This window comes from Streptomyces sp. NPDC007875 (assembly GCF_042868035.1).
Taxonomy (GTDB): domain Bacteria; phylum Actinomycetota; class Actinomycetes; order Streptomycetales; family Streptomycetaceae; genus Streptomyces; species Streptomyces antimycoticus.
The window spans coordinates 270,731-386,073 of the sequence record NZ_JBIADZ010000002.1; the positions used below are offsets into that span (position 1 = coordinate 270,731).

Annotated in this window: 101 protein-coding genes, 2 tRNA genes, 1 pseudogene and 1 riboswitch (2 of these 105 running past the window's edge); of the genes and pseudogenes, 57 read left to right on the forward strand and 47 right to left on the reverse strand. The window is 70.0% G+C overall.

Annotated features, from left to right (window positions below; all coding sequences use genetic code 11):
• Positions 1-203 carry the final stretch of an HAD family hydrolase gene (locus ACFYOY_RS04965; protein ID WP_388584843.1) on the forward strand. Its footprint begins 679 nt before the window's first position, so 203 of the gene's 882 nt are visible here — the last part of the coding sequence; the start codon falls outside the window, past its left edge; the stop codon is at positions 201-203.
• 59 nt (positions 204-262) lie between these two features.
• Here ACFYOY_RS04965 and ACFYOY_RS04970 read toward each other — a convergent pair whose 3' ends face one another.
• The 6 genes from ACFYOY_RS04970 to hisC form a co-directional block, all read right to left on the reverse strand.
• A complete protein-coding gene (locus tag ACFYOY_RS04970; protein WP_351883714.1) occupies positions 263-1,102 on the reverse strand; it encodes a hypothetical protein in 840 nt (279 codons plus the stop codon).
• Positions 1,103-1,543: 441 nt separating this feature from the next.
• Entirely contained in the window at positions 1,544-3,232 is a 1,689-nt protein-coding gene (locus ACFYOY_RS04975; RefSeq protein WP_351883712.1) for a GAF domain-containing protein, read from the reverse strand.
• Between the two features lie 708 nt (positions 3,233-3,940).
• Positions 3,941-8,206, reverse strand: a complete 4,266-nt coding sequence (cydD, locus tag ACFYOY_RS04980) for a thiol reductant ABC exporter subunit CydD (RefSeq protein ID WP_388584848.1) — start codon at positions 8,204-8,206, stop codon at positions 3,941-3,943.
• Between the two features lie 22 nt (positions 8,207-8,228).
• On the reverse strand, positions 8,229-9,230 hold the full coding sequence (gene cydB, locus ACFYOY_RS04985) for a cytochrome d ubiquinol oxidase subunit II (protein ID WP_351883708.1): 1,002 nt from the start codon (positions 9,228-9,230) through the stop codon (positions 8,229-8,231).
• A 15-nt stretch (positions 9,231-9,245) separates the two neighbouring features.
• Positions 9,246-10,853, reverse strand: a complete 1,608-nt coding sequence (locus tag ACFYOY_RS04990) for a cytochrome ubiquinol oxidase subunit I (protein WP_351883706.1) — start codon at positions 10,851-10,853, stop codon at positions 9,246-9,248.
• Between the two features lie 197 nt (positions 10,854-11,050).
• On the reverse strand, positions 11,051-12,130 hold the full coding sequence (gene hisC / locus ACFYOY_RS04995; protein ID WP_351883704.1) for a histidinol-phosphate transaminase: 1,080 nt from the start codon (positions 12,128-12,130) through the stop codon (positions 11,051-11,053).
• Between the two features lie 405 nt (positions 12,131-12,535).
• On the opposite strand from hisC, the gene ACFYOY_RS05000 reads away from it, so the two are divergent.
• The 5 genes from ACFYOY_RS05000 (at position 12,536) to ACFYOY_RS05020 (ending at position 18,072) form a co-directional block, all read left to right on the forward strand.
• A complete protein-coding gene (locus ACFYOY_RS05000) occupies positions 12,536-13,636 on the forward strand; it encodes a LacI family DNA-binding transcriptional regulator (RefSeq protein ID WP_093463141.1) in 1,101 nt (366 codons plus the stop codon).
• A gap of 216 nt (positions 13,637-13,852) precedes the next feature.
• Positions 13,853-15,142, forward strand: a complete 1,290-nt coding sequence (locus tag ACFYOY_RS05005; protein WP_351883900.1) for a metallophosphoesterase — start codon at positions 13,853-13,855, stop codon at positions 15,140-15,142.
• 190 nt (positions 15,143-15,332) lie between these two features.
• Positions 15,333-16,181, forward strand: coding sequence for a hypothetical protein (locus ACFYOY_RS05010; protein WP_351883701.1), 849 nt, complete (start codon positions 15,333-15,335; stop codon positions 16,179-16,181).
• 115 nt (positions 16,182-16,296) lie between these two features.
• On the forward strand, positions 16,297-17,487 hold the full coding sequence (locus ACFYOY_RS05015; protein WP_388584852.1) for a serine hydrolase domain-containing protein: 1,191 nt from the start codon (positions 16,297-16,299) through the stop codon (positions 17,485-17,487).
• Between the two features lie 399 nt (positions 17,488-17,886).
• Positions 17,887-18,072, forward strand: coding sequence for a hypothetical protein (locus ACFYOY_RS05020; protein ID WP_388584854.1), 186 nt, complete (start codon positions 17,887-17,889; stop codon positions 18,070-18,072).
• A 147-nt stretch (positions 18,073-18,219) separates the two neighbouring features.
• Here the strand turns inward: ACFYOY_RS05020 and ACFYOY_RS05025 are convergent, their stop codons facing one another.
• Positions 18,220-18,381: a hypothetical protein gene (locus ACFYOY_RS05025; RefSeq protein WP_388585316.1), complete on the reverse strand. Its 162-nt coding sequence runs from the start codon at positions 18,379-18,381 to the stop codon at positions 18,220-18,222.
• 51 nt (positions 18,382-18,432) lie between these two features.
• On the opposite strand from ACFYOY_RS05025, the gene ACFYOY_RS05030 reads away from it, so the two are divergent.
• Positions 18,433-19,998, forward strand: coding sequence for a recombinase family protein (locus tag ACFYOY_RS05030; RefSeq protein WP_388584857.1), 1,566 nt, complete (start codon positions 18,433-18,435; stop codon positions 19,996-19,998).
• A 138-nt stretch (positions 19,999-20,136) separates the two neighbouring features.
• Here ACFYOY_RS05030 and ACFYOY_RS05035 read toward each other — a convergent pair whose 3' ends face one another.
• The 4 genes from ACFYOY_RS05035 to ACFYOY_RS05050 all read right to left on the reverse strand — a co-directional run bounded on the left by ACFYOY_RS05035 (position 20,137) and on the right by ACFYOY_RS05050 (position 23,672).
• Positions 20,137-21,531, reverse strand: coding sequence for a replication initiator (locus ACFYOY_RS05035; RefSeq protein ID WP_388584860.1), 1,395 nt, complete (start codon positions 21,529-21,531; stop codon positions 20,137-20,139).
• Positions 21,532-21,811: 280 nt separating this feature from the next.
• Positions 21,812-22,009, reverse strand: a complete 198-nt coding sequence (locus ACFYOY_RS05040) for a hypothetical protein (protein ID WP_388584862.1) — start codon at positions 22,007-22,009, stop codon at positions 21,812-21,814.
• Positions 22,006-23,316 (reverse strand): FtsK/SpoIIIE domain-containing protein, encoded by a 1,311-nt coding sequence (locus ACFYOY_RS05045; protein ID WP_388584865.1) that lies wholly within the window; start codon positions 23,314-23,316, stop codon positions 22,006-22,008. Before ACFYOY_RS05045 ends, ACFYOY_RS05040 begins: the two co-directional genes overlap by 4 nt.
• The gene (locus tag ACFYOY_RS05050) at positions 23,316-23,672 is read right to left on the reverse strand and encodes a hypothetical protein (protein ID WP_388584868.1); all 357 of its coding nucleotides are present in this window, start codon (positions 23,670-23,672) and stop codon (positions 23,316-23,318) included. Before ACFYOY_RS05050 ends, ACFYOY_RS05045 begins: the two co-directional genes overlap by 1 nt.
• A gap of 169 nt (positions 23,673-23,841) precedes the next feature.
• Here ACFYOY_RS05050 and ACFYOY_RS05055 point away from each other — a divergent pair, with 169 nt between their 5' ends.
• On the forward strand, positions 23,842-24,612 hold the full coding sequence (locus ACFYOY_RS05055; protein WP_365231403.1) for a GntR family transcriptional regulator: 771 nt from the start codon (positions 23,842-23,844) through the stop codon (positions 24,610-24,612).
• A 432-nt stretch (positions 24,613-25,044) separates the two neighbouring features.
• Here the strand turns inward: ACFYOY_RS05055 and ACFYOY_RS05060 are convergent, their stop codons facing one another.
• On the reverse strand, positions 25,045-25,335 hold the full coding sequence (locus ACFYOY_RS05060; RefSeq protein WP_388584872.1) for a hypothetical protein: 291 nt from the start codon (positions 25,333-25,335) through the stop codon (positions 25,045-25,047).
• A gap of 196 nt (positions 25,336-25,531) precedes the next feature.
• The gene (locus ACFYOY_RS05065) at positions 25,532-25,807 is read right to left on the reverse strand and encodes a hypothetical protein (protein WP_365231493.1); all 276 of its coding nucleotides are present in this window, start codon (positions 25,805-25,807) and stop codon (positions 25,532-25,534) included.
• Between the two features lie 634 nt (positions 25,808-26,441).
• Between ACFYOY_RS05065 and ACFYOY_RS05070 the strand changes: the two genes are divergently transcribed.
• A complete protein-coding gene (locus tag ACFYOY_RS05070; protein WP_388584874.1) occupies positions 26,442-27,734 on the forward strand; it encodes a tetratricopeptide repeat protein in 1,293 nt (430 codons plus the stop codon).
• A gap of 134 nt (positions 27,735-27,868) precedes the next feature.
• Here the strand turns inward: ACFYOY_RS05070 and thiC are convergent, their stop codons facing one another.
• On the reverse strand, positions 27,869-29,638 hold the full coding sequence (thiC, locus tag ACFYOY_RS05075; RefSeq protein WP_388584877.1) for a phosphomethylpyrimidine synthase ThiC: 1,770 nt from the start codon (positions 29,636-29,638) through the stop codon (positions 27,869-27,871).
• A riboswitch (TPP riboswitch) is annotated at positions 29,631-29,748 on the reverse strand. Its footprint overlaps the gene before it by 8 nt.
• A 71-nt stretch (positions 29,749-29,819) precedes the next feature.
• Between thiC and ACFYOY_RS05080 the strand changes: the two genes are divergently transcribed.
• The gene (locus ACFYOY_RS05080; RefSeq protein ID WP_351883695.1) at positions 29,820-31,247 is read left to right on the forward strand and encodes a YibE/F family protein; all 1,428 of its coding nucleotides are present in this window, start codon (positions 29,820-29,822) and stop codon (positions 31,245-31,247) included.
• A gap of 178 nt (positions 31,248-31,425) precedes the next feature.
• On the opposite strand, the gene ACFYOY_RS05085 is transcribed toward ACFYOY_RS05080, so the two are convergent.
• The 3 genes from ACFYOY_RS05085 to ACFYOY_RS05095 form a co-directional block, all read right to left on the reverse strand.
• On the reverse strand, positions 31,426-31,863 hold the full coding sequence (locus tag ACFYOY_RS05085) for an SsgA family sporulation/cell division regulator (protein WP_351883693.1): 438 nt from the start codon (positions 31,861-31,863) through the stop codon (positions 31,426-31,428).
• A gap of 414 nt (positions 31,864-32,277) precedes the next feature.
• Positions 32,278-32,472 carry a DUF5326 family protein gene (locus ACFYOY_RS05090; protein WP_059143705.1) on the reverse strand — a complete coding sequence of 65 codons (195 nt, stop codon included), beginning with the start codon at positions 32,470-32,472 and terminating at the stop codon, positions 32,278-32,280.
• Positions 32,473-32,673: 201 nt separating this feature from the next.
• Positions 32,674-32,991, reverse strand: coding sequence for a cupin domain-containing protein (locus ACFYOY_RS05095; RefSeq protein ID WP_351883691.1), 318 nt, complete (start codon positions 32,989-32,991; stop codon positions 32,674-32,676).
• Positions 32,992-33,057: 66 nt separating this feature from the next.
• On the opposite strand from ACFYOY_RS05095, the gene ACFYOY_RS05100 reads away from it, so the two are divergent.
• The 5 genes from ACFYOY_RS05100 to ACFYOY_RS05120 all read left to right on the forward strand — a co-directional run bounded on the left by ACFYOY_RS05100 (position 33,058) and on the right by ACFYOY_RS05120 (position 36,883).
• A complete protein-coding gene (locus tag ACFYOY_RS05100) occupies positions 33,058-33,438 on the forward strand; it encodes a phage holin family protein (RefSeq protein ID WP_020870012.1) in 381 nt (126 codons plus the stop codon).
• Between the two features lie 24 nt (positions 33,439-33,462).
• Positions 33,463-34,050: a low molecular weight protein-tyrosine-phosphatase gene (locus ACFYOY_RS05105; protein ID WP_351883689.1), complete on the forward strand. Its 588-nt coding sequence runs from the start codon at positions 33,463-33,465 to the stop codon at positions 34,048-34,050.
• The gene (locus ACFYOY_RS05110; RefSeq protein ID WP_388584882.1) at positions 34,047-35,186 is read left to right on the forward strand and encodes a cystathionine gamma-lyase; all 1,140 of its coding nucleotides are present in this window, start codon (positions 34,047-34,049) and stop codon (positions 35,184-35,186) included. The genes ACFYOY_RS05105 and ACFYOY_RS05110 overlap by 4 nt, the downstream gene beginning before the upstream one ends.
• A gap of 197 nt (positions 35,187-35,383) precedes the next feature.
• Entirely contained in the window at positions 35,384-36,283 is a 900-nt protein-coding gene (locus ACFYOY_RS05115) for a LysR family transcriptional regulator (protein ID WP_388584885.1), read from the forward strand.
• Positions 36,284-36,325: 42 nt separating this feature from the next.
• Entirely contained in the window at positions 36,326-36,883 is a 558-nt protein-coding gene (locus ACFYOY_RS05120) for an NUDIX domain-containing protein (RefSeq protein WP_388584888.1), read from the forward strand.
• An 847-nt stretch (positions 36,884-37,730) separates the two neighbouring features.
• On the opposite strand, the pseudogene ACFYOY_RS05125 reads toward ACFYOY_RS05120, so the two are convergent.
• From ACFYOY_RS05125 to ACFYOY_RS05135, 3 genes and pseudogenes are all read right to left on the reverse strand, one after another.
• A pseudogene (locus tag ACFYOY_RS05125) lies at positions 37,731-38,471 on the reverse strand (pyridoxamine 5'-phosphate oxidase family protein); the annotation flags it as partial.
• A gap of 89 nt (positions 38,472-38,560) precedes the next feature.
• Positions 38,561-40,117: a globin domain-containing protein gene (locus tag ACFYOY_RS05130; RefSeq protein WP_351883679.1), complete on the reverse strand. Its 1,557-nt coding sequence runs from the start codon at positions 40,115-40,117 to the stop codon at positions 38,561-38,563.
• A gap of 350 nt (positions 40,118-40,467) precedes the next feature.
• Positions 40,468-41,100, reverse strand: coding sequence for an HAD-IB family phosphatase (locus ACFYOY_RS05135; protein ID WP_351883677.1), 633 nt, complete (start codon positions 41,098-41,100; stop codon positions 40,468-40,470).
• Positions 41,101-41,268: 168 nt separating this feature from the next.
• Between ACFYOY_RS05135 and ACFYOY_RS05140 the strand changes: the two genes are divergently transcribed.
• From ACFYOY_RS05140 to ACFYOY_RS05150, 3 genes are all read left to right on the forward strand, one after another.
• Positions 41,269-41,775 (forward strand): DUF2269 domain-containing protein, encoded by a 507-nt coding sequence (locus ACFYOY_RS05140; RefSeq protein ID WP_388584891.1) that lies wholly within the window; start codon positions 41,269-41,271, stop codon positions 41,773-41,775.
• A 67-nt stretch (positions 41,776-41,842) separates the two neighbouring features.
• A complete protein-coding gene (locus tag ACFYOY_RS05145; RefSeq protein ID WP_388584894.1) occupies positions 41,843-42,319 on the forward strand; it encodes a MarR family winged helix-turn-helix transcriptional regulator in 477 nt (158 codons plus the stop codon).
• 77 nt (positions 42,320-42,396) lie between these two features.
• Positions 42,397-42,852, forward strand: coding sequence for a GNAT family N-acetyltransferase (locus ACFYOY_RS05150; protein WP_388584897.1), 456 nt, complete (start codon positions 42,397-42,399; stop codon positions 42,850-42,852).
• Between the two features lie 61 nt (positions 42,853-42,913).
• Here ACFYOY_RS05150 and ACFYOY_RS05155 read toward each other — a convergent pair whose 3' ends face one another.
• Both ACFYOY_RS05155 and ACFYOY_RS05160 read right to left on the reverse strand, forming a co-directional pair.
• Positions 42,914-44,197, reverse strand: coding sequence for an SGNH/GDSL hydrolase family protein (locus ACFYOY_RS05155; protein WP_351883669.1), 1,284 nt, complete (start codon positions 44,195-44,197; stop codon positions 42,914-42,916).
• 328 nt (positions 44,198-44,525) lie between these two features.
• Entirely contained in the window at positions 44,526-45,914 is a 1,389-nt protein-coding gene (locus ACFYOY_RS05160; RefSeq protein ID WP_388584900.1) for a serine hydrolase domain-containing protein, read from the reverse strand.
• Positions 45,915-46,043: 129 nt separating this feature from the next.
• Here ACFYOY_RS05160 and ACFYOY_RS05165 point away from each other — a divergent pair, with 129 nt between their 5' ends.
• The 3 genes from ACFYOY_RS05165 (at position 46,044) to def (ending at position 47,628) form a co-directional block, all read left to right on the forward strand.
• Positions 46,044-46,475 carry a MerR family transcriptional regulator gene (locus tag ACFYOY_RS05165; protein WP_059143717.1) on the forward strand — a complete coding sequence of 144 codons (432 nt, stop codon included), beginning with the start codon at positions 46,044-46,046 and terminating at the stop codon, positions 46,473-46,475.
• Positions 46,476-46,551: 76 nt separating this feature from the next.
• The gene (gene trxA, locus ACFYOY_RS05170; protein ID WP_351883665.1) at positions 46,552-46,890 is read left to right on the forward strand and encodes a thioredoxin; all 339 of its coding nucleotides are present in this window, start codon (positions 46,552-46,554) and stop codon (positions 46,888-46,890) included.
• Positions 46,891-46,989: 99 nt separating this feature from the next.
• A complete protein-coding gene (gene def, locus ACFYOY_RS05175) occupies positions 46,990-47,628 on the forward strand; it encodes a peptide deformylase (RefSeq protein ID WP_351883663.1) in 639 nt (212 codons plus the stop codon).
• A 159-nt stretch (positions 47,629-47,787) separates the two neighbouring features.
• Here def and ACFYOY_RS05180 read toward each other — a convergent pair whose 3' ends face one another.
• Together ACFYOY_RS05180 and ACFYOY_RS05185 are read right to left on the reverse strand one after the other, a co-directional pair.
• Positions 47,788-48,390, reverse strand: coding sequence for a class I SAM-dependent methyltransferase (locus ACFYOY_RS05180; RefSeq protein ID WP_388585284.1), 603 nt, complete (start codon positions 48,388-48,390; stop codon positions 47,788-47,790).
• Positions 48,391-48,547: 157 nt separating this feature from the next.
• On the reverse strand, positions 48,548-49,228 hold the full coding sequence (locus ACFYOY_RS05185; RefSeq protein ID WP_351883661.1) for a TetR/AcrR family transcriptional regulator C-terminal domain-containing protein: 681 nt from the start codon (positions 49,226-49,228) through the stop codon (positions 48,548-48,550).
• A 70-nt stretch (positions 49,229-49,298) separates the two neighbouring features.
• Here ACFYOY_RS05185 and ACFYOY_RS05190 point away from each other — a divergent pair, with 70 nt between their 5' ends.
• On the forward strand, positions 49,299-50,408 hold the full coding sequence (locus ACFYOY_RS05190) for an FAD-dependent monooxygenase (protein ID WP_351883659.1): 1,110 nt from the start codon (positions 49,299-49,301) through the stop codon (positions 50,406-50,408).
• 71 nt (positions 50,409-50,479) lie between these two features.
• Here ACFYOY_RS05190 and dnaB read toward each other — a convergent pair whose 3' ends face one another.
• A complete protein-coding gene (gene dnaB, locus ACFYOY_RS05195; protein WP_388584905.1) occupies positions 50,480-51,961 on the reverse strand; it encodes a replicative DNA helicase in 1,482 nt (493 codons plus the stop codon).
• Between the two features lie 460 nt (positions 51,962-52,421).
• On the opposite strand from dnaB, the gene ACFYOY_RS05200 reads away from it, so the two are divergent.
• On the forward strand, positions 52,422-53,762 hold the full coding sequence (locus ACFYOY_RS05200) for an MATE family efflux transporter (RefSeq protein ID WP_351883655.1): 1,341 nt from the start codon (positions 52,422-52,424) through the stop codon (positions 53,760-53,762).
• 130 nt (positions 53,763-53,892) lie between these two features.
• Here the strand turns inward: ACFYOY_RS05200 and rplI are convergent, their stop codons facing one another.
• The 4 genes from rplI to rpsF all read right to left on the reverse strand — a co-directional run bounded on the left by rplI (position 53,893) and on the right by rpsF (position 55,668).
• Positions 53,893-54,339 carry a 50S ribosomal protein L9 gene (rplI, locus tag ACFYOY_RS05205; protein ID WP_059143726.1) on the reverse strand — a complete coding sequence of 149 codons (447 nt, stop codon included), beginning with the start codon at positions 54,337-54,339 and terminating at the stop codon, positions 53,893-53,895.
• A gap of 18 nt (positions 54,340-54,357) precedes the next feature.
• The gene (gene rpsR, locus ACFYOY_RS05210) at positions 54,358-54,594 is read right to left on the reverse strand and encodes a 30S ribosomal protein S18 (RefSeq protein WP_003978893.1); all 237 of its coding nucleotides are present in this window, start codon (positions 54,592-54,594) and stop codon (positions 54,358-54,360) included.
• Positions 54,595-54,692: 98 nt separating this feature from the next.
• Entirely contained in the window at positions 54,693-55,295 is a 603-nt protein-coding gene (locus ACFYOY_RS05215) for a single-stranded DNA-binding protein (protein ID WP_388584909.1), read from the reverse strand.
• A gap of 82 nt (positions 55,296-55,377) precedes the next feature.
• Entirely contained in the window at positions 55,378-55,668 is a 291-nt protein-coding gene (rpsF, locus tag ACFYOY_RS05220) for a 30S ribosomal protein S6 (protein WP_014061950.1), read from the reverse strand.
• A gap of 229 nt (positions 55,669-55,897) precedes the next feature.
• Between rpsF and ACFYOY_RS05225 the strand changes: the two genes are divergently transcribed.
• From ACFYOY_RS05225 to ACFYOY_RS05235, 3 genes are all read left to right on the forward strand, one after another.
• Positions 55,898-56,215, forward strand: coding sequence for a hypothetical protein (locus tag ACFYOY_RS05225; RefSeq protein WP_078642418.1), 318 nt, complete (start codon positions 55,898-55,900; stop codon positions 56,213-56,215).
• Between the two features lie 117 nt (positions 56,216-56,332).
• Complete coding sequence (locus ACFYOY_RS05230; RefSeq protein ID WP_211124660.1) at positions 56,333-57,451, forward strand: peptidoglycan bridge formation glycyltransferase FemA/FemB family protein; 1,119 nt, start codon at positions 56,333-56,335, stop codon at positions 57,449-57,451.
• A gap of 66 nt (positions 57,452-57,517) precedes the next feature.
• Positions 57,518-58,549, forward strand: coding sequence for an alanine racemase (locus ACFYOY_RS05235; protein WP_388584913.1), 1,032 nt, complete (start codon positions 57,518-57,520; stop codon positions 58,547-58,549).
• A gap of 34 nt (positions 58,550-58,583) precedes the next feature.
• On the opposite strand, the gene ACFYOY_RS05240 is transcribed toward ACFYOY_RS05235, so the two are convergent.
• Complete coding sequence (locus ACFYOY_RS05240; protein WP_351883650.1) at positions 58,584-60,071, reverse strand: glycosyltransferase 87 family protein; 1,488 nt, start codon at positions 60,069-60,071, stop codon at positions 58,584-58,586.
• A 391-nt stretch (positions 60,072-60,462) separates the two neighbouring features.
• Positions 60,463-63,144, reverse strand: a complete 2,682-nt coding sequence (locus ACFYOY_RS05245) for a transglycosylase domain-containing protein (protein ID WP_351883648.1) — start codon at positions 63,142-63,144, stop codon at positions 60,463-60,465.
• A gap of 357 nt (positions 63,145-63,501) precedes the next feature.
• Between ACFYOY_RS05245 and ACFYOY_RS05250 the strand changes: the two genes are divergently transcribed.
• The 3 genes from ACFYOY_RS05250 to ACFYOY_RS05260 all read left to right on the forward strand — a co-directional run bounded on the left by ACFYOY_RS05250 (position 63,502) and on the right by ACFYOY_RS05260 (position 66,794).
• Positions 63,502-64,218 (forward strand): PadR family transcriptional regulator, encoded by a 717-nt coding sequence (locus ACFYOY_RS05250; protein ID WP_351883646.1) that lies wholly within the window; start codon positions 63,502-63,504, stop codon positions 64,216-64,218.
• Positions 64,219-64,267: 49 nt separating this feature from the next.
• Positions 64,268-65,350, forward strand: a complete 1,083-nt coding sequence (locus tag ACFYOY_RS05255) for an inositol-3-phosphate synthase (protein ID WP_078642424.1) — start codon at positions 64,268-64,270, stop codon at positions 65,348-65,350.
• Between the two features lie 85 nt (positions 65,351-65,435).
• Positions 65,436-66,794 carry an MFS transporter gene (locus ACFYOY_RS05260; RefSeq protein ID WP_351883644.1) on the forward strand — a complete coding sequence of 453 codons (1,359 nt, stop codon included), beginning with the start codon at positions 65,436-65,438 and terminating at the stop codon, positions 66,792-66,794.
• Here the strand turns inward: ACFYOY_RS05260 and ACFYOY_RS05265 are convergent.
• Positions 66,779-68,269, reverse strand: a complete 1,491-nt coding sequence (locus tag ACFYOY_RS05265; protein ID WP_351883642.1) for a CCA tRNA nucleotidyltransferase — start codon at positions 68,267-68,269, stop codon at positions 66,779-66,781. The genes ACFYOY_RS05260 and ACFYOY_RS05265 overlap by 16 nt on opposite strands.
• Positions 68,270-68,450: 181 nt before the next feature.
• Here ACFYOY_RS05265 and ACFYOY_RS05270 point away from each other — a divergent pair, with 181 nt between their 5' ends.
• The 7 genes from ACFYOY_RS05270 (at position 68,451) to trxA (ACFYOY_RS05300) (ending at position 78,223) form a co-directional block, all read left to right on the forward strand.
• Complete coding sequence (locus ACFYOY_RS05270) at positions 68,451-70,808, forward strand: DUF6049 family protein (protein WP_351883640.1); 2,358 nt, start codon at positions 68,451-68,453, stop codon at positions 70,806-70,808.
• 48 nt (positions 70,809-70,856) lie between these two features.
• Positions 70,857-73,229, forward strand: a complete 2,373-nt coding sequence (gene murJ / locus ACFYOY_RS05275) for a murein biosynthesis integral membrane protein MurJ (protein WP_388584920.1) — start codon at positions 70,857-70,859, stop codon at positions 73,227-73,229.
• A gap of 110 nt (positions 73,230-73,339) precedes the next feature.
• Positions 73,340-75,055: a protein kinase family protein gene (locus ACFYOY_RS05280; protein WP_351883636.1), complete on the forward strand. Its 1,716-nt coding sequence runs from the start codon at positions 73,340-73,342 to the stop codon at positions 75,053-75,055.
• A 36-nt stretch (positions 75,056-75,091) separates the two neighbouring features.
• The gene (gene sigM, locus ACFYOY_RS05285) at positions 75,092-75,781 is read left to right on the forward strand and encodes an RNA polymerase sigma factor SigM (protein ID WP_014061963.1); all 690 of its coding nucleotides are present in this window, start codon (positions 75,092-75,094) and stop codon (positions 75,779-75,781) included.
• A complete protein-coding gene (locus tag ACFYOY_RS05290; RefSeq protein ID WP_388584924.1) occupies positions 75,778-76,746 on the forward strand; it encodes a hypothetical protein in 969 nt (322 codons plus the stop codon). The genes sigM and ACFYOY_RS05290 overlap by 4 nt, the downstream gene beginning before the upstream one ends.
• Before the next feature lie 154 nt (positions 76,747-76,900).
• The gene (trxB, locus tag ACFYOY_RS05295; RefSeq protein WP_059143740.1) at positions 76,901-77,851 is read left to right on the forward strand and encodes a thioredoxin-disulfide reductase; all 951 of its coding nucleotides are present in this window, start codon (positions 76,901-76,903) and stop codon (positions 77,849-77,851) included.
• Positions 77,852-77,893: 42 nt separating this feature from the next.
• The gene (gene trxA / locus ACFYOY_RS05300) at positions 77,894-78,223 is read left to right on the forward strand and encodes a thioredoxin (RefSeq protein WP_014061966.1); all 330 of its coding nucleotides are present in this window, start codon (positions 77,894-77,896) and stop codon (positions 78,221-78,223) included.
• Between the two features lie 75 nt (positions 78,224-78,298).
• Here trxA (ACFYOY_RS05300) and ACFYOY_RS05305 read toward each other — a convergent pair whose 3' ends face one another.
• The 9 genes from ACFYOY_RS05305 to rpmH form a co-directional block, all read right to left on the reverse strand.
• On the reverse strand, positions 78,299-78,916 hold the full coding sequence (locus ACFYOY_RS05305) for a GNAT family N-acetyltransferase (RefSeq protein WP_351883632.1): 618 nt from the start codon (positions 78,914-78,916) through the stop codon (positions 78,299-78,301).
• A 325-nt stretch (positions 78,917-79,241) separates the two neighbouring features.
• Entirely contained in the window at positions 79,242-80,384 is a 1,143-nt protein-coding gene (locus ACFYOY_RS05310) for a ParB/RepB/Spo0J family partition protein (RefSeq protein ID WP_351883630.1), read from the reverse strand.
• Positions 80,381-81,466, reverse strand: a complete 1,086-nt coding sequence (locus ACFYOY_RS05315; protein ID WP_078505641.1) for a ParA family protein — start codon at positions 81,464-81,466, stop codon at positions 80,381-80,383. The genes ACFYOY_RS05310 and ACFYOY_RS05315 overlap by 4 nt, the downstream gene beginning before the upstream one ends.
• Positions 81,467-81,692: 226 nt before the next feature.
• Positions 81,693-82,406 carry a 16S rRNA (guanine(527)-N(7))-methyltransferase RsmG gene (gene rsmG, locus ACFYOY_RS05320; protein WP_078642436.1) on the reverse strand — a complete coding sequence of 238 codons (714 nt, stop codon included), beginning with the start codon at positions 82,404-82,406 and terminating at the stop codon, positions 81,693-81,695.
• 111 nt (positions 82,407-82,517) lie between these two features.
• Positions 82,518-83,027 (reverse strand): R3H domain-containing nucleic acid-binding protein, encoded by a 510-nt coding sequence (locus tag ACFYOY_RS05325; RefSeq protein ID WP_059143744.1) that lies wholly within the window; start codon positions 83,025-83,027, stop codon positions 82,518-82,520.
• A 15-nt stretch (positions 83,028-83,042) separates the two neighbouring features.
• Positions 83,043-84,182, reverse strand: coding sequence for a membrane protein insertase YidC (gene yidC, locus ACFYOY_RS05330; RefSeq protein WP_351883629.1), 1,140 nt, complete (start codon positions 84,180-84,182; stop codon positions 83,043-83,045).
• Between the two features lie 3 nt (positions 84,183-84,185).
• Entirely contained in the window at positions 84,186-84,503 is a 318-nt protein-coding gene (yidD, locus tag ACFYOY_RS05335) for a membrane protein insertion efficiency factor YidD (RefSeq protein WP_014061973.1), read from the reverse strand.
• A complete protein-coding gene (gene rnpA / locus ACFYOY_RS05340) occupies positions 84,500-84,883 on the reverse strand; it encodes a ribonuclease P protein component (RefSeq protein ID WP_079059322.1) in 384 nt (127 codons plus the stop codon). Before rnpA ends, yidD begins: the two co-directional genes overlap by 4 nt.
• A gap of 24 nt (positions 84,884-84,907) precedes the next feature.
• Positions 84,908-85,045 (reverse strand): 50S ribosomal protein L34, encoded by a 138-nt coding sequence (gene rpmH, locus ACFYOY_RS05345; RefSeq protein ID WP_009716483.1) that lies wholly within the window; start codon positions 85,043-85,045, stop codon positions 84,908-84,910.
• 479 nt (positions 85,046-85,524) lie between these two features.
• Between rpmH and dnaA the strand changes: the two genes are divergently transcribed.
• From dnaA to ACFYOY_RS05400, 11 genes are all read left to right on the forward strand, one after another.
• Positions 85,525-87,330 carry a chromosomal replication initiator protein DnaA gene (dnaA, locus tag ACFYOY_RS05350; RefSeq protein ID WP_388585286.1) on the forward strand — a complete coding sequence of 602 codons (1,806 nt, stop codon included), beginning with the start codon at positions 85,525-85,527 and terminating at the stop codon, positions 87,328-87,330.
• A gap of 827 nt (positions 87,331-88,157) precedes the next feature.
• Positions 88,158-89,288 carry a DNA polymerase III subunit beta gene (dnaN, locus tag ACFYOY_RS05355; protein WP_059143747.1) on the forward strand — a complete coding sequence of 377 codons (1,131 nt, stop codon included), beginning with the start codon at positions 88,158-88,160 and terminating at the stop codon, positions 89,286-89,288.
• A 104-nt stretch (positions 89,289-89,392) separates the two neighbouring features.
• Positions 89,393-90,274 carry a phosphogluconate dehydrogenase (NAD(+)-dependent, decarboxylating) gene (gene gnd, locus ACFYOY_RS05360; protein ID WP_059143748.1) on the forward strand — a complete coding sequence of 294 codons (882 nt, stop codon included), beginning with the start codon at positions 89,393-89,395 and terminating at the stop codon, positions 90,272-90,274.
• A gap of 55 nt (positions 90,275-90,329) precedes the next feature.
• On the forward strand, positions 90,330-91,472 hold the full coding sequence (gene recF / locus ACFYOY_RS05365; protein ID WP_351883625.1) for a DNA replication/repair protein RecF: 1,143 nt from the start codon (positions 90,330-90,332) through the stop codon (positions 91,470-91,472).
• The gene (locus ACFYOY_RS05370; RefSeq protein ID WP_351883623.1) at positions 91,469-92,011 is read left to right on the forward strand and encodes a DciA family protein; all 543 of its coding nucleotides are present in this window, start codon (positions 91,469-91,471) and stop codon (positions 92,009-92,011) included. Before recF ends, ACFYOY_RS05370 begins: the two co-directional genes overlap by 4 nt.
• A 309-nt stretch (positions 92,012-92,320) precedes the next feature.
• Positions 92,321-94,351, forward strand: a complete 2,031-nt coding sequence (gene gyrB, locus ACFYOY_RS05375) for a DNA topoisomerase (ATP-hydrolyzing) subunit B (protein WP_351883621.1) — start codon at positions 92,321-92,323, stop codon at positions 94,349-94,351.
• 42 nt (positions 94,352-94,393) lie between these two features.
• Positions 94,394-97,018 carry a DNA gyrase subunit A gene (gyrA, locus tag ACFYOY_RS05380; protein ID WP_351883619.1) on the forward strand — a complete coding sequence of 875 codons (2,625 nt, stop codon included), beginning with the start codon at positions 94,394-94,396 and terminating at the stop codon, positions 97,016-97,018.
• A 3-nt stretch (positions 97,019-97,021) separates the two neighbouring features.
• A complete protein-coding gene (locus tag ACFYOY_RS05385) occupies positions 97,022-97,801 on the forward strand; it encodes a DUF3566 domain-containing protein (protein ID WP_351883617.1) in 780 nt (259 codons plus the stop codon).
• A 61-nt stretch (positions 97,802-97,862) separates the two neighbouring features.
• Positions 97,863-97,936: transfer RNA gene (locus ACFYOY_RS05390), tRNA-Ile, on the forward strand.
• A 192-nt stretch (positions 97,937-98,128) separates the two neighbouring features.
• Positions 98,129-98,263, forward strand: coding sequence for a DLW-39 family protein (locus ACFYOY_RS05395; RefSeq protein WP_003958712.1), 135 nt, complete (start codon positions 98,129-98,131; stop codon positions 98,261-98,263).
• Positions 98,264-98,474: 211 nt separating this feature from the next.
• Positions 98,475-99,830, forward strand: coding sequence for a hypothetical protein (locus ACFYOY_RS05400; protein ID WP_351883615.1), 1,356 nt, complete (start codon positions 98,475-98,477; stop codon positions 99,828-99,830).
• A gap of 82 nt (positions 99,831-99,912) precedes the next feature.
• Here ACFYOY_RS05400 and ACFYOY_RS05405 read toward each other — a convergent pair whose 3' ends face one another.
• Positions 99,913-101,613: a protein kinase gene (locus ACFYOY_RS05405; RefSeq protein WP_351883613.1), complete on the reverse strand. Its 1,701-nt coding sequence runs from the start codon at positions 101,611-101,613 to the stop codon at positions 99,913-99,915.
• Between the two features lie 45 nt (positions 101,614-101,658).
• Positions 101,659-102,207: a DNA-binding protein gene (locus tag ACFYOY_RS05410; RefSeq protein ID WP_078642446.1), complete on the reverse strand. Its 549-nt coding sequence runs from the start codon at positions 102,205-102,207 to the stop codon at positions 101,659-101,661.
• 118 nt (positions 102,208-102,325) lie between these two features.
• Between ACFYOY_RS05410 and ACFYOY_RS05415 the strand changes: the two genes are divergently transcribed.
• Positions 102,326-102,398, forward strand: a tRNA-Ala gene (locus tag ACFYOY_RS05415).
• 187 nt (positions 102,399-102,585) lie between these two features.
• Complete coding sequence (locus ACFYOY_RS05420; RefSeq protein ID WP_351883611.1) at positions 102,586-103,731, forward strand: response regulator; 1,146 nt, start codon at positions 102,586-102,588, stop codon at positions 103,729-103,731.
• Positions 103,732-103,863: 132 nt separating this feature from the next.
• Here ACFYOY_RS05420 and ACFYOY_RS05425 read toward each other — a convergent pair whose 3' ends face one another.
• Entirely contained in the window at positions 103,864-104,586 is a 723-nt protein-coding gene (locus tag ACFYOY_RS05425) for a DUF5324 family protein (RefSeq protein WP_351883609.1), read from the reverse strand.
• A 296-nt stretch (positions 104,587-104,882) separates the two neighbouring features.
• On the opposite strand from ACFYOY_RS05425, the gene ACFYOY_RS05430 reads away from it, so the two are divergent.
• Both ACFYOY_RS05430 and ACFYOY_RS05435 read left to right on the forward strand, forming a co-directional pair.
• Positions 104,883-105,416 (forward strand): peptidylprolyl isomerase, encoded by a 534-nt coding sequence (locus ACFYOY_RS05430; RefSeq protein ID WP_059143818.1) that lies wholly within the window; start codon positions 104,883-104,885, stop codon positions 105,414-105,416.
• Between the two features lie 111 nt (positions 105,417-105,527).
• Positions 105,528-106,412: a rhomboid family intramembrane serine protease gene (locus ACFYOY_RS05435; protein WP_351883607.1), complete on the forward strand. Its 885-nt coding sequence runs from the start codon at positions 105,528-105,530 to the stop codon at positions 106,410-106,412.
• A gap of 347 nt (positions 106,413-106,759) precedes the next feature.
• Here the strand turns inward: ACFYOY_RS05435 and crgA are convergent, their stop codons facing one another.
• Positions 106,760-107,017: a cell division protein CrgA gene (gene crgA / locus ACFYOY_RS05440; protein ID WP_030827826.1), complete on the reverse strand. Its 258-nt coding sequence runs from the start codon at positions 107,015-107,017 to the stop codon at positions 106,760-106,762.
• Positions 107,018-107,162: 145 nt separating this feature from the next.
• On the opposite strand from crgA, the gene ACFYOY_RS05445 reads away from it, so the two are divergent.
• The 6 genes from ACFYOY_RS05445 (at position 107,163) to ACFYOY_RS05470 (ending at position 111,836) form a co-directional block, all read left to right on the forward strand.
• Positions 107,163-107,933 carry a DUF881 domain-containing protein gene (locus ACFYOY_RS05445; RefSeq protein WP_351883605.1) on the forward strand — a complete coding sequence of 257 codons (771 nt, stop codon included), beginning with the start codon at positions 107,163-107,165 and terminating at the stop codon, positions 107,931-107,933.
• 67 nt (positions 107,934-108,000) lie between these two features.
• Entirely contained in the window at positions 108,001-108,678 is a 678-nt protein-coding gene (locus tag ACFYOY_RS05450) for a class E sortase (protein ID WP_137966597.1), read from the forward strand.
• Between the two features lie 84 nt (positions 108,679-108,762).
• Positions 108,763-108,939: a hypothetical protein gene (locus ACFYOY_RS05455; RefSeq protein ID WP_044572551.1), complete on the forward strand. Its 177-nt coding sequence runs from the start codon at positions 108,763-108,765 to the stop codon at positions 108,937-108,939.
• Positions 108,936-109,586 (forward strand): aminodeoxychorismate/anthranilate synthase component II, encoded by a 651-nt coding sequence (locus tag ACFYOY_RS05460; RefSeq protein WP_078642451.1) that lies wholly within the window; start codon positions 108,936-108,938, stop codon positions 109,584-109,586. The genes ACFYOY_RS05455 and ACFYOY_RS05460 overlap by 4 nt, the downstream gene beginning before the upstream one ends.
• Entirely contained in the window at positions 109,583-111,055 is a 1,473-nt protein-coding gene (locus ACFYOY_RS05465; protein ID WP_388584940.1) for a class E sortase, read from the forward strand. Before ACFYOY_RS05460 ends, ACFYOY_RS05465 begins: the two co-directional genes overlap by 4 nt.
• Positions 111,056-111,095: 40 nt before the next feature.
• Positions 111,096-111,836, forward strand: a complete 741-nt coding sequence (locus ACFYOY_RS05470; protein WP_351883602.1) for a class E sortase — start codon at positions 111,096-111,098, stop codon at positions 111,834-111,836.
• Positions 111,837-111,918: 82 nt separating this feature from the next.
• Here ACFYOY_RS05470 and pknB read toward each other — a convergent pair whose 3' ends face one another.
• Together pknB and ACFYOY_RS05480 are read right to left on the reverse strand one after the other, a co-directional pair.
• Positions 111,919-113,931 carry a Stk1 family PASTA domain-containing Ser/Thr kinase gene (pknB, locus tag ACFYOY_RS05475; protein WP_388584943.1) on the reverse strand — a complete coding sequence of 671 codons (2,013 nt, stop codon included), beginning with the start codon at positions 113,929-113,931 and terminating at the stop codon, positions 111,919-111,921.
• A 167-nt stretch (positions 113,932-114,098) separates the two neighbouring features.
• A protein-coding gene (locus tag ACFYOY_RS05480) for a peptidoglycan D,D-transpeptidase FtsI family protein (protein WP_388584946.1) crosses the window boundary here: on the reverse strand, positions 114,099-115,343 show its 3' portion. 228 nt of this gene lie beyond the right edge of the window; only the last 1,245 of its 1,473 coding nucleotides appear in the window; its start codon lies beyond the right edge, outside the window; it ends in the stop codon at positions 114,099-114,101.

Here is a 115,343-nt window from a genome sequence, read left to right on the forward strand (position 1 = left end):
GCTGTGCCGAGCGCGGGATCTCCGCCGCGGAGGTCGTGGCGTTCGGCGACATGCCCAATGACCTGGAGATGCTGATCTGGGCGGGCACCTCCTACGCGATGGCCAACGCCCATCCGGATGTGCTCGCCGCGACCACCCACCGCACGGGCGCCAACACCGAGGACGGCGTCGCCGCCGTCATCGAGCGGATCGTGGCGGACTGAAGCGCACGCGACCGCCCCCCGGCCGTGGGGCCGGGGGGCGGCGGTTCGCACGACCGCGTTTACCAGAAGAAGACCAGGTAGCCGTTGCCGCCGGCGGTACCGGGGCCGCCCGCGCTGCCCGGGGTGTTGCCACCGGGGCCGCCGACGCCGCCGTCGCCGCCCGCGCTGGTGTTCGTCGGGGGCAGCTCGACGATGCCGTCGACCGCGTCGCCGCCCTCACCGCCCTGGGCGCCGCCCGCACCGTTCTCACCGGTGCGGTTCACCGCGGAGAAGCTGTTGCAGGCGCCGGTGCCACCAGTGCCGCCGGTGCCCGGAATGCCCGGAGCGGCCGTACCGCCGCCACCGCCCGTGCCGCCCGTGCCGCCGCCGGCGATGAGCTGGGTCCCGCTGGTGGAGACCAGGGACGTCGCGCCACCGTTGCCACCGTTGCCTCCGGCACCTCCGGCACCAGCGGTGCCGGTGCCGCCGGGACCGGCGGTCCCGGCGCCACCACCGGTGCCCAGGTCCACCGTGTAGGTGGCGAACGGCGTCACCGGGATGACGCACCAGGTGAAGCCACCGGATCCGCCGCCGCCACCGGTGCCGCCGGCACCCGTGGCCGTGGCGCTGGCGCCGCCACCACCGCCGCCGCCACCGCCGCCCGCTCCCCACGCCTGGATGTGCACCGAGGTGACGCCCGCGGGAGGCGTGAAGGTGCCGTCCGTGGTGAACTCCTGGACCCCGTGGATGATGGACGGCGGCCGGGGCGGCTTGGGACGGCCGCCGCCCAGGGTGTCATCCGCCTGAGCGGCGGGGGACATGGTCAGCACCTGGCCGGTGAGGCTCGCCGCAGCAAGGGTGGCGAAGAGGACCCGGCGGCGCGTCCGGGATCGCTTGGGAGTGGGACTCTGGCTGTTCACGTCATGACTTCCTTCCCCGCGGTCGGGCCAACATCTGTCGCGGAGTGCGATGGGATACGAAGGTCCGAACGGCCCGCGAGGCTCATCCCACCGTCGGCCACCACGCACCGCACTCCGACGGCGCGCTAGTTGGCCCGCGTAGGTGAGGCGTTGGGCCGGGCGGGCGACAACCAGCGCCCCACAGCGGCGTGTCGGGCACACAGCGGCCCGGCGGGCATCACCCTTGCCCGGCAGCGACACGTCAGGCGCACGGCAGACGCGGCCGCACAGCTGTCAGGCATACGGCGGCGTCAGGCATACAGCGGCGTCAGGCGTGCGGCAGATACAGGCGCATAGCCGCCGTCAGGCGCACGACAGACGCAGCGCACGGCAGACGCAGGCGCACAGCGCCGTCCGGCGTACGGCAGACGCGGCCGCACAGCCGTCAGGCATACGGCGGCGTCAGGCTCCCTCGCTCGGCAGCGGCGCTTCCCACACCACCGCCGTACCGCGCCCGCCGTCCCCGAGCCCGGGCCCGACGCCGCTCGCCCCGCCCAACGCCTCGGCCCGCCGTACCAGGTTCTTCAGACCGCTGCGCCGCCCGCCCGCGGGCACGCCCACCCCGTCGTCCGCGACGGTCAGCCGCACCGACGGTCGCCCGTCCGCAAGCCACCCGGTGGCGTCCACGACCACCTCGACCCGCTCCGCCCGCGCGTGCCGGAAGGCGTTGGACAGCGCCTCGCGCAGCGCCGCGACGAGATGGGCGCCGGTCGCCGTGCCGACCCGGGAGTCCACCGGGCCCACGAAGGTCAGGGACGGCTGGAAGCCCAGCGGCACGGCGGCCGCCCTGACCTCCCGCAGCACCCGGCCGCGCAGCCCGGGCGGCGTCTCGGGCGGGGTCTGCTGCAGCGCGTAGATCGCCGTCCGCACCTCCTGGATGGTGGCGCCCAGTTCCTCGACGGCCCGCTCGATCCGCTCCCGCACCTCCGGCGCGTCCGACTGACGCTCCGCGCTCTCCAGCAGCATCCCGGTCGCGAAGAGCCGCTGGACGACGAGGTCATGGAGATCGCGGGCTATCCGGTCGCGCTCCTCGAGGACCGCGAGCCGCTCCCGGTCGTGCTGCGCCTCGGCGAGCACCAGCGCGACCGCCGCCTGCGCCGCGAACTGGGCGGCCAGGGTGCGCTCGGTGGCGGTGAACGGGCGGGCGCCGCGCTCGCGGGCGGTGGCCAGCACACCGACCACCCGGTCCCCGCTGCTCAGCGGGACCATCAGGCTCGGCCCGTATCGGCCGGGGACGCCGGAGCCGAGCAGCGGGTCGGCGGCCGGGTCCTCGATGACGACCGGCTGCCCGGCCAGCAGCCTCGGCACGGCCGGAGAGCGAGCCGGAAGTACGGCGCCGAGCAGCCCGGACCGCTCATCGGCGGCCACCGCCGCGACCTTCAGCCCGCCCTCGCCCTCCTCCGGCAACAACACGATCCCCACCACCGCCTCCGCGAGTTCCCGGACCTTCTCGGCGACCACGGCCGGCCCCTCCCCGGCGCCGCCGGACAGCAGCGTCTGGGTGACCGCCACCGATCCCTCGATCCAGCGCTCACGCTGCCGAGTGGCCCCCTGGACGCGGGTGTGGCCGATGGCGATCCCCGCCTCGGTCGCCAGCACCTCGACCAGATGCCGGTCGGACTCGGTGAACGGACCGCCGTCCCGCTTCCCGGCGAGGCAGAGGGTGCCGAAGACCTCCTCCCCGACCCGCAGCGGAACGCTGAGATACGAGCCCGGCGGCTGGGAGGCCGACGGCGTTCCGGTGCGCCGTGCGTCGGCCAGCAGCTCCGCGCACCGCTCCCGGTCGGCGTCGGTCTCGGTTTCGGTGTCGGTCTCGCCGTAGGTGACCACATCGGCCAGGCCCTGCCCTCCGGCGGCATCGCCGTCGGCGTGGTACACCCCGATCGCGGCGCAGCGGGCGCCCACCAGCTCGGCCGCGGTGCGCACGATCCGGTCGAGGACGGTGTGCGCGTCCGGCCCGTCGCCGAGCGAACGCATCGCCTCCAGCAGCCGCGGCAGCCGCGCCGTGAGCTCGGTGGACAGCCCACGCAGACCCCGGGTCGCCTCCGCGGCCAGGTCCAGGGGGTCGGGGGAGGGCGCAGCGGCCGCCATGCCGTCGAGCCTAATGAATGGCGCAGATGAACGCCGCTGCTCGCGCTGGGCCCTGTCCGGTGGCTCTTCGTCGCCTGCGCATAGGTCGACTGGCGCCTTTGACATCAGTCGGCCGGCACCGCGAGGCCCGCTGAGGCCCCGGCGCCGTGGCCTGCGGCAGCGGGCGCCGTGGCCCGCTGCGGGCTGGTGCCGCGGCCCGGTGCGACCGTTGCCGGGGCCCGCGCCGTCTGGCGCCGTTGCCCGCGACATCCGGCGGTGGCCTGCGGCAGCTCGGGCCGTGGCCCGCTGCGACGTTGCCGAGCCCGCGCTGCCTGGCGCCGGGCCCCGCGACAGCAGGCGCCGTGGCCCACGGCAGCTCGTACCGTGCCCCGGCTGCGGGCTAGCGCCGCGGCCCACGCCGTCCGGTGCCCGGCCCCGCGCCCGTCTGGCGCCGTAGCCCGCTGCGGCCGTTGCCGAGGCCCGCGACGTCTGGTGCCGGACCCCGCGCCCGTCTGGCGCCGTACCCGCGACAGCAGGCGCCGTAGCCCGCGACAGCTCGTGCCGTGGCCCGCTGCGGGCTGGCGCCGTGGCCCACGTCGTCTGTCGCCGGGGCGCCTCCCATCGGTGCCGGAGGGCGCCCCCAAGCGGTGCCGAGGGAGGCGCCTCACCCGTAGCCGGGCCGCCGTGCCAGGGCGCGCGGGCGCGCGAAGATCCGCCGGATAGAGCCGCCTAGCCAGCGCTCGGGTGCGCGGCGTCCATGTGCCCGGTGCCCACCAGGACTCCGCCCTCCACAGCCTCGCGCTCCAGCATCCGGCGGAACGGCCCGTCGGCCGCGGCCAGTTCCCCGTACGTCCCGCGCTGGACGGCCCGGCCCCCGTCGAGCACGATCACCTCGTCCACCGCCTCTAGGCCCGCCAGCCGGTGCGTGATCAGGACGGTGGTGCGCCCCCGGGTCGCCGACAGCAGGTCGGCCGTCAGCGCGTCGGCCGTGGGCAGGTCCAGATGCTCGGCCGGTTCGTCCAGAACCAGCACCGGGAAGTCCGCCAGCAGCGCGCGGGCCAGCGCCAGCCGCTGCCGCTGGCCGCCGGAGAGCCGTGCGCCCTGCTCGCCGACAAGCGTGTCCAGGCCGTCCGGCAGCCCGTCCACCCAGTCCAGCAGCCGGGCGGCGGACAGCGCCGCGCGAAGCTCGTCATCGCTCGCGCCGGGGCGGGCCAGCCGCAGGTTCTCGCGCAGCGAGCTGTCGAAGACGTGGGCGTCCTGGGCGCAGAGGCCGACGAGCCGCCGCACCGCGTCCCCGTCCAGGGCGGCGGCGTTCCGGCCCGCCAGGGTGTAGGTGCCGCCCTCGATGTCCAGGAAGCGGAGCAGCACCTGGGCGAGCGTGCTCTTGCCCGCTCCCGACGGGCCGACGACCGCGACCCGGCGGCCCGGCCGCAGCTCCAGACCGAACCCGTCCAAGGCGGGAGCAGACTGCCCGGGGTGGCGGGCGGTGATCCCGCGCAGCACCAGCGGATACGGCGCACTCGGCGCCTCCTCGCGCCGCGCCTCGTCGGGCTCACGCACCGGAAGCGGCTCGTCCAGCACCTCGTACACCCGCTCCGCGGCCCGCCGCACCCGCTGCCGGTGCTGCACCGCGAGCGGCAGCCCCGCGACGGCCTCGAAGGCGGCGAGCGGGGTCAGCACCACGACCGCCAGCCACACCCCGTGGATCCGGCCGTCCGCCACGGCCGGCACCCCCACCCACGCCGCGGCCGCCACGGTCAGCCCGCAGACCAGTGCGGACAGCCCGGCACCGGTGCCTGCGGCGGCCGCCGCCCGCCGGGCGATCCGGGTGAGCACCCCGTCGGCCCGGCCCACCGCGTCCAGCCGGCGCGGCAACGCGCCCGCGACGGTCAACTCGGCGGCCCCCGCGAGCAGATCGACGACCTGCGCCGACAGGGCACCGCGCGCCGGAGCCAGCCGGCGCTCCGCCCGCCGCGCAAGCGCTCCGGACACGATGGGCACCGCGACCCCCGCGACCAGCAGCCCCGCCGCCAGCACCGCCCCGGCCTCGGGCAGCACCCAGGTGAGGAAGCCCACCGAGGCCACGCCGACGGTCAGCGCCGTGCCGACGGGCAGCAGCCAGCGCAGGAAGTAGTCCTGGACGGTGTCCACATCGGCTACCAGCCGGGAGAGCAGATCGCCGCGGCGCGTCCGGCCGAGCCCCGCGGGCGCCAGCCGCTCCAGCCGTCGATAGACGGCGACCCGCAGTTCGGCCAGCACCCGCAGTACGGCGTCATGGGAGACCAGGCGTTCGGCGTAGCGGAAGACGGCCCGGCCGATCCCGAACGCCCGGGTCGCGGTGACCGCCACCATCAGATAGAGCACGGGCGGGTGCTGCGCGGCCCGGGAGATCAGCCACCCGGAGACGGCCATCAGCCCGACCGTGCTCAGCAGGGCGAGGCTCCCGAGCAGCAGCGCCAGCCCGAACCGTCCGCGGCCTCCGCGCGCGGCCGCCCGCACCCGTGCCGGCGCGCCCCGGCGCGGACGCGCGGCCGAGCTACGCGACGCCGCCGAGTTCCGCGACGCGACCGGGCCGCACGGCGCGGTCAGTCCGACCGGAGCACTCAAGCCGTCCCGGGCACTCAAGCCATCCCGCGCGATCAAGCCGCCCGGGGCGCTCAAGCCATCCCGGGCACTCAAGCCATCCCGCGCGATCAAGCCGCCCGGGGCGCTCAAGCCATCCCCCGCGGTCGGACCATGCGACGCGGCAACCCCATCCCGCGCGACCAAGCCCCCGGCGTCCGCCCCCGTGCGCGCCTCGCCCAGCAGCCCACCGGATTCGGCGTCCGCCGCCGGTCCCTGCGCGCCACCGGACACGACGACCGGTGAGCGCTCCGAGCCCGCGTCAGCGTCCGGCGCGGAGCAGGTGGGCGGAAAGTCCGCGCCGGGCCCCGAGCGGAGGAGCCCGCCGTCGGGACCGATGGCGGGCCCACCCGCTGGCGAGCCCCCACGCCCCGCCGCCCGCGCCACGTCGACACGCTCATCCGTGGCCGGTGAGGACGACGGACACGGCGCCGACCCCGCCTCCGTGACCGCGCCCGCCGCGGATCCGCCCGCCGCGGATCCGCCCGCCGCGGATCCGCGCGCCACCGATCCGCGCGCCTCGGCACGCGGGCGCCCGGCGGCACACGCGACGGACAGGTGGGCGCCGTCGCCCTCGGAGGCGGGCCGGAGAGAGACGATCGGCCCCGGGCGCACGCCGCCCACGGCCGACTCGCGCCCAGCGACCGGCAGCACAACCGGTCCACCAGAAGCGTCGGGCAGCACAACCGGTCCACCAGAAGCGTCGGGCAGCAGGACCGGTCCACCAGAAGCGTCGGGCCCCGGCAGCCGCAGCACGCGGTCAGCCAGTGGAAGCAGCGCCGGGCGGTGGACCACCAGCAGCACCGTGCGGCCCTCGGCCAGCCGCCGCACCGCCTCGACGACCGACGCCTCCGTCTCACCGTCCAGATTCGCCGTCGGCTCGTCCAGCAGCAGCACCGGCCGGTCGGCCAGGAAGGCGCGTGCCAGGGCGATCCGCTGCCGTTGGCCCGCGGAGAGCCCGGCGCCCATCTCGCCGAGCCGGGATTCGATCCCGTCCGGCAGCGCGGAGACGAACCGCAGCGCGTCCGCGTCCCGCAGGGCGGCCCGTACCGCCGCGTCATCGGCGTCCGGCCGGGCCAGCCGGACGTTCTCCGCGATCGTCCCGGCGAAGAGACAGGGGCGCTGGGGCACCCAGGCGATCTGGCGCCGCCAGCTCTCCGGGTCCAGCGTGGCCAGGTCGCGTCCTCCGATCAGTACCCGGCCCTCGTCCGGCGCCGCGAAGCCCAGCACGGCGTTCAGCAGCGTCGACTTCCCGGCACCGCTGGGGCCCACGACGGCGACCGTCTCCCCCGGGCGGATCTCGAACGAGGTCCGGGCGAGGGACGGTTCGCTGCGCCCGGGGTGGCGGACCACCAGCCCGTCCAGCGTGAGCGCGGCGCTCCGGGCATCGGGGGCCGGTGAACCGCCGGTGTTCGAGGGCTCGCGCTCCAGCACCGCGAAGACCTCGTCCGCCGCCGCCAGCCCCTCCGCCGCCGCGTGGTACTGCGCGCCCACCTGCCGCAGCGGCAGATACGCCTCGGGGGCGAGCACCAGCACCACCAGCCCGGTGAAGAGGTCCATCTCGCCGTGCACCAGCCGCATTCCGATGTCGACCGCGACCAGGGCGACCGACACGGTGGAAAGCAGTTCCAGGGCCAGGGAGGACAGAAAGGCCAGCCGCAGCGTCTTGAGCGTGGCCCGCCGGTAGTCGGCCGTGATCGCGCGGATCGAGGCGGCCTGGGCCTTCGCCCGGCCGAAGACCTTGAGGGTCGGCAGGCCGGCGACGACATCGAGGAAGTGCCCGGACAGCCGGGACAGCAGCCGCCACTGGCGGTCCATCCGGGACTGGGTGGCCCAGCCGATGAGCATCATGAACAGCGGGATCAGCGGCAGCGTGGCGACGATGATCAACGCGGAGATCCAGTCCGCGGTGACGATCCGGGCGAGCACCGCCACCGGCACCACCACGGCCAGCCCCAACTGCGGCAGATAGCGCGCGAAGTAGTCGTCCAGCGCGTCGATGCCCCGGGTGGCGAGGGTGGTGAGCTCACCGGTCCGCTGGGAGTCCAGCCAGCTCGGTCCCAGCCGCACGGCGCGCTCCACCAGCCGCAGCCGCAGCTCGGACTTGACCGCCGCACCGGCCCGATGGGCGGCCAGCTCGGTCAGCCAGGAGACGACCGCCCGGCCGGCGGCGACCAGCGCCAGCAGCCCCAGCGGGAGCGTCAGCGCCCCCACGTCCTCGCCCCGCTGGAAGGCGCCCACCACAATCTCGGCGATCAGCATCGCCTGCGCGATGACCAGGCCCGCTCCGGCCAGGCCCAGCGCCACGGAGGCGACGAGGAAGAACCGGGTGGCCCGTGCGTACCGCAGTAGCCGGGGATCGATTGGTTTCACGTGAAACACACCACCCGAAGCGTCAGTGGGCGGCGGGGATGTGCCGGGTACCGATGCGCTTACGGAAGACCCAGTACGTCCACGCCTGGTAGGCCATGATCAGCGGCATCATGATCGCCCCGACCCACGTCATGATCTTGAGCGTATAGGGGCTGGAGGCGGCGTTCGCCGCTGTCAGGCTCCACTTCGGGTCCAGCGAGGAGGGCATGACGTCGGGGAAGAGGGCGAGGAAGAGCATCGCTACGGCCGCCGCGATGGCCACCCCGGACAGCCCGAACGCCCACCCCTCACGCCCCCGTCGGTTCATGACCAGCGCCACGGCCAGCGCCGGCACGGCGATGACGACCGCCACCAGACTGCGGGCGTTCCCACTGTCGCTCTGCGTCCAGACCAGGAACGGCACCGCGACCACGACGGTGGCCAGTCCGAGCCCGGTCGCATACCGCCGTGCCCTCGTCCGGATGTCCCCGGAGGTCTTGAGCGCGGCGAAGACGGCGCCGTGGAAGGTGAACAGCGCCAGCGTGACCGCCCCGCCCAGCAGGGCGTACGGCGTGATCAGGTCCGTCAGACCGCCCGCATAGTTCCCGTCCCGGCCGATCGGCACCCCGTGCACCAGATTGGCGAAGATCGCGCCCCAGAGGAACGCGGGCAGCAGCGAGCACCAGAAGATCGCATGCTCCCAGTTGCGCTGCCAGCGGTCCTCGGGGCGCTTGTGCCGGTACTCGAAGGCGACACCGCGCACGATCAGGCAGACCAGGATGGCCAGCAGCGGCAGATAGAAGCCGCTGAAGAGCGTCGCGTACCAGTCGGGGAAGGCGGCGAAGGTCGCCCCGGCCGCCGTGATCAACCAGACCTCATTGCCGTCCCACACCGGCCCGATCGTGTTGATCAGGACCCGGCGCTCGGTGCGGTCGCGGGCGAGCAGCTTGGTCAGCACGCCGATGCCGAAGTCGAAGCCCTCCAGGAAGAAGTAGCCCGTCCACAGGAAGGCGATCAGCAGAAACCAGAAGTCGTGAAGGTTCATGATCCTCTCCGGCCGTCAGTACGCGAAGGTCAGCGGCTTGTCGGCGTCCTCGTCCTCGGCGGCTGCCCCGCCGTCCGGACTGCCCGGACCGCCCGGACCGCCCGAGGGCAGCCGCAGCTTCGGGTCCTTGGCGGGCGGCTTCTCGTCGGTGTCCGGTCCGGCCTTGGCGTACTTGGTCAGCAGCCGCACCTCGATCACCGCGAGCACCCCGTACAGCAGCGTGAAGACGCCGAGGGAGATCAGCACCTCGGTCTGGCTGACCCCGGGGGAGACCGCGTCGGCGGTCTTCATCAGCCCGTAGACCACCCAGGGCTGCCGGCCCATCTCGGTGAAGATCCAGCCGAAGGAGTTGGCGATCAGCGGGAAGCCCATGGTGAGGATGCCGATCCGCCAGGACCAGGTGGACAGCAGCGGGCTCATCTCGCGCTTCTTGGTGAGCATGAGCCGGGGCACCTCGTCCTCGCCGGTACGGAAGGCGGGTGCCAGCCACCGCTTGCGCCGGGTCGTCCACAGCCCGATCAGCCCGGCGACGAACGAGGTCATACCGAAGCCGATCATCAGCCGGAAGCCCCAGAAGGTCATGAAGATGCTGGGGATGTAGTCATCGGGCTGACCGCCGTAGGCGTCGGCCTCCCGCTGGGCGATGTCATTGATCCCGGGGACGGCGTCGGTGAAGTTGCTGTGCGCCAGGAAGGAGAGCGCGGCGGGGACCTCCAGCTCGACGCTGTTGTGGCCCTTGCTGACATCGCCGACGGCGAAGATCGAGAAGGGGGCGGGCGCCTGGGTCTCCCACAGCGCCTCGGCCGCCGCCATCTTCATCGGCTGCTGCTCGAACATCACCTTGCCGAGCTGGTCACCGCTGAGCGCCGTGCCGATCCCCGCAATGACCGCGACGACCAGGCCCACCCGCAGCGAGGCCCGCATCGCCCCGATCTGCTTCTTGCGCTGCTCGCCCAGCTCCTCGCCGCGCTCCCGGCGACGCTTGGCCCGCAGCAGATGGAAGGAGGAGATGCCGATGATGAAGGCGGCACCGGTGAGGAAGGCCGCGGTCAGGGTGTGGAAGACCACGACGAGGGTGGTGTTCTGCGTCAGCACCGCCCAGATGTCGGTGAGCTGGGCCTTTCCGGTGGCCTTGTCGATGGTGTAGCCGGTCGGGTGCTGCATCCAGGAGTTGGCGGCCAGGATGAAGTACGACGAGAGGATCGTGCCGATCGAGACGATCCAGATGCAGGCGCAGTGGATCTTCTTGGGCAGCTTGTCCCAGCCGAAGATCCACAGACCTATGAAGGTGGACTCGAAGAAGAAGGCCAGCAGGGCCTCCATCGCGAGCGGGGCACCGAAGACATCACCGACGAAGCGGGAGTAGTCCGACCAGTTCATGCCGAACTGGAACTCCTGCACGATGCCGGTGACCACACCCATCGCGATATTGATCAAGAAGAGCTTGCCCCAGAACTTGGTGGCGTGGAAGTACTTCTCCTTGCCCGTGCGGACCCAGGCGGTCTCCAGACCCGCCGTGATCGCGGCGAGGGAGATCGTCAGTGGCACGAAGAGGAAGTGGTAGACGGTTGTGATGCCGAACTGCCATCGGGCCAGCGTCTCCGGCGCCAGAGCCAGATTCACCTGAATCTCTCCTTACGGTCGTGCCTGCCCGCGAACGAGCTTGTGAACGTATTCACATTCACAAGCAATGATACGCACATGGCTTCGCCCCCTCCCACAGGGGGTGGGAGGGGGCGAATGGGGCACGTCTGGGTATGCTGCGCACCTTACGGAGGGGCCGATGGGCCCCTTGCGCGCCCAAGGGGCTCAGGCCGGGCTCAGAGCTCCTTGCGGAACTCCTCCGCGGTCCGCAGGAAGATCTCGTTCGCCTCGCGCTCGCCGATCGTCACCCGCACCCCCTCACCCGCGAACGGACGGACCACCACGCCCGCCGCCTCGCACGCCGCCGCGAAGTCGAGCGTCCGCTCCCCCAGCCGCAGCCAGACGAAGTTCGCCCGGCAGTCCGGGACCGTCCACCCCTGGGCGGTCAGCGCCTCCCACACCCGGGCCCGCTCGGTGACCAGCGCGTCCACCCGCTCCCGCAGCGCGTCCTCGCTGCGCAGCGAGGCCACCGCCGCGTCCTGGGCGAGCTGGCTGACGCCGAACGGCACCGCCGTCTTGCGCAGCGCCGCCGCCACCGGCTCATGGGCGATCGCGAAGCCGACCCGCAGCCCGGCCAGGCCGTACGCCTTGGAGAAGGTGCGCAGCACACAGACGTTCGGCCGGTCGCGGTAGAGGTCGACGCCGTTGGGGACCCGCTCGTCCCGGATGAACTCGACGTACGCCTCGTCCAGCACCACCAGCACATCGGACGGCACCCGGTCCAGGAACCGCTCCAGCTCGGCCCGGCGCACGACGGTGCTGGTCGGATTGTTGGGGTTACAGACGAAAATCAGCCGGGTGCGGTCGGTGATCGCATCGGCCATCGCGTCCAGATCGTGGACCTCGGCATCGGTCAGCGGAACCTGCACCGAGGTCGCGCCCGCGATCTGAGTGATGATCGGATATGCCTCGAAGGACCGCCAGGCGTAGATCACCTCATCGCCCGGCCCCGCCGTGGACTGGACCAGCTGCTGGGCCATGCCGACCGAACCGGTCCCGGTGGCCAGATGCTCCAGCGGCACATCGAAGCGCTCCGCGAGCTCCGCGATCAGCGCGGTGCAGGCGAGGTCCGGGTAGCGGTTCAAGGACGCGGCGGCGTCCGCCACGGTCTCCAGCACCCCGGCCAGCGGCGGATAGGGGTTCTCGTTGGAGGACAGCTTGAAGGCCCGGGGACCCCCCGTGGCGGCCGGCTTGCCGGGCTTGTACGTCGGAATGCCGTCCAGCGCGGCACGCAGCTTGGGGCTCTTCTCGGTCACCGACAGTCCTCCTCGACCCATCCTGTCCCGGACCGTGCACAGCGTTCGCACACGGCAATACTGCACACCTTATGAGGATTCCCCCGTCTCGCGTACCCGCCGGGCGCCGCCGCGTACCCGCCCCCGGCGCCCGCGTACCCACCGGGGGGAGCGCCCCGCTTTTCCGCGCGCGCCGGTGGCGAGCGCCGTGGCGCGCATCACCCGTGCAGGTGAGTTGAGACCTCTTCGAGACATGTATCAATCAGCAGGCGTGGATATGCCAGGGGCGATCAGAGGCCCGGTGGATCCCCCAACTGGCTTCACTTCCAAGGGAATTGAGGGGGGCGTTCATGCAGAAACGTGCCTTCCGAATACCGATGGCGGAATCGCGCAACCCTCCCACCCGAGCCCTACTATCGGCTGGCCATGACAGCAGCAGGGAAGCACCAGGTGAGCCGGTCGGCCGGCCGCCGGTTAGGGCGGGCGGGCATCCGGGACGTGGCCGCCGCCGCCGGGGTCTCGATCACGACCGTCTCCGACGCGCTCAACGGCAAGGGCCGGCTCCCGGAGGCCACCCGCCGCCATGTCCGCGAGGTCGCCGAGCGGCTGGGCTACCGCCCGTCCGCAGCGGCCCGCACCCTCCGTACCGGCAAGTCCGGCCTCATCGGCCTGACCGTGACCACGTACGGGGATGAACCTTTCACCTTCACCGAGTTCGCCTACTTCGCCGAGATGGCGCGAGCCGCCACCTCCGCCGCGCTGGCCCGCGGCTACGCCCTCGTCATCCTCCCCGCCACCTCCCGCCACGACGTGTGGTCCAACGTCGCCCTCGACGGCACCGTGGTGATCGACCCCTCCGACCACGATCCGGTCGTCACCGAGCTCTTACGCCAGGGCATCCCCGTCGTCAGCGACGGCCGCCCGGCCGGCGCCCTTCCCGTCACCGCCTGGGTCGACAACGACCACGAGGCGGCGGTGCTCGGACTGCTCGACCATCTCGCCGAGGCCGGCGCCCGCCGGATCGGACTGCTCACCGGGACGTCCACCGACACCTACACCCGACTGTCCACCACGGCGTATCTGCGGTGGTGCGAACGCGTGGGACAGGATCCGGTCTATGAGGCGTACCCGGCCCACGACCCTTGTGCCGGTGCCGTCGCCGCCGACCGGCTGCTCGCCCGCCCCGACCGCCCCGACGCGGTCTACGGCCTCTTCGACCCCAACGGCACCGATCTGCTCGCCGCCGCCCGCCGCTACGGCTTGCGTGTCCCGGACGATCTGCTGCTGGTGTGCTGCAGCGAATCGACCGTCTATCGCACCACCGAGCCGCCCATCACGACCCTCTCACTCAAACCCCGCCGGATCGGCACGGCGGTCGTACAGTTGCTCATCGACGCCATCGAGGGCCTTGATACCGACCACCCCGTCGAGCAGGTCATACCCACCGAATTGATCGTGCGGACGTCGTCACAGCGCCGTCCGCCGCGTACGACGGTCAGCGCCCCGCGCAGCCGTGCCGGAGGCTGATCTGAGGGCGACTCAAGGATGACCGGAGGAGGACCTGAGACCAATGGGCTTCCCCTACCGGGCCAATCCGGGATAAAAGTCCGACCAAGCAGGAGTGAGCACCGATTGACGGCACCCTGGTGCGTCACAAGCCCTCACGGTCATTCCTATGATGGGCGGACGACACCGCGGACCGCCGTCGACCAGGCAAGGTCCACAAGGTGGGACGGCGGCGTGATGGTGGAGGGGTCGATGACTCAGGGGGCCGGTCTGGAAGCCACGGCAGGGACTACGGCTGCGATCCCACCCGTGCCCGCGTACGGGGCGCCCGCCCCGTCCACCACGTATGGGGCGCCCGCCTCGCCCATGCCCGCGTACGGGGCGTTCACCCCGCCCAGCATGGTCGCGCCGGGAGCCGTACCGCCCGGGCCCGCGGCGCCGGGCCCCGCCGCGCCCGTGCCGCCGCCCGCGCCCGCACCTGGGGCGCCGGCTCCAGGGGTGCCCGCGCCGGGGGCGCCGGCTCCCGAGGCGCCCGCGCCCGCCCCGCCGCCGCCCGCCGAGTACACCCCGACCGAGCGACTCCCGGTCCTGGGCCCCGGGCACACCATCCCGGACACACCGCTCGTCCCGGCGCAGGACCGCCCCACCGTCGCGCTCACCTCGGTGCCCGAGCCCGAGCACGGTCCGCTCGCCGAGGACGAGGGGCCCGGCCCGCTGTACGTCGTGGGCGATGTCCACGGCTACCACGACGAGCTGCGCGAGGCGCTCGCCGCCGAGGGCCTGATCGACCCCAAGGGCAACTGGGCCGCGGGCAACGCCCGGTTGTGGTTCCTCGGCGACTTCACCGACCGCGGCCCGGACGGCATCGGCGTCATCGACCTGGTCATGCAGCTCTCCGCCGAGGCCGCGGCCGCGGGCGGCTACTGCAAGGCGCTGATGGGCAATCACGAGCTGCTGCTGATCGGCGCCAAGCGGTTCGGCGACACGCCCGTCAACTCCGGTGCCGGAACCGCCTCCTTCCAGGCCGCCTGGCTGCTCAACGGCGGCCAGCGCAGCGACATGGAGCGGCTCGAGGACCACCACCTCCAGTGGATGTCCCGGCTGGACGCGATGGCGGAGGAGGACGGGCACCTGCTGGTCCACTCCGACACCACCGCCTATCTGGACTACGGCGACTCGATCGAGGCCGTCAACGACACCGTCACCGAGACGCTGCAGCGCAGCGACGCCGACGAGTGCTGGGACCTGTTCCGCAAACTCACCAAGCGGTTCGCCTTCCGGGACGAGGACGCCGGGCCCATGGCGGCCCGCGAATTGCTCGACACCTACGGCGGGGAGCGCATCGTCCACGGCCACAGCCCCATCCCGTATCTGCTCGGCGAGGTCGGCTCCGAGGACGGCGAGGACGGCGGCACACCCGCGGTCGAGGGCCCGCATGTCTACGCGGACAATCTCGCCGTGGCCATGGACGGCGGCGTCACCATGGCCGGAAAACTGCTGGTCGTCCAACTTCCCCTGACTTACTGAGGATTCAGCGGACGCTGCCCGGGGCAGATAGAGAGCTTCACCGGCGGGGGAGCAATTCGCGAAACTTGCTGTCACCCCGCGCCGGATCGGCTCTACCATCGGCTTATCCGTCGCAGGCTCTCCTCCGTTTCCGCCCGACTGCCCGGCACAAGCCGGCGTCACGGCCCTACGGAGCATCGGGGGATGCACCATGAAAAGCGCTCCGCACCTGCTGACCGAGGACCGCCCGGAGTTCGAGCGGGTTCTCGACGAGGCACTGCGCACCGCCGACCGTCGCCCGGACCTCACGGGTGCCGGGCAGCGGCTGACTGCCGAGCAGTTGCGCACGATGGCGCTCGGCGCCTCGGCCGCGATAGCGGCATGCGCGGCCGCCGAATATCAGGACTACCGCGAAACTCGCGCCAAACTGCGCGAGCCCGCACCGCTCTTCCCGCTCGCCGGGGACGTGAGCGAGCGCGAGCACCCGGACGGCACGGTGGGGCTCGCCGGCGCGATGCAGGACGCCGCGGGAGCCGGGCTCGTCGCCATGCTCGCGGTGCTGGCGCCGGTGCTCGCAGGAACCGCCGCGATCATTTTCCTCATCGTCGGTTACGTCCTCAACGTCCTCGACCCGGCCCCCTCCATCGCCCAGCCGATGGTCACCGCGGGCTGGTTCTTCGCCGCGCTGACCGCCGCGGGCATCCTCATCGCCGCCGTCGGGCTGCTCCTGACCGCGCTGCGCAACGGCTCCAGCGCGATCCGGGGCGAGGCGCGCAGCGAGCAGCTCGAGGAGGTGGACCGCGCCCGAGAGGTCTGGCGTCAGGCCCTGCTGGAGCGCGGCATCCTGCCGTTCCTCCGCGAGGCCCTGGCCAACCCCTCCGCCCCGTCCCCCTCCGCCTACGTCCCGACCAACCCCGAAACGGTCAGCCGCACCCCGCACCTCGGCTACAGCCGCCCCGGCTTCAGCACCGACGGCGAAGGACCCAAGGCCCGCCCTCGCTACAGCAGCCCGGACTTCACCAGCCCCGACTACGGCGGCCCGGAGCACCAGCCGGACTAGCCCGAGTCCGGGGCCGCCCCGGGGTGCGGTCCGGGTCCGCTCCGGGCGCGCGTGGGGGTGCACGTGGGGTCATCCCGGATGGCGGGGAGCGGGCGCCTCGGCAGCATGGCTGACCATGACTTCCTTGACTCGACGTTCCTTCATGGGCGGTTGGGCGGCCGGGACGCTGCTGGCCGTGGCCGGGAGCACCGGCGCCCGCGCGGCGACAGGGACCACCGGATCGACCACCGCGCAAACCCGCGCGCTGACCACCGCATCGGCCGCCGCATCCGACGACGCCGCCCTTCAGGCCGCCATCAACGATCTCTCCCATCCGCCCGCCACCTCCGCGCAACTGCGCGTCGACCGCCGGGGCGACCACTGGTACGGCACGGCGGGGGCGGCGGACCTCGGGAGCGGGCGGGCCGTACGCCCGGACGACCGCTTCCGCGCGGGCAGCGTCACCAAGGCGTTCGTGGCCACCGTGGTCCTTCAACTGTGGGCCGAGCGCCGGGTCGAGCTCAGCGCCCCCATCGGGCGGTACCTCCCGGATCTGCTGCCCTCCGCCTTCTCCCGCCGCATCACCGTGGCCCAGCTCCTCAACCACACCAGCGGACTGCCCGACCATCGAGGGCTGCCGGACGACAGCACTCCGGAGGGCGTCGTGCGGCATCGGTGGGACCGGTGGACACCGCGGGAGTGGGTCGAGACGGTGACCCATGACCCGCTCAAGTTCGATCCGGGGACCACACAGGAGTACCGGGGCATCAACTACGTCCTGCTCGCCCTGATCATCGAAAAGCTGACCGGCCGCCCCTACGGCCAGGCGGTCGAGTCCCGCGTCCTACGCCCGCTGGGCCTGACCCGGACCCTGCTGCCGGGCCAGGACCCCCGCCTCCACGGTCCTCATGTCCACGGCTATCTGCGGATGACCGACGGCTCGCTGCGCGATATCACCGTGTACAACCAGTCCAGCGCCTGGGGCGAAGGCGAGCTGGTCTCGACCCTCGACGACCTGTCCCGCTTTCAGCGAGCCCTGTTCTCCGGCGCCTTGCTGCCACCCCCCGCGCTGGACAAGCTCTTCACCCTGCCCCCGGATTCCGTGCGCATGCTGGACGGCACCCCGGCCCGCTACAGCCTCGGCCTGCAGAAAGCCACGGTCAACGGCGTGACGTTCTGGGGGAAGACCGGCGAGACATACGGCTACCGCACTCGCATGTTCGCCACCCGCGACCAGGGCCTCCGCCTCATCCTCTCGTACGCCCCGACGCCGCTGACCACCGAGGAGGAGATGACCAACCGCGTCGTCGCCGTACTCACCGCGTGAACCACCCCGAGGCCCGTGCTCCGGCCGACCCAAAGGGCGGCACGGAGCACGGACCGACGCTCGAAGGGATGTTTCACGTGAAACGGGCCAACGGGAAGAAGAGGAAAGCGCCCGCGCCAGCTGTACGGCAGCGACGTGCGGCCCATATCCGTGGTCCGCGCCAGGCGAGGCCGGACCCCGGATCCCAGGCCCGGGGGCCAGGGGCCCCGAGCACCAGCCGGATGAGCACTGGCGAGCGGTGGGCCCTCGGATCGATCAATTACCCACCGATCGAGGGAACTTCCGCCTACTCGGGGGAATTGATGAGCGGAGGCGGACAAGCGGGAGCTGAGGCTCAGGACGGAGGACCTGTTCGCACAGTGGAAGGACCGGCTGAGCATCACCGAGGACGTATGGGCGGTGGCCGTCTACGTCCTCCCCACGCTGGCCGAATCCGGACAGATCGGCCACTCGCTGGAGACGCTCTCGGCCAAGACGGGGCTCACTCGGCAGCGGGTGCACGCCTGTCTGGGGTTCCTTCCAGAAGCACCGCTGCATCCGTCAGAACGGGCTGACGGACAGCGGACATCCGATCTACGTGGCTGAGCTTCCGCCCGCGTAGCGGCACGCTGAGGGTCCGAAGTCGCAAATCGAAGTTGCGGCTTCGGACCCGTCCCGCAGCGTATCGCCTGTTTCACTCCGCAGGCCGCTCTGCCGGGCTTCACCGGCGATCTCGGCCTACGCGTCCGCGCCTCAGTCCGCGATCGGCAGATAGACGCGGTTGCCCGCCTCGGCGAACTCCTTGGACTTCTGGGCCATACCGGCCTCCGCCTCCGCCGCGTCCATCGCGCCGCCGTGTTCGCGGCGGATGTCCTGGGAGATCTTCATCGAGTAGAGCATTGTTAGAACCTCCACATGCGCTACCGTCGTTCCAGCAGCCCGTTCAACGGACCGAGGGGGAACACGGTGAGCAAGCGGGAAGAGGTCGTCAGCAAGCTGCGGGGTGTACCCGAAGGGGCGCCGTCCGTCGAGGAAGTACGCGCCATGCTGGCCGCCGACCCCGAGTTAAAGTGCGTGGTCTGCTACGCGCGGATCTCGTTCGACGGCCGAGTGAAGGACGCCCACGGCATCGAGGACCAGCACCGGGACATGGCCGAGAGCGCCCGCAGGTTCGGGTGGCTGATCGTCTACCGCTACACGGACAACGACAAGAGCGCCAGCAAGGAGAGCGTCGTTCGCGACGACTTCGAACAGTTGCTCGCCGACCTTGCGGCAGGAGCGACGCCAGAGGGGCACCCGATCCACGGCGTCATGGCCGTGAACGACGATCGCTTGTACCGGCGCCCGAGCGACTGGGAACGGTACCTGAAGGCGTTCACCTCACACGAGGGCCGCGTCTACCACGACTCCAACGGCATCCAGGACCTGTACGCCGAAGGGTTCGAGATCAAGGGACTTGTCGGAGTCGCCATGTCCCTCAGCGAGACGAGGAAGAAACAGCGCCGAAGCCGGAACAGCCACCGAAGCCGGGCGATCCGTGGACAGGCCGTTGCGGCGTGGCGTCCCTTCGGGTGGGAGGACGACAAGGTCACCTTACGCCAGGAGGAAGCCGACGCGATCCGGAAGGCTGTGCACGACGTAATCGCGGGTGCCTCAGTCTCGGAGATCACGCGCCAGTGGAAGGAAGCCGGGTTCATCACGAGCCGGGGCAATCCCTTCCAGTACCAGACCGTCAAGCAGGTCTTGATGAACGCACGGCTCTGTGGATACCGCGAGATCAAGAGTGAGCTTGTGCGCGACGGCGATGAACAGCCGATCGTGGGCGAGTGGGACGCGATCATCACGCCGAAGCAGTGGTTTGCCGTCACGGCCAAGATCAGGGAGCGCGGTGGCGGAACTGGCATGCCACGCGGTGGCTTGGTCCACAAGTACCTGCTGACCGGCATCCTGCGCTGCGGCAGCGTGTTGGAAGACGGCACGGTCTGCAACAACAAGATGATCGGACTCAAGGCGAACGACTGGCTCAAGTACGAGCACGCCTACATGTGCAAGAAGACCGTGGACGGTGGCTGCAACAAGACCTACAAGCGTGGTGACAAGACAGACGACGTGATCGAGAAGCTGGTGATCGCCAAGCTGGAACGGGACGCCGCGACCAAGGCCCAGGAAGTACCGGACTGGGACAAGGTCGATGCGCTGGAACGCGCGCTAAAGAGTCGCAAGGAGCTTGAACGTCGCTGGCACGATGACGAGGACACGGACATCGATGATGAGGCGTTCTTCCGGAACCTCCCTGTCCTCGAACGGCGGATCAAGGAGCTGCGCGCCGACGAGAAGGCGCACGAGGCTATGAAAGCGGAGGCCGAAGAGGCCACGGACGACGTCAGGAAGTCGTGGAAGTCGAAGACACTCACGCAGAAGCGTGACGCGATCAAGAAGGTCTTGAGTGCCGTGATCGCCGTACCGGGCGGGAAGGGCAACAAGACCTTCGATCCGGATCTGCTCAAGCCTGTGTGGCGGACCTCCGAATGAGCTGAAGTCCGAGGATCTCCCCCACGCTCCGTAGCTGATCGTCGGAGAGTGGGGGAGACTCGCGAAGCTGTCGGTCGATCCACGCGCGTACTGCCGCCTGTTCCCTATCCGCCCTGCTCGGCTTCCTCGGAGGAGTGCTCAGACAGCATCACCCCCAGACCGAAGGAATTCGAGAGCGGCAGCGCGGTTCTGGGCGATGTCCTCGGCGATTCCGGCAGCGACGAGTGCAGCACCGGATGTGTGGCCGGAGCCGACGTAGCGCCAGTTCCGTTCGGTGACCGCCGCGGGGATGTCGGCGTGACCCATGTGGTTGGCGCGTTCAGCGCGGAGTGCCGCGTACGTCGTGGAGTAGGCGTGGGACTTGGTGAGGATGTGGCCCCGGTAGCCGAGCGTGTGAGCCCAGGCGCGTAGGCGGAGGGGTTCCAGTTCGGGGAGGCTGCCGAGGCGCCAGCAGGCATGCATGAGGGTGCGCACGTGTGCCGACACGGGGGCCGCCGCGATGTCGTCTGGACTGGTGATCTGGTGGTCGAGTCCGGCCCCGGTGTCGGTGGCGCCCTTGGTGACGTACTTGGCGACGTAGGCGGCTACCGCGTCGTCGGCCAGGCCCTCACCGTCGCCGAAGGCGCGGAGCGGCCGGGCGTCGAGTTCGGCGCCCCAGCGCAGTTCGTGTTCCCCCAGGGCCGCGCTGTAGGGCGTGGCGAGGCGTACGGCCGCAGCGGCGGTCCGGACCACGGGCGTGAGCACGTCGGCCGTTGCCCAGGCCGGGGGCGGATCATCCGGCCCGCGTGCGCCGTCAAGCCGCACCACAGCGTGGACGTGCACGGCCGCGCGCCGTTGGTACTCGGCGACTTTGGCGTAGGAGATGCGCAGGCTGCGCCGCAGGCCGGTGCGTGTGCGGCCGACGCGGGCAGCGAGGTGGTTGTAGAGATTGTCCGTGAACGCCTTCCACAGCCGCCCCGCGTACGCGTGCCAGAGCACGTGAGTCGGGTAGTCGTAGCAGTCGGGGCACAGCGGCTGGCCGGTGAGCGGGGCGTCTGCGTCGTGGACGGCCGGGCAACCGAGGGGACGGCCGTGTTCACACTCTCCGCCGTCGCGGCGCGGTCGGCAGCGCCGGCCGTCAGTAGTGAGACGGTGGACGGGGCCGAAGCTCGGGGCCGTGAGGGTGAGGAACAGGCGGGGTCGCTCGCGGACGTCCGCCGGTACGGTCTTGCCGCCGACGAGTCCGGCCCGCACGAGGTGGAAGGTGTCGCCTGCGTGGAGGCGGGAGCAGGGGGCGCAGACGGTCGCGCGGCGGTTGCGGCAGCGGATCAGGAGCCGTTCGCCAGGCTCGTTGCGGGTGTCGTAGTGGTGCAGTACCTCACCCGTTGCCGTGTCGCGGGTGGTGGTGGAGCCGGTGAGGTGGATCGGGTGGGCGCAGCCGCCGGTAGCGGTGATCTGCTCTACCCAGCGGCCGAAGCGGGGGTCTTGGACGAGGCGGATCAGGTCTTGGTCAACTTCGGAGAGCTGACGCAGGCGCGCCGCACGGTCGAGCACGGCGCGCCTGTCAGCCGAGGTGGTCTCGGCGGTGATGGTGGGGACCTCCCAGGGTGGGCCGCCGCAGCGGCACGGATGGATGCGGTTGGGTGGGTGTCGTCCATGGCGATCACCTTCCGTTCGTGAGCGGCTCGGGGTGTGGGTTAGCGGATAGTGCCGGTGCCCCGGCAGCAGCGGCAGCGCCGCCGGTGTCCGGTGCGGGTCCTGCGGTAGCGCTCCCCCTTACAGACGGGGCAGCGGACACGACGCATGGTCATCTGGTGGGGCCTCCCGGGGTGGTCTAGCCGTTGTGGGTGAAGCCGGACAGGAGCCAGTTCACGAGGCCATCTGCGGTGAAGATGACGGGGGTCTGGCCCAGGTACATGCCGAACAGGCCGATCAACAGCGCTTCCCACCACCGCACCTCACGGGAGCGGACCAGGAGCACGGTGGCGAGCCCGAACAGCAGCGCCAGAGGAAGAGCGGCAGCCTCGCTCATGCGCCCTCACCCCTGTCCAGGTCTTCCAGCGCGCGGGTGACCCCGGGCAGGCGGAAGGCCAGGCCCGCGTATTCGGCCGCCGTGACTTGGGCGGCGGCGGGGGTGGTCAGGTGGGACCGCCCGCGCATCCAGCCGCCCGTATCGCCGGTGGTCACGGCGACGCCCGGTTCGGCCTCACCGATGGACTGCGCCACCGCCACGGCATCCTTGTTCAGATCACCCAGGGCCATCTCAGCCGTTCCCGGATCGTTGACGCGATGGCAGACACGGCCGCTCAGCTGAGCCCGCAGCGCCGTCACCCCCGGTCCGAGATCGGAGCCGACCCGTTGCCCGGCCACGATCAGATGCACCCCGAGCGCCGCCCCGAGTTGCGCCAGGCGGAGCAGGTACGTCGAGCACTGCTCAGCCTCCGCCCGCTGCTCTCTGGCTCCGTTGGTGAGGTAGAGCTCGGCGATCTCGTCCACGACGACGACCACGGGCACCGGGCGTTCCTTCTCCGGCAGCTCCCATATGGAGCGCGCCTGGGCCGCACGGCACGTGCGCATCCGGTCCTGGACATCGACCACCAGTGCCCCGAGCACGGCGACCGCTTCACTGCGGCAGGTGGCCAGGGCCGAGAGCCGCTGTCCGAACAGACCCAGTTCCATGCCGCCTTTGCAGTCGATGCCGACGATGGCGACGGGTTGCGGTGCGAGTTCGGTGATCAGCCGGGCGATCAGGGTGGACTTGCCCGTCCGGGTTGCGCCGACGATCAGCCAGTGCGGCACCCGGCGGAAGTCGATCACCCACGCGCCACCGGTCTCCAGCGCGCCGACCACCGCCGACAGCAACGACCCAGGCACCTCCCCCGTGGGCTGCTCGGGGTGTTCCAGCGGATCAGCCGCCGTCGCGGTGATCTGGACGATGCCGCGTTCGGGCGAGACGACCCGCACCGCGTGCACCCGCCAGGCGTGCGCTAACGCCTCAGCCGCCGCCAGGAACGGCGCCGGAGTCTGCCCCGGATGCAGCCGCACCCGCACCGACAGCCCGTTCGGCATCGGCCGGGGGATGGAGCAGCGCGGGGCATGGGTACGCAGGGGGTCCCCCTTGACCGCCAGGTCGCCCAGCAGGCGCCGGTTGGGCTTGTGGGAGACGGTGAGGTCATTGAGGTGAGCGACCTTGCGCCAGGTGACCAGCACCCGCAGCGCGGTACGCGGGTACCCGGTCACGTACCAGCGCCAGTGAGGCCACCGCTCCGGCAGACGGGTGGCGAAGACGAGCGTCCAGGCCAGCGCCACCAGCACGGCAGGGAGGAGAAGCTGACTCATCAGGCACCACCACCCTTGCCCGCCGGGGCCGTTGTCGATGAGGCCGGTACGGGGGTGATGGCAGCGGCGCGGAAGCTGATGCCGTGACGGTCGCCCATGGCCCAGGCGAACGCCTCCAGGCCCGTCACCCGCACCTCCGAGCCCTCTACAACGCCTTTGGGTTCTCCGGGGACGGCGATTTCGATCACCGAGACGCGCCGCCCGTCCTGCCGCACGGTCACGGCGACGGTGTAGACCGTGTTGCCGTCCCGGTCCTTCTTGACCTCCTTGCTCTCAAAGTCCGCGATCTTCGGTTCGGGCCCGACGGCGCACCGCAGTACGCCGAGTCGGGTGGTGTCCACAGGTATGGACTGCATGGGTTGTGGGCCTCCTTGGCCAGCCAGACGCCACACGTTACGTGACGTCACTCGTGCTTACGAGTCCCCAACTATGCCTGCCTTGACGACAGGAGGCAAGTACTTATGCTTACGAGTGACATCAGTTCACGTCAGAACCGCAGACGACAGGTGACGAGGAGAGCCCGGCATGGGAGAGATCCAACGGCCCGGAGCGCTGTATCAGCAGGTCGCGGCCGAGATCCGCAGCGGTATCGCAGCAGGCGAGTACAAGCCCGGGAGCCCGCTCCCCTCAGAGGCCCAGCTCATCGAGCGCTACAAGGTCAGCCGCCCCACCGTCCGCAAAGCCATCGCGGCACTCCGCGCGGAAGGGCTCATCGAAGTCATCCACGGCAAGGGCAGCTATGTGCGTGCCCTGCCCGCCCCGGCGGTCACCATCGAGCGCACCATCACCCGCAGCGGCACAACCTTCCGCACCGGCCACCACGCATGGGAGCAGGCCGAGCCTCCGGCCATCTACCGCACCGCGACGACCGCTATCACGGGCCCACTGCTCGGACTCGACGAGGGGGAAGCGCTGTTCGGCGTTGACCGGCTGCTGGCCGACCCCGACACCGGAACCCGCGCCCTGCACAGCGTGCTGATCCCGTTCGCCACCGCCGACGAGGTCGAGCAGCTGGCAGAGGCGCCGGATGCCGAGCCGGAACAGATCTACGCTCTCCTCACCGCTGCCGGACACAAGCTCACCTGGCACGAGACCGTGAGCGCCCGCATGCCGCTACCCGACGAGCGCAGCACGCTGGACATCCCCGACGCGACCCCGATCCTCTACACCGTCCGCGTCACCCACGGCGCCGAGCAGCGCCCGCTGATCCTCGAAGAGCTCCGCGCCAGCGCCGACCGCGCCCAAGTCGCCTACCGCATCACCGCCGACAGCCCCCGCCAACTCCACGCCGTCTGAGCCTCCGAACGGCGAGGTGTCGAAACCTGTCTTCACTTACTCAAGGGCGCGCCTGCGGCGCGCCGGGCGGTCCGGCCGCCCCGCCGGGCTGCGGCCTGTCGGCCGGTCCCGTCGGGCGCCCACCGCCCACGCTGGCCAGCGCACCCGTGATCGCTCGCCGGGGAGCCGACCGCCGTTCGGGGCGGGGGCGTTGTGGCTGGGGCCGACGGCCTACGCGGCTTTTAGGCAGCCACCACGGGGCGAGCCTCTAAGAACAGGGGGCCGATCGGTCGCAAACGCGGGCAGGATCACAGACCCGCCCGATTCGCCGGGCCAGCGTAAGGCCCCCTGTTCTCTCGCCCCGTGGCAGCTCCCGCCCAAAAGCCGCTACGGCCGGCGGCGTGCCCACAGCGCGCCACTCAGGCACCGCACGCCCGCCACCGGCCACCCCAGTCACCCCGCCCTGCCCAACCGGGCCACCGCCACCCGCGCCAGCAACGCCACCTCACGCGCCGACCCCGGAGACAACTCAAGCCGCACCACCCCGCCCCCGTCCGGGCCCGAACCGGCACGCAGCCGCACCCCCGCCGACTCCACGCCGACGAGGCTCAGCGCATCGCCCAGCTCGGCCGCAGCCTCCCGCGCGTCCCGCCAGCCGCTCAGGTAGTCCACTCCGCGCACCCATATCCCCGCCTCCAGGTCCGCCGCCTCACCCTCGAACCTGTCGTCCCCAAGGCCGCACATTGGTCAAGTCCCCTTCTCTGCAAGCCAACTGACAGTCAACGACCGGGCCACGTCGAGCGGGAGCACGACGACGACCCCGGTACCATCGGCACCGGGGTTCATCGATCCCCAGCCGGACCACCCCGAGCTGTCCAGGCGGAGGGGTGGTCCGGTGATGCTTCTTCAGTTGTTGCGCGTGATTCCGTCCGAACCGACCTCAGTACCTCTGTCGGCCACCCGGGTAGCGCACCGGCTTTCGGCACTCCGGCGCGTCCTCGGGCGCGGGCTCGCCGCCGAGCGCGTAACACAAGGCGGCATGCAACTGCTCCGCCTCCGCCACCGTCAGCACAAGCGGCGCAAGCGTGAGGTGTTTTCCGCAGCGGGCCACCGCCAGAGGCAGCACAAGATTGCCGTCCTTTTCACGGCGCAGGCCCCGCCCCGGCACGGGATAGACGTGCCACTCCTTCGAGGTCCCGGACAGAGCCCTACTCATTCGGCCTCCCGCCCTCATGCGCAGAAGGGCCATAGGAGCGATCGTGCGGCTCACCGTCAGATAAGGCAGGCAGCCGCCCGCCCCGGCTTTCGGCGACCCTCAGCGTGTCCCGCAGCCCTTCACACAGGCGCTTGACCAAGAACCGCATCTCAACCTCGCCCGCTTGGGGATCAGCAAGCAACATGCCCGCGCGGCCCAGAAGTTCGGATGCAGTGTGGAGTTGTACTGCCTCCATCTCGTCAGCCAGTTGCGACAGCGGACTGTCGCTGTCATCCGTCACCAGGTAACAAGGCCGCCCTGCCGTGTTCGGCCACGGCAGTAAACGAGGCCGCTTATTCATCGCGTGGTCACGTTGCCGGGTTTCCCTCGCGTTCACGACACGGACCGCCATCTCTGATCACACCTGCCGAGACCCTCCCGGCAGGGTGACCCGAGATTGCACCCCAGGTCCCGGCCGTCGCTCCCCCCTCTTGGGGACCCCCCTCGTGGGTACACTCGCGAGACGAGAGGGCACACAGATCAGAACGAAGATCGGACCAGAAGAGACGTAGGTCAATCACGATGGGGAAGTGAGATGACCGAAGCTGCACCGACACCGGCAGCTCTCCCGCCTCATGTACTAGAGCGCGCGGACGTGCGGTCGGCGATCGCCAACCACGACTTCGGCGAAGTCTTCAGACTGGCCAAGCTCCACGGAAACATCAGCTACGCCAAGATCGCCGAGGCCGTCGGCTACAAGCGCGAGCACATCGGCAAGATGGCCCGACCCGAGACCGACGGCAGGGGTGTTCGCCCACGGATCACTCAGTTCCACAAGATCCTCGAAGTGGTGGATGGTCTACGCATCCCCGGTCACCTCGCGGGAGTCGCCCCGCGCCCCTGGGAGCTGGAGCGACCCGCCAGGACCACTCACCTGGAAGATCCAAGCACCCTGATCTCACAGGGTGGCGCTGGTATCTGGGACATCGCGGAGATGCTGCGGCGCACGGAGATGTCCAGCATCAACAGCGCGGCCCTGGAATCGATCGAGGAAGGCATTGACCAACTGGCCCGTGCATACCCCTACGCCGACGCCGACTACCTGCACGACCGCACCCGGAACGGCTTGCAGTACGTCACCAAGCAGCTCGAAGGCCGGATGACCCTCCGCCAGCACCGGGAACTCCTCGTGGACACCGGATGGCTGTTCCTACTGAACGCGTGCGTCCAGTACGACCGGGGCCAGCGCGAGGCCGCCAATCTCAGCAAGGCCGCCGCGCTCCGGATTGGCGAGGAGGCAGGGCACAGCGAGATCAAGGCTTGGGCGTGGGAGATCGAAGCGTGGTTCGCCCTCACCCAGAGCCGTTGGCAGGACATGCTCAACGCCGTCGAGGCCGGGCATGTGGCGGACCAGACGCACTCTGTCGGCGTCCAGCTCTACGCCCACAAGGCACGCGCCGCTGCCCGCATGGGAGACGCCCGACTCGTCCGCCAGTCCCTCGACGCCGGACGCGCCAGGCTGGACCGACTTCCCAGGCCGGACCACCCCGAACATCACTTCATCATCGACCCGGACAAGTGGGACTTCTACGAGATGGACGCCTACCGTCTCCTCGGAGACGACGAGCGCGCCGCCACCCACGCCCGCTCAGTGATCCGCATCAGCACCGGCCCCGACGGCACCGAGATCTCACCCATGCGCGCCGCAGAAGCCCGCCTCACGCTCGGAGTCGCCGCCGCCCGCACGGGCGAGATCGAAGAAGCCATCGGCATGGGCACCACGGCCCTGGAAGCCGACCGCAAGTCCCTCCCGTCCCTGCTTTTAGTCGCCGACGAGCTGGACAGGGAACTACGCGCCAGGTACCCACGCGAAGCCGCGGCACGAGACTTCCACGAACAGATCATGACCATCAAACGCGGCACCGCCAGACCCGAGCTTCCCTTCTGAACCCGATACACATGGTCCGGGCCCCGCATCCTCATGGAGCGGGGCCCGGACCGTGTTGTGCGATCTCGTGGTGGGGCACAGCGAGCGATGGAAGCCGTAGGAAGCCTCCACCGCTCACTGGCACGGGCAGGGGATCAGTCCGCGAGCGGCAAGTACACGCGGTTGCCCGCTGCCGCGAACTCCTTGGACTTCTGGAGCATCCCCGCCTCGATCTCCTCGGGCGTCGCGTCGGCGTCGCCGCCGAACTGCTCTGTGATGCTTCTGCTAATTTTCATCGAGCAGAACCTGGGCCCGCACATCGAGCAGAAGTGCGCCGTCTTGGCCGGTTCCGCCGGGAGGGTTTCGTCGTGGAAGGAGCGGGCCGTGTCCGGGTCCAGGGCCAGGTTGAACTGGTCCTCCCAGCGGAATTCGAAGCGCGCGTCGGAGAGCGCGTCGTCCCATGCCTGGGCGTCCGGATGGCCCTTGGCCAGGTCGGCCGCGTGGGCGGCGATCTTGTAGGTGATCACGCCGGTCTTGACGTCATCGCGGTCCGGCAGGCCCAGGTGCTCCTTGGGCGTGACGTAGCAGAGCATCGCCGTGCCCCACCAGGCGATCATCGCGGCGCCGATGCCCGAGGTGATGTGGTCGTAGGCGGGGGCGATATCGGTGGTGAGGGGGCCCAGGGTGTAGAAGGGGGCCTCCTCGCAGATCTCCTGCTGGAGGTCGACGTTCTCCTTGATCTTGTGCATCGGGACATGGCCCGGGCCCTCGATCATCGTCTGGACGCCGTGTTCCTTGGCGATACGGTTGAGCTCGCCGAGCGTGCGCAACTCCGCGAACTGCGCCTCGTCGTTGGCGTCGGCGATCGACCCCGGGCGCAGTCCGTCGCCCAGTGAGTACGTGACGTCATACGCCGCGAGGATCTCGCACAGCTCCTCGAAGTGCGTGTAGAGGAAGGACTCCTGGTGGTGGGCGAGGCACCATGCCGCCATGATGGAGCCGCCGCGGGAGACGATGCCGGTCTTGCGGCGGGCGGTCAGCGGGACGTACGGCAGCCGGACGCCGGCGTGGACGGTCATGTAGTCGACGCCCTGCTCGGCCTGTTCGATGACCGTGTCCTTGTAGATCTCCCAGGTCAGCTCCTCGGCCCTGCCGTCGACCTTCTCCAGCGCCTGATAGAGCGGCACGGTGCCGATGGGGACCGGGGAGTTGCGCAGCACCCACTCGCGGGTGGTGTGGATGTTGCGGCCGGTCGAGAGGTCCATGACCGTGTCGGCGCCCCAGCGGGTCGCCCAGGTCATCTTCTCGACCTCCTCCTCGATCGAGGAGGTGACGGCGGAGTTGCCGATATTGGCGTTGACCTTCACCAGGAACCGCTTGCCGATGATCATCGGCTCGATCTCCGGGTGGTTGACATTGGCCGGGAGGACGGCGCGGCCCGCCGCGATCTCCTCCCGGACCACCTCGGGGGAGACGTTCTCGCGGATCGCCACGTACTCCATCTCCGCCGTGATCTCGCCCCGCCGCGCATACGCGAGTTGGGTCACGGGGACGCCCGCGCGGCCGCGCCGCGGCTGGCGTGGGCGGCCGGGGAAGACCGCGTCGAGGTTGCGCAGCCCCCCGCGGGGCGAGGTGTGCTTGATCCCGTCGTCCTCGGGGCGGACGGGACGGCCCGCGTACTCCTCCGTGTCGCCGCGGGCGACGATCCAGTTCTGCCGCAGCGGCGCAAGGCCACGGCGGACATCCGTCTCGATGGTGGGGTCGGTGTACGGGCCGGAGGTGTCGTACAGCGTCACGTCCTGGCCGTTGGTGAGGTGCACTCGGCGGACCGGGACGTGAAGGTCCGGGCGCGAACCCGCGACATATCCCTTATGCCAGCCGAATTCGGCGTTCTCGGCGCGCGATGGTGCATCCTGCTGAGTCATGAGACCCACTCCCTACGCCGGCATTACCCGGTAACAGGTTCAGCGGTCGGCGCAGCTGTCAGCGTCAGCGCCCTCTCAGCCCGGTGCTCCGAGCTCCCGCGATTGCAAAGGTTCGTGCCCACGCTAACGGTTTATCCACAGTGCTGAACAGGGGGCCCACTCCTCTTGCGATGATGCGACCGTGACCGCCATCCAGCAGGACCACCCGCCCGAGCAGCCCCGCCCCTCCGATCAGGCGCACGACCAGGGCCATGGCCATTCCCACGGCCACTCCCACGGTCATGGCCCCGCCGCTCCCGTCTCCGCCCGCCTCCGCAAGATCATCGCGGCGGTGCTCATCCCCTTCGCCGTCGCCGTCGTCGCCGGTCTGATCGTGCTCTGGCCGGGCGGCACGCCCGACCACAAGGCGAGCGGCCGCAGCGGTCTCGGCTTCGACCAGCAGACGGTCGCCGGACGGGTGGTGAAGGTCGAGGAGGTGAGCTGCGCCGACGTCAACGCCCAGCCGCAGGCGCCCACCGAGCCCGGCCAGGACAGCGCCGCCCAGAACGGCACCCCCGGGCAGGGCGGGAAGAAGAGCGTCTGCGAGAAGGCCACCATCGAGGTCACCTCGGGCAAGGACAAAGGCCGCACCTTCCCCGAAATCGTCCAGCCCAACGCCTCACGTCAGTTCAGCGCCGGGCAGGAACTGAAGCTGGCGTACGCCCCCAAGGCGCCCAAGGACCTGCAGTACTCCGTGTCCGACGTCGACCGGTCGATGCCGATGGCGCTGCTGGCGGGGCTGTTCGCGCTCGCCGTCGTGGTGGTGGGGCGGCTGCGCGGGGTGTTCGCCCTGGTAGCGCTGGCGATCAGCTTCGGGGTGCTGACGCTGTTCATCCTCCCGGCGATACTCCAGGGTTCCAATCCGCTGGTGGTCGCGGTCGTCGGGGGCAGCGCGATCATGCTTCTCGCGCTCTATATGTGCCATGGGCTGACGGCCCGTACATCGGTCGCCGTGCTCGGCACACTGGTGTCACTGCTGCTGATCGGGGTGCTGGGCTCGCTGTTCATCGCCTGGGCGAGCCTGACCGGGAACACGGACGACCAGACCGGGCTGGTGCACGGCCTCTATCCGAACATCGAGATACGCGGGCTGCTGCTCGCGGGCGTGATCATCGGCTCGCTGGGCGTGCTGGACGATGTGACGGTCACCCAGACCTCGGCGGTGTGGGAGCTGAGGGCCGCGGACCCGACCACGTCCCGGCGCAGGCTCTACGGGGCGGCGATGCGGATCGGGCGGGACCACATCGCCTCCGTCGTGAACACGCTGGTGCTGGCGTACGCGGGCGCGTCGCTTCCGCTGCTGCTGCTGTTCTCCATCGCGGACAGCGGTGTGGGCACGGTCGCCACGAGCGAGATCGTCGCGGAGGAGATCGTACGGACGCTGGTGGGCAGCATCGGGCTCGTCGCCTCGGTGCCGGTGACCACGGCGCTGGCCGTGCTCGTGGTCTCCGCGGACCGCACCCAGGCGGTGGACGGCGGCCCGGAGCGAGGGGCCGACGCGGGCGGCACCCAGGAAGCCCGGACCGGCCGGGGCGGACGCGGGCGGCGGCGCCGACCCAAGACGCGCTGAGCGGCCGGGCGACAGCGCGCCGAGCCGCCGGGTGGAGGCACGACGAGCCGTTGTGCGACGAGAACCTCAGCCCCCCGGGCACGCCGCCCGGCCGGCTCGGTCATCCGGCCGGTTCGGTGATGGCGGACGGTTCGGCCGCGGCACACCGGTCCTCGGCCCGCCGCCGCGTATCCGGCCCTCAGCCCGCGTACCGGTCCTCGGCCAGGATGCGGTGGAGTTCGGCGTCGAGATCGCCGGCCGGATCGCAGGCCGCCGGCTCCTGGCCGAAAGGCACCACCCGGTCCGTCCGATCGAGGAAGGCCACCAGGGGGGCGGCCCCGGCCCGGAACAGGGCCCGTTCACAGCCGACTTGGAGTCTGATGAAGACGTCCGAGAGCCCCTCGGGGGAGGCGGGAGCGATGCGCACATCCCCCTCACCGGTGGGTCTGCTCAGCCCGTCCAGCAGCAATTCCCGCGCGAAGGCCCAGCTCACCGGCGCGTCGCCGGGCAGGTGGAAGGTGATCTCGACGGCATAGGGGTCGCTGCTGTCGTAGGACAGCTCGACCGGGATCCGGAAGGAGAGATCCTGCGAGACCAGGAAGGTCATCGTCACTTCCGCCTGAACTGTGTCACGCATGTCACGCATCGTTCGCCGCCCCGGGTTGTTTGCGCATGGCCGACTCTGGAGCGTAGCGACTCGATTGCTGTGCGGAGTCGGTTTGCCTCGTGTGAGGGAACGAAAATGGCCAGTGTTGCCATGGGGAGACCCGCGGGGCCGGACGACGTGGGCCCGGTGGGCGGGAGATCGGGGCCGGCGCACCGGCCGTATCGAAGATCGCTGTCGTCAACAGGCACCCCCGGGGTGTTGTTGCGAGGCAGACGCCGAGAGGAAGAACGCCGAGATCTCGCACTCTAACGGCAGGGGTGGCGCCGGGCCGCGCTCCCGCCCCGGCGGTATCCCCCGCGCGGCGTATCAGCGCGCGGTGGGGGTCCGCAGGGCCTGCGGGGATGCGTCAGGCCCTGGGGGACGCGGCGAGCGCCGCGGGGCGGGTCAGGCGGTGAACTTCCGTACGACGTAGATCAGCCCGGCGATCAGCGCCACCAGCAGCAGCGCCTTGAAGACAAAGCTCACCAGGAACCCGATCACGCTCATGATCAGACCGCCGAACACGGCGAGGATGAGGACCGGTATCGCGATCCAGGTCACCCACCATGGCAAGCCCCGGAATATCCCCTTCGTGGTCACGTAACTCCCTGCTTTCTCTCCGAGCCGTGGGTCCGGACGCCGACGGCCGGTCTTCCCTGCCGTCGATGCTAGGACGGGACGGAAGCGCGCGGGTGTCCCGCGGCCCCCGTCCTCCCCTGACCGGACCCCTACGGGACCGTCCGGCCACCCATCGGCTCCGCGGTGGACAAGCCCGCGGACGGCATCAGCCCTCGGGGGGTGTCAGCCCTCCGGCGGCGAGAACACCACCAGCACCCGCAGGTCCTCGGTGATCTGGTGGAACTTGTGCGCCACGCCCGCCGGTACGTACACCACGCTGCCCCGCGCCACTTGCGTCGTCTCCATTCCCACCGTGACCGACGCCCGGCCGCTCACCACCACGTAGACCTCGTCCTGGTTGTGCGGCGACTGCGGATCGGGCTGGCCCGCGTCCAGCGCGTACAGCCCCACGGACATGTTCCGCTCCCGCAGGAACTGCAGATACGCGCCGTTGTTCGCGGCCCGCTCCGCCTCCAGCTCATCCAGCCGGAACGCCTTCATTCGCCTCTCCACCCCTGTCTACGGGGCCCCTGCCTGCCGCGGGGCCTGTCTGCGACGATCTCAACCATGAAGAATTTTCTCGTCAAGACGATCGCGAACGCCGGTGCCCTCGGCGTCGCCATCTGGCTACTCAAGGACATCACGCTCACCGGTGACAACACCGGCCGCCAAGCGCTCACCCTCATTCTCGTCGCGCTGGTCTTCGGCGTGGTGAACGTGGTGGTCAAGCCGATCGTCAAGCTCCTGGCTTTTCCGTTGTTCATCCTGACCCTCGGACTGATCACGCTGGTGATCAACGCCCTGATGCTGCTGTTGACCTCCTGGCTGGCCGGAAAGCTGGATCTGAGCTTCGACGTCGACGGCTTCGGCACCGCGGTGCTCGGTGGCCTGATCGTCTCCATAGTCGCGTGGGCCCTGCACGTCGTGCTGCCCGATGACAAGGACTGATCCCGGCCGGGGATGATGAGAGGCATGAGAGACCCGTCGCCCTACCGTGTCTGCTTTGTCTGCACCGGCAACATATGCCGCTCGCCGATGGCCGAATCCGTCTTTCGCGCCCACGCCGCGGAGGCCGGGCTGGACGGCCGTGTCGAGGTGGACAGCGCGGGCACCGGGCCCTGGCACGAGGGCGACGGGGCCGACCGCCGCGCCATCGACGTGCTCACCGCCCACGGCTATGAGCAGGATCACATCGCGCGGCAGTTCCGGGCCGACTGGTTCGATCACCTGAATCTGGTGATCGCCCTGGACAGCGGCCATCTGCATGAGCTGCGCGCACTCGCGCCGACCCCGCACGACGCCGCGAAGGTACGGCTGCTGCGCAGTTACGACCCGGACGCGGACCAGAACGCGCTGGGCGGCCTCGATGTGCCCGACCCCTACTTCGGCGGGACGGACGACTTCGAGGAGTGCCTGGACATGATCGAGGCCGCCAGCGGCGGGCTGCTGGACGCGGTCACCGAGGCCATCGACGCCGCGGAGAGCGCCGCCGAGAGCGCCGAGAGCGGGAAGAGCGCGTCGGCCGCCGATGGGCCGGACGCGGGGAAGGAGTCCGCATGACCGGCGACGGCACCCGCGCCGTGCGGGCCGGGCTGCCCGAGGCCGAGGCGTACGAGCCGACGCTGCCTGGCCCGGTCTTCGCCGCCCACTACCACCTCCCCGGCGAGGCCGCCGGCCCCTACACCTACGGCCGGGATGCCAACCCCACCTGGTCCCTGCTGGAGCGGGCGATCAGCGAGCTGGAGTCACCGGGCACCGACGCCGAGACGGTCGTCTTCTCCTCCGGTATGGGCGCGATCTCCGCCGTACTGCTGTCCCAGCTGGGTCAGGGCGACGCGGCCGTGCTGCCGGCGGACGGCTATCAGCTGCTCCCGGCGCTGGCCGAGCGGCTGGAGGGCTACGGGGTCACCGTGCGCACCGCCCCGACCGGCGAGGACGCCCAGCTGGACGCCCTGGACGACGGGACGAAGCTGCTCTGGCTGGAAACTCCGTCCAATCCCGGACTGGACGTCTGCGACATCCGCCGGCTCGCCGAGGCCGCGCACGCCGGCGGCACGCTGGTCGCCGTCGACAACACCCTCGCCACCCCGCTCGGCCAGCGGCCGCTGGAGCTCGGCGCGGACTTCGCCGTGGCGAGCGGCACCAAGGCACTCACCGGCCACGGCGATGTGCTGCTCGGCTATGTGACCTGCCGCGATCCGCGGCTCGCCGCCCAGGTGCGGGCCTGGCGCAAGACAGTGGGCGCGATCCCCGGCCCCATGGAGGCCTGGCTCGCCCACCGCTCCCTGGCCACTCTCCAACTGCGCGTCGACCGCCAGGCGGCGACCGCCCTGGCCCTTGCCGAGGCGCTGCGCGACCGCCCAGAGATCACCGGGCTGCGCCACCCCGGTCTGCCGACCGATCCCGCCCACCGGGTCGCGGCCGGGCAGATGCGCGGCGGGCGCTTCGGCTGCGTGGTCTCCTTCACCCTGCCGGACAAGGAGTGCGCGGAGCGCTTCCTGGACGCGCTGCGGCTGGTGGACGACGCCACCAGCTTCGGCGGGGTGCGCTCCACGGCGGAGCGGCGCGGACGGTGGGGCGGCGACGCGGTGCCCGAGGGATTCATCCGGTTCTCGGTGGGCGCGGAGGACCCGGACGATCTGATCGCCGATGTGCTGCGGGCGCTCGATGCGGCATCCGCCGCGGCGGGTGGCTGAAAGCGGGCGGGTACGCCTGTGCGGGCGTCTCAAGCCTCCCCCCTCGTGGCTTGAGACGCCCCGGTTCTTCTCGTGGAGAACCGCTCGAACAAGGCTAGTTGACTCAGCGTCAGTGTCCAATCACAGTAGCGACATGGACCTATCGGCATATTTATAGTTGTCGTGCGTGCGGGGCGCGACGAGGCGAGGGGAACCGCATGGATCTGGCCCTCTTACGCACCTTTGTCGCGGTTCACCGCGCCGGGTCCTTCACCCGCGCCGCCGGGCTGCTCGGCCTCTCCCAGCCCGCCGTCACCGGCCAGATACGCACCCTGGAGCGGCAGCTGGGCCGCCCCCTGTTCCTCCGTACGGCGCGCGGCGTCGTCCCCACCACCGTCGGGGACGAACTCGCCCACAAGGCCGCGCCACATCTCGACGCCCTCGTGGAGATCACCGAGGCGGGTCTCGACGACGACCGCTCGGCACTGCGCACCCTGCATCTCGCGGGCCCTCCGGAGTTCACCGCGCTGCGCGCCCTGCCCGCGCTGACCACCCTCGTCACCCAGGGCCTGGCGGTGCGCTGCGCCTTCGGCAGCACCGAGGAGCTGTTCGAGGGGCTGGGCGCCGGCCATCACGACCTGGTCATCACCACCGCCCGGCCGCGGGGCCGGCTGCTGGCCGCCACCCCGCTGTGCGACGAGGAGCATGTGCTGGTCGCGGCCCCGCGCTGGGCGGCCCGGCTCGGCGGTCCCGCGGTGCTCCAGGTCAAGGGGGTACGCGCGCTGGAGGCGCTGCCCGTCGTCGAGGTGCACGAGAGCCTGCCGCTGGTCACCCGCTACTGGTCGGCCGTCTTCGACACCCGGCCGGTCACCGCCGGCACGATCATCGCGCCCGATCTGCGCGCGGTGCTCGCCTGCGTCGCGGAGGGCGCCGGGCTCGGCGTTCTGCCGCGCTATCTGTGCATGGACGCGCTGGACGCGGGGGAGGTGGTGGCGCTGCTCAACCCGCCGGTGCCGCCACTGCGCACCTATTTCCTGGTGGTGCGGACGGGGGCGCTCGCGCTGCCGCATATCGCGCGGGCGCACGAATGGCTGTTGCGCGTGGCTGTCGACTGGTGAGTAAGTGGTTTCGCGGGGCGAAGGGTGCGGCAGATGTCCTGCATGACCGAACGACCTGTGGTCAAGCGCACCGCTCGCGCCATTCTCCTCGAGGGCGAGGCCGCCCCAAGGATGATCCTGATCAAGCGCACCAAGCCCGGCCAGGCGCCGTACTGGATCACTCCGGGCGGCGGGATGGAGCCCGAGGACGCGACCGTCGTCGAGGCCCTGCACCGCGAGGTGGACGAGGAGCTCGGGGCGAAGGTGACCGATGTGGTGCCCGCGTTCGTGGACACCGTCCCGCATCCCGATGAGGGCGCGGACGGCGCCGGAGGCGCCGAGGGCTCTGGCGGCTCTGGCGGCTCTGGCGGCTCTGGCGGCTCTGGCGGCTCTGGCGGGGTGAAGGTGCAGCACTTCTTCGTCTGCAGACTCGCCTCGATGGACCTCACCCGGCGGCACGGCCCGGAGGTGGACGAGCCGTGCGGGGAGTACGACGTGGTGAGCGTCCCGTTCACCCGCGAGGGGATCGCCTCGGTCGGGGTGGTGCCGCCCTCGCTGCGGGCCTACCTCGACGCCAACATCGAGGGTGTACTGGCCCTGCTCGCGGACGACCTCGGCTAGGGCCGTCCGGCGGTGCTTCGCGGGGCAGGGCCTAGCGGAACCAGCCGCCGAACGGCTGCTGGGTCTTCCGGGCCGCCCGCTGACGCGCCTCGGCCAGCACCCGTTCGGCCTCCTCACGCCAGGTCTCGGGGCCCGCGTCCGGGCGTACCTCCGGCCGGATGGCCGGGCTGAGATCGGCGCGCGCCACGGAGGGCTGCGGCGCTTGCCCAGCCGAGTCAGCCGGTTCGGCCTGCGCGGCTGGTGGGGTCTGCGGGCCTGGGGCGGCCGGCACGGTCTGGCCAGGAAGGTCCACCGGCCGCAGGGCTGGTGGAGCGGCCGGGGCCGCCTGGGCCTGAGGGCCCGAATCTGCCGGAGCCGCCTGGGCCCGAAGGCCCGCGACCGCCGGGACCGACGGGGTCTGAGGGTCCGAGACCGATGGGGCGGCCGGGGTCTGGGGACCCAGGGCAGCCGAGACTGCCGGGGCGGCGGTGGGGGACTGAAGATCCGGGGCGGCAGGGGCGGTTGAGATCTGAGGGCCCGATACCGCCGAGGTGGCCAGGGCCTGAGGACCTGGGGCCACCGGGGCTGCTGTGGTGACCGAGTCCTGAGAGCCCGAGACGCGTGGCGTGACCAGGGTCCGAGAGCCCGGGACCACCGGGGCGTACGGGACAGGCGGGGCCTGAAGGCCCGGGACGGCCGGGGCCGCCGGGGTGACCGGGGTCTGAGGGCCCGAGACGGCTGCCATGGCCAGAGCCTGCGTCCCCGGGACCACCGGGGCGTACGGGACAGGTGGGGCCAGAAGCACCCGGACCGCAGGGGCCACCGGGGCAGGCCGACCGGGCAGGTCCGCCGGTTGCGGGGTCGGCGGGGCCGGCGGGGTGATGGGCGGGGTGGGCGGGGTCCGGCGGCCGTCGCGCGCCTCGGCGGCCGCACCGAAGAAGTCGCCGCCCTTCCGCTTGACGTCGTCCGTCCCCCAGTCCCGCTCCCGGTCGTGCTCGAGGGGCTGGTCACCGGAGGGTCCGCGGTGCCGGTTCCCGCCTCCGCCGGTGCGTCGCTGCGCTGGGACCTTCTGGAGGTGCGGGATGTGCTTGGCGCAGTGGATGTACGCCTCCTCGATGGTCACCTCGACCCACACCACCGCGCGCCGCCCCGGCACCGGGTCCACCGGCAGGCCGGGGTGCGCCTCACGCATCTCGGCGTCCTCCACCACCCGGGCCCGGCCGTTCACGTGCAGCCCGATCCGGTCCCGGAAGAAGTCGACCATGAGAATGCCGACGTGGGGGTTCTCCTGAATATTGCCGAGACTGGCCAGGACCCCGTTCCCCCGGTATTCGGGATAGGCCAGGGTGCGCGCGTCGAGTACCCGCAGAAAGCCGGGCGGACCGGCACGGAAGGTGTTGTCACACTCCCCGTGCCCGTCGGAGGTGGCCAGGAAGAACATTTCCTGACGGTCGATGAACTCCCGCATCCGGGCGTTGAGGTGGTCCAGCACCTGTTCGTCGTAGAAGCGGTCGGCGCGGTCGACCGTGTCCAGCCGCCGCTGCAGAAGGTGTTCGCCGTCGCTCCCCGGACGCCACGCGCGGTCGTCGAGGTGCTCCGCACTGTCCACGGTTCTCGTCCCCGTCCTACTGATTCGCCGTCCGGAATCGCCGGAATGTTTGCCTCATGTCCGTGTTTCGCCGTCTGCCGTCCGCGCCCCTATTCCGCGGCCGCGGCGAGCTCCTCGATGGAGTCGTGCCGGATGCGGTGGGACGGAATGCCGATGCCCACCAGGGCATCGACACCGCTGCGGATCATCCCGGGCGGCCCGGAGAGATACGCGTCGAACGCGTTCCAGGGGCCGTACTGCCGCACGGCGTCCGGCAGCCGGCCGCTGAGGCCGTTGGTCGGGCCGTCGGAGACGACGGGGCGGACCGCGAGCCACGGATGCTTCTGCGCCAGCCGCAGCATGGTGTCGATGTCGTACAGGTCGTGATCATTGCGGGCGCCGTAGAAGACCTCGACCGGACGGTGGCGGCCGTAGTCGGCGACGTCCTCGACCAGTGCCTTGATCGGCGCGATACCGGTGCCGCCGCCCAGGCAGAGCAGCCCGTTGTCGCTGGAGTGGTCGACCGTCATGGACCCGGCGGGGGGTCCGAGGCGGATCACATCGCCGGGGCGGGCCCGGTGCACCAGCGCGGAGGACACCCATCCGGCCGGGACGGCCTTCACATGGAAGGAGAGCAGCCCGTCGGAGCGCGGCGCCGAGGCGAACGAGTAGTGCCGCCACACCCGCGGCCACCAGGGCGTCTCCACTGAGGTGTACTGGCCCGCCAGAAAGGGGTACGGCTGGTCCGGGCGGACGGTGATCACGGCGATGTCGTGGGTGCGCGGCTCATGCCCGACCACCTCGGCCTGCCACCACGCGGGGGCGCGCAGCTCGTCCTCGGCCGCCGCGTCGATCATGATCTGGGAGATCGCGGTGTAGGCACGCACCCAGGCGGCCTCGGCCTCGTCGGTCCAGGTGGTGACCGCGTAGCGGGTGAGCGCGCCGATCAGGCATTCGCCGACGGCGGGGTAGTGCTCGGGCTGGGTGCCGTACTTACGGTGGCCGCGGCCGAGCCGGGTGAGGAAGTCGGTGAGGATGTCGGGGTCGTCGATGAGCCGGGCGGCGGTCAGTATCGCCTTGAACAGCCGGTCGCGCTGGGCGTCCATGGCGGCGGGGAAGAGCGGCCGCAGCTCGGGGTGCTGGACGAAGAGCAGCGCGTAGAAGTACGAGGTGACCTTGTCGCTGATGGGCTCGACTTCGGCCATCGTGCGGCGCAGGAGGATCGCGTCGGGCGAGGCGGTCTCCGGGACGGCGAACGGCGAGTCGGGGCCGGGCCGCACGTCCTGCGGGGCCGGGGCCTCATCGGGACGCTGATGCTCCTCGCGCCTGGGGGGCATGGGGCCGGGGGCCGCAGGCCCGGGGGCCCGACGCTCGTCCGCCCTGCGGTCATCCACCCGACGCTCGTCCACTCGGCGGTCGCCCGCCCGCGGGCCGGACGGCCCCGGACCGGGCGCGGGGGGCGGCTCCACGGGCGTACGGCGGTCGGCTCCGGTGCCGACCGGCCGTATCGGATTCACCGGGCGGCTGGGCGCACGCTCATCGCTCTGCCGGTCCGGGGGCCCCTGCTCCTCGGCCGGTCGCCTGCTCGGGGTGAACCAGCCCCAGTCGCCACTGTTTCCGCCGGAGCCGTCACTGCCGGCCGACGATGTGGTGGTCGGAGCGTCCATGGTTGCCTCGCCTCGAACATCTTTCTGTCGGTCTTCGCACTTCCGCTGCCGGAATGTGCCCGCAATTCCCCGTCCTGGTGCCCTGGTTCAAGCGAGAATGGTCGTGCCGACCCTCTCCGTGACTCTCTTCGGGAAGCATGCCACGCTCGTTCCCCACCCCGGGCACATAGCCCGAAGTCCGGGGAACGGGGGCCGCGTTCCCGTTATGCTGGTTGGCCCGGGATGCCCGTTCTGACCCCGTTACAGCACGCCGCACGGAACCGGACCCGACCCTACCGGCCCCGGATGAATTCACAAGCCCCAAGTGCACCACATTCGTTACACCTACCAACTCGCGTAATTACCGATAGTTACGTGCGGTTACCCATCAATTCGTAAGCCTCTCGGAGATCACGACCGGCATAGGCATGGGATGCGATTTCGCTCACATGGTGGTCGGCGTTCACGGCGACCGAGACCGGCACCACCGTGAACAGCTCCGCGTCCGAGAGGGAATCCCCGTAGGCCACGCAGTGTTCCCTGGTCAACCCGAACTTCGCACAGAGTTCATCGGCGATCCGGACCTTCGCGGCCGGGGTCAGGATCCCCGCCGGATCCACCGGCTCCCGGAACGGCACGGCGGGCCAGGTTGATCCGTAGGTGGCGTCCGCGCCCCAGTCCAGCAGCCGCGACACGAAGAAGCCCGGCGAGAGCGAAATCACCGCACAGCGCTCGCCCCGCGCCCGGATGTCCGCCCACACCTCACGGATCCCCGCCAGCCACGGCGCCCCCTCGAACGCCGCCGCCACATGGGCCTCCGTCAGCTCCTCCCACAGCGCGCAGGCCCGCTCGGCGAACTGGGCCGTCGTCAGCTCCCCGCCTGCGAACGCCCGCTCCAACGCGGCGATCTCCCGCTCCAGACCGAGCTGCCGGGAGATCTCGATCGCGGCGGCGGAGCCGTGGATGAGTGTGCCGTCCAGATCGAACAGATGCAGTCTGGTCATATCAGCCGAGCGTAGAGGCAACCGCCCGGGCCCCGCCGCCCCGGTCCTGCTCGGCGTGGTCTGCTGTGCCCGGCGCCGCCGTCCCGGCCCGCGCCCGCCGCCGGGAGTACGCGTGGATACTCCTGCCGTCAGACGCCGCGGGGGTTGCCGCGCCGCCACGGTGGGAGCATGCAGCAGCTCACCCGCCCCGTCCGCCGGGGCCTCCTCGTCGTGCATGTCGTCGTCTCCGTCGGATGGCTCGGGCTGTCCCTCGGGATGCTGGCTCTGGGGATCACCGGGGCCGTGGCCGACTCGGCCGAAGAGGCCGGGGCGATGTACCGGTCCATGAATGTGCTGGGCGACTGGCTGCTGATTCCGATCAGCCTGCTGTCGCTGGCCAGCGGGATCGTGCTGTCGCTGGGGACGCCCTGGGGGCTGGCCCGCCACCGGTGGGTGTACGTGAAGTTCTGGCTGACGCTGGTCACCACCGGCGCCACGGCGTTCGCACTGCGCGCGCGTATCGACGCCGCGATGGCCGATGTGGTGGCGGGCCGGGCGGTCGGGGCAACCACGGATCTGATCGTGGCGCCGTCGGTCAGCCTGGGCGTCTATACCTTCCTCACCGCGATCTCGGTGACCAAGCCCTGGGGGCTGACCGCCCGGGGGCGGCGACTGCGGGCGACAAAGCACCAATAATTGCATACGCGGTCTTTTTCATCGCTGGACTATCCTGGAATCTGCTCACCCACCAAGGAGGGGTTCCATGCCGGAGAAGGCGCACAGCGCCATCGCCCCGCCCGCAGGGCAGGCCCTCGCCCAGGGCTGGTGCGCCCTGTCCTCCCTGCACGGCCGGATAGAGACGCATATCGAGCGTGCGCTGCAGGCCGGGCACGATCTGAGCGTCCGCGAATTCTCCGTGCTCAACGTCCTCAGCGGACAGCACGACGGCGATGGCGGACATCTGCAGATGAAGCAGCTCGCCGACTCCGTCGTGCTCAGCCAGAGCGCCACGACCCGGCTGGTCACCCGGCTGGAGCACCGCGGGCTGCTCTCCCGCTACATCTGCCCCAGCGACCGCCGCGGCATCTACACCAACGTCAGCGACGACGGGCTCAAGCTCCTGGAGGACGCTCGGCCGACGCACGACGCGGCGTTGCGCGAGGCCCTGGCCGACGCCGCCCGGCGGCCGGAACTGGCACCGCTGGTCGTCGCCGTCGAGAGGCTGACGGCCACGTACTGATCACCACCGGCCGTGAGCTGCTTGCCCCTGGCCCGCCGCCCGTCCGGGGCTCGCGGGCCCCGACATAGGCTCACCGCATGAGCGACTTCGAGATACGGCGCGCGACCGCCGACGACATCCCGGCGATCGTGGCCCTGCTCGCGGACGACCCGCTCGGCGCCCACCGGGAGACCCTGGACGACCCGGCCCCGTACCGCGCCGCCTTCGAGCGGCTGGACCAGGATCCCCAGCAGCGGCTGGTCGTCGCGGTACGGGACGGCCGCACCGTCGGCACCCTCCAGCTGACCGTGATCCCCGGGCTGTCGCGGCGCGGCGCCACCCGCTCGATCATCGAGGGGGTCCGGATCCACTCCGAGGAGCGCGGCGGCGGCCTCGGCACCCAACTGATCGAATGGGCCGTCGAGGAGTCGCGCCGCGAGGGGTGCGCCCTGGTGCAGCTCACCTCGGACGCGACCCGTATCGACGCCCACCGCTTCTACGAGCGGCTCGGCTTCGAGGCCAGCCACGTCGGCTTCAAGCTGCCGCTGGCCTGACCCGTCCCTCCCGGCCCGTCCTGCCCGAGCTGACATGACCTGACCTCACCACCGGGCGGCCTCACAGCGTCGTGAGGTCGATGGCTTCGGCCATCCGCCGGTAGCCCGCGTCGTTCGGGTGCTTGAAGTCGCCCGAGTCGTACGCCGGGTCCAGCCGCAGCGGATCGGACGGCGAGGCCATGACCTTCGCGAAGTCGACGACCGCGTCGAAGGCACCCGAGGTACGGATCCACTCGTTGATCGCGGCACGCTTCGCCTCCGAGCGCGGGGTGTGGTACTCAGCGCCCTTGAACGGGAGGATCGTTCCGCCGATGACCTTGATACCGCGGGCATGGGCCAGGTCGATCAGCTCCCGATAACCCGCGATCACGTCTTCCGCCGACACCTGCGGATTGGGCTTGTAGGTGGGCAGATCCACCTCACTGAAGCCGATGTCGTTGAGCCCCTCGAGCAGGATCACCGACCGTACGCCCGGCTTGTCCAGAACATCGCGCCGGAATCGGGCGCCCGCCCGGTCCCCGTACCAGGCCGAGTCGTGCAGCAGCAGATTGCCGCCGATCCCGGAGTTGAGGACGGGGCGCGGGGTGCCCGCGGCCGCGAGACGCTCGGCCAGCAGATCCGGCCAGCGGTGGTCGGCGTCGTCGGTCGAGCCGAAGCCGTCGGTGATCGAGTCACCGAAGGCCACCACCGTGCCCGGGTGGCCGGGGCCGCCGGTGACCTCGACATCGGAGAGGTAGTACCAGGAGTGGGTGGTCTCGGTGAAGGCCGTCCCGGTGCGGTCGGCGCGATGGTCGCCGGCCGCGCGGTAGCTGCGGGCGTATGCCTGGGCGTGGAAGGTGGCGGCGCCGGTGGGACGGTCGAAGTACAGCGTGACCGTGACCGGCTGACGGGGCGCCACGCGCAGCGGGGCCGCGTCGCTCACCGTCTCACCGCCCGCCGGGATCTCCACCGGCCGCCGGTGCCCGAAGGTCAGCGCGCGCACGCTCGCGCCCTGGACGGAGGCGCCGTGCGCGGTACGGGCGATGGTCGCGCCCGCGATCCGCAGCGGCGCGGAGCCATAGCGGTTCGACAGCCGGATCCGGGCGGCCGTGCCGCCACCGGTGACCCGGACGACCTGACGCACGGTCTGGGCGGTGCGCTCGGCGAAGCCGCTCTCGGCCCAGTTCTTCTCGAAGCCCGCGCTGGGGCGCTGGACGGGGGCGGCCCACCCGGCCGACCAGACCGTCCCCGGCCGGTCGCGGCCGGCCGCCGGGCCTCCGGGCCGGGCGGCGGCCGTCCCGGAGGCGGCCATGACGGTGGTGAGGGCGAGCAGGGAGGTACTGAGGCGAAGCGTGGACGAGCGCATGGCGGGGCTCCTGAGGGAGGGCGGGGGAAGGGCGGACCAGGCCGCTCCGCTACGGGGCACGGAGCACCCGAGTGCTGCCGTACCGACGTACGGCAGTACGAGAGCACCTGAGTACCGGCGTACCGAAGCGCGGGAGTACCCGCGTACCGAGTACCGGCGTACCGAAGTACCGGGGACCAACCTGCCGCCCACCGCACCGCCGACCCAGCCCCCGGCCGTGCGTACCACTGGCGGGGTCAGGCTGTGAGCGCCGAAGCCCGCGAACCACCGGAACCCGATACCACCGGAACCCGCGCCCCCCGGATCACCGCACCCCGCCCCCGCCCCCTCAGAGCGCCCGCCAGCCCCCCGGGTCGACCCCGCCGGGCACCACGCCGTCCGGGGCGTAGGGCTCCCGGGTGAACACGAAGGTGCCCAGGTCCAGATGGGCGGGGGCGTCGCCCTCCCCCTCGACCACCCGCAGCGTCTCCCCCGCGTAATAGCCGTCGAGCCCCGTCCAGGTGCCGTCCGGCTCGGCCTTGAAACGGGAGGCCCGGCCTCCCTGGGTGGCCGGGGAGAGCTCCAGACCGCGGTCCGCGCGCAGCCGCAGATGGTAGGCGCGAGGGCCCCAGTACCAGGGGCCGGTCAGCGCCAGCAGCGCCGGATCGGCCTCGGTGAGCGGCCGCCAGGGCTTGGGGATACGGGGCTCGTGCTCCGCCACGATCCCCATGAGGTCGGCGGCGATGGCGCCGATCGCGGGCCCCGAGGTGGTGTTGGCCAGCGCGATCCCGGCCAGCCGATCCTCGGCGCTCACCCACAGCGAGGCCAGGAAACCGGGCATGGAGCCGGTGTGGCCATGGAGGAACCGCCCGCCGTGACGGACGAGCTGTGTGCCCAGGCCATAGCCGCCGTCCCAGTCCCTCTCCTCGGGGGCGACGGCGGGCGCCCGCATCTCGGCGAGCGACTCCGCGCCGAGCACCCGCGCGTCCCCGTCCAGCAGGAAGGCGGCGAAGCGGGCCAGATCCCCGGCGGTCGACCAGAGCTGCCCGGCCGGGCCCATCCGTCCGGTGTCCTCGGCCGGCTCGGGCAGCAGCACGTCCGCCCAGGGGTGAACGGCCCATCCAGCGGCGTGTGGGGCCTGCGGCTCCAGCGACGTACGCCCCATCCCCAGCGGCTCCAGCACCTCATGGGCCAGCACCTCGCCCCAGGGCGCCCCGCGCAGCCGCTCGACCAGCGCACCGAGCAACGCGAAACCGGGGTTGGAGTAGTGGTGACGGCGGCCCGCGGGGTGGACCAGCGGGCGCTCGCCGAAGATATCGGCCGTCTCGGGCCGCAGCGCCCCGGGCGTGCGCTCCCACCACGGGCCACGGGCCTCGGCGGCGAGCCCCGAGGTGTGGGAGAGGAGCTGGGCCACGGTCGCACCCTCGGCCTGCGGCACGTCCAGATGCTTGGCCAGCGGATCGCCGAGGTCCAGCAGCCCCTCGTCACGCAGCCGCATCACCAGCACCGCCACAAAGGTCTTGGTCAAGGAGCCGATGCGGTACTGGGTGTCGGCGTCCGGTGCGGATCCGTCCACGCGGCCGCGCGAGCCCGTCCACACCAGCCGCCCCTCCCGCACCACGGCCCCCACCAGGGACGGGGCACGGCCCTCGGCCTGGCCGAGGGCGACGCGCCGCAGCAGGGCACGGCGGGTGGCGGGCAGCGGCTCCGTGAACTCATCCGCGTCGCGTGTGGTCATGTCGGCACTGTACGGCGGGGGTCCGACAGCGGGCAGCCATCGGCCGGCCGATCGTCAACAGCCGGGGCACCGCCCGGGACCGCGACGCGGTCTGGCCTTGACGTCGGGGTCAAGGTCTACCGTCGGCACATGCGGATCGGAGAGCTGGCCGAACGGGCGGGTACCACCACCCGCACCCTGCGCTATTACGAGTCGCTGGGGCTGCTGCCCGCGCGCCGCACCGGCAATGGCTACCGGTCGTACGACGAGGACGATCTGCGGCTGCTCCAGCAGATCCGCGTGCTGCAGGACTTCGGCTTCGAGCTGGAGGAGACGCGTCCGTTCGTCGAATGCCTGCGCTCCGGCCATCCGGCCGGTGACTCCTGCCCCGCTTCGCTGGAGGTGTACCGGCGCAAGCTGGCCGAGCTGGACGAGTGCATCGGCCGGCTGAGCGCCATCCGGGAGCGGGTCGGGACACAGCTCGCCCAGGCGGAGCTGGCCCGCGCGGAGCTGGAGGCCGCGGCGACGGCGCCCGAAGGGGCCCCGGAGCCGCGCTGTGAGCTGACGCCGCCCGGCCCGTGAGCCCCGCCGTCCGACCGTCCCACCGTCACCACAACGACTCCGAAAGACTCCGAAACAACTCCGAAGGAGAGATGAGATGTCGCTGACACACACCGGGGGAGTGACCACGGTCACGGACGCCACCTTCGGCGAAGAGGTGCTGACGGCCGAGCTGCCGGTGCTGGTGAAGTTCACCGCCTCGTGGTGCCCGCCGTGCCGGATGATCGCGCCGGTGCTGGCGGAGATCGCACAGGAGGAGGGCCACCGCCTGAAGGTGGTGCAGCTGGACGTGGACGAGAACCCGTCCACCACCAACGCGTACGGGGTGCTGTCGATGCCGACGCTGATGCTCTTCCGGGCGGGCGAGCCGGTGCGGTCGCTGGTCGGGGCCCGCAGCAAGCGGCGGCTGCTGGAGGAGCTCGCCGAGGCGATCTGACTGAGCCGGAGCCGCGGCCGAACCGCCCCTGCTACGTTGGCCGGACATGACCATCAGTGGGGGCGGCCATCAGTGGGGGCGGAAAAGGTGAGGTCAGCGGTGCGCGTCCTGGTGCAGGGGAAACCCGTCGGCTCCTATCCGGCGCTGCCTCCCGAGGCCGAGCGCGGTTCACCGCGCCGGATCACCGAGGTGGGTGAGGAGATTCTGCGCCGCTCCTGCCGGGAGGTGACCGAGTTCGGCACGCCCGAGCTGAGCGCCCTCATCGACGACATGTTCCTCACCATGTACATCGCCGACGGCGCCGGGCTGGCCGCCAATCAGGTCGACGTCGATCTGCGGCTGTTCGTCTACGACTGCCCGGACGACAACGGCGTACGGCATGTCGGCCACATCATCAACCCCGTCCTGGACCAGCCCGATCCGGCCGAGCGGCTGCTCATCGAGGACGCCGAGGGCTGTCTGTCCGTACCGGGCGCGCGGATGGACGTACCGCGCACCGACCGCACCGTGGTCCGCGGCGTCGACAAGGACGGCAACCCCCTGGTGATCGAGGGCACCGGCTACTTCGCCCGCTGTCTGCAGCATGAGGCCGACCATCTCTCGGGGCATCTCTACATCGACCGGCTCTCCAAGCGCGACCGCAAGGACGCGCTGCGGCAGATGACGGACCTCCATGAGCGGGTCCTCGCCCGGCGCGTGGAGAAGGCGGCGGCCCTGGGCCACCAGCTGCAGCCCTGACCCGGCCCGCCCCCGGGCGGATGGCGGCCGGGATCGGCCTTGCGTCACCGCCATGACCGCCGTAGTCGCCGTTACCGCGCTACCGCGCTACCGCGTAACCGCGAAACCGCGTTACCGCGTTACCGCGTTACCGCGTTACCGCGTAACCGCGAAACCGCGTTACCGCAGGCGTCGCGCTCGCAGGACGGTGTCCTGGGTGTGATGGGTGCCGGCGGGGGCCGGCGCGGTACGTGGGCGGGTTTCGTTGATCAGGACCGTCCAGTCGTCGTCGAGGAGCCTGGCGATCTCGTCGGGCTGGTAGTAGTCGCCGGGATCGAAGCCCTGCTCGGGGTCCGGGGACAGATCGGCGAGAGCGTGGGTGGCGAAGAGCAGGGTGCCGCCGGGTGCGACGGCGTCCAGCAGGCCGCGCAGCGCGGTGTGGTCGGGCTGGTGTGCGAGCGGGAAGTAGTGGACGGACACCAGGTCGAACGTGGCGGCCGGGGGCGGAGTGCCGGTCAGGTCGGCGCGGGTCCACGCCACGCGGCCCTCGACGTCCGTGGCGGCCGCGACGGCGCGTTCCAGGGCGGCCCGGGAGATGTCGACCGCCGTGACCTGCCAGCCGTGCCGGGCCAGCCAGATGGCGTCGGCGCCTTCACCGCATCCCACGTCGAGCGCCTGTCCCGGCGGCAGGTCGGTGACCTCGGTGACGAGCACTCCATTGGGCGCGCCGCTGAAGAGCTGGTCGCGGCTGCGATACAAGTCATCCCAGAACTGTGTGTCCATGGCCATGCCTTACGTGGTGGGGTCGCGTCCACCACCAACCTGCCCCCGCCCGCGGCGAACCGACAAAGTTTTTTGCCGAAACCACAAAGCGCGGGCAGTTGTCAGGCCCGACCCATCGTCGACCTTCACCCCCGCCGACTCCATCAATGTCCGCGCGTCACCTCGCGATGCGGGCCTCGATGCCGTCGAGCATGCAGTCGAGGCCGATCCGGAAGGTGTGGTCGGCGTCCAGGTGGGCGGCATCGCGCACCACCGTGGCCAGCGCGGGGAATCGGCCAGTGGCGAACGTCCGCTCCAGATAGGGCCCGAGTGAGGCCTGCCAACGCTTCTCGTCCATCCCGGTGGCCCGCTCGGCACGCCGCTCGGCGATCTCCCGACGCACCGCGCCGATCACGTACGCGTTGACTGCGCCGACCACCGGCATGACGGCGTCCACGTCGACGTCGCCCAGTGCGGCCACCACGGCCTCCCCACTGGCCAGCGCGTGCGGCCCGAGCTGGGGTCGGCCACCCAGGAGATCGGCGAGCCATTCATGCTCGTGAGCGGCGTGCCGAGTGGCTTCGGCGAGAGACCGGAGCACCTCCCGCCAGCCGTCTCCGACCGGCCGGATCTCGGCGTAGGCGGCGTCGACCATCAGGTCGAGCAACTCCTCCTTGCCGGCGATGTAGCCGTACAGCCGCATCGGACGGACGTCCAGCGCGGTGGCGACCTTGCGCAGCGACACCGCATCCAGGCCGTCCGCGTCGGCCAGTTGGATCGCCGCTCGCACGATCCGTTCCCGGCTCAACGGGGCCGGCACGGGTCGATTCGGTGGCTCCGGCCTCTCCCACACCAACATGCCGCTCACAATACATAGCATCCGGCAATACACTGTATCGACCAGTACGACGTATCGAAGGAGAGCAACCATGACCATCGCCATCGTCGGAGCCGGCTTGGGTGGCTTGGCCCTTGCCCGGGTGCTGCACGTGAACGGCATCGACGCCGTCGTGTATGAACGTGAATCGTCACGCGATGCGCGCGGGCAGGGCGGCATGCTCGACATCCACTCCGGCCAGCGGGCGCTGCGCGAGGCCGGTCTGATCGACCAGTTCCACGCGATTGCCCGTGGTGAAGGCCAGGACATGCGTCTCCTCGAGCCGGATGGCACCCTGCTGCTCCAGGAGGACACGCCCGACGACGCCCCGCTCGAGCGACCCGAGGTCGACCGCGCCGATCTGCGCAACCTGCTGCTGGATTCCCTCCCCGAAGACGTGGTGCGCTGGGGGCACGCGTTCATATCCGCCGACAACGGCCTGCTGCACTTCGCCGACGGCAGCAGTGCGCCGTATGACCTGCTGGTCGGCGCGGACGGCGCGCAGTCCCGGGTCCGCGCGCTGCTCACCGACGCCCGCCCCGCGCATATCGGCCAGAACGTCGTCGAGGTCGGCATTCCCGACATCGACCGCACGCACCCCGACCTCGCGGCGATGGTCGGGCGCGGCACCTACTGGGTGCTCGGCAACGGCCTGTCCCTGGCGGCGCAGCGCAACGGCGACGGCCGCGTTCGCATCGGCCTCAGCTTCTACAACACCGCCGAGGACTGGTTCGCCACCAGCGGGATCCCGTTCGACGACCCGGCCGCCGCCCGGGCGCGGCTGATCGACCTGCTCCCCGGCTGGGACTCACGGTTCACCGCCCTGATCGCGGCCTGCGACGACACGGTCGTGCCGCGGTCGATCACCACGCTCCCGGTCGGCCTGACCTGGCCGTCGACGCCAGGCGTCACGCTGCTCGGCGATGCCGCGCACCTGATGCCGCCGGTGGGAGAGGGCGCCAACATGGCGCTGCTCGACGGCGCCCTGCTCGGTCTCGCGCTGGCCGCGCACCCGGACGACCTTCCCGCCGCCGTCAAGGAATACGAACGGGAGATGTTCGAACGCACCAGCGCTGCCGCCCGGATGTCCGCGGACATGCAGGAATTGCTGACATCGCCGGATGCCGCCCAGAAAATGCTCGCATTCTTCCAACCTGGCTGAAGGCAGCCGAATACGACCAGGAAACGGGTCGTCCAGCCAGCGCGATCATGACGACCCTGCATCGCCTCGTATCAGGTCTGCGCCATGTCCACGAAGCGCGAGTAGTGGCCCTGGAAGGCGACCGTGATCGTGGCCGTCGGGCCGTTACGGTGCTTGGCCACGATCAGATCCGCCTCACCCGCGCGCGGTGACTCCTTCTCATAGGCGTCCTCGCGGTGGAGCAGGATGACCATGTCCGCGTCCTGCTCGATGGATCCACTCTCTCGGAGGTCGGAGACCATCGGCTTCTTGTCCGTGCGCTGCTCGGGGCCTCGGTTGAGCTGGGAGAGCGCGATGACCGGTACTTCCAGCTCCTTGGCCAGCAGCTTCAGGTTTCGCGACATGTCCGAGACCTCCTGCTGACGGCTTTCGGGGCGCCGGGCGCCGCCGGACTGCATCAGCTGGAGGTAGTCGATGACGACCAGCTGCAGATCGCTGCGCTGCTTGAGCCGGCGGCACTTGGCGCGGATCTCCATCATCGACAGGTTCGGGGAGTCGTCGATGAAGAGCGGGGCCTGGGAGACATCCGGCATCCGCCGGGCCAGCCGCGTCCAGTCCTCGTCGGTCATGCTGCCGGAACGCATATGGTGCAGCGCCACCCGGGCCTCCGCGGAGAGCAGACGCATCGCGATCTCGTTGCGGCCCATCTCCAGCGAGAAGATCACGCTCGGCATGTTGTGCTTGATCGAGCAGGCGCGCGCGAAGTCCAGGGCCAGGGTGGACTTACCCATCGCGGGCCGGGCGGCGATGACGACCATCTGGCCCGGGTGCAGACCGTTCGTCAGGGAGTCCAGATCGGTGAAGCCGGTGGGCACCCCGGACATCTGCCCGCTGCGTGAGCCGATCGCCTCGATCTCGTCGAGCGCGCCCTCCATGATGTCGCCGAGCGGCAGATAGTCCTCGCTGGTGCGCTGCTCGGTGACGGCGTAGATCTCCGCCTGGGCGTTGTTGACGATCTCGTCGACGTCTCCGTCCGCCGCGTATCCCATCTGGGTGATGCGGGTGCCCGCCTCGACGAGGCGGCGCAGCACGGCGCGCTCGTGGACGATCTCCGCGTAGTACTCGGCGTTGGCGGCGGTGGGGACCGACTGGACGAGGGTGTGGAGATACGAGGCGCCGCCGACCCGGGCGATCTCACCGCGCTTGGTCAGCTCCGCGGCGACCGTGATCGGGTCGGCCGGCTCGCCCTTGGCGTAGAGATCCAGGATGGCCTGGTAGACGGTCTCATGGGCGGGCCGGTAGAAGTCATTGCCCTTGAGGACCTCCACCACATCGGCGATGGCGTCCTTGGAGAGCAGCATGCCGCCGAGCACGGACTGCTCGGCGTCGAGGTCCTGGGGCGGAACGCGCTCGAAGCCGGCGCCCTCCCAGGCGGAGCCGCCCCCTCCGTCGCGGTCCTGCTGACCGTCGCGGCCCCGGCCGCCGCCCTCACCGCGGCGGAAGCGGGGGGACGGGAACCGGTCGGACGGCCCGGAGTCGGCCCAGGGGTCGTCCATGGGCTCGGGAACGCTCACCCCGTCACCTCCTCCCGTCCGCGAAGCGAACCTCGCCGTGCCCGTCCTTCTTACGGCACGGCTATGACACAACTGAGCGGCCGGCTTTCCGGACACGGCGCATCGGAGGCTGGGGATTCCAGGGCCGAATCGGGTGGCGGGCGCCGGACCACGTTAGGCCCGTCGGGACCGCCAGCCAACTTGGTTATCCACAGGGCATGTGGATGATGGGATCCATCCTGTGGGTAAGTCGCGCGAACCTGTGCACGGGTCGGGGGACAGCGCTGTGGACAAACACACAATCACCCCGAGACCCCAACCCTGACCTGCGGTTTCTCTATCCAGGGGCTGTGTAGAAGAAAAACTTCCGCCCCCGGTGCAAGATCACGACAAAGGGCGCAGAGAAGATCGCCCCGCACGCCCTCTTGTAAGGACCGAGGATCACTTGTGTCTCTTACCTGTGGACGATTACATTGCCCTCATGACACAGGCCCCCACGAGCGCGCGGAGCACCCTGCGCCACCACGACCGCGAGATCGTCGCACTCGCGCTTCCCGCCTTCGGCGCGCTCGTGGCGGAACCCCTCTTCGTCATGGCCGACAGCGCCGTCGTCGGCCATCTGGGCACCACCCAGCTGGCCGGTCTGGGCGTCGCCGCGGCCCTGCTCGCCACCGCCGTCAACATCTTCGTCTTCCTCGCCTACGCCACCACCGGGGCGGTCGCCCGCCGCGTCGGCGCGGGCGACCTCGCCGGGGCGATCCGGCAGGGCATGGACGGCATCTGGCTGGCCCTGCTGCTCGGCGCCGCCGTCATCGCCGTGGCCCTTCCGACCGCCCCCGCCCTCATCGACCTCTTCGGCGCCTCGGACACCGCAGCGCCCTACGCCATCACCTATCTGCGGATCAGCACCCTCGGCATCCCCGCGATGCTGGTGGTGCTCGCCGCCACCGGTGTCCTCCGTGGCCTCCAGGACACCCGCACCCCGCTGTATGTCGCCATCGGCGGCTTCGGGGCCAACGCCGCGCTCAACGTCACCCTGGTCTACGCGGCCGGGCTCGGCATCGCGGGCTCGGCATGGGGCACGGTGATCGCCCAGAACGCCATGGCCGCCGTCTACCTCGCCGTGGTCATCCGGGGCGCGCGGCGCCATGGCACCTCGCTGAAGCCCGATGCCGCGGGGATCAGGGCCTGCGCCCACGCCGGGACACCGCTGCTGATCCGGACGCTCTCGCTGCGCGCCGTGATGCTGATCGCGACGGCCGTGGCGGCCCGCCTCGGCGACACCGACATCGCCGCCCATCAGATCGTGCTCACCCTGTGGAGTCTGCTGGCCTTCGCCCTGGACGCCATCGCCATCGCGGGCCAGGCGATCATCGGACGCTATCTGGGGGCGGGCGACGAGGAGGGGGCCCGGGCCGCCTGCCGCCGCATGGTGCACTGGGGCATCGCCTCGGGAGTGACACTGGGTCTGCTGGTGGTCGCCTCCCGGCCACTGTTCATCCCCCTGTTCACCACCGATCCCGGCGTACGGGACGCCCTGCTGCCCGCCCTGCTGGTGACGGCCCTCATCCAGCCGGTCTCGGGTGTGGTCTTCGTCCTCGACGGCGTGCTGATGGGCGCGGGCGACGGGCCATATCTGGCCTGGGCGATGATCGTCACCCTCGCCGCCTTCGCCCCGGTAGCACTGCTGGTCCCCTCGTTCGGCGGCGGGCTGACCGCGCTGTGGTGCACGATGGCGCTGATGATGTCGGTCCGGTTGGCGACCCTATGGCTGCGCACCCGCTCCGGCCGCTGGATCGTCACCGGCGCGGTACGAGGCTGAGCCCCGCCGAACCACACCACGCGCGTCCCCGGACAAAACCAGAGCCACCGGTCCCCCGGCACGGCGGAGGGCCGCACCCCACGGGGTGCGGCCCTCCGGTGCACGGTGCCAAAGGCGACCGTCACGGTCGTCAGGCGGCGACGACCTCGACGCCGACCTTGGCGGCAACCTCGGCGTGCAGACGGACCGAGACCTGGTGCGCGCCCAGGGTCTTGATCGGCGACTGCACCTCGATGCGGCGCTTGTCCACCTCCGGACCACCCGCGTCCTTGATCGCCGAAGCGATGTCGGCCGGGGTGACGGAGCCGAACAGCCGGCCGGCGTCGCCGGCACGGGTCTTCAGCCGCACCTTGACGCCCTCGAGCCGGGCCTTGACCTCATTGGCCTGCTCGATCGTGGCGATCTCGCGGATGCGACGACCGCGGCGGATCTGCTCGACGTCCTTCTCGCCGCCCTTGGTCCAGCGGATCGCCAGACCACGCGGAACGAGGTAGTTACGGGCGTAACCGTCCTTGACGTCCACGACGTCACCGGCGGTGCCGAGGCCGGAGACCTCGTGGGTGAGGATGATCTTCATGACTGGGTCACCCTTCCCTTATCGCGCGGTGGAGGTGTAGGGCAGCAGCGCCATCTCACGGCTGTTCTTCACAGCCGTGGCGACGTCACGCTGGTGCTGGGTGCAGTTGCCGGTGACCCGGCGGGCACGGATCTTGCCGCGGTCGGAAATGAACTTCCGCAGCAGGTTCGTGTCCTTGTAGTCGACGTAGGAGATCTTCTCCTTGCAGAACACGCAAACCTTCTTCTTAGGCTTGCGAGCAGGCGGCTTCGCCATTGTCTCTCTCCAGTGTGATCAAGAAGTATGTGCTGGTCGCCCTGACCAGACCGAGCGCTGTTGTTTCACGTGGTTTCACGTGAAACAGCGCCCCGGGCCTAGAAGGGCGGCTCGTCCGAGTAGCCGCCGCCGGAGTTGCCGGAGCCACCGCCCCAGCCACCACCGCCGCCGCCCTGGCCGCCGGCCGGTGCGCCGGTCGCCCACGGGTCGTCGGCCGGAGCGCCGCCGCCCTGCTGGCCGCCGCCGGAGTTGCCGGGGCCGCCGCCCCAACCGCCTCCGCCGCCCTGGCCGCCGCCACCGCCACCGCCACCGCCGTAACCACCCTGACCACCGCGACCGGTGGTCTTGGTGACCTTGGCTGTGGCGTTGCGCAGACTGGCGCCGACCTCGTCGACATCCAGCTCATAGACCGTGCGCTTGATCCCCTCACGGTCCTCGTAGGACCGCTGCTTCAGACGACCCTGCACGATGACGCGCATGCCGCGCTGAAGGGACTCGGCCACGTTCTCCGCGGCCTGCCGCCACACCGAGCACGTGAGGAAGAGGCTCTCGCCGTCCTTCCACTCGTTGGTCTGCCGGTCGAAGGTACGGGGAGTGGACGCGACGCGGAACTTCGCGACCGCCGCACCGGACGGGGTGAAACGCAGCTCGGGGTCGTCGACGAGATTGCCGACGACCGTGATGACGGTCTCGCCTGCCATTGGGGGAACCTCTCGGCGGGTACTGCTGGGCTGCTTGCTACTCGTTGCGATACGGCCCCGATGACCGCTGAACGCTTATGCGTCAGTGGGTCTCGGGACGGAGGACCTTGGTCCGGAGGACCGACTCGTTCAGGTTCAGCTGGCGGTCGAGCTCCTTGACGACCGCGGGCTCTGCCTGCAGGTCGATGACCGAGTAGATGCCCTCGGGCTTCTTCTTGATCTCGTACGAGAGACGACGACGGCCCCAGGTGTCGACCTTCTCGACCTTGCCTTCGCCCTCACGGACGACGGAAAGGAAGTTCTCGATCAGCGGGGAGACAGCGCGCTCCTCGAGATCGGGGTCGAGGATGACCATCACCTCGTAGTGACGCATGTGGAACCCACCTCCTTTGGACTCAGCGGCCACGGTCGTTCCGTGGCAGGAGGGTCGTGATGCGTATCCGCTTCGGTGTCTGTGCAGACACCACCGCGGACGGTACACAGTACCCGGCTACGGCCTCCCGCTTGAAATCCGGGCGTCTTAGCCCGCAATCTGTACACATCGGGTGTGAGCGGCATTACAGTTCGCCGCTTTGCTCTATGTGCCTACCTGGAGGTGCCCCATGGCACAGGCAGCACGACCCCATCACGGCTTGCTCTCCTTCCTGGACACCGATGGCAAGTCGCATCCCGTTGAGAACGCTTTCGCCGTGACCACGCTGGTGATCGGGGCGATCGCCTTCGTCACGGCTCATTTCACCCAGCTCCACCTGGTCAGTTCATGGACCGGGCTGGTCGGAATGATCACTGGCGCCTGGGGCCAGCTGATCTCCGCGACCACCGGTGAGCGGTTCGTGCTGATCATCGGACTCGGTGCCGCGGGGGTCGGCTTCTACCTCGGCATGGCACACGGAGGGCTCTTCGGCGGCGTGCTGGGCTGAGCCCGCCCGGAGTCTGGTTGCCCCAGGCCCGAACGGGGCGCGTCCCGGTCGCAGTAGGCTTCGGCGCGAGAGCCGGAGCCCCGACCCTGGGGACACACCTGCCGAGGAGCGCCCCGCATGAGCCTGACCCTGAGGACGATCAGCCGAGAGCAGCATCTGGCGTATATCCAGAGCCTGCCCGCGGCCAGCCACATGCAGGTCCCGGCATGGGCTGACGTCAAGTCGGAGTGGCGCTCGGAGAACCTCGGCTGGTTCGACGCCACGGGCCAGCTCGTCGGCGCCGGCCTCGTCCTCTACCGGCAGCTGCCCAAGATCAAGCGCTACCTCGCCTATCTCCCCGAGGGCCCGGTCATCAACTGGTACGCGCCCAACCTCGAGGACTGGCTGCGCCCGATGCTCGCGCATCTGAAGCAGCAGGGTGCGTTCTCCGTGAAGATGGGCCCGCCGGTCATCATCCGCCGCTGGGATGCCAACGCGATCAAGTCGGGCATCCAGAACCCCGACGTCAAGCGGCTGCGCGATGTCGAGGCCACCTTCATCGAGCCGCGCGCCTTCGAGGTCGCCGAGCGGCTGCGGCGCATGGGCTGGCAGCAGGGCGAGGACGGCGGGGCCGGCTTCGGTGACGTCCAGCCGCGGTACGTCTTCCAGGTGCCGCTGGAGAACCGCTCCCTGGAGGATGTCCACAAGAGCTTCAACCAGCTGTGGCGCCGCAACATCAAGAAGGCCGAGAAGGCCGGTGTCGAGGTCGTCCAGGGCGGCTACGAGCATCTGCCCGAGTGGCAGCGGCTCTACGAGATCACCGCGGAGCGCGACCACTTCCGGCCCCGCCCGCTCAGCTACTTCCAGCGCATGTGGACGGCCCTCAACACCGAGGACCCCAACCGGATGCGGCTGTACTTCGCGATGCACGAGAACGAGGTTGTGGCCGCCGCCACGATGCTGATCGTCGGAGGCCATGTCTGGTACTCCTACGGCGCCTCCGCCAACCACAAGCGCGAGGTCCGGCCCTCGAACGCGATGCAGTGGCGGATGCTCCGTGACGCATACGCGCTGGGCGCGACCGTCTACGACCTGCGCGGCATCAGCGACTCCCTCGATGAGACAGATCATCTCTTCGGTCTGATCCAGTTCAAGGTGGGCACCGGTGGGCAGGCTGCCGAGTACCTCGGCGAGTGGGACTTCCCGCTCAACAAGCTCCTGCACAAGGCACTCGACATCTACATGTCGCGCCGCTGACCACGATTCGCTGTTTCCCATACTTCCAATACACCGCGGCAACGAGAAAGGTTCCGGGACCGGCCAATGGCGCTCACCCTCTACGTCGACACCGCGCGCTGGCGGGCGCACCAGCAGACGGTGATCCAGCAGTTCCCAGGGATAGTCCCGGTCTGCAAAGGCAACGGCTACGGCTTCGGCCATGAGCGCCTGGCGGAGGAGGCAGCCCGCATGGGCAGCGACATCCTCGCGGTCGGGACCACGTACGAGGCCGCCCGGATGAAGGACTTCTTCAGCGGTGACCTGCTCGTACTCACCCCCTTCCGCCGCGGTGAGGAGCCGGTGCCGCTGCCGGACCGGGTGATCCGCTCGGTCTCCTCGGTCGACGGCGTCTACGGCCTGGTGAACGCACGCGTGGTCATCGAGGTCATGAGCAGCATGAAGCGGCACGGCATCACCGAGCAGGACCTGCCCAAGCTGCACGCCGCGATAGAGAACGTCCGGCTGGAGGGGTTCGCCATCCACCTCCCGCTCGACCGCACCGACGGCCTGGACGCGGTCGAGGAGGTCATCGCCTGGATGGACCGGCTGCGGGCGGCACGCCTGCCGCTGCACACCATGTTCGTCAGCCACCTCAAGGCCGAGGAACTGGCCCGACTGCAGCAGCAGTTCCCGCAGACCCGCTTCCGGGCGCGCATCGGCACCCGGCTGTGGCTGGGCGACCACGATTCGACGGAGTACCGGGGCTCGGTGCTCGACGTCACCCCGGTCGCGAAGGGCGACCGCTTCGGCTACCGCCAGCAGAAGTCCGCCTCCGACGGCCATCTGGTCGTCGTCGCGGGCGGCACCTCCCACGGCGTCGGTCTGGAGGCGCCCAAGGCGCTGCACGGGGTGATGCCCCGCGCCAAGGGGGTCGCCCGCGCCGGTCTGGCGACCGTCAACCGCAATCTCTCGCCGTTCGTGTGGGCGGGCAAGCAGCGGTGGTTCGCCGAGCCGCCGCATATGCAGGTGTCCATCCTGTTCGTACCCAGCGATGTCCAGGCACCCCAGGTGGGGGACGAGCTGGTGGCGCATCTGCGGCACACCACGACGCAGTTCGACCGGCTCTTCGACCGCTGAATCCGCGCCACCGGGAGAGGCCCCCCTCCGGGGCTCACTCCCGGTGGACGCCCCAGTCCACCAGCGCCGCGCCCTCGTAGCGGGAAGCGCGCCTCGCCCGTCCCAGCACAAACACGTCCGGGGCCCGGTCCAGCACGCCTCCTCCGGGGTCGTCCGCCCCGTCCTTGCGCACCGGGTCCCGCTCCGGCACCAGCGCGTCCCGGACGATCAGGGCGCACAGATAGAGCGTCCCCAGCAGATGCACGGCGATCGCCAGCTGATAGCCCTCCGCGGGCAGCCCCCGGTGCTGGTCGCCGCTGCCCGTGTACGCGAGGTACATCCAGATCCCCAGGAAGTACATGACCTCGCACGCCTGCCAGACCAGGAAGTCCCGCCAGCGCGGTCGTGCCAGTGCCGCCAGCGGGATCAGCCACAGCACGTACTGCGGTGAATAGACCTTGTTGGTGAGCACGAACGCCGCGACGATCAGGAAGGACAGCTGGGCCAGCCGCGGACGGCGCGGGGCGCACAGGGCGAGCGCCGCCACCCCGATGCAGGCCAGGACCATCAGGAGGGTCCCGTAGGTGTTGACGTCCTCCAGGGGGTTCCCGGTGCGCTGCGAGATGATCAGCCACAGGGAGCCGAAGTCGACGGGGCGCTCCTGGCTGAAGGTGTAGAACGTCTTCCAGCCCTCGCGGATGTGCAGGCCACCGCCTTGCGTGGTGATCATCACGGGGAGGTTCACCACGAGCCAGGCGGCCGCGGCTCCGCCCGTCGCCGTCCAGAAGGCCCGTAGCCGCCCCGCCCGCAGGCAGAGCACCAGCACCGCGCCGAGCAGCAGCCCGGGGTAGAGCTTCGCGGCCGTCGCGAGCCCCAACAGCACACCGGCGGCCAGCGGGCGGCTGCGGGACCACATCAGCAGGGCGGCGGCCGTAAGGGCGACGGCGAGCAGGTCCCAGTTGATGGTGGCCGTGAGCGCGAACGCGGGGGCCAGGGCGACCAGCAGCGCGTCCCAGGGGCGGCGGCGGTGCGTACGGGCCACACAGACCGCGATGACCGCGGTGCAGACCATCAGCATGCCCGCGTTGACCAGCCAGTAGATCTGCTCACGGTCCTGGATGGATCCGCCGTGCGGGGTCAGCCAGGAGGCGACCTCCATGAAGAGGCCGGTGAGGACCGGGTACTCCAGGTACTGCATCCCGCCCGAGACGCTGTCCGGTATGCGGTCGAAGTACGGGACGAGGTCGATGGCGAAGCCGCGGCCGTTGTAGAGGTGCGGTATGTCGGAGTAGCAGGCGTGGGTGTACTGGGCGGTGGCGCCGTAGAACCAGCCGCCGTCGTAGCACGGCAGTTTCTGCACCATGCCCAGGGCGAACATGCCGATGGCGGCGAGCGCCACGATCCGCACCGGGGTCCACCAGCTCGTGCCGAGCAGAGCCCGGCGCCCGGCCGGCCCACCGATCAGCTCGCTGCCGGCCGCGGCCAGCGGGTCCTCGGCGGTCGGCCTGACGGGCTCGGCCTGTGGGTCCTCGCGCACGCTCATGGCCTCCATCCTGCCGTACGGGCCTGGCGGCAGGGGTCAGGACCGCCCCAGCGGCCGCTGAGCGCGCCGCGGACGCCTCGGCAGGTCCCCGGGCGGGAAGCGGGCTGCGAGAGGCGCAGAGGGCCGTCCAGGGCCCGGAACGGCGCCGGGCGGCCCCGCGGGGGGGGGGGGGGGGGGCGGCGCGCCCGGGGGGTGGTGGGGGGGGGGGGGGGGGGGGGGGTAGGGCCCCCCGGGGCGCGCCCCGGGCCCGCCTGGCCCGTCCCGCGGGGGGTTGGGGGGGGGGGGGGGGGCCGGGGGGGGGGGGGGGGGCCGGCCGGGCGGGGGGGGGGGGGGGGGGGGGGCCGCGCCGGCGCGCCCGGCGAGTGGTGAACGGGTCGTACGGGGCTACGGGCTAGTCCTCCCGTCGGGCCCCGGACGGGCCGCCGAAGATGCCTCCGGGCCCGCCCGGCGGATCCGAGGTCGGCGATGTGGTCGGGCCGCCCGGACCGCCGTTCTGGCCTCCGTTCTGGTTGCCGCCGTTCTGGTTCCCGCCGTTCTGGTTGCAGTCGAAGTCCAGCGGGTCACAGGTGTCCGTCGGGGTCGGGCTGCCGGACGGCGACTCCGAGGGCGACTCCGACGGAGATTCCGAAGGAGACTCCGACGGGGACTCGGAAGGCTTATCCGTCGTCTGGGTCGGGCTCGGACTCGCGTCCTCACCGAAGACCTTCTCGCCGATCGGGGTGGCCGCGGGGAAGTCCTTGACCGGCTTGCCCTGCAGGGCACCGCGCATGTAATCGGCCCAGATCTCCGCCGGGAACGACGCGCCGTGGATCGTCTTCTGACCGCCCACACCGCGCATGGACAGGAACTTCTGGCTCTTTGCCTGGTCGTTCACCCGCCACATGCCGATCGCGGTCGACAGCTGCGGGGTGTAGCCGGAGAACCAGGCCGACTTGTTCTCGTCGGTGGTTCCGGTCTTGCCCGCGACCGGTCGGCCGATCTTCGCCGAGGTACCGGTGCCGTGCTCGACCACGTTCTCCAGGACGTCGGTGACGTTGTTCGCCACGTTCGAGTCGAACGCCCGCTTGAGCTGGGCGTCCTGCTTGTGGTCGTAGACGGGGCCGTTCTTGTCCTCGACCCGCTCCACCGAGTACGGGTCGGCCTGCTCGCCGCTGGCCGCGAAGGTGGCGTACGCCCCGGCGAGCCGGATGGCGCTGGGTGCGGAGGTGCCGAGCGAGAACGTCGGGGTGATCGAGGCCAGCTGCTCCTTGCTGAGGCCCGCGGCCAGGGCCGCGTCCCGCACCTTGTCGGTGCCGACGTCCATGCCCAGCTGGATGAACGGGGTGTTCACCGAGTACTGCATCGCGGTGCGCAGGCTGATCGGGCCCTTGTCCTCGTCACCGTCGTTCCGCTGGTGCCACTCCTTGCCGTCCTTGTCGTGCCAGACGGTGCCGTCGTAGTCCCGCAGGGTCACCTTGTTGTCGCCGTTGTAGACACTGCTCGGCGAGACCAGGGTGCGCTGGGAATCGGGTTGCTCCCGTGTGCCCTTCGGATCGCGGGCACCATTGGTCATCGCGGCGGCCATCACGAAGGGCTTGAAGGTCGAGCCCACCTGGACACCGGTGTAGTCGGCGTTGTTGCGGTAGTGCTCCAGCGCGTTCTTGCCGCCGTAGATGGCCAGGATCTTGCCGGTCTTGGGCTCCACCGAGGCGCCGCCGAACTGGACGTACTTGTCCACCTCGCGCTGTTTCGGCTTGATGTTCTCCTTGGAGACCTTCTCGACCGCCCGGGTCAGCTCACTGATCTTTTTCCGGTCGAAGGTGGTGTGGATCTGATAGCCGCCTTTGTCCAGCTTCGACTTGCTGATGCCGGTGTTGGCGACGATGTAGTTGTCGGCGAGGTCGGTGAGGTAGCCGATCTGGCCCTGCTTGTTCGTGGCCACCTTCGGGTCCTGCGGCATCGGGAAACCCTTGCCGATCCACTCCTGGGCCTCGGTCCTGCTCAACCTGTGCACGGCGACCTCACGCCGCAGGATCCACTCCCAGCGCTGCTTGGCCCGCTTGGTGTTGGCCTCCTTGGTGGCCGCGGCGCCGTAGCCGCCGTTGGGGTCATAGAGGTTGGGGCCGTTCAGCGTCGAGGCCAGGAAGGCGCTCTGGCTGGGCGTCAGGGCCGAGCAGTCACGGTCGTAGTACGCGCGGGCCGCCGCCTGGCAGCCGTAAGCACCACGTCCGTAGTAGGCGGTGTTCAGGTAGCTCCCGAGGATGTAGTCCTTGTCCTTGGTCGCGCCCACCTTTATGGAGATGAACAGCTCCTTGACCTTGCGCGTGAGCGTCTGCGACTGGTCCAGGTAGGTGTTCTTCACGAACTGCTGGGTGATGGTCGAACCACTCTGGGTCGCTCCACCCTTCGCCATGTTGACGACCGCGCGGGCGATACCCATCGGGTCGACGCCGCTGTCGTCATAGAAGCTGGCGTTCTCCGCGGAGATCACCGCGTTCTGCATGGACTTGGGGATCTTGCTGAGGGGGACGATCTGACGGTTGAGGTCACCACCGCCGGAGACCACCATCTGCTTGCCGTCCGCCCAGTAGTAAACGTTCTTCTGGGTCTGGGACGCGGCCTGGGCGGTCGGCACCTGCACCAGCCACAGCCCTATGCCGACGGCGCCGAGCAGCACCGCGAAGAAGAAGAGGAAGGTTCCCGTCACCAGCTTCCAGGACGGAACCCAGCGCCGGAAACCCGACCTTCCCCCACGCGGATAGTCAATAAAGCGCTTCTTGCCGGGGTGCCCATCGCCCCCCGAGCCATGTCCGCGGCCGCCGGCCCCCCGCCGGCCGCCACCGCGACCGCCGTGGCCGGCGCCGCCCGCACCCGGATCGGCTCCTCGTCTACGGCCGCCGCCGCGTTGTGCGGCGCGGCGGGCCGCCGCGCGACCGCCGTAAGGACGCTCTTCCCCCTTGGGGGTGGCGTCCGACCCGGCTGCGGCGTTGTGCGTCGGTGCTGCGCGGCGGCCGGACGACTGCTGTCCGGCTCGCCGGGCCGCTGCTCGTCCGCCGCCTTGGGGCTGCGGCGGTTTGCGACGGTGCTCGCTCATGGAACGACTTCTCCTCGGGCAGGCGCTATCGCCTGAAAGCGGCAGATGGCTTCCGGTCCCCCCAATGTGCGGTCCGGTCGCACCAGGCAACCGGACGCACTGCATCCGGGACGAGGACGCATCGCGGCGTCACTTGGTTCCCATAGGTCTGCATGGCGAACAGAGTACGCACGGTCAAAACCCGCCCAGCCGCCACCTTCACTCCATAACCGTCAGATTGAATGCCACGAATTGATGATGTGACGGCGTTCACCGTGGGCCCTCTTGTCCCGCCGGGGGCACGGTTCTATCGTCTTGATGTATCGACTCGATACATCAGCTCGACATAGTGGGCTCGGACCAGAGGGGAGGCGGGGAATGAGCAGACGCTCCGGCGTCCTGGAGTTCGCCGTCCTCGGCCTGCTGCGCGAGTCCCCGATGCACGGATACGAGCTGCGGAAGCGGCTCAACACGTCACTCGGGGTGTTCCGGGCGTTCAGCTACGGCAGCCTCTATCCCTGCCTCAAGACGCTGGTCGGCAACGGCTGGTTGATCGAGGAGTCCGGCAGCGTCTCCCAGGACGCTCCCGCGACGCCCCTCTCCGGCCGCCGGGCGAAGATCGTCTACAGGCTCACGGCGGCGGGGAAGGACCGGTTCGAAGAGCTGCTCTCCCACACCGGGCCGGACGCCTGGGAGGACGAGCACTTCGGCGTCCGCTTCGCCTTCTTCGGCCAGACGTCACGAGACGTTCGGATGCGGGTGCTCGAAGGGCGGCGCAGCCGCCTGGAGGAGCGCCTGGACAAGATGCGCGCCGCCATGGCCCGCACCCGCGAGCGGCTGGACGACTACACCCTCGAGCTGCAGCGGCACGGGATGGAGTCGGTGGAGCGCGAGGTCCGCTGGCTGAACGAGCTGATCGAGAGCGAGCGGGCCGGGCGCGACCAGCGCGACGGCACCGCCGGGCAGGACCGGGCGATCGAGCGGGCTGAGGACCGGCCGCCACACCAGGAGCAGGACCAGTCAGGAGATACGGACGGCCCGCCCCGGCACCGGGGTGGTTCCCGGCCGGATCCGTCCGATGACACCGCCAAGTGAGGCCCGGCATCCGCGGGGCCTCGTCCAGTACACACAGGGAGCAACCGGAATGGGTTCGGTTCGTGTAGCCATCGTCGGCGTGGGCAACTGCGCCGCCTCGCTGGTACAGGGCGTCGAGTACTACAAGGACGCCGACCCGGACACCCGCGTGCCGGGTCTGATGCACGTGCAGTTCGGCGACTACCACGTGAACGACGTGGAGTTCGTGGCCGCCTTCGACGTGGACGCGAAGAAGGTCGGCCTGGACCTCGCGGACGCCATCGGCGCCAGCGAGAACAACACCATCAAGATCTGCGATGTGCCGACGGCCGGTGTCACGGTCCAGCGCGGCCACACGCTCGACGGACTCGGCAAGTACTACCGCCAGACCATCGACGAGTCCGACGAGGCCCCGGTCGACGTCGTCCAGGTCCTCAAGGACAAGCAGGTCGACGTTCTGGTCTGCTACCTCCCGGTCGGCTCCGAGGACGCCGCCAAGTACTACGCCCAGTGCGCCATCGACGCCAAGGTCGCCTTCGTCAACGCCCTTCCGGTCTTCATCGCCGGCACCAAGGAGTGGGCGGACAAGTTCACCGAGGCCGGGGTGCCGATCGTCGGTGACGACATCAAGTCGCAGGTCGGCGCGACCATCACGCACCGCGTAATGGCCAAGCTGTTCGAGGACCGGGGCGTCATCCTGGACCGCACCATGCAGCTGAACGTCGGCGGCAACATGGACTTCAAGAACATGCTCGAGCGGGAGCGCCTGGAGTCCAAGAAGATCTCCAAGACCCAGGCCGTCACCTCCCAGATCCCCGACCGCGACCTGGGCGCCGACAACGTCCACATCGGCCCCTCGGACTTCGTCGCCTGGCTGGACGACCGCAAGTGGGCCTATGTCCGCCTGGAGGGTCGCGCGTTCGGCGATGTCCCGCTGAACCTGGAGTACAAGCTCGAGGTGTGGGACTCCCCGAACTCCGCGGGTGTCATCATCGACGCGCTGCGCGCCGCGAAGATCGCCAAGGACCGTGGCATCGGCGGCCCGATCCTCTCCGCCTCCTCGTACTTCATGAAGTCGCCGCCGGTGCAGTACTTCGACAACGAGGCGCAGGAGAACGTGGAGAAGTTCATCAAGGGCGAGGTCGAGCGCTGACGCGCCATGTGCTGATTCCCGCCGCGTGATCACGGGCCTTCGGGTAATACACCCGGAGGCCCGTGTGGTGTGTGAGGCTGGCGTCATGCCTGTTGTGCGTGATCTCCGCGTACTGCTGCAACTGCGTGACTTCCGGCGCCTCCTGGCCATCCGCCTGCTGTCCCAGGCGGCCGACGGCGTCTACCAGGTAGCACTCGCCACGTATGTGGTCTTCTCCCCGGAGAAGCAGACCTCCGCCGCGGCCATCGCCTCCGCCATGGCCGTCCTGCTGCTCCCTTACTCCCTGCTCGGCCCCCTCGCCGGTGTGCTGCTGGACCGTTGGCGCCGGCGGCAAGTGCTGCTCTACGGCAATCTGCTGCGCTCGGGACTGGCCACCGGAACCGCCGTACTGGTCCTCGGCCAAGTGCCGGAGTGGCTCTTCTACGTCTCGGCCCTGTCGGTGACGGCCGTCAACCGCTTTGTACTGGCCGGTCTTTCGGCGGCCCTGCCGCGGGTCGTCGACAGCCAGGAACGTCTGGTCATGGCCAACTCCCTCTCGCCCACCGCCGGAACACTCGCCGCCACGGCCGGGGGCAGCCTCGCCTTCATCGTCCGGCTGTCGGGCCCGGGAGGCACCTCGTCGGACGCGCTGGTCGTCCTGGTGGGCGCCGCGCTCTATCTCATCGCCGGGCTCACCGCCGTGTCGATGGCACCGGGCCTGCTGGGGCCGGATCCCGCGGCCCTTCAGCCCCGTCTCCCCGCGGCCCTGATGAGCACCGCGCGGGGTCTGGTCGCGGGTGTACGCCATCTCCTGGAACGCAGGGACCCGACCGTGGCGCTGGCCGCGATGACGCTGATGCGCTTCTGCTACGGGGCGCTCACGGTGACGGTGCTGATGCTCTGCCGCTATGCATGGGCCGATACCGAGTCCGAGGGGCTCGCGCTTCTGGGGCTGGCCGTCGGGGTCTCGGGCGCGGGCTTCTTCGCAGCGGCGGTGATCACCCCATGGGCGGTGGCCCGACTCAGGACGCCTGCGTCCTCCCGGCCGGACGGCCGACTCTCCTGGGTAATGGTGTGCGCGGGAAGCGCGGCCCTTCTGGAGCCCGGTCTCGGACTGCCCTTCGAGCCCGCCCCCATGCTGATCGCCGCGTTCGTCCTCGGGCTCGTCACCCAGGGCGCGAAGATCGCCACCGACACCGTGGTGCAGTCCGCCATCGCCGATGACTTCCGCGGCCGGATCTTCTCCCTCTACGACGTGCTGTTCAACGTCGCCTTCGTGGGAGCCGCGGCGGTCGCCGCGGTGATACTGCCGCCGGACGGCAGATCGGCCCCGCTGCTGTTCTGTGTGGCGCTGCTCTACGCAGCCACCGCTCTGCTGGTCAGGTTTCACGTGAAACATGACCGGGACCACGCCCAGCGGGTCGATGTTTCACGTGAAACCGGAGGGACTCAGCCCTCCGACTGAGCGTCCCACCACTCCTGGAGCGTGGCGATCGCGGTCTCCCGCTCCATCGGACCGTGCTCCAACCGCATCTCCAGCAGATGCTTGTACGCCTTGCCCACCTGCGGCCCCGGGGGGATACCGAGGATCTTCATGATCTCGTTGCCGTCCAGATCCGGGCGGATCGAGTCCAGCTCCTCCTGCTCCTGCAGCCGGGCGATGCGCTCCTCGAGGCCGTCGTACGCACGCGAGAGCGCCGTCGCCTTCCTCTTGTTGCGGGTGGTGCAGTCCGAGCGGGTCAGCTTGTGCAGCCGGTCCAGCAGCGGCCCGGCGTCACGGACATAGCGACGGACGGCGGAGTCGGTCCATTCCCCCGTGCCATAGCCGTGGAAGCGCAGATGCAGCTCGACAAGGCGTGAGACGTCCTTGATCAGCTCATTGGAGTACTTGAGCTTCGTCATCCGGAATTTGGTCATCTTGGCTCCCACCACCTCGTGGTGGTGGAAGGAGACCCGACCGTCCTTCTCGAAGCGGCGCGTCTTGGGCTTACCGATGTCATGCAGCAGCGCGGCCAGCCGCAGCACCAGATCGGGCCCCTCGGTCTCCAGGTCGATGGCCTGGTCTAGCACCGTCAGCGAATGCTCATACACATCCTTGTGGCGGTGGTGCTCATCACGCTCCAGACGCAGCGCCGGGAGCTCCGGCAGGACGCGGTCGGCCAGCCCGGTCTCCACCAGCAGCCGCAGCCCCTTGCGGGGGTGGTCGGCCAGGACGAGCTTGTTGAGCTCATCACGTACCCGCTCGGCCGAGACGATGTCGATACGGTCGGCCATCGACGTCATCGCGGCGACCACCTCGGGGGCCACCTCGAAGTCCAGCTGCGCGGCGAAGCGCGCGGCGCGCATCATCCGCAGCGGATCGTCGGAGAAGGACTCCTCGGGCGTCCCGGGGGTGCGCAGCACCCGGGCGGCGAGATCCTCCAGACCGTGGTGCGGGTCGATGAACTCCTTCTGCGGAAGCGCCACCGCCATCGCGTTGACCGTGAAGTCCCGACGGACCAGGTCCTCCTCGATGGAATCGCCGTACGACACCTCGGGCTTCCGGGATGTCCGGTCATAGGCTTCTGACCGATAAGTCGTGATTTCAATCTGGAAGCTCTGATCCGCCCCGCTTCCTGCGGCCATGTCCTTACGGCAGCCAACGGTGCCGAAGGCGATGCCGACATCCCACACCGCGTCTGCCCACGGCCGTACGATCTTCAGTACCTCGTCCGGCCGTGCGTCCGTCGTGAAGTCCAGATCGTTACCGAGCCGGCCGAGCAGCGCGTCCCGTACCGAGCCGCCGACCAGAGCCAGGCGGAAACCAGCCTGCTGGAAGCGACGGGCAAGATCGTCGGCAACGGGAGAGACCCGCAGGAGCTCGCCCACGGCGCGGCGCTGCACCTGGCTGAGCTCATTGGTCGGCTGCGGGGGTCGGCTGTCATTGTTGGCGTTCGGCACAACAGAACAGGGTACGTGGCCGTGCGCCCCGCGGACTCCACACCCGATGCGGACCACCACTGCGTAACGATCTTGTGGAGCCATCCACAGCACTTCGCCACAGCGGGCATCGTTACCATTTCGTGGACGCACATTGCGACGACCACTGACGACCTACTGACGACAAGGGACGGGCGAGCGCGTGGCCGATGCGGCAGACCTCCGGGGGACAACTTCCGCTCGCGCCCGACGATGGTTGCGGCGCACAGCGGCCCTGCTCGCCGCGGCGCCGATGCTCGCGGGCCTGACGCAGATTCCGGCGGCGCCCGCCGCCCACGCAGAGAGCAAGGCCACCGGCTCACGGTCGGTGGACGTCTCCATCACCTCGCTGACCCCGACCGCGCCGAAGAAGAGCGACACCCTCACCGTCAGCGGCACCGTCACCAACGACACCAAGAGCACGGTCTCGGGAGCCCGGGTGGGCCTCCGTGTCGGTCCGACCATGAACGGCCGCAACGCGATCGACACCGCCGCCCACCGCACCGGCTATACGGAGGGCCTCGACGGCACCGAGGTGGACGACAAATACGCCAAGAAGATCGGCAAGCTGTCGGCCGGCACCAGCCGTGACTTCTCCCTCTCCATACCGGTGGACCAGTTGCACCTGGGGGAGAACGGCGTCTATCAGCTCGGCGTCTCGCTCACCGGTGGCACCTCCAGTCAGCCCTGGCCGCAGGTGCTGGGCATCGAGCGGACCTTCCTGCCCTGGCAGTCGGGCACGGCCACGAAGAAGTCCCAGCTCACCTATCTGTGGCCACTGATCTCCGCCACCCATGTGACCGCGCGCACGGACAACGACGAGGACCGCACCCCGATCTTCCGGGACGACCGCCTCACCAAGGAGCTGGCCCCCGGCGGCCGGCTGCAGCAGATGGTCGCCCTGGGGAAGAACCTCCCCATCACCTGGGTGGTCGACCCCGACCTGCTCGCCACGGTCGACGCGATGACCAAGAAGTACGAGGTCCAGAACCCCTCGGGCAAGGGCACTACGGCGGGCCGCGGCCAGACTGCCGCCAAGCAGTGGCTCGACGCCCTGCAGAAGGCCGTGGACGGCAAGCAGGTGGTCGCGCTGCCGTTCGCCGACCCCGACCTCGCCTCGCTCGCCCACCGCGGTAAGAACATCACCGGCACCCTCAGCCACCTCCAGGGCGCCACCGAACTCGCCTCGACCACCGTGGAGACCATCCTCGGGGTGCGGCCTCGCACGGACTTCGCCTGGCCCGTGGACGGCGCGATCGACTCCTCGATCGTGGACGTCGCCACCTCCGCGGGCGCGCACAACGTCATCGCCCGCAGCGACAGCCTGCGCGAGACCGGCGGGCTCTCCTACACCCCCACCGCGGCCCGCCAGATCGGCGGCGGCAATACGGCGGTGGTCGCCGACGCACGGCTGTCGACGGCCTTCACCGGCGACATGTCCAAGGCGGAGAACTCCACCCTCGCCATCCAGACGTTCCTGGCACAGAGCCAGATGGTCAACCTGCAGGCGCCGGACAAGCAGCGCAGCATCGTGGTCGCCCCCCAGCGGACGCCCACCACCAGCCAGGCGCAGGCGATGGCGGCGGCCCTGGAGGGCCTCTCCGGGCAGTGGACGCAGCCGCTGAGCCTGGGACAGGCCGCGAAGGCGAAGCCCGACCCGAGCGCCACCCAGCGGGTGCCGAGCTCCCGCTCGTACCCCCGGTCGCTGCGCGCGCGGGAACTGCCCGCCGAGGCGTTCGACAGGATCCAGGAGACCCAGAAGACCCTGGACAATTTCGAGCCGATTCTCACCGCCAAGTACCGGGTGGTCACGCCCTTCGGGAACGCGATCAGGCGCGAGATGTCGACCTCATGGCGCAACGAGGCGCAGAACGCGGCCGGCTTCCGGCACGACGTGCAGACGTACCTGTCCGGGCTCACCAAAAAGGTGCGCCTGGTCCCCAAGACGGACATGACCCTCTCCGGGCGGAGCGCCACCGTCCCGGTGACCCTGCAGAACAACTTGGTGCAGGGTGTCGAGCTGCGGCTCGTCCTCCGCTCCCAGCAGGGCAACCGGTTGGCGATCAGCGACCCTCAGCTGGTCAATGTGGAGGGCGGCCACAGCCAGTCCGTGAAGTTCGGGACCACGGCCAACGCGAACGGCCCGGTGTGGGTCTCGGCCCAGCTCTACACCCCGGACGGACAGCCTTACGGCCGCGAGATGCTGTTCGAGGTGAATGTCACCGAAATCACGTCGACCGTGATTCTCGTGATCGCCGGCGGTGTGCTGCTGCTGGTCCTCGCCGGTGTCCGGATCTACGTCCAGCGCAAGCGCGCGGCCGCAAAGAGCGGTGAGGACGGCGGAGACGGGGAAGACGCCGAGACGGCGCACGGGCAGGATGAGGACGACAGCGAGGTCCCGGAGACCGACCGGCGTGACCCCGCGCATGCCCTCGTGCCCGAGCAGCCGAGTGACCCGGCGGCGGACACCGGATCGCAAAGCGCTGGCCCGTCCGGCTCGGGTGAGAAAGTGGAGCGTTGAGCAAAGCCGGGGCCGGTCGGCCGCAGCGGACGATGAGGTGGGGTAGCGATGAACGCGCCGTATGACGGTGATGGCCGAGTGCCACCACCGCCGCAGCCTTCGCCTCACGGCTCCCACGACCCTTACGGACAGGAACCGCACCAGCGCGATCCGTATCTGGGCGACGCCCACCAGGCCCCCCAGGCCGACCCGCGCCAGTCGTACGGCCAGCAGTACTACGCGCCGGATCCGTATCTGGACGATACGTACGCGACGGGCAGCTTCACGCCCTACCCGTATCCGACGCAGGATCGCTACGCCCACGACCCGCTGACGGATCCGCTGTACGACCGGCACGCCCCCCACGCACCGCAGCAGGGGGGCTACCAGCAGCAGCACTACCAGCAGCCCCCCACGCCGCAGGGCCCCGACCCGCGTGCTTGGCACTCCGAGGCCGCCCCCGGCCAGCAGGGCGCGGCACAGCAGCCGTACACCGGTGGTCAGCCGGGCCCCGGCTATCCGGAGGCCGGCGACGGCTACGGCGCGACGCAACAGCCGCAGCGGGACGCGTTCGCGCATCTCTACCGCGATCAGCAGCCCTATGACCCCCGGGCCGCCCAGGGCCAGGGCTATCCGCAGGGCTCGCAGAACTACCCGCACGGACAGGCGCGCACGCAGGGGCAGGCACCGGTTCCCGGACCGTCGAGATCCGAGTCCACTCACGCCACGGCCGCCGCTCCCACGGTGGCCGCTCCGGTGGTGACCGCCCCTGCGGCCGAGCCGGAGCCGAAGAAGCCCTCAGGGGGCCGGGCGGCGAGTCTGCTGCAGTCGAGCGCCCTGATGGCCGCGGGCACCCTGGTCTCCCGCCTGACCGGGTTCGTCCGACAGATGGTGATCGTCGCGGGCCTCGGCGCTGCCAGCCTCGGCCAGGCTTACCAAGTCGCCTATCAGCTGCCCGCGATGATCTACTTCCTCACCGTCGGCGGCGGCCTGAACTCCGTCTTCGTCCCACAGCTCGTGCGCGCGATGAAGGAGGACGACGACGGCGGAGTCGCCTACGCCAACCGTCTGCTCACGTTGACGATGGTCGCGCTCGGCAGCCTCGTCGCGGTTTCACTGTTCGCGGCTCCGGCGCTGATCCGGATGCTCTCTGCGGACATCGCCAGCGATCCCCCCTCCAACGAGGTTGCGGTCACCTTCGCCCGCTACTGCCTGCCCACCATCTTCTTCATGGGCGTGCACGTCGTGGTCGGTCAGATCCTCAACGCCCGGGGCAAGTTCGGCGCGATGATGTGGACCCCGGTCCTCAACAACATTGTCGTCATCGCCACCTTCGGCCTCTTCATCTGGGTGTTCGGCACCTCCAGCAACTCCAACATGGGTGTCACGACCATCACGCCGGAGGGCATCCGGCTGCTGGGCATCGGCACACTCCTCGGCCTCACCGTCCAGGCCCTGGCGATGTTCCCCTATCTCCGGGCAGCCGGTTTCCGCTTCCGGCCACGCTTCGACTGGCGTGGCCACGGACTCGGCAAGGCCGCCAAACTGGCCAAGTGGACCGTGCTGTTCGTGCTAGCCAACCAGGCCGGCAACATCGTGGTCACCCAGCTCGCCACCGCGGCCGGTACGGAGGCCGACAACGGGGGCCACCCAGGAGCGAGCTACGTCGGCTACACGAGTGCTCAGCTCATCTGGAACATGCCGCAGGCCATCATCACCGTGTCGGTCATGGCAGCTCTGCTCCCCAGGCTTTCCCGGGCGGCCCACGACGGCGACCCCGGAGCGGTCCGCGACGACATCTCGCAGGGCCTGCGCACCTCCGCCGTCGCCATCGTCCCCCTCGCCTTCGGCTTCATCGCGCTCGGTATCCCCCTCTGCACCTTGCTGTTCGGGACCTCGGGCACCGAGACGGCCCAGGCCATGGGCTACATCCTCATGGCGTTCGGCCTCGGACTCATCCCCTTCTCCGTGCAGTACGTCGTCCTCCGCGGCTTCTACGCCTACGAGGACACCCGCACCCCCTTCTACAACACGGTGATCGTCGCCGCCGTCAACGCCGCCGGCTCCGCGCTCGCCTACGTCGTGCTCCCCGCCCGCTGGGCCGTCGCCGGTATGGCGGCCGCCTACGGCCTGGCCTACGCCACCGGCGTGGGGGTGGCCTGGAAGCGGCTGCGCGACCGGCTGGGCGGCGATCTGGACGGCCCCCGCGTCGTCCGCACCTACACCCGCCTCGCGGGCGCCAGCATCCCCGCAGCCATCCTGGGCGGCGGCTCGGCGTACACCATCATGCAGACCCTCGGAATGGGCATCGCCGGCTCTGTAGCGGGTTTGCTGGGCGGCGGTCTCGTTCTTATCGCGGTCTTCTACATTGCTGCCAAACGGATGCGCGTTGAGGAGCTGACGGCCATGGTCGGTATGGTGCGCGGACGACTCGGACGCTGATCATTGAGCACAACCATCGTCCGCCACCGTGTGTCGTGCATAGCGGCGGACTGTGGGCACAATTGTCTTGGCTCGGAGTAGGCGCAACGGATGGGGAGGCAGGAACGACGGTGGCGGAACGGAGCACGGCTGCCGTCGACGTGGCCGACAGCGGTGGAGCGGAGCCGCTGACCGCCGAGGCGGGCAAGGCCACGGCCGACGGGGCGGGGACGAAAGAGAAGGTCGGTAAGGGGACAGAGGCCGCGGTCACCGAAGAGGTGGACGCCGCGGCCGAAGCGAGCCCCCTCGAGCTGCACAGCGGTCACAAGTTGGCCAGACGCTACCGTCTGGAGGAGTGCGTCACCCGTCTGGACGGATTCAGCAGTTGGCGTGCCGTGGACGAAAAACTGCGGCGTGCCGTCGGTGTGCATGTCCTGCCCGCCGACCATCCGCGCGCCAGGCCGGTGCTCGCCGCGGCCCGTTCGGCGGCCTTGCTGGGCGACCCTCGCTTCGTCCAGGTCCTCGACGCCGTCGAGGAGAACGATCTCGTCTATGTCGTCCATGAGTGGCTTCCCGACGCCACCGAACTCACCGCCGTGCTGGCCGCCGGGCCGCTCGAGCCGCACGACGCGTACCAATTGGTCAGCCAGGTCTCCCAGGCCATGGCCGCCGCTCACCGTGAGGGCCTGGCCCATCTGCGGCTGAACCCCGGCTCCGTGCTGCGCACCGAGTCCGGCCAGTACCGCATCCGGGGACTCGCCGTCATGGCCGCCCTGCGCGGTATCAGCGTCGACCACCCCCAGCGCACGGACACCGAGGCGATTGGCGCGCTGCTGTACGCGGCGCTCACTCAGCGCTGGCCGTACGACACCGACGCCTACGGCCTCTCCGGGCTGCCCAAGGGCGTGGGCCTGATCGCCCCCGACCAGGTGCGCGCGGGAGTGCACCGCGGTCTGTCCGAGCTCGCGATGCGCGCACTGGTCAACGACGGGGCCACCGCCTCCCGTCAGGACCAGCCCTGCACCACCCCCGAGGAGCTGGCCAAGGCCGTCGCGGCCATGCCTCGCATCCGGCCGCCCGAGCCCGCCTACACCCCTTCGCCGGCGTATTCGCGCACGACGTACCAACAGGGCGTGTACGGCCAGCCGCCGAACCGTGGCGGCGCCGCGCACACGGCCCGCCCGGCCGCTCCAGTGCCCCCTCCGCCGCCGCTGCAGAGCCGCACGGGCAAGGCCCTCAAGTGGACCGTCTCCGCCCTTCTGATCGCCGCCCTCGGCCTCGGCAGCTGGCAGCTCGCCGACACCCTCCTCAAGGAGGAGAACAAGACCGACCCGGGCAAGTCCACCAGCGAGAAGGACGACGGCAAGGGCGAGCAGCTCGTGGGCAAGCCGCTCGACATCGCGAGCGCCACGGAGTTCTCCCCGTTGGACGTGCCCTTCGCCCCGGACAAGGTCGATGGAGCCGTGGACGGCGACGCGGGCACCGCCTGGGTGACCAAGGAGTTCTGGAACTACCCGAACTTCGGTAACCTGCCCAGACGAAAGCAGGGCAGCGGCATCGTCGTCGACCTCGGCAGCGCCAAAAGCGTCTCGAGTATCGACATCGACTTCTACCGCGCCGGCCAGAAGGTGGAAGTTCTCGCCGCGGACCCCTCCGCATCCAACCCCACCTCGCTCAGCGCCTTCTCCAAACACCTCACCGACCTGAAGAGCGCCGGGAAGAAGCTGACCACCGTTCTCGACAAGCCAGTACGGACGCGTTTCGTCCTGGTTCACATCACCGAGCTTCCGGCCAGCACCGCTGATCGCTACCGTGGCGGCATCTCGGAGATCAAGGTCAAGGGCTGACCCTCTACGGTCGGCCGAGAGGGGAGGGGCTCAACGTTGGACGACGCCACCATCGGCGGGGCGAGCGACGGCGAGCTCCTTGCCCGGCACGTCGACGGCGACCCGGACGCCTTCAGCGAAATAGTGCGGCGCCACCGCGACAGACTCTGGGCGGTGGCGCTGCGCACCCTCGGCGACCGTGAGGAAGCGGCCGACGCGGTCCAGGACGCGCTCGTCTCCGCCTACCGCGCCGCGCACACCTTCCGGGGCCAGTCCGCCGTGACGACCTGGCTGCACCGGATCACGGTCAACGCCTGTCTGGACCGGGCCCGCAAGGCCGCCTCCCGTCGCACCTCCCCCGTGGACGACACCGAGCGGCTCGAGCAACTTCTGGAACCCCATGAATCAGCCGCCGCTCCCGCCGAGCGCGGTGATCTCCACCGCGAACTGCTCCGGGCGCTGCGCACCCTCCCTCCCGAGCAGCGCGCGGCCTTGGTGCTGGTCGACATGCAGGGCTATCCCGTCGCGGAGGCGGCGAAGGTCCTGGACGTTCCGACCGGCACCGTGAAGAGCCGCTGTGCCCGGGGCCGCGCACGACTGCTGCCGCTGCTCTCACATCTCCACCCCAGCGGGAGGGGTAGCTCACCCTCGGGCGTGGGAAGGAACCGGACGCAGGGGACGTCCGTCCCACCGACGGCAGGACCGAACGACACAGATGCCGTGAAGGGCGGAGGTGGGCGAGCGTGACATCCTCGACGGACACGGACGAGCACCCTGAAGTCGCGGAGATCTCCGCACTCACCGAGGGTCTGCTCTCTCCGTCCCGCGCCGTCGATGTGCGCACTCACCTCGCGAGTTGCGTGCTGTGCGCGGACGTATCGACGTCCCTGGAAGAGATCCGCTCCCTACTCGGGACCCTGCCGGGACCGGTGCGGATGCCCGCCGATATCGCGGGCCGTATCGACGCGGCGCTGGCCGCCGAAGCGCTTCTCGACGCGACCGCTCCCGAGCCGGTGGCCGATGTTTCACGTGAAACTCCGGAGCCGGATCCGGCACCCACGTCGGTTTCACGTGAAACCGCCGACGCCACCCCCGCCTCCGACGCCGTGACGCCTCCGTCCAAGTCCTCCACCGCGGCGGACCGGCCCGCTGGGCGCACGCGTGGGGCCACGGGGCCGGGACGCGGGTCCACTGGACCCGGCGCCCGCCCGGGCCGCGCCCGCCGCTGGCCCAAGGTCGTCCTGGGCGGCGCATGTGCCGCGGCAGTGATCGGCATCGGTTCCTTCTTCATCCAGGGCGGCTCCTCGGGTGATCACAGCGACCCCGGCACCCAGGCCCATGCCAGCCAGAGCTCCGGGAAGTCCACCCTCTCCTCGGGCACGCTCAAGGACCGCGTGCACGAGCTGCTCGTCGACCGGAAGTCCACGGCGTCGAATGGCGTCACCGGGCAGGGCAACTCACCCGATGTCCCGCTGCGGGCCGACGACGACCCGAACGTGCCGTCCTGTGTGCAGAGCGGCACCGGCCGCAAGGAGCCGGCACTCGCGGCGCAGCAGGACACCTACGACGGCCAGACCGCCTATATCGTCGTCCTCCCGCACCCCTCCGACAGCTCTCTCGTCGATGCCTTTGTAATCGACGCGTCCTGCGTCTCGGCGTCTCCGTCGTCTCCCGGGGAGCTTCTGGTGACCCGGACCTATCCGCGCCCCTGAGGCACACCGCGCACCCCGGGGCCCTGTCTGACAGCGCTCGGGAATGCCTGACCCGTAGGATCCGTTGGGTGGGGTGGCAGCGGAATTCCGGGGGGACCCGGAGCCGCCCGCCCAGTCAGCAGTCCGGCAGTCGGCAGAGACAAGGAAGACATCCGTGAGCGACGTCCGCAACGTGATCATCATCGGTTCCGGGCCCGCGGGCTATACGGCCGCGCTCTACACCGCCCGCGCTTCCTTGAAGCCGCTGGTCTTCGAAGGCTCCGTGACCGCGGGTGGTGCCCTGATGAACACCACCGATGTGGAGAACTTCCCCGGCTTCCGGGACGGGATCATGGGCCCCGACCTGATGGACAACATGCGGGCTCAGGCCGAGCGCTTCGGCGCCGAGCTCATCCCGGACGATGTGGTCGCGGTCGACCTCACCGAGCAGATCAAGACCGTCACCGACTCCGCCGGTACGGTCCACCGCGCCAAGACCGTCATCGTGACCACCGGCTCCCAGCACCGCAAGCTGGGGCTGGCCCGCGAGGACGAGCTCTCCGGCCGCGGTGTCTCCTGGTGTGCCACCTGTGACGGGTTCTTCTTCAAGGACCAGGACATCGCCGTCATCGGCGGTGGCGACACGGCCATGGAGGAGGCGACCTTCCTGTCGCGGTTCGCCAAGTCGGTCACCGTGGTCCACCGCCGGGACACCCTGCGCGCCAGCAAGGCGATGCAGGAGCGGGCCTTCGGCGACCCGAAGATCTCGTTCGTCTGGGACAGCGCGGTCGAGGAGATCCACGGCGACGGCAAGCTCTCCGGTCTCACCCTCCGCGATGTCAAGAAGGACGAGACCTCGGAACTGCCGGTCACCGGACTGTTCATCGCGATCGGCCACGACCCGCGCACCGAGCTGTTCAAGGGCCAGCTGGCCCTGGACGACGAGGGCTACCTCAAGGTGGATGCGCCCACCACCCGGACGAACCTGCCCGGTGTCTTCGCCGCGGGCGATGTCGTGGACCACACCTACCGCCAGGCGATCACCGCGGCCGGCACCGGTTGCTCGGCGGCGCTGGACGCCGAGCGGTACCTCGCCTCGCTGGGCCAGGGCGACGCCACCGTCTGACTTCGCTTCCCACCCCTGCACCAACTCACTAAGGAGATTGCCATGGCCGGTGCCACGGTCACCGTGACGGACGCCGACTTCGAGGAGAAGGTCCTCAAGAGCGACAAGCCGGTACTCGTCGACTTCTGGGCCGCGTGGTGCGGTCCGTGCCGCCAGATCGCCCCCTCGCTGGAGGCCATCGCGGCAGAGCACCCCGACAAGATCGTCATCGCCAAGCTCAACATTGACGAGAACCCGGCGACAGCCGCCAAGTACGGCGTGATGTCGATCCCGACGCTCAATGTCTACCAGGGCGGCGAGGTCGCCAAGACCATCGTCGGCGCCAAGCCCAAGGCCGCCATCGAGCGCGACCTGGCCGACTTCATCGGCTGAACGCATCACGCGTCGCGCTGATGCACGAAGGGGCTGCCCATGAGGGCAGCCCCTTCGTGTTTCACGTGGAACGCTCTACAGCGGCCGAAGCGCGGGCTCCTTCTGGACGGCGCCGAGCAGTCGGTCCAGCGCCAGCTCGACATCCTCCTTCCAGGAGATCGTCGTCCGCAGCTCAAGCCTCAGCCGGGGATAGCGCGGATGCGGCCGTACGGTCTTGAAGCCCACAGCCAGCAGATGATCGGCGGGCAGCACACACGCCGGTTCCTTCCAGGAGGCGTCTCCGAACGCCTCCACCGCCTTGAAGCCCCGGCGGATCACATCCTTGGCGACGGTCTGCACCATCACCCGGCCCAGCCCCTGCCCCTGGTATCCCGGCATCAGCCACGCCGTCATCAGCTGGACGGCATCCGCCGCCACCGGACTGGTCGGGAAGGCCGTGGAGCGCGGCACATACGCCGGAGGCGCGTACAGCACAAAGCCCACCGGAACGTCATCGACATAGACCACCCGGCCGCAGGATCCCCACTCCAGCAGCACGGCCGAAATCCATGCCTCCTTCTCCAGCTCCGGCCGGCCGGCCCTTACGGCTGCCTCGCCGCTGACCGGATCGAGCTCCCAGAAGACACAGGCGCGACAGCGCTTGGGGATGTCCGGGAGGTTGTCCAACGTGAGCGGTACGAGCCGACGCCCCATGAAGCCAGTCCTTCACTTCCGTGGCCAGCCGCGCCACGGGCGGCTGACAGCGCACTACGCTCCCTGAGCAGACTGCCGACGAAGCCGCCGACAGCTCCCAGGCCCAATCCTGTGGCCACCAGTCCGGTGCGGCTCACCGATCGCATGGCCCTGCCCTCCACATGCGGCGCCTCCACCTGGATCCGCCCTGCCTGATCGCATCGTATCCGTGCCGAGATTGCACCGATACCGCCCTTGGGCAAACAGCGGGTCGCGTTCCGACCATGTCGGACCGCGACCCGCCCCGCACTGCCCTTCCGTACGGCATGGCCGCACGGACAGCGCCTCACTCGTCCTCGTCCTCCGCTCCGCCCTCGGAGGAGAGCGGCTGCTCCAGCACCGGCCCCTCACCGGGAGCCAGCGAGCCGAGGATCCGCTCGAGATCCTCTATCGAGGCGAACTCGACGACGATCTTTCCCTTCTTCTGACCGAGGTCGACCTTCACCCGCGTCTCGAACCGATCGGAGAGACGTGACGCCAGATCCGTGAGCGCGGGGGACACCCTCGCACCCGCCCGCGGGCTCTTGGTCTTCGTCGTACCGCCCGATCGCGATCCCATCAGGGTGACGATCTCCTCCACCGCACGCACCGAGAGGCCCTCGGCGACAATGCGATGAGCCAGCCGGTCCTGCTCCTCCGCGTCGTCCACGGAGAGCAGCGCCCGCGCATGGCCCGCCGAGAGAACCCCCGCCGCCACCCTGCGCTGAACGGACGGAGAGAGCCTCAGCAGCCGCAGCGTATTGGAGACCTGCGGACGTGAGCGCCCGATGCGGTCGGCCAGTTCGTCATGCGTGCAGTTGAAGTCCTTGAGCAACTGGTCATATGCCGCCGCCTCTTCCAGCGGGTTCAGCTGGGCCCGGTGCAGGTTCTCCAGCAGCGCGTCGAGCAGAAGCTTCTCGTCGTCGGTGGCCCGGACGATCGCGGGGATCTTCTCCAGCCCGGCCTCACGACAGGCCCGCCAGCGGCGCTCGCCCATGATGAGCTCATAGCGCTCCGGCGCCAACTGCCGTACGACGACGGGCTGGAGGAGACCGACCTCCTGGATCGAGGTGACCAGTTCGGCGAGCGCGTCCTCGTCGAAGACCTCACGGGGCTGCCGCGGATTGGGCGTGATGAAGTCCAGCGGCAGCTCGGCGAAGTGTGCCCCGGCCACCTCCTCCGGCATCACCGCCGGTGCGGCCTCGGGCTCCGCCTCCGGCGGTGCGAGCTCGGGCTCCTGTGGAACGGTGTGCGTCGACAGTGCGGCCACCTTGGCCGCCGCCACCCCGCGCTCCTGGGTGAGCACCGGGACCGCGGTCGGTGAGGTGGTGGCCCCGGTCGTCGTGACCGTTCCCGCCCCCGCCGAGGACGCGGCGTTGTCCGCCCCCTTCGGCGCGGGAGGAATCAGGGCACCGAGCCCACGGCCCAGTCCTCTGCGTCGCTCACTCACTGAATCCCCTCCTGCATACTGTGCTGGTCGTGCTGGCTGAGCTCGGGCAAGGCATGAACGTGCTGGGCCTCGTAGTGCACGCCGACGCCTCTGAGGGCGATCTCGCGGGCCGCCTCGAGATAGGAGAGCGCCCCACTCGACCCCGGGTCATAGGTGAGGACGGTCTGCCCATAGCTGGGGGCCTCGGAGATGCGCACCGATCGGGGAATGCTCGTCCGGAGCACCTCACCGCCGAAGTGGCTGCGCACCTCGTCCGCGACCTGGGAGGCCAGCCGGGTGCGACCGTCGTACATCGTGAGAAGGATCGTCGAGACATGGAGCTTGGGGTTGAGATGGCCCCGCACCAGATCCACGTTCCGCAGCAGCTGCCCCAGTCCCTCCAGCGCGTAGTACTCACACTGGATCGGGATCAGCACTTCCGCGCCGGCCACCAGCGCATTGACCGTCAGCAGCCCCAGCGAGGGCGGGCAGTCGATCAGGATGTAGTCCAGCGGCTGCTCATATGCCTGGATGGCCCGCTCCAGCCGGCTTTCCCTCGCCACCAGAGAGACCAACTCGATCTCGGCTCCGGCGAGATCGATCGTGGCCGGGGCACAGAAGAGCCCCTCCACATCCGGGACCGGCTGCACCACATCGGACAGCGGCTTGCTGTCGACCAGCACGTCATAGATCGATGGGACCTCGGCGTGGTGGTCGATCCCCAGCGCCGTCGAAGCATTGCCCTGTGGGTCGAGGTCGATCACCAGCACTCGACCACCATGCAGGGCGAGCGAGGCGGCCAGGTTGACCGTGGTCGTGGTCTTTCCGACCCCGCCCTTCTGGTTGGCAACCACCATCACCCGGGTCTGCTCCGGCCTGGGCAACCCCTCACCGGCACGGCCCAGAGCTTCTACCGCCAGTTGAGCGGCACGGCCAATAGGGGTGTCGTCCATCGGGGGTGGCGTTTCACGTGAAACATCCTCCCCCGGCGATTCGGTACGGGGGCCGGGGACCGGATCGGTCATCGGCCCCGCGATGTTGGCGTCGGACCGCAAGGATTCACTCTCCTCGACATCAGGCTCGCAATAAGCAGAGCCTGCCATGCTTTTGGGGTCGTGAACCAGCGAGGCCCCTTCTCCTGTGGATGAATCCACGTTCAAACGGGGTCGGCGGTCGCGGGGCGAGGCCGCCGCACGACCGCGACTGATGATTCCATGCAGCAGGGAGCGACGTTTCACGTGAAACACGATGCACGGGAGGCCCCGCCGATTGGTCGCGACACTCCGGTATGTGTACTTTTGCCAGCTTGTATGGAGCAATGCCCTCGGTTCAGGGCCGGCGGCGGGGCGTTCGACGAGCGGCCTTGGCCCGCTTCGCGGCGAAGCGCACACCCCCGGGGCTCTCCCCGACCTCGACTCGCACCACCGTCGAGGGCGGGTCCACCACTCCCTCACCGACATGCAGCACCGAGGTCTCGACCACACCCAGCTTGCCCAACGCGGCCCGGGCCTGTTTCAGCTCCTCCTCGGCGGTGTCGCCCTTCAGGAGCAGCATCTCGCCGTACGGGCGCAGCAGTGGAACCCCCCAGCCGGCCAGCCGGTCCAGCGGGGCCACCGCCCGAGCTGTCACCACATGCATCGGGGTCAGCTTCCCGAGGACCTCCTCGGCCCGTCCGCGCACCACCGTCACATGCTCCAGCCCCAGCAGCTCGACCACTTCCCGCAGAAAGTTCGTCCGGCGCAGCAAGGGCTCCAGAAGCGTGATCTGGAGATCAGGCCGGGTCAGGGCAAGCGGGATACCGGGGAGCCCGGCCCCCGACCCCACATCGCAGACGGTGACCTCCTCGGGCACCACTTCGGAGAGCACCGCGCAGTTCAGCAGATGCCGCTCCCACAGCCGCGGCACCTCGCGCGGGCCGATCAGCCCGCGCGTCACCCCCACATCGGCCAGCAGCTCGCCGTAGCGCACGGCCTCCGGGAAGCGGTCACCGAATACGTCCCTTGCCTCGGGGGGCGCCGGGGGGAGCTCCGCTGCTTCCGTCACGGGGACCGTCCTTCCGTACCGAACACTGTGCTGAACGATGATGTAAGGCTGACAAGATTCGGCCCCGTCTGCGTGCAGACGGGGCCGTGTGGATCACGATGCGGAACCGCTTCAGACCGGAAGCACGACCACGCAGCGCTGGGGCTCCTCGCCCTCGGACTCGCTGCGCAGACCGGCGGCGGCCACAGCGTCGTGCACCACCTTCCGCTCGAAGGGCGTCATCGCCTTGAGCTTCACCGGCTGAGCGGTGCCCTTCGCCTCCTCCGCGGCCTTGGTGCCCAGCTCGGTCAGCTCGGCACGCTTACGGGCCCGGTATCCGGCGATGTCGAGCATCAACCGGCTGCGGTCGCCGGTCTCCCGGTGCACCGCGAGACGGGTCAGCTCCTGAAGGGCCTCCAGCACCTCGCCGTCGCGGCCGACCAGCTTCTGCAGATCGCGGCTGGTCGAGTCGCTGATGATCGACACCGCTGCGCGATCGGCCTCGACGTCCATGTCGATGTCGCCGTCGAGGTCCGCGATGTCCAGCAGCCCCTCGAGGTAGTCGGCCGCGATCTCCCCTTCCTGCTCAAGGCGGGACAGGGTATCGACACCCTCGGCGGCCGGGGTGGTGCCTTCCGTCACGGATGGACTCCTTCGTTACTTCTTGGACGGGTGCTTGGGGCGCTGCTGGCCCTTGCGCTGGCCGGACTTCGCGCCACGGGAGGAGCCGGAAGCCGAGCTACCGGCCGGCTTGCCGCCCTGCGCGCCCTTCTTCTGCCCCGCGCCCTGCTTCTCGTCGGGCTTGGCCTCAGCGGACTTCTCCGTGGACGCCGAGGAATCCGACTGCGCGCCGGCCCGGCTGTGGCCGGTGGTGGAGCGCTGCGCCTTGGTCTGGCGCTTGGGCTGCTGACGGTTGGCACGCGCCGTCTCGGCCGCCTGCTTCGCGACGACCTCGGCCGGCTCCTCCTTCAGCTTGCCCTGCGCCCGCAGCCGCTCCTGGCGGGCCTTGAAGGCGAGGCTGCCCGGGGTCGGGTTACGGCGGATGACGAACATCTGCTGGCCCAGAGTCCAGACGTTGGTGGTCAGCCAGTACACGAGGACACCGACGGGGAAGTTGATGCCGAAGACGGCGAACATGATCGGGAAGACGTACATCAGCATCTTCTGCTGCTGCATGAACGGCGTCTTCACCGTGAGGTCGACGTTCTTGGTCATCAGCTGGCGCTGGGTGAAGAACTGCGACGCCGACATCAGGACGATCATGGTGATCGTCACGATGCGGACATCGGTCAGCGAGGCACCGAGTGACTCGACCTTCGAGGCCGAGTCCATGAACTTCACCGACAGCGGCGCACCGAAGATATGGGCGTTACGGGCGCTGTCCAGCAGCGTCTGGTCGATGACGCCGACCGTCTTGTTGTTCGCGATGTGGTTGAGCACCTGGTACAGCGCGATGAAGAACGGCGACTGGGCAAGGATCGGCAGACAGCTCGAGAGCGGGTTGGTGCCCGTCTCCTTGTAGAGCTTCATCATCTCTTCGGACTGACGCTGCCGGTCGCTCTTGTAGCGCTCCTGGATCGCCTTCATCTTCGGCTGGAGCGCCTGCATGTTCCGCGTCGCCTTGATCTGCTTCACAAAGAGCGGGATCAGGCAGATACGGATCAGCACCACCAGCGAAACGATGGACAGACCCCACGCCCAGCCACTGTCCCGATCGAAAATGAGGCTGTAGAACGAGTGGAACTGGACGATGATCCAGGAAACTACGTCATAAAGAGGACCGAGGATCGTGTCCACGAATCAGGCTCCTTGGGCGTTGGGCTGGGTCTCGGGCTGTGCGGCAGGCTCCACAGTCGGATGCCCGCCGAGGCGGTTCCGCAGCCGCTGGTGCCACACCGGACGCTTCCGGGGCGGAACGTGGTCGACGCCACCGAGCGACCATGGGTTGCAGCGCAAGATGCGCCAGGCCGTCAGCGCCGTTCCTTTTACCGCGCCGTGCCGGTCAATGGCCGTGTAGCCATAGTGCGAGCACGACGGGTAGTACTTGCAGACCGGTCCCAGCATCGGGCTGATGGTCCACTGGTACAGCTTGATCAACCACAGCAGCGGGTACTTCATCGCGGCACCCCTCCCAGTAGCCGCTGCACTGCCGTGTCGAGATCGCGGGCCAGCTGGTCGTGACCCGCCTCACCCGCACCGGGCAGCGCCCGTACGACCACAAGGCTACCTGCGCCAAAACGATCGATGCGGTCCCGCATCAGATGACGCAGTCGCCGCTTCACCAGATTGCGGACGACGGCGCCGCCGACCGCCTTGCTTACGACGAAACCCGCACGCGCCGGAGGAGCACTCTCCCCGGATGCGTGCGGGTCCGTATCACCGCTGGTGAGGCCGGTGCGAAGATGCACGACAAGGAGCGGGCGACCGGCCCTGCGTCCTCGGCGTACCGCGGCCGCGAAGTCCTCGCGCCGCCTCAGCCGATGCTCGGTAGGCAGCACGTCATGGACCTTGGATCAGGCTGCTCAGGCCGACAGGCGTCCGCGACCCTTGCTACGGCGGGACGCGAGGATCGCGCGGCCGGCACGGGTGCGCATACGCAGCCGGAAGCCGTGGGTCTTCGCGCGGCGACGGTTGTTCGGCTGGAAAGTGCGCTTGCTCACTCGGGGGCTCCAGAAATGAATCGGATGGTGGCGGTCTATCGCTTGGCTGTCACCGTGCGCCCACGAGTAGCTCGCAATACGCCCGAGTGCACCGCTTCACGATCACAGGTCATCTCGCCCGTGATCCTTGCCCATCGGAGGCAGGCGGCAGCAGCCATCGACAACTCGACCTGGTTACGGTACGCGCGGTTACGCCATCCGGTCAAACCGGTGGCCGACACCAAGGCAGCGCGGTTCCGGTCCCAGCGTAGGGGCAAGGGAACGCCCGGCGACATCGCATGGCACATTTGTACACACCCTGTGGACAACGACTTGAACCGCGTACCCCGGCCTGACTACCGTGGCTGGGCTCCGATTCCTTCACGCCCGTCCCGAGAACCACGCATTCGTGGGACCTGTCGGCGTCCCCCACCCAGCGAGCTGAGAGAGCGTGCCCTGTGGCTGACGTACCTGCCGATCTTGCCGCAGTGTGGCCACGCGTGCTCGAGCGGCTGCTGGGAGAGGGCTCGGGACAGGGCGGACAAGGCGTCGAGGCCAAGGACGAGCACTGGATCAAGCGGTGCCAGCCCCTCGCGCTCGTCGCCGACACCGCTCTGCTCGCCGTCCCCAATGAATTCGCCAAGGGCGTGCTGGAGGGCCGGCTGGCCCCCGTCGTCAGCGAAACGCTGAGCCGGGAGTGCGGCCGCCCGATCCGCATCGCGATCACCGTCGACGAGTCCGCCGGCGAACCGGTCGTCCCGCCGCAGGTCCAGCGCGAGCAACGCGAGTCCTACGAGAGCCGCGAGCAGCGCGAGTCCTACGAGAGCTACGACGGCCGGGACGGCTATGGCCGCCAGGCACCGGACGATCTGCCGTCGGCCCGCCCCGCGTACCCCGGCTATCAGCAGCCGCGCCCCGAACCGGGCGCCTGGCCGCGGCCCCGTGACGACTACGGCTGGCAGCAGCCCCGGCTCGGCGGCTTCCCCGAGAGCGATCCTTACGCCTCCCAGCACTCCTCGTCCGGCTATGACCAGCAGCCGTACGACCAGCAGCGGCGCGGCGACTACCGCGGGCCCGGCGCCGAGCGCCCCGGGCCGGGCGGTCCCGGCGGCGGCCCCGGGCCCGGCCCCGAGCGCCCGCCGTACGAGCAGCGCCACGACCTGCCCGACCCGCTGGAGCGCGCCCGCGGTGGACCGCCCGTCCTGCCCTCGCAGACCGGCGCCCCCGGCCCGCTCGCCGCTCAGCCCGCCCCCGCGTCCGGCCCCGGTGAGCCGACCGCGCGGCTGAACCCCAAGTACCTCTTCGACACCTTCGTCATCGGCGCGTCCAACCGCTTCGCGCACGCCGCGGCGGTCGCCGTGGCCGAGGCACCGGCCAAGGCGTACAACCCGCTGTTCATCTACGGGGAGTCCGGGCTCGGCAAGACCCACTTGCTGCACGCCATCGGTCACTACGCGCGCAGTCTGTATCCCGGCACCCGGGTGCGCTATGTGAGCTCGGAGGAGTTCACCAACGAGTTCATCAACTCCATCCGCGACGGCAAGGCGGACGCGTTCCGCAAGCGCTACCGCGACATGGACATCCTGCTGGTCGACGACATCCAGTTCCTGGCGAGCAAGGAGTCGACGCAGGAGGAGTTCTTCCACACCTTCAATACGCTCCACAACGCCAACAAGCAGATCGTGCTCTCCTCCGACCGGCCGCCCAAGCAGCTGGTCACCCTGGAGGACCGGCTCCGCAACCGCTTCGAGTGGGGCCTGATCACCGATGTGCAGCCGCCGGAGCTGGAGACGCGTATCGCGATCCTCCGTAAGAAGGCGGTCCAGGAGCAGCTGAACGCGCCGCCGGAGGTGCTGGAGTTCATCGCCTCGCGGATCTCCCGCAATATCCGTGAGCTGGAGGGCGCGCTCATCCGCGTCACCGCCTTCGCGAGCCTGAACCGGCAGCCGGTGGATCTCGGACTCACCGAGATCGTGCTGAAGGATCTGATCCCCGGCGGCGAGGACGCGTCCCCGGAGATCACCGCCACCGCGATCATGGCCGCGACCGCCGACTACTTCGGGCATACGGTCGACGATCTGTGCGGCGCCTCCCGCAGCAGGGTGCTGGTCACCGCGCGGCAGATCGCGATGTATCTCTGCCGGGAGCTGACCGATCTGTCGCTGCCCAAGATCGGCGCGCAGTTCGGCGGCCGCGACCATACGACGGTCATGCACGCCGACCGCAAGATCAGGGCGCTGATGGCCGAGCGGCGCTCCATCTACAACCAGGTGACCGAGCTGACCAACCGCATCAAGAACGGCTGAGAGGGCCCGCAGGGCCACCGCGAACCGCTGAAGGGCGCTCCGGGAGGGACAACTCCCGGAGCGCCCTTCGTCGTTCATCCCTACGAGCTGTTCGATTCGCTGCCCGGCCGGCCCGGTTCTCCACAGATACGCGACCCATCCACCGTCCACACCCTGGGGACGTGGGAGTTGTCCCGATCGCGTCCACAGGGTGTCCGGTGGGGAGAGCATCCGCCGAGGTCAGGTGGTTGTGGAATTGTGGCTATCGGGAGTCCACAGACTGTGGATGATCGAGATACCCACAGGCCGCGTGTCAGCTTGTCCACCGGCAACCCACAGCCGAAGGCCCGTTGCCCACAGCTTCTCCACACCGCTGTCCACTGTTCGGCAACGAAATGGCCACGGTCACCGGCGCGAGTGAAAGGCGTCACACCAAGGAGGCGGGTTGGGCTGTGGGGAAGGTGGGTAAAACTGGGGACGGCGCTGGGGAGAACCGGGCGATGTCTGTGCATCGCATGTGCAGAACTCTTCGGCATCCACAGACAACCCTGGTTGTCCACCGCCGTCACCCACAGGCCCGGTGGACAAAAAACCGCCGCTGACCAGGGAAAAGTCAGTTTTCCACGGTTTCCACAGGCCCTACTACTACGACCACAGAGTTATAGCGAGGAAATCGCTTCGAAGTGGGGCCTGTGCACAACCTCGGGTCGAGCCGCCCGACACCCCGCGCACCGACTTGACCCCGAGCCGCACCGACTGTCGGCGGCGTGCGTCAGACTGGTCTCCGGCTACTCAGCCGACGACGAAGGCCAGCAGGGCGAGCCAGCAACAGCAGGAGGCGGCTTACGGTGAAGATCCGGGTGGAGCGCGATGTACTCGCGGAGGCGGTGGCCTGGACGGCCCGCAGCCTCCCGGCCCGACCTCCGGTGCCCGTCCTCGCGGGCATCCTCATGAAGGCGGAGGAAGGCGCGCTCAGCCTCTCCGGCTTCGACTACGAGGTCTCGGCCCGCGTCTCCGTGGAGGCCGACATCGAGGACGACGGCACGGTCCTCGTCTCCGGCCGGCTCCTCGCCGACATCTGCCGAGCCCTCCCCAACCGCCCTGTGGAGATCTCCAGCGACGGGGTGCGGGTGACCGTCGTCTGCGGCTCCTCGCGCTTCACACTCCACACCCTGCCTGTGGAGGAGTACCCGGCGCTGCCGCAGATGCCGACCGCGACCGGCACCGTCCCCGGTGAGGTCTTCGCCGCCGCCGCTGCCCAGGTCGCCATCGCCGCCGGCCGTGACGACACCCTGCCGGTGCTCACGGGTGTGCGGATCGAGATCGAGGGCGACACCGTCACGCTGGCCTCCACCGACCGCTACCGCTTCGCGGTCCGCGAGTTCCTGTGGAAGCCCGAGACCCCCGACATCTCCGCCGTCGCGCTGGTGCCCGCCAAGACCCTCCTCGACACCGCCAAGTCGCTGACGAGCGGTGACACGGTCGCGCTCGCGCTCTCCGGCTCGGGTGCGGGCGAGGGCCTGATCGGCTTCGAGGGCGCCGGGCGCCGCACGACCACCCGGCTGCTCGAGGGCGACCTGCCGAAGTACCGCACGCTCTTCCCCACCGAGTTCAACTCGGTCGCGGTGATCGAGACCCCTCCGTTCGTCGAGGCCGTCAAGCGTGTGGCCCTGGTCGCCGAGCGGAACACCCCGGTGCGGCTCACCTTCGAGCAGGGCGTGCTGATCCTGGAGGCCGGATCCAGCGACGATGCACAGGCTGTGGAGCGGGTGGACGCCCAGCTCGACGGCGACGACATCTCGATCGCCTTCAACCCGACGTTCCTGCTGGACGGCCTCAGCGCGATCGACTCGCCGGTCGCCCAGCTGTCCTTCACCACCTCGACCAAGCCCGCGCTGCTCAGTGGCAAGCCCGCCATGGACGCCGAGGCGGACGAGGCGTACAAGTACCTGATCATGCCGGTGCGACTGAGCGGCTGAGAGCGAGCGAATGAGCAGGTGTAGCCCACATCTGTGCGGCTACCCGCGGGCGTAGGCTCGGACTCACCGCGAAACGCAACGCACTACGGCATGAAGGATCACTGATGGAGCTCGGTCTCATCGGCCTCGGCAAGATGGGCGGCAACATGCGCGAGCGCATTCGCCGCGCAGGCCACACCGTCATCGGATACGACCGGAACCCGGACGTCGCCGATGTCCACAGCATCGATGAGCTCGTCAACAAGCTCAAGGGCCCCCGCGTGGTGTGGGTCATGGTCCCGGCGGGCGTCCCCACTCAGATCACCATCGACGAGCTGGCCGAGCTGCTGTCGCCCGGCGACATCGTGGTGGACGGCGGGAACTCCCGCTGGACCGATGACGAGAAGCACGCCGAGCAGCTCAACGCCAAGGGCATCGGCTTCGTCGACTGCGGTGTCTCCGGCGGTGTCTGGGGTCTGGAGAACGGCTACGCGCTGATGTACGGCGGTGCCGCCGAGCATGTGGCCAAGGTCCAGCCGATCTTCGACGCGCTCAAGCCCGAGGGCGAGGGCGGCGCCGTCCACGCCGGCAAGGTCGGCGCGGGCCACTTCGCCAAGATGGTCCACAACGGCATCGAGTACGCGATGATGCAGGCGTATGCCGAGGGCTGGGAGCTGCTGGAGAAGGTGGACTCGGTCACCGACGTCCGCGAGGTCTTCCGCTCCTGGCAGGAGGGCACGGTGATCCGCTCCTGGCTGCTGGACCTGGCCGTGCGCGCCCTGGACGAGGACGAGCACCTGGCCAAGCTGCGCGGCTACGCGGAGGACTCCGGTGAGGGCCGCTGGACCGTGGAGGCGGCGATCGACAACGCCGTGCCGCTGCCCGCGATCACCGCCTCGCTCTTCGCCCGGTTCGCCTCCCGTCAGGAGGACTCGCCGCAGATCAAGATGATCGCCGCGCTGCGCAATCAGTTCGGCGGTCACGCGGTCGAGAGCAGCGACAAGTAACCACCCCACGGGGTGGAGCAAGCAGTTCAGCCGGGGGAGGTCGGCGCAGCCCACTATGCACGTCACGCATCTCTCGCTCGCCGACTTCCGCTCGTACACCCGGGCCGAGGTGGCGCTCGACCCGGGCGTCACGGCCTTCGTCGGGCCCAACGGCCAGGGCAAGACCAATCTCGTCGAGGCCGTCGGCTATCTCGCCACCCTCGGCAGCCACCGGGTCTCCTCCGACGCCCCGCTGGTGCGCATGGGCGCGGAGCGGGCCGTGGTCCGGGCCGCGGTCGTCCAGGGTGACCGGCAGCAGCTGATCGAGCTCGAGCTCAACCCGGGCAAGGCCAACCGCGCCCGTATCAATCGGTCCTCGCAGGTCAGACCGCGTGATGTGCTGGGGATCCTGCGGTCGGTGCTGTTCGCGCCCGAGGATCTGGCCCTGGTCAAGGGCGATCCGGGCGAGCGCCGACGCTTCCTCGACGAGCTGATCACCGCGCGGGCGCCCCGGATGGCCGGGGTCCGCTCCGACTACGACCGGGTGCTCAAGCAGCGCAACACCCTGCTGAAGACCGCGGCCCTGGCCCGGCGGCATGGTTCGCGCAGCGGCGGCGGCGACGCGGCCCTGTCCACGCTCGACGTCTGGGACCAGCATCTGGCCCGGGCCGGTGCCGAGTTGCTCGCCCAGCGGCTCGATCTGATCGCCGTGCTCCAGCCGCTCGCCGACAAGGCGTACGAGCAGCTCGCCCCGGGCGGCGGCCCCGTGCTGCTGGAGTACCGCGGCTCGGCCGGTGAGGGGCTGACCGACGCGGGCAGCCGCGAGGAGCTGTACGAGCTGCTCATGGCCGCCCTCACCGAGGCCCGTAAGCAGGAGATCGAGCGCGGGGTCACGCTGGTCGGCCCGCACCGCGACGACCTGGTCCTCAAGCTGGGCCGGCTCCCGGCGAAGGGCTACGCCAGCCATGGCGAGTCGTGGTCGTACGCCCTCGCCCTGCGGCTGGCCTCCTACGATCTGCTGCGCACCGAGGCGGGCGAGCCGGTGTTGGTGCTCGACGACGTCTTCGCGGAGCTGGACCAGCGGCGCCGGGAGCGGCTGGCCGAGCTGGTCGCCCCCGGGGAGCAGGTGCTGGTGACCGCGGCGGTGGAAGATGACGTTCCGCAGGTGCTGTCCGGCACGCGCTATGCGGTGTCCGAGGGCGAGGTGCGGCGCGTATGACCGACGGAATGGACCAGTCGGCGGGGCCCTCGCCGGTGCCCGAGCCCTCAGGCGTCGATCTTGCGCGGGTGGCGCTGCGCGCCGCCAAGGAGCAGGCGCGCGCCCGGGGAGCGGCGGCCCAGCAGAAGAAGCAAGCGCGCAGAGGGGGCTTGCGCTCCGGCGCGCGCGCCGATGGCCGCGATCCGCTTCCGCTCGGTGCGGCGATCAACCGGCTGATCACCGAGCGCGGCTGGGAGGCCCCGGCCGCGGTCGGCGGGGTGATGGGCCGCTGGCCCCAGATGGTGGGGCCCGAGGTGGCGCAGCACTGCGAGCCCCAGCGGTACGACGAGGACGCCCGGGTGCTCACGGTGCGCTGTGACTCCACGGCGTGGGCGACCCAGCTGCGGCTGCTCGCCCCGCAGCTCGTGGCCCGGCTGAACGCCGATCTGGGTCATGGCACCGTCAAGATGATCAAGGTCCTGGGCCCCGGCGGCCCGGCCCGCCGCTACGGCCCGCTGCGCTCCCCGGGCTCCACCGGCCCGGGCGATACCTACGGCTGACCGGGGGCTTGTGCGCCCCGTGTTAACCGTGGGTAACAGGGTGACTGCTGAGACCCCGGTCACGGTTGCCGGTGGTTGACAGCTCGAAGCGCTGAGTGGCGGTGTGAGCCTCTTGGAGCCCGTCCCCGCATATGGGGAGTCGCTGGCAGCCGGTTCAGGGCGGCACATGCGGACTCAGGCGGCAGCAAGCCCCCATTCTTGTCGGCGCTACCGGTAGACTGGGGCCGTACACCGTCGCCGCCGGCGCACCGAGCGCTTGCGGACACATGTTGAACGACGCAGCCGCTCCCGCCTGCCCGGAGACGGCTTGTGCTGTGCCAGAAAGGGCGCTTCGTGGCCGATTCCGGCAACCCCATCGAAAACATCCCGTCCACGCCCGACGACGAGGCCCTGGCTTCGCCGTCGTACGACGCCAGTGCGATTACCGTCCTGGAGGGGCTGGAGGCGGTCCGCAAGCGACCCGGTATGTACATCGGTTCCACCGGTGAGCGCGGCCTGCACCACCTCGTCCAGGAGGTCGTCGACAACTCCGTCGACGAGGCCATGGCCGGTCACGCGGACAGCATCGAGGTCACGATCCTCGCCGACGGCGGCGTCCGCGTCGTGGACAACGGCCGCGGGATCCCGGTGGGCATCGTCCCCTCGGAGGGGAAGCCGGCCGTGGAGGTCGTGCTGACCGTGCTGCACGCGGGCGGCAAGTTCGGCGGCGGCGGCTACGCCGTCTCCGGCGGTCTGCACGGCGTCGGCGTCTCCGTCGTCAACGCCCTGTCCTCGAAGGTGTCGGTCGAGGTCAAGACGGACGGCTACCGCTGGACCCAGGACTACAAGACGGGAGCGCCGACCGCGCCCCTGGCCCGGAACGAGGCCACGGAGGAGACCGGCACCACGGTCACCTTCTGGGCGGACCCGGACGTCTTCGAGACCACCGAGTACTCCTTCGAGACGCTGGCCCGGCGCTTCCAGGAGATGGCGTTCCTCAACAAGGGCCTGTCGATCTCGCTCAAGGACGAGCGCGAGGCCCATGTGGACGAGGAGGGCAAGCCGCTCTCCGTGAAGTACCACTACGAGGGCGGCATCGTCGACTTCGTCACCTACCTCAACTCCCGTAAGGGCGAGCTTGTCCACCCCACGGTGATCGGGTTCGAGGCCGAGGACAAGGAGCGGATGCTCTCCCTCGAGATCGCGATGCAGTGGAACACCCAGTACACCGAGGGTGTCTACAGCTTCGCGAACACCATCCACACCCATGAGGGCGGCACCCACGAGGAGGGCTTCCGCGCCGCGCTGACGTACCTGATCAACAAGTACGCGCGCGACAAGAAGCTGCTCCGGGAGCGCGACGACAACCTCACCGGTGAGGACATTCGCGAGGGTCTTACCGCGATCATCTCGGTCAAGCTGGGCGAGCCGCAGTTCGAGGGCCAGACCAAGACCAAGCTGGGCAACACGGAGGCCAAGACCTTCGTCCAGAAGATCGTCAACGAGCATCTCGCCGACTGGCTGGACCGCAACCCCAATGAGGCGGCGGACATCGTCCGCAAGGGGATCCAGGCGGCGACGGCCCGGGTCGCGGCCCGTAAGGCGCGGGATCTGACCCGCCGTAAGGGGCTGCTGGAGACCGCGTCGCTGCCGGGCAAGCTGAGCGACTGCCAGTCCAATGACCCGTCGAAGTGCGAGATCTTCATCGTCGAGGGTGACTCCGCCGGCGGCTCGGCCAAGTCCGGCCGTAACCCGCAGTATCAGGCGATCCTCCCGATCCGCGGCAAGATCCTCAACGTCGAGAAGGCCCGGGTCGACAAGATCCTGCAGAACAACGAGGTCCAGGCGCTGATCTCCGCCTTCGGCACCGGGGTGCACGAGGACTTCGACATCGCCAAGCTTCGCTATCACAAGATCATCCTGATGGCGGACGCCGATGTCGACGGCCAGCACATCAACACCCTGCTGCTGACCTTCCTCTTCCGCTTCATGCGCCCGCTGGTCGAGGCGGGGCATGTCTTCCTGTCCCGTCCGCCGCTCTACAAGATCAAGTGGGGCCGGGACGACTTCGAGTACGCGTACTCGGACCGGGAGCGGGACGCGCTGATCCAGGTCGGCCGTGAACAGGGCAAGCGCATCAGGGACGACTCGGTCCAGCGCTTCAAGGGTCTGGGCGAGATGAACGCCGAAGAGCTGCGGGTCACCACGATGGACCCCGACCACCGCGTCCTGGGCCAGGTCACTCTGGACGACGCGGCGCAGGCCGACGACCTGTTCTCGGTCCTGATGGGTGAGGACGTCGAGGCACGGCGCTCGTTCATCCAGCGCAACGCCAAGGATGTCCGCTTCCTCGACATCTGAGTCGGCCCCCAGCCGCAGACGACAGAAGGACTTTGACCAGCAATGGCCGACGAGAACACCCCGAACACGCCCGATGAACTGACCCCCGACGAGCTCGCCGAAGGCGCCGCACTCCGCGTCGAGCCGGTCGGCCTCGAGACGGAGATGCAGCGCTCGTACCTCGATTACGCGATGAGCGTGATCGTCAGCCGTGCGCTGCCGGACGTCCGGGACGGCCTCAAGCCGGTGCACCGCCGGGTGCTGTACGCGATGTACGACGGCGGGTACCGCCCCGAGAAGGGCTTCTACAAGTGCGCCCGCGTCGTCGGCGACGTCATGGGTACCTACCACCCGCACGGTGACTCGTCGATCTACGACGCCCTGGTGCGGCTCGCTCAGCCGTGGTCCATGCGGATGCCGCTGGTCGACTCCAACGGCAACTTCGGCTCCCCGGGTAACGACCCCGCGGCGGCCATGCGGTACACCGAGTGCAAGATGGACCCGCTGGCCATGGAGATGCTCCGGGACATCGACGAGGAGACCGTCGATTTCCAGGACAACTACGACGGCCGTAACCAGGAGCCGACGGTCCTGCCGGCGCGCATCCCGAACCTGCTGGTCAACGGCTCGGCGGGGATCGCGGTCGGCATGGCCACCAATATCCCGCCGCACAATCTGCGCGAGGTCGCCGAGGGCGCCCAGTGGTTCCTGGCCAATCCGCAGGCCACTCAGGAGGAGTTGCTCGAGGCCCTGATCGACCGGATCAAGGGCCCGGACTTCCCGACCGGCGCGCTGGTCGTCGGCCGTAAGGGCATCGAGGAGGCGTACCGCACCGGGCGCGGCTCGATCACGATGCGCGCGGTCGTGGAGGTCGAGGAGATCCAGGGTCGGCAGTGCCTGGTGGTCACCGAGCTGCCGTACCAGGTGAACCCGGACAACCTCGCGCAGAAGATCGCCGACCTGGTGAAGGACGGCAAGGTCGGAGGCATCGCCGACGTCCGCGACGAGACCTCCTCGCGCACCGGCCAGCGCCTGGTCATCGTGCTCAAGCGGGACGCGGTCGCCAAGGTCGTCCTCAACAACCTCTACAAGCACACCGATCTGCAGACCAACTTCGGCGCGAACATGCTGGCGCTGGTCGACGGTGTGCCGCGCACCCTGTCGCTGGACGCGTTCATCCGCAACTGGGTGACCCACCAGATCGAGGTCATCGTCCGCCGGACCCGCTTCCGGCTGCGCAAGGCCGAGGAGCGGGCGCACATCCTGCGCGGTCTGCTCAAGGCCCTGGACGCGATCGACGAGGTCATCGCGCTGATCCGGCGCAGCGACACGGTGGACACCGCGCGCGGCGGCCTGATGGGCCTGCTGGAGATCGACGAGATCCAGGCGAACGCGATCCTGGAGATGCAGCTGCGGCGGCTGGCCGCCCTGGAGCGTCAGAAGATCATCCAGGAGCATGACGAGCTGCAGGCCAAGATCGACGAGTACAACGCGATCCTGGCCTCGCCCGAGCGGCAGCGGCAGATCATCAGCGAGGAGCTGACCGCGATCGTCGAGAAGTTCGGCGACGACCGGCGCACCAAGCTGGTGCCCTTCGACGGTGACATGTCCATCGAGGACCTGATCGCCGAGGAGGACATCGTCGTCACGATCACGCGTGGCGGCTATGTGAAGCGCACCAAGACCGAGGACTACCGCTCCCAGAAGCGCGGTGGCAAGGGCGTGCGCGGGACGAAGCTGAAGCAGGACGACATCGTCTCCCACTTCTTCGTCTCGACCACCCACCACTGGCTGCTGTTCTTCACCAACAAGGGCCGGGTCTACCGGGCGAAAGCGTACGAGCTGCCGGACGCCGGCCGGGAGGCGCGCGGCCAGCATGTCGCGAATCTGCTGGCGTTCCAGCCCGATGAGAAGATCGCGCGGATCCTGGCCATCCGGGACTACGAGGCGGTGCCGTATCTGGTGCTCGCCACCAAGTCCGGCCTGGTGAAGAAGACCCCGCTGAAGGACTACGACTCGCCCCGCTCGGGCGGCGTGATCGCGATCAACCTCCGGGAGATGGCGGACGGCCGCGAGGATGAGCTGATCGGTGCCGAGCTGGTGTCCTCCGCGGACGATCTGCTGCTGATCAGCAGGAAGGCCCAGTCGATCCGGTTCACGGCGACGGACGAGTCGCTGCGGCCGATGGGGCGCGCGACCTCCGGTGTGAAGGGCATGAGCTTCCGCGAGGACGATGAACTCCTGTCGATGAATGTCGTCCGGCCCGGTACGTTCGTGTTCACCGCCACCGACGGCGGGTACGCGAAGCGGACCAACGTCGACGAGTACCGCGTCCAGGGGCGCGGCGGCCTCGGGATCAAGGCAGCGAAGATCGTCGAGGACCGCGGTTCCCTGGTCGGGGCGCTGGTGGTCGAGGAGACCGATGAGATCCTCGCCATCACGCTCAGCGGTGGCGTGATCCGTACCCGGGTCAATGAGGTCAGGGAGACGGGCCGTGACACCATGGGCGTCCAACTGATCAACCTGGGCAAGCGCGATGCCGTCGTCGGCATCGCCCGGAACGCCGAGGCCGGTCGTGAGGCTGAAGAGGTCGAGGAAGATTCCGCGACCGGGAGCGCGCCAGCCGAGGAGGCCGCGTCCGAGGCGGTCGAGGGCACACCGCCCCCGGCCGACGAGACCGAGGAGTAAGTCGTGAGTGGAGCCACGGGTGCCGCGGGCGGCGGTGCGGACGCCGGAGGGCGTCCGGGATCGGGAGCCCAGACTTCGGCGGGCGGCACCACCGCTGGGGAAGGCGCCCGTGGCCCGGCCGGGGACTCCGCCCCCGCTTCGGTGACGGAGACCCGGAAGCTGCGGCCGCAGCGCGATCCGCATCCGAAGCCCCAGTACTCCAGCCCGCTCCCCAACGAGCGTCCCGCACCCGCCCAGCCCGCGCAGCCGTACCACCCGCCGCAGGCCTACGCCCCGCCGCCCGGCGGCGGGGCCGGACAGGGCGGCTCCGCGGTGCCCGGGCAGCCGGGCCAGGACGCCCATTCGGGGCACCAGCAGGCCGCCACGGCCGTCCGCCGCCCCCGTACGCCCGCGGGGGCCCGTCCGGCTCCGCGGACCCGTAAGGCGCGGCTGAGGGTCGCCAGGGTCGATCCGTGGTCGGTCATGAAGGTCAGCTTCCTGCTCGCGATCGCGCTGGGCATCTGCACCGTGATCGCGGTGGCGGTGCTGTGGATGGTCATGGACGCCATGGGCGTCTTCAGCGCGGTCGGCGGCACCATCAGCGATGCGACGGAGTCGCAGGAGGGCAGCGGGTTCGACCTGGAGTCCTTCCTGTCGCTTCCGCGTGTCCTCGGGTTCACCGGGATCATCGCCGTGATCAACGTGGTGTTGGCCACCGCGTTGGCCACGCTCGGGGCCTTCATCTACAACCTGTCGGCGGGCTTCGTGGGTGGCGTCGAGCTGACCTTGGCCGAGGACGAGTAGCGGCCCGCCGTTACCGATTTTGGGACGGGGCAGGTCGTGCGCTAATCTTTCGGTGCAGCGCGGGGCTATAGCTCAGACGGTTAGAGCGCTTCCCTGATAAGGAAGAGGCCACAGGTTCAAGTCCTGTTAGCCCCACCGTCGCGATCAGCCTGGATGGAGATCTTCTTCATCCAGGCTGATGTCGTATGGGGGGCCGGGAGTTGATCCCCGGTTCCTTCCCGGTTTCTCACCGGTCAATGCCGGTCATAGGTCACCGATCGGTATCGGTCGGTGTGTATCATCGGGCGCCAGAGGTCCCCTACGTCAAGAAAGAGACGAGGTAGCGCGGTGAAGAAGCTGCTCCTGGTCGCACTGGCCGCCATCGGCGGGCTCCTCGTGTACCGCCAGATCCAGGCGGATCGCGCCGAGCAGGATCTGTGGACGGAGGCGACCGACTCCGTGCCCGCAGGTTCGGGTGTGTGAGTTCCTAGCTCCTAAGACAGTCCCAGTACGGGGCCCCGACCGCTGGAGCGGTCGGGGCCCCGTCGGCTTTACTGGCGCCGTGCGGGGAAGGGGCAGGGGCGCCGGGGGATGGGATGACGGGGGGCCTTCGTGTTTCACTCTCGCAAACGAATAGCTTGCACAGGCAAAGTTGAACGGGCCGACCGGCCGGTACGACGAGGAGTGACGCGCGATGAAGGACCGCCGCAAGGTCAGGGCCGGTCTCGCCGCGGTGGCGGCACTGTGCGCGGTGGCCGCGGCGCCGGGGATGTCCCTCGCCGACGGCACCGCCGGGGCCCGGGCGTACGAGACCCGCGGCACCCGGATATCCGGCGCCGACGCCGACTCGGGGGCCCCATCCCTGGCGGCCGGCCGCACCTATGTCGACAGCCTCGGGCCGGGCGAGAAGCGGTACTACGGCGTGACGCTCGACACGAAGTCAGCCGCCTATGTCTCAGCGGTCGCCGCGCCCAGGCCGGGTGCGGACGTGACCTCGTACCGCGATGGTGTGAAGGTGACGCTGGAGAGCCCTGACGGGGGCATCTGCGGCACCGCCGCCCCGAAGATCGAAACCAATGGCGTCGCCTATCCCCTCGCCGACTACGCCTCCCGCCAGATCGACTCCGGCCCGGCCTCCTGCCATGAAGCGGGGCGCTATGTGGTGACGGTGGAGCGCCAGGACGGGTCACCGGACCCGGAGCGCTGGCCTGTGGAGCTCCGGGTGATGGTGGAGCCACCGGTGAAGGGCGGGGCCACGGGAGCGGCTCCGGAGGGGAGTTGGAGCACTCCGTCACCCAAGCCGCCGGACGGCACTCCCTGGCCGCGGCGCGGCGGACGCGGCTTCACCGACGCGCCGACCGTGGGGAGCGGGGTGTGGAAGGACGAGATCACGCCGGGGGAGACGCACTTCTACCGGGTGCCCGTCGACTGGGGGCAGCGCCTCACCGCCGCCGCCGAACTGTCCGCCGACGGCAAGGACCAGAGCACCCGTCTGCTCGACCGTGCCCTGGCGATGCACGCGTACAACCCGGCGCGCGGGCTCGCCAAGCGGGGCATCCCCGCCGCGCAGGACGGCGAATCGCCCCGCACCCAGGTGGCCACCGCGCCGGTGGCCTACGGAAACCGGTATGCCAACACCGGCTCCACGGTCCGCGCGATGAGCTTCAGCGGTGGGTACTTCCTGGCGGTCACCCTCAACCCGCCGCAGGTGCCACCGCATCTGAACGACCCGGTGCCGGTCGTCCTGCGGGTACGGGTCGTGGGCGCCGCGCGCGGCGGGCCCAGCTACGACAAGGATCCGGTCGAGGCGGGGTTCGGCCTCACGGCGGCCGACCGGAAGGCGGCCAAGCGCCATCCGGACGCCGCGGACGATGACCGGATGGCGAGTCCTGGCTCCAGCGCCGCCGACTCGAAGAAGACCGCGCTGCGGGTGGTGGGGTACGCGGGGATCGGCACGGGGACGGCCCTGGTGCTCGGGCTCGGCGTGTGGACGCTCGCCGCCCGGCGCCGGGCGGCGGCACAGCGGTACGGGCCCCCGCCGGGCTGGTAGTTGGGGGCGCTGCTGTCGCCGGGGGTGCGTCAGGGGGGCGCCGTCGGCGTATAGGCGACGTCAGCTCGCGGCCCGTCCGTGCTCAGCCCGCGGCCACCAGCGCCCATGCGCCGACGGCGAAGCACATCGCCGCGACGATCAGGATCGAGAGCGCCGCTTTCCGGGACGGCCCGGGACGCCGCCGCGTCGCCGCGGGAACCTGCGGCCGTTCGGCGGTGTATGGACGAGTAGAAGGAAAGTCACGCGGGAGCGGCGTTGGTGTCGGGGTCGGAGTCGGCGTGGGTGTCGGCGTTGGCGTCGGTGTCGGCGAGGGAGCCGCGGTCGGAGCGGAAGCGGGGGTGGGCGTATGCGGGTGCGCATGGTGCACCGGCTGTCCGGGGTGTGGGGGCTGTTGTGCGTGGTGCGGATGGTGCACGGGTGGCTGTGCCGGTGGGAGCGGGGCCGCCGTCGAGGGGGTCGGCGGGGTCAGTGGGTGGGGCATCGACTGCGGCATCGACGGCCGCTGGACCGGCGGGGGCGGAGTCGCGGGCCGGGCGGTCGGCGGCGGGGGCGTCGGTGTCGGTGGGCCCATGGGCTGGGGCGGTGGAGTCCGGCTCAGGGGCGTCTGGGGGTGCGGGGGTTCGGCGTGTGGGACGCCGGAGGACGGAGCCCCCGGAGACCCGGTGTGCGGGGCCTGGCCGGACGGGGGCTCGGTGCGCGGTGTCCCTGGCTGGTCGGTCCGGGGGAGCGGCGGCGGGAGGGTGAAGCTGCCGGTGTCGGACATGGACGGCTGTGGGGCGGCCGGCTGGGGAGGGGACGCCTCGGCTGCGGGGCCCGCGTCAGCGGCGGTCTGAGACCGGGAGGGCGCCGCGCCGTTCGCGCCGTTGTCTCGGGGCGGGTCCGTCTTCGCGTGGCGGCGGCGCGGCCGGGTCGGCCCGTTGGAGTCGAACCCGGCGGGCAGCGGCCCGAGCTGGTCGAAGACCTCGATGGCATCGTCGTCCAGGTCGGCCTCGGGCAGCAGGTCGACCGCCGTCGCCAGCGCCTTCCGCGCTCCCGTGGCGGTGCGGAAGCGGTCCTCTGGGTCCGGCTGCAGCAGACCCGCGATCACCTGCCACAGCGGCTCTGGCACCCCCGTGGGCGCGTTCGGCACTCCCTGCTCGAAGAGCTTGACGAGCGCCTCCGCGTCCGGCTTGTGCCCGTTGAGCAGATAGAGCGTCACCAGTCCCACGGCGAAGAGGTCCGCCGGGAAGTCCGGGTCGTCGCCCATCATCTGCTCGGGCGCGAAGTAACCGGGCGTGCCCATCACGTAGTTGGCCTCGGTCAGGCGCGGCTCGCCCTTGGTCAGCGCGATGCCGAAGTCGGACAGCCGGACATGCGGCCGCCCGGTCCCGGTGGATTCCAGCAGGATGTTCGCGGGTTTGATGTCCCGGTGCACCACGCCCTCGGCGTGTACCGCAGCCAGTCCGGAGAGCAGCTGGTCGAGCAGGGTGCACACATAACGGGGCGGCAGCGGGCCGTAGTCCCCGATGAGATGGGCGAACGAGCCGCCGCCCACCAGATCCATGGTGAACAGGACTTTGTCGTCGTCGGCCGCCCAGCTGGCCGGCGCCAGCACATGGGGGTGATCGATCCGCAGGGCCTGTTCCCGGACGAAGCGCAGCAGCGTATGGGCGTCACGTTGCTGGAGCACCTTCGCTGCCACGTACCGTCTGCGGCGGTGGTCCCAGACGCGCCATACGGCGCCCACGCCCCCACGCCCGATCGGGTCCACCAGCTCGTACCGGCCCGCGAAGATCTCACCCATCGCGCCGTGCCCGCCCCGTCATCGACTCGTCAGCAGTTCAGCCCGTCAGCTCTGGTGCGCCTCGTAGTGGGCGACCGCATCGGCGGTCCGCCCGGCGCCGTACACACGGAGAAACTCTGCCAGCTCGGGGTGGGTCGGGGCGAGGGAGTCGGCGGCATCGATGATGTCCCCCGCGGCCGCCACGGACCGCAGCAGCGACTGGATCTCGCGCACCACTCGCCGAACGGTCGGGGCGCCCGTGCTCGTCGCCGTGGACTGGGTGGAGTTGAGGACCGAGCCCCCCGCGGACTTCTTGATCTCCTCCATACGCTCGGCGGCCTCGGCGGCGCTGACCCTGCCGTCCGCCGCCTGGCTGGACAGTTCCTGCAGGGCCTGCACCCGCTGGACCACGGCGGGGTTGCCGATCTTGGCGCGCTGGCCGCTCATGAGCTGCGAGAGCATGGGCGCGGACAGCCCGAGGACGGCGGCGAGACGGGCTTGGTTCAGACCGAGATCATCGATGAGACGGCGAAAGAGCGCCCCCAGCGGTTCCCCGTACCAGCTGCGCTGAAGCTCCCGTGCGCGCGCGGTGGCATCCTGCTGTGTTGCGTCCATCTCGCTCTCCCCTTCGCTTCGCTGCCGCGAATCTTGCGTGGCATCCTACGGAGAGCGCTACGCACGAGCGATACCCGGTCGGGAATGGTGGCCGGTAGCGGGTATCCTGATCGGCGACGGGGCCTTAGCTCAGTTGGTAGAGCGCCGTCTTTGCATGGCGGATGTCAGGAGTTCGACTCTCCTAGGCTCCACCTTCGTCACCAGCCAGGACATCGTGATCGGTGTCCTGGCTGGTTTGTTTCGTCCCTGATATCTGTGTTGCCACTCCTGTCATTGACCGGCGCAACACCCGCGGGATGCTCCAGGGTGTTTTTCACAACTCGGGCAGATCGCCCGGGAGTCGTCTGATCGGCGCGAGCCGCCGTACAGGGGGACACGATGGGTGAGCTGCATCCGCTGGGCGAGAACCTGCCCGAGGAGTGCCGGGCATTCGCTGTGGAGCTGAGGAAGCTGTTCCTGGGGCTGGGGATCTCCGTGCGCAGATACGCCGTGCGCAGACACCGGGATCCGAGCACCATTTCGCGGTTTCTGAGCGGCACCCGCATCCCGCCGTGGGAGTTCGTCTTCGATCTGTTCACCGATCTCGCGGCGCGGCGGGGCGTCGCTCCCACCCCCGCCGCCATCGAGCTGGTGCGGGAGCTGCACCGGGCAGCGGTCCGCACCAGCCGCTCCCCGGGGCATGCCATGGAGATCCTGCAGATCCAGCTGGCCGACGCCGACCGGGACGCGCGGGTGTCCATGGCACACCAGGACGTGCTGGGCGAGGCGCTGCTGGACCGCAAGCACCGCATCGCCGATCTCGAGGTGCGGCTGAACCAGGCCGAGGCGGCATGGGCCACGGAGCGTGCCCGGGCGGACGCGCTGGAGCGGGAGCTCCCGGACCGGAAGGAGCTGATCAAGGAGCGGGATCTGCTCCGCCAGGAGGTGGGGCGGCTCACCGAGGAGCTGGAAGACGTGCGGCTGCGGGGCCGGCTGGCGGAGGAGCGCTGTCTGGTCCTGGAGCGGCAGCTGGCCATGGTGGAGTCGCAGCCCCCGGCCGCGGTGCCGCAGCCGGAGGACGAGCCCGCGGCCCGGCCCGCGGCGCCCAAGCGGGGCACCGGGCCACGGCCGAAGATCCTCGTGGTGGACGACCAGCAGAACAATCTGCTGGCCATGGAGGCCGTGCTGGCCACGCTCGACCAGGAGCTGGTGACCGCGACCTCCGGGCAGGAGGCCCTCAAGGCGCTGCTCGACCATGACGACTTCGCGGTGATCCTGCTGGATGTGCAGATGCCCGAGATGGACGGCTATGAGACAGCGGCCCACATCAAGCGGCGTTCTCGTAACCGCGACATCCCGATCATCTTCCTCACCGCGATGGGCGCCGACCCCGAGAACGCATCGAGGGGCTATGCGGCCGGTGCGGTGGATTACATGGCCAAGCCGTTCGACCCCTGGGCGCTGCGGGCCAAGGTCTCGGTCTTCACCGAGATCTTCCTGGAGCGCCGGCAGCGCCGTTCCCAGGGGGAGGACCCGGCGGACTGAGCCGGAGCCCCGACCGGGCCGGATCGGACCGAGCCGGGCCGGTCCGGGGCCGGAGACGGGACGAGGGGCGGGAGATCATCAGATCTCCCGCCCCTCGCGGAGAGGCGCGCCGGACGCCGTGTGTGGCGTCGTTCAGCGCTCGTCGTCCCTGCGGGCCTCGGCCTCGGCCTGCTTGGCCTGCACCTCGGGGTTGAGGGCGCTCTGGTCGCTGCCGTCCACCGCCGAAAGCCGCTCGCGGTCGCCCACCTCGGTTGCCGCCGGGGGCTCGACCAGCCAGTCGGGGTTGGCCTGCTTGTCCCACCACTTCCACGCGGCGAAGACGCCCGCGCCGACCAGTCCGATGAAGGCCGCACGCTTGGCGACGCGGGCGGCCCGGGCCCGGCGGCGGTGCTTCCTGGCCAGCTTCTCGATCTCCGCGGCCGTCACATGGGTGCGCAGCGCCGCGATGGCCGCGGCCGTGCGGACGGCGGCCTCCTCGCGCGCCGGTCCGGCGGCGGCGCGCACCCCGGCCATCGCCTGCTCCATCCGCGGACCGGTGTAGTCGGCGGCGTGGCGGGCTGCCTTACGGGTGCGCTTGGCGGCCCGGGTGGCGGCCTGGTCCACCTTCGGCGGCAGGGTGCCACGGGCCTGGTTGAGCATGGGCTCGATATGGGCGTGGTACTGGGCACCGGCCGTGCACCGGGCCTGATGCGCCGCGGTCGACACCTTCGGCGCCAGCCGTACGCGGGCCTCGTGCGCGTAGCGCGATGCGGTGTCCTTGGCCGTGCCGGCGTAGGGTGCCACCGCCTCCGCGGCGTGCAGGACGCTGCCCTTGGCTGTGCCGGTCGCGGCTCGCACGCTGTCAATGCGGGTCACGGGATCCTCCTCCTCGGTGGCGTGGTCAAGCTCCCGGGTTCAGAGTCGTGCGCTTTCGTCGCGCGCTCTATTTGCCCAGTTTCGTGTTTCCATCCCAAGAAAGATCATGCCTGTTTGTGGAGATCATGCCCGTTCGCAGCACAGGCGGCATGCGTGACCGGGCATCTGGGTCATAGGGAGGATTCTCGTAGAAATCACGCGGATCGGCGCGCCCAGCGCCGCCTCCGCGGCTACTCGTCGACCTTGCGTCCGTGCGAGGATCAGGAGACGGAAGTGAAAACGATGGAAGGTTGATCGTGGCCGAGCAGCTTTACGCCACCCTGAAGACGAACAATGGCGACATCGTGGTCCGGCTGCTGCCGAACCACGCCCCCAAGACGGTCAAGAACTTTGTTGAACTGGCCGAAGGCACTCGCGAGTGGACCCACCCGGCCACTGGCAAGAAGGCCAAGGAGAAGCTCTACGACGGCACCGTTTTCCACCGGGTGATCAGCGGCTTCATGATCCAGGGCGGGGACCCGCTGGGCAACGGGACCGGCGGCCCGGGCTACGAGTTCGGTGACGAGTTCCACCCGGACCTGGCCTTCAACAAGCCGTACCTGCTCGCGATGGCCAACGCCGGCCCGGGCACCAACGGCTCGCAGTTCTTCGTCACGGTCTCCCCGACCGCATGGCTGACCGGTAAGCACACCATCTTCGGCGAGGTCGCCGACGAGGCCAGCAAGAAGGTCGTCGACGCGATCGCGGGCACCGCGACCAACCCGCGCACCGACCGTCCGCTGCAGGACGTCGTCATCGAGTCGGTCGTCGTGGAGACCCGCGAGGGCTGAGCCCGTACGGGGAACTTTCATGCCCCGCTTGTCCGTGTGAACAAGTGTCCGTGTGAACAAGCGGGGCGGGGGAACGCCCGATCAGAAGTGGACAAGGGGCGAGGGGACATCATGGAGGACCAGGCGGTCTGTTGCTATCGGCACCCCCAGCGGGAGACCGGCATCAGCTGCACCCGCTGTGAGCGCCCGATCTGCCCCGAGTGCATGATCAGCGCCTCTGTGGGGTTCCACTGCCCTGAGTGCGTGAGCGGACGGGTGCCCGCCGGGGCCGGGGCCTCGGCCGCCGGTCCCCCGCCGCGTGCCGTCCAGCCGCGCACCATGGCCGGCGGCACGATCACCTCGGACCCCCGGCTGATCACCAAGATCCTGGTCGCCATCAACATCGCGGTATGGCTCGCGGCGCTGTCCGCGGGCGACCGGCTGGTGAACGATCTCGACCTGGTCGGGCGGGCCTACGACCCCGGCGCGGCGCAGATCGTCGGAGTCGCCGAGGGCCAGTGGTGGCGGCTGGTCACCTCGATCTTCCTTCACCAGCAGCTGATCCACATCGCCTTCAACATGCTCTCGCTGTGGTGGATCGGCGGACCGCTGGAGGCCGCGCTCGGCCGCGTCCGCTTCATCGTGCTCTACATGCTGTCGGGGCTGGGCGGCAGCGCGCTGTCGTATCTCCTTGCCGCGCAGAACCAGCCGTCGCTGGGCGCCTCCGGCGCGATCTTCGGCCTGCTCGGCGCCACCGCCGTGCTGATGCGCCGGCTGAACTACGACATGCGGCCGGTCATCGCGCTGCTGGCGCTGAATCTGCTCTTCACCTTCACCTGGTCCGGAATCGCCTGGCAGGCCCATGTCGGCGGCCTGGTCGCGGGCACGGTGGTGGCGTACGGGATGGTGCATGCGCCCCGCGAGAAGCGGGCGCTGGTGCAGCGCGGGACGTGCGCCCTGGTGCTGCTCGCGATCGTCGCCATGGTGTGGATCCGGACGATCCAGCTCACCGGCTGAGCGGGGCGGTCGGCCGGCGCTCGGCAGGCCACCGCGGACGTCCTCCCGCAGAGCCGTCCGAAGGGCCGTGGACGGTTCCCGGCGATCTCCGGTGCGTGGGGCCGAGCCGGGCTCGGTCAGTTGTCCACAGCAAGTGGTGGATCATACGCAACCTGTGGAGAACCTGCGCACGACCCCCGACTGACCTGCGTTTTCGCAGGAAGGCGGGGGTGTGAACGATCGAACAGACGCCCGTCGCCGGTCACACCGGCGTCAACACGGCAGAGGTTATCCACAGATCTTCTGAGTTTTCCCCGGCTGTGGATAACTCTGTGGACAACCTGGGGACCGGCGTGGGGACAGCCGGGTCACTTCCACTGGGTGGAGACGACGAACCCCGCGGCGATGAAGCCGAAGCCGACCACGATGTTCCAGTTGCCGAGCGACTCGACCGGCATATCGCCCGTGGTCACGTAGAAGATGACGATCCACGCGAGGCCGATCAGGAACATGGCCAGCATCAGCGGTGCCACCCACCGGCGGCCGCTGTTCAAGTTGATGCTGGCTGCCTGCTTCGCCGGCGGCGGTGTGAAGTCGTCCTTCTTGCGGATCCGTGACTTCGGCACGAGGAACTCTCCTGTCGATGCGCTGCGTGACCGCGCGGGGATGTGTACGGACGGCGCCGGGGCGGGACAGCGACGGGGACCACGTCCCTCCCCCACACGTCCGTTAGCGTAGTCCTTCCGCGGCGTCGTAAGGAGTAAGGGTACGTTGAGCAATTCCGCTGACTCCCCCACCCCGGCGTCCCGCCGCCCCCGGTTCCGGCCCGTGCGACTGCTGACCGGCGCCGTCTTCGCGCTGGCCGGAGTGATCTTCTGGACCAGTTTCAACACAGCGCAGGGCACCAATATCCGCAGCGATGAATCGATGCTGCGGCTCTCCGATCTCATCCAGGAACGCAGCCGTAAGAACGGCACCCTGGACGACAGCACCGGCAAAATACGCTCCGAGGTCGACGCCCTCGCCCGGCGGGACAACGGCAGCACCCTGGCCGAGCGCCGCAAGCTGGCCGAGCTGGAGGAGACCGCCGGCACCAGGAAGCTCTCCGGGGCCGGCCTTACGGTCACCCTCACCGATGCCCCGCCGAACGCCACCCCTCAGATCCCCGGCGTCCCGGATCCCCAGCCCAACGATCTCGTCATCCACCAGCAGGACCTGCAGGCCGTGGTCAACGCGCTGTGGCAGGGCGGCGCCAAGGGGATCAAGGTCATGGATCAGCGGCTGATCTCCACCAGCGCGGTGCGCTGCGTCGGCAACACCCTGATCCTGCAGGGCCAGGTCTACTCCCCGCCCTACAAGGTCACCGCTGTGGGTGACCGGGGCAAGCTGAGCGCCGCCCTCACCGCCTCGCCCGCGATCCAGAACTACCGCAGCTATGTCGACGCGTACGGCCTCGGCTGGAAAGTCGACCAGCACGACACGGTGACTCTTCCCGGTTACTCCGGCACAGTGGATCTGCACCAGGCACAGCCCATCGGATAGCACCGGCGGACACCGTACGCGGCACGGGCCGGCGGCACGGGGCCAGCGGGGCGGACAGTGGGGGCCGATGAGAACGCGGCTGATCGTCAGGACGCTCAGTGAGATCTGCGTCACCGTCGGAGCCCTGATCATCCTTTTGGTGGTCTACGTCCTGTACTGGACCTCGGTGCGGGCCGACCGCGCCATGGACGGCGAGATCGACCACCTCCAGGACCGATGGGCCACCGGTACGGTCACCGCCGGCGCCGAGCCCTCGTCCGAGCCCCGCCGCTACGAGTCCGGCGACTCCTTCGCGATCATGTACATCCCGCGCTTCGGCGCCGGCTGGGCCAAACCCGTCCTCGAGGGCACCGCCACCGGCACCCTGAAGAAGGGGCTCGGTCACTACTCCCGCACCGCCCGCCTCGGCGCCCTCGGCAACTTCGCCGTCGCCGGGCACCGCCGCACCTACGGCGACCCCTTCAAGGACTTCCCCGCGCTGCGTCCCGGTGACGCGGTGGTGCTGACCGACGGCACCACCTGGTTCACCTATCGCGTCGACCGGCGGCCCTACCGCACCCTGCCGACCGACACCGGGGTGATCGATCCGGTGCCGCGCGCGTCCGGTTTCCGGCGCCCCGGGCGCTATCTCACGCTGACGACCTGTGAGCCGGAGTGGGGCCACAGCCACCGCCTGATCACCTGGGCGCACCTCGACGCGACCCAATCGGTTGCCCAAGGCAAGCCCAAGGCTTTGTACAGCTGACCCTCCGGCCCCACCCCGCGCCCCTTACTCTGGTGCTGCACTCCGGTGCTGCAATCGACTTCGTCATCGGTGAGTAGGGATGGCATGTACGGCTGGATCTGGCGGCATCTGCCGGGTAACGCATGGGTGCGGGCGCTGATTTCGCTCGTGCTGGTGCTGGCGATCGTCTTCGTGCTCTTCCAGTACGTCTTCCCCTGGGCGGAGCCCCTGCTGCCGTTCAATGACGTGACGGTCGACGAGGGAATGGCGGGTCCGCGATGAGCGCGCGCATCCTGGTCGTCGACAACTACGACAGCTTCGTCTTCAACCTCGTCCAGTACCTCTACCAGCTCGGCGCCGAGTGCGAGGTGGTGCGCAACGACGAGGTCTCCCTCGCCCACGCCCAGGACGGCTTCGACGGCGTCCTGCTGTCCCCCGGGCCCGGCACCCCGGAGGAGGCGGGGGTCTGCGTCGACATGGTGCGGCACTGCGCGAGCACCGGCGTACCGGTGTTCGGCGTCTGCCTGGGGATGCAGTCCATGGCCGTCGCCTACGGCGGCGTCGTCGGGCGGGCCCCGGAGCTGCTGCACGGCAAGACCTCGCTGGTGACCCATGAGGGCGCCGGCGTCTTCAGCGGACTGCCCACGCCCTTCACCGCCACCCGCTACCACTCGCTGGCCGTGGAACGGGGGACGGTGCCCCCGGAGTTGGAGATCACGGCCTGGACCGAGACCGGCATCGCCATGGGGCTGCGCCACCGTGAACTGCGGGTCGAGGGCGTCCAGTTCCACCCCGAGTCGGTCCTCACCGAATGGGGCCATCTGATGCTCGCCAACTGGCTGGTGGAGTGCGGGGACACGGATGCCGTGGGGCGGTCCGCGGGGCTCGCCCCGGTGGTCGGGGCGGTCGGCGGTAAGGCCGGCGAGTGACCGGACCGCGCCCTGAGCGCGAGGGCGCCGGCCACGGCGCCCGGGAGCCCGCCCCGTACCCGCCGTACGGGTCTCACCAGCAGCACGCCGCCCACGACGCCCATGGCGCGCATGCGGGCCCGGACGCGTTCGCGGCGGCCGCGGAGGGTCTTCGGGACCCTCTGGCCGACCCGCTGCCGGACTCCGCCACGGCCGGGCCCACGGGGCGGACCACGGGCACCGCGTCGCTCTCCGTGCCGCCGCCCACCGGCCGCCGACGGCGCGCCCGCACAGCCCCCTTCGGGCCGGAGGAGGCCGCTGAGGCCGCCGGGCCGCCCACGGGGCGCCGACGCGCCCGGGCGGCCCCCTTGGGGCCCTCAGGGTCCCTGGGGCCCTCAGGGTCCGCACACGCCGCTCAGACGCCCGTACGCGCCCCGGGGACGCCCCGACGCCCCACCGAGACGTCCGGACGCGTCCCGGAGGCCGCGGAGACGGCCGTCCTGCCCCCGGTGAGACCCCGGGGCGACGCCGAGACGGTCGCCCTGCGCGCCGTGGAGGCGGCGTCCGCCGACCAGACCATGGCGCTGCGCAAGGTCGAACCGGACCAGGACAGCGGCGCCGAGCCCCCGCCCGGCGGCCGGGCCGCCCGCCGTAAGGCCGCCCAGGAGGCCGGGAAGCGCGCCGGACGGCATGGCTCCCGCGCCCGGCGCGGCATGGCCGAGGCGGGCGCCACACGGCCCACGGAGGGCGCCGGGGACGCCCAGCCCCGCACCCGTATGGAGGCCAAGCGGGCCGCACGGGCCCGCAAGGACAGCCCCGGGGTGGTGGCGAGTCGGCTGGTCGGCGAGCTGTTCATCACCCTCGGCGTGGTGATGCTGCTCTTCGTCACCTATCAGCTGTGGTGGACGAACATCCGTGCCCATCAGCAGGCCAACGGCGCCGCGAACAACCTGCAGAAGAAGTGGGACGAGAACGGCGGCGACGACCGGAACCCGGGCACCTTCTCCCCCGGGCAGGGGTTCGCGATCATCTACATCCCCAAGCTGGATGTGAAGGCCCCGATCGCGGAGGGCATCGACAAGCACAAGGTCCTCGACCGCGGGATGGTCGGCCACTACGGCAAGAGCCCGCTGAAGACCGCCATGCCGTGGGACAAGAAGGGCAACTTCGCGCTCGCCGGGCATCGCAACACCCACGGTGAGCCGTTCCGCTACATCAACCGCCTCAAGCCCGGTGACGAGATCGTCGTCGAGACGCAGAGCCGGTACTACACCTATGCGATGAGCAGCATCCTGCCGCAGACGCCGCCGTCCAACACGGGCGTCATCAAGCCGGTGCCGCCCGGCTCCGGCTTCACCGAGCCGGGCCGGTACATCACGCTGACCACCTGCACCCCTGAATTCACCAGCACCTACCGGATGATCCTCTGGGGCAAGATGGTCGAGGAGCGGCCGCGTAGCAAGGGAAAGCCGGACGCGCTGGTCGAATGAGCGGGAACAGCCGGGAAACCAGAAAAAGGGGTACGACGCGGTGGCACGGACCGACCACGACGAGCGGCAGGACCGGCACCCCGGCCCGCCCGCAACGCCCAGCCGTCGTCCCGGCCGTGGGCGGGTAGCCGCGGCCATAGCGGTCTTCGGCGAGCTGCTGATCACCGCGGGGCTGATTCTCGCCCTGTTCGTCGTCTACTCGCTGTGGTGGACCAACGTCCTGGCCGACCGCGAGGCGAAGAAGCAGGGCGACCGGGTGCGCAAGCACTGGTCGCAGCAGGGGCCGGGCAGGCTGGACACCAAGAACGGCATCGGCTTCCTGCACGTACCGTCCATGCACAACGGCGAGGTGCTGGTCAAGAAGGGCACCAGCACCGAGACCCTCAACGACGGTGTGGCCGGCTACTACACCCAGCCGGTCAAGTCCGCGATGCCGTGGGACAAGAAGGGCAACTTCAGCCTGGCCGCGCACCGGGACGGGCACGGCGCGAAGTTCCACAACATCGACAAGGTCCACGACGGCGACGCGGTGGTCTTCGAGACCCGCGACACCTGGTACGTCTACAAGGTCTACGCGACGCTGCCGGAGACCTCGAAGTACAACGTGGACGTGCTGAACGCGGTCCCGAAGGAGTCGGGCCGGAAGCAGCCGGGCCGTTACATCACGCTCTCGACCTGCACCCCCGTCTACACCTCCCGCCACCGCTACATCGTGTGGGGCGAACTGGAGCGCACCGAGAAGGTCGACGCGGACCGCACGCCCCCTGAAGAACTGCGCTGAGCCCCTCGGGGCGGCCTCGGAGCACGAAGGAGCCCCCGGCACCCTTCTCAGGATGCCGGGGGCTTCCCCGTGTCACGTGTGCTCAGAAGCCGTTCTGGCCGCCGAAGATGCCTCCGCCGTCCCCGCCTCCGTTGCCGTTCCCTCCGTTGCCCTGCCCGGCGACCGTGATGAGGTTCACCGACTGGCCCTTGGGTACCTGGGTGCCCGCACCGGGCTGGCTGGCCACCACGGTGGCTTCGTCGTCCTGCGGACCGGCGATGTTGCCCACGTTCAGGCCCAGGTCCTGAAGCGCCTTCTTGGCGTCCTTGAGCTTCTGGCCACCCAGGTTGGGCACCGGCACGTTCTCCGCGGCGGCCTTGGCGACGGTCAGCGTGACCGTCGAACCGGGCAGGACCTCCTGGCCGCCCTTGGGCGTCTGGTCGGTCACCGTGCCGGCCTCGACGTCGCCGTTGTCGACCTCCTGCGTCTGGACCTTGAGGCCCTTCCCCTGGAGGGCGGCCGTGGCGTCCGCGACCTTCTGCGTGGTCACGTCCGGGACGGTGACCTTCTGCTGTGCCTGGGCGACAGTCAGGGTGATCGTGGCGCCCTTCGCGACCTTCTTGCCGCCCTTCGGGTCCTGGTCGATCACCTTGCCGGCGGTCTGGTCCGACTGCTGAGTCTTCTGCTCGACCTTGAAGCCCTTGGCCTCGAGCTGATCCTTGGCCGACTCGTACTGCACGTTCAGGACGTCCGGCACCTCGACCCTCGCCGCGGGCTTGGGGCCCTTGGACATGGTCAGCTCGACCACGCCGTACCGCTTGATCTCGCCGCCGCCCTCGGGGTTCTGCTCGCAGACGGTGTCCTTGTCCGCGTTCTCGCAGAACTTGGAGCCGACGTTCTTGATCTTGAAGTCGCCGTTCTCCCCTTGGCTCTTGGCGTCGGCGATCGTCTTGCCGACGAGATTGGGGACCGGGACCATGTCGTCGTTCTTACCGCCGCCGAACAGCGACTTCCCGATGAAGATCGCGCCGACCAGCACCAGTATCCCCGCGACGATCAGCAGGATCGTCGAGAGGTTGCTTCTCTTACCGGAGCCCCCGCGCCCCCGGCCGCGGTCCGGCCGCTCGTCGTAGCCGAAGCCGCCGTCGTCCTCGCGCATCGGCGGAAGCATCGAGGTCTGCGCCCCGGCACCGGAGTTCTGCGGCCGCAGCATCGCGGTGGGCTGGTCGTCGGAGCCGTAGCCGACCGCACCCAGCGCGGCGGTCGCGGCCACCGGCTGGCCCTCCAGGGCCGCCTCGATGTCGGCACGCATCTCGTCGGCCGACTGGTAGCGGTAGTCGGGGTCCTTGACCAGCGCCCGCAGGACGATGGCGTCCATCTCGGGGGTGATCTCGGGGTCGTAGGTGCTCGGCGGCTGCGGGTCCTCCCGCACATGCTGATACGCGACGGCCACCGGGGAGTCGCCCACGAACGGCGGCCTTACGGTCAGCAGCTCGTAGAGCAGACAGCCGGTGGAGTACAGGTCGCTGCGCGCGTCGACGGTCTCGCCCTTGGCCTGCTCGGGGGAGAGGTACTGGGCGGTACCGATGACGGCGGCCGTCTGTGTCATGGTCATACCGGCATCGCCCATGGCGCGGGCGATGCCGAAGTCCATCACCTTGACCTGGCCGTCCCGCGTGAGCATGACGTTGGCCGGCTTGATGTCCCGGTGGACGATGTTGTTGCGGTGCGAGTACTCGAGGGCCTGGAGGATGCCGGTGGTCATCTCCAGCGAGCGCTCGGGGAGCAGCTTTCTGCCCGAGTGGAGAAGCTCACGCAGCGTGGAACCGTCGACGTACTCCATCACGATGTAGGGGATCGAGACACCGTCGACGTAGTCCTCGCCGGTGTCGTAGACCGCGACGATCGCGGGATGGTTGAGCGAGGCGGCCGACTGGGCCTCTCGGCGGAACCGGGCCTGGAAGGACGGGTCACGGGCGAGGTCCGCCCGGAGCGTCTTCACAGCGACAGTACGGCCGAGGCGGGTGTCGTGCGCGAGGTAGACCTCCGCCATGCCACCGCGGCCGAGCACTGAGCCCAGCTCATACCGGCCGCCGAGGCGACGCGGCTCTTCCATAGCTACTCCAGCCCTCTTCCGTGGTTCCCGGCCGCACCTGTGGGGGCCGGCGAAGTGCTGCTCGCGCATACCGTACCCGGCACGTCTTACGGGACCCGGCCTCAGTCGCTATCTGATACCGGACCGGTACGGCGACGTGCGGGATTGATATCCGGACGTGACGGGGGTCACTTGTCGCTCTCGGTTTCCAGTACGGCCTGCATCACGCTCTTGGCGATCGGAGCGGCCAGCTTGCCACCGGCGATGTCGCCGCGGAGGGTGTCGGACCCTTCGATGACCACCGCGACCGCGACCGGCGAGCCGTCATCCCCCTTGGCGTAGGAGATGAACCACGCATAGGGGTTCTTGCTGTTGGCGACGCCGTGCTGCGCGGTACCGGTCTTGCCGCCGACCGTGACGCCCGGGATCTGGGCGCTGGTGCCGGTGCCCTCCTTGACCACGGTCTCCATCATGCTCTGGAGCTTCTGGGCGTTCTCGGAGCTGAGCGGCTGGCTCATCTGCTCCGGGTCGGTCTGCTCGATGGTGTTGAGGTTGGGGGCGCGCAGCGAGTCGACCATGTACGGCTTCATCATCTTGCCGTCGTTGGCGACCGCGGCGGCGACCATCGCCATCTGCAGCGGGGTGGCCCGGTTGTCGAACTGGCCGATGGCCGACATCGCGTTGCCCGGCTGGTCCATCTTCTCGGGGTAGACGCTGGCGTCGGCGCGGACCGGCGTGAAGAACTCCTTGTTGAAGCCGAACTTCTCGGCCTCCTCGCGCATCTTGTCCTTGCCCAGGTCGTCACCGAGCTTGCCGAAGACCGTGTTGCAGGAGTAGCGGAGCGCCTGCCGCAGCGAGGCGTTCTTGCAGGGGATGTTCCCCTCGTTGGGCAGGGGCTGGGTGGACAGCGGGAGCTTCCAGGGGTCCGGGGAGACGGTCGGCCCGTCAATGTCGGTGTACTTGCCGTTCTCCAGCGCTGCCGCCGCGGTCACGACCTTGAAGGTCGAGCCGGGCGGGTAGGTCTGCCGCAGCGCCCGGTTGAGCATCGGGTCGTCCTTGTCGACGTCCGGCTTGAGCGCGTTGTATGCGTCAGAGTCCTTCTTGGAGGCGCCCGCGAACTTCGAGGGGTCGTAGCTCGGCGTGGAGGCGAGGGCGAGGATCTTGCCGGTGCGCGGGTCGACCGCGGCGACGGCGCCCTTCTTGTTACCGAGGCCCTCGAACGCGGCCTTCTGGGCCTTGCCGTTCAGGGTGGTGATGACGTCGCCGCCCTTCTGCTTCTTGCCGGTGATCATGTCGATCGTCCGGTTGAAGAAGAGGCGGTCGTCGTTGCCCGTAAGGATGCCGTCTTCGAGCTTCTCGATCTGGTTGGCGTCGAAGGCCTGCGAGGCGAACCCCGTGACCGGTGCCCACATGGGACCGTTCTTGTAGGTGCG

Bases quoted from the DNA above. Each gene is read 5' to 3' on its own strand.
- ACFYOY_RS04975 (WP_351883712.1), bottom strand. From the start codon at position 3,232: ATGGCGGCCGCTGCGCCCTCCCCCGACCCCCTGGACCTGGCCGCGGAG.
- cydB (WP_351883708.1), bottom strand. From the start codon at position 9,230: ATGAACCTTCACGACTTCTGGTTTCTGCTGATCGCCTTCCTGTGGACG.
- ACFYOY_RS05000 (WP_093463141.1), top strand. From the start codon at position 12,536: ATGACAGCAGCAGGGAAGCACCAGGTGAGCCGGTCGGCCGGCCGCCGG.
- ACFYOY_RS05005 (WP_351883900.1), top strand. From the start codon at position 13,853: ATGGTGGAGGGGTCGATGACTCAGGGGGCCGGTCTGGAAGCCACGGCA.
- ACFYOY_RS05010 (WP_351883701.1), top strand. From the start codon at position 15,333: ATGAAAAGCGCTCCGCACCTGCTGACCGAGGACCGCCCGGAGTTCGAG.
- ACFYOY_RS05015 (WP_388584852.1), top strand. From the start codon at position 16,297: ATGACTTCCTTGACTCGACGTTCCTTCATGGGCGGTTGGGCGGCCGGG.
- ACFYOY_RS05040 (WP_388584862.1), bottom strand. From the start codon at position 22,009: ATGAGCGAGGCTGCCGCTCTTCCTCTGGCGCTGCTGTTCGGGCTCGCC.
- ACFYOY_RS05045 (WP_388584865.1), bottom strand. From the start codon at position 23,316: ATGAGTCAGCTTCTCCTCCCTGCCGTGCTGGTGGCGCTGGCCTGGACG.
- ACFYOY_RS05050 (WP_388584868.1), bottom strand. From the start codon at position 23,672: ATGCAGTCCATACCTGTGGACACCACCCGACTCGGCGTACTGCGGTGC.
- ACFYOY_RS05055 (WP_365231403.1), top strand. From the start codon at position 23,842: ATGGGAGAGATCCAACGGCCCGGAGCGCTGTATCAGCAGGTCGCGGCC.
- ACFYOY_RS05060 (WP_388584872.1), bottom strand. From the start codon at position 25,335: ATGTGCGGCCTTGGGGACGACAGGTTCGAGGGTGAGGCGGCGGACCTG.
- ACFYOY_RS05065 (WP_365231493.1), bottom strand. From the start codon at position 25,807: ATGAGTAGGGCTCTGTCCGGGACCTCGAAGGAGTGGCACGTCTATCCC.
- thiC (WP_388584877.1), bottom strand. From the start codon at position 29,638: ATGACTCAGCAGGATGCACCATCGCGCGCCGAGAACGCCGAATTCGGC.
- ACFYOY_RS05085 (WP_351883693.1), bottom strand. From the start codon at position 31,863: ATGCGTGACACAGTTCAGGCGGAAGTGACGATGACCTTCCTGGTCTCG.
- ACFYOY_RS05095 (WP_351883691.1), bottom strand. From the start codon at position 32,991: ATGAAGGCGTTCCGGCTGGATGAGCTGGAGGCGGAGCGGGCCGCGAAC.
- ACFYOY_RS05100 (WP_020870012.1), top strand. From the start codon at position 33,058: ATGAAGAATTTTCTCGTCAAGACGATCGCGAACGCCGGTGCCCTCGGC.
- ACFYOY_RS05105 (WP_351883689.1), top strand. From the start codon at position 33,463: ATGAGAGACCCGTCGCCCTACCGTGTCTGCTTTGTCTGCACCGGCAAC.
- ACFYOY_RS05110 (WP_388584882.1), top strand. From the start codon at position 34,047: ATGACCGGCGACGGCACCCGCGCCGTGCGGGCCGGGCTGCCCGAGGCC.
- ACFYOY_RS05115 (WP_388584885.1), top strand. From the start codon at position 35,384: ATGGATCTGGCCCTCTTACGCACCTTTGTCGCGGTTCACCGCGCCGGG.
- ACFYOY_RS05120 (WP_388584888.1), top strand. From the start codon at position 36,326: ATGACCGAACGACCTGTGGTCAAGCGCACCGCTCGCGCCATTCTCCTC.
- ACFYOY_RS05130 (WP_351883679.1), bottom strand. From the start codon at position 40,117: ATGGACGCTCCGACCACCACATCGTCGGCCGGCAGTGACGGCTCCGGC.
- ACFYOY_RS05135 (WP_351883677.1), bottom strand. From the start codon at position 41,100: ATGACCAGACTGCATCTGTTCGATCTGGACGGCACACTCATCCACGGC.
- ACFYOY_RS05140 (WP_388584891.1), top strand. From the start codon at position 41,269: ATGCAGCAGCTCACCCGCCCCGTCCGCCGGGGCCTCCTCGTCGTGCAT.
- ACFYOY_RS05145 (WP_388584894.1), top strand. From the start codon at position 41,843: ATGCCGGAGAAGGCGCACAGCGCCATCGCCCCGCCCGCAGGGCAGGCC.
- ACFYOY_RS05150 (WP_388584897.1), top strand. From the start codon at position 42,397: ATGAGCGACTTCGAGATACGGCGCGCGACCGCCGACGACATCCCGGCG.
- ACFYOY_RS05155 (WP_351883669.1), bottom strand. From the start codon at position 44,197: ATGCGCTCGTCCACGCTTCGCCTCAGTACCTCCCTGCTCGCCCTCACC.
- ACFYOY_RS05160 (WP_388584900.1), bottom strand. From the start codon at position 45,914: ATGACCACACGCGACGCGGATGAGTTCACGGAGCCGCTGCCCGCCACC.
- ACFYOY_RS05165 (WP_059143717.1), top strand. From the start codon at position 46,044: ATGCGGATCGGAGAGCTGGCCGAACGGGCGGGTACCACCACCCGCACC.
- trxA (WP_351883665.1), top strand. From the start codon at position 46,552: ATGTCGCTGACACACACCGGGGGAGTGACCACGGTCACGGACGCCACC.
- ACFYOY_RS05180 (WP_388585284.1), bottom strand. From the start codon at position 48,390: ATGGACACACAGTTCTGGGATGACTTGTATCGCAGCCGCGACCAGCTC.
- ACFYOY_RS05185 (WP_351883661.1), bottom strand. From the start codon at position 49,228: ATGTTGGTGTGGGAGAGGCCGGAGCCACCGAATCGACCCGTGCCGGCC.
- ACFYOY_RS05190 (WP_351883659.1), top strand. From the start codon at position 49,299: ATGACCATCGCCATCGTCGGAGCCGGCTTGGGTGGCTTGGCCCTTGCC.
- ACFYOY_RS05200 (WP_351883655.1), top strand. From the start codon at position 52,422: ATGACACAGGCCCCCACGAGCGCGCGGAGCACCCTGCGCCACCACGAC.
- rplI (WP_059143726.1), bottom strand. From the start codon at position 54,339: ATGAAGATCATCCTCACCCACGAGGTCTCCGGCCTCGGCACCGCCGGT.
- rpsR (WP_003978893.1), bottom strand. From the start codon at position 54,594: ATGGCGAAGCCGCCTGCTCGCAAGCCTAAGAAGAAGGTTTGCGTGTTC.
- ACFYOY_RS05215 (WP_388584909.1), bottom strand. From the start codon at position 55,295: ATGGCAGGCGAGACCGTCATCACGGTCGTCGGCAATCTCGTCGACGAC.
- rpsF (WP_014061950.1), bottom strand. From the start codon at position 55,668: ATGCGTCACTACGAGGTGATGGTCATCCTCGACCCCGATCTCGAGGAG.
- ACFYOY_RS05225 (WP_078642418.1), top strand. From the start codon at position 55,898: ATGGCACAGGCAGCACGACCCCATCACGGCTTGCTCTCCTTCCTGGAC.
- ACFYOY_RS05230 (WP_211124660.1), top strand. From the start codon at position 56,333: ATGAGCCTGACCCTGAGGACGATCAGCCGAGAGCAGCATCTGGCGTAT.
- ACFYOY_RS05235 (WP_388584913.1), top strand. From the start codon at position 57,518: ATGGCGCTCACCCTCTACGTCGACACCGCGCGCTGGCGGGCGCACCAG.
- ACFYOY_RS05240 (WP_351883650.1), bottom strand. From the start codon at position 60,071: ATGAGCGTGCGCGAGGACCCACAGGCCGAGCCCGTCAGGCCGACCGCC.
- ACFYOY_RS05245 (WP_351883648.1), bottom strand. From the start codon at position 63,144: ATGAGCGAGCACCGTCGCAAACCGCCGCAGCCCCAAGGCGGCGGACGA.
- ACFYOY_RS05250 (WP_351883646.1), top strand. From the start codon at position 63,502: ATGAGCAGACGCTCCGGCGTCCTGGAGTTCGCCGTCCTCGGCCTGCTG.
- ACFYOY_RS05255 (WP_078642424.1), top strand. From the start codon at position 64,268: ATGGGTTCGGTTCGTGTAGCCATCGTCGGCGTGGGCAACTGCGCCGCC.
- ACFYOY_RS05260 (WP_351883644.1), top strand. From the start codon at position 65,436: ATGCCTGTTGTGCGTGATCTCCGCGTACTGCTGCAACTGCGTGACTTC.
- murJ (WP_388584920.1), top strand. From the start codon at position 70,857: ATGAACGCGCCGTATGACGGTGATGGCCGAGTGCCACCACCGCCGCAG.
- trxA (WP_014061966.1), top strand. From the start codon at position 77,894: ATGGCCGGTGCCACGGTCACCGTGACGGACGCCGACTTCGAGGAGAAG.
- ACFYOY_RS05305 (WP_351883632.1), bottom strand. From the start codon at position 78,916: ATGGGGCGTCGGCTCGTACCGCTCACGTTGGACAACCTCCCGGACATC.
- ACFYOY_RS05315 (WP_078505641.1), bottom strand. From the start codon at position 81,466: ATGGCAGGCTCTGCTTATTGCGAGCCTGATGTCGAGGAGAGTGAATCC.
- yidD (WP_014061973.1), bottom strand. From the start codon at position 84,503: ATGAAGTACCCGCTGCTGTGGTTGATCAAGCTGTACCAGTGGACCATC.
- gnd (WP_059143748.1), top strand. From the start codon at position 89,393: ATGGAGCTCGGTCTCATCGGCCTCGGCAAGATGGGCGGCAACATGCGC.
- recF (WP_351883625.1), top strand. From the start codon at position 90,330: ATGCACGTCACGCATCTCTCGCTCGCCGACTTCCGCTCGTACACCCGG.
- ACFYOY_RS05370 (WP_351883623.1), top strand. From the start codon at position 91,469: ATGACCGACGGAATGGACCAGTCGGCGGGGCCCTCGCCGGTGCCCGAG.
- gyrA (WP_351883619.1), top strand. From the start codon at position 94,394: ATGGCCGACGAGAACACCCCGAACACGCCCGATGAACTGACCCCCGAC.
- ACFYOY_RS05400 (WP_351883615.1), top strand. From the start codon at position 98,475: ATGAAGGACCGCCGCAAGGTCAGGGCCGGTCTCGCCGCGGTGGCGGCA.
- ACFYOY_RS05405 (WP_351883613.1), bottom strand. From the start codon at position 101,613: ATGGGTGAGATCTTCGCGGGCCGGTACGAGCTGGTGGACCCGATCGGG.
- ACFYOY_RS05410 (WP_078642446.1), bottom strand. From the start codon at position 102,207: ATGGACGCAACACAGCAGGATGCCACCGCGCGCGCACGGGAGCTTCAG.
- ACFYOY_RS05420 (WP_351883611.1), top strand. From the start codon at position 102,586: ATGGGTGAGCTGCATCCGCTGGGCGAGAACCTGCCCGAGGAGTGCCGG.
- ACFYOY_RS05435 (WP_351883607.1), top strand. From the start codon at position 105,528: ATGGAGGACCAGGCGGTCTGTTGCTATCGGCACCCCCAGCGGGAGACC.
- ACFYOY_RS05450 (WP_137966597.1), top strand. From the start codon at position 108,001: ATGAGAACGCGGCTGATCGTCAGGACGCTCAGTGAGATCTGCGTCACC.
- ACFYOY_RS05455 (WP_044572551.1), top strand. From the start codon at position 108,763: ATGTACGGCTGGATCTGGCGGCATCTGCCGGGTAACGCATGGGTGCGG.
- ACFYOY_RS05460 (WP_078642451.1), top strand. From the start codon at position 108,936: ATGAGCGCGCGCATCCTGGTCGTCGACAACTACGACAGCTTCGTCTTC.
- pknB (WP_388584943.1), bottom strand. From the start codon at position 113,931: ATGGAAGAGCCGCGTCGCCTCGGCGGCCGGTATGAGCTGGGCTCAGTG.